Source organism: Ferdinandcohnia sp. Marseille-Q9671 (assembly GCF_976954385.1).
In genome coordinates, this window is record NZ_CDRJTA010000001.1 from 230687 (window position 1) to 345503 (window position 114817).

General features: G+C 37.7%; 126 protein-coding genes, 3 rRNA genes, 3 pseudogenes and 1 riboswitch (1 of these 133 only partly in view). Of the genes and pseudogenes, 40 read left to right on the top strand and 92 right to left on the bottom strand.

Annotated elements, in window-relative coordinates; translation table 11 throughout:
* From ACWNMY_RS01200 to ACWNMY_RS01220, 5 genes are all read right to left on the bottom strand, one after another.
* Positions 1–19, bottom strand: the 5' portion of a protein-coding gene (locus ACWNMY_RS01200) for a substrate-binding domain-containing protein (protein ID WP_449536466.1). The gene continues 977 nt to the left of window position 1, outside the view; 19 of the gene's 996 nt are visible here — the first part of the coding sequence; the start codon lies at positions 17–19; its stop codon lies off the left edge, out of view.
* A gap of 568 nt (positions 20–587) precedes the next feature.
* A complete protein-coding gene (locus ACWNMY_RS01205; RefSeq protein ID WP_449536467.1) occupies positions 588–1061 on the bottom strand; it encodes an NUDIX domain-containing protein in 474 nt (157 codons plus the stop codon).
* Between the two features lie 151 nt (positions 1062–1212).
* Positions 1213–1665 carry a GNAT family N-acetyltransferase gene (locus ACWNMY_RS01210; RefSeq protein ID WP_449536468.1) on the bottom strand — a complete coding sequence of 151 codons (453 nt, stop codon included), beginning with the start codon at positions 1663–1665 and terminating at the stop codon, positions 1213–1215.
* 126 nt (positions 1666–1791) lie between these two features.
* Positions 1792–2250 carry a hypothetical protein gene (locus tag ACWNMY_RS01215; protein ID WP_449536469.1) on the bottom strand — a complete coding sequence of 153 codons (459 nt, stop codon included), beginning with the start codon at positions 2248–2250 and terminating at the stop codon, positions 1792–1794.
* Between the two features lie 575 nt (positions 2251–2825).
* Entirely contained in the window at positions 2826–2915 is a 90-nt protein-coding gene (locus ACWNMY_RS01220) for a hypothetical protein (RefSeq protein WP_449538363.1), read from the bottom strand.
* 216 nt (positions 2916–3131) lie between these two features.
* Here ACWNMY_RS01220 and ACWNMY_RS01225 point away from each other — a divergent pair, with 216 nt between their 5' ends.
* The gene (locus tag ACWNMY_RS01225) at positions 3132–4274 is read left to right on the top strand and encodes an NADH-dependent flavin oxidoreductase (RefSeq protein ID WP_449536470.1); all 1143 of its coding nucleotides are present in this window, start codon (positions 3132–3134) and stop codon (positions 4272–4274) included.
* Positions 4275–4341: 67 nt separating this feature from the next.
* Here ACWNMY_RS01225 and ACWNMY_RS01230 read toward each other — a convergent pair whose 3' ends face one another.
* The 9 genes from ACWNMY_RS01230 to ACWNMY_RS01270 form a co-directional block, all read right to left on the bottom strand.
* Entirely contained in the window at positions 4342–4968 is a 627-nt protein-coding gene (locus ACWNMY_RS01230; protein ID WP_449536471.1) for a GyrI-like domain-containing protein, read from the bottom strand.
* 376 nt (positions 4969–5344) lie between these two features.
* Positions 5345–5460, bottom strand: a 5S ribosomal RNA gene (rrf, locus tag ACWNMY_RS01235).
* A 61-nt stretch (positions 5461–5521) separates the two neighbouring features.
* Positions 5522–8455: ribosomal RNA gene (locus ACWNMY_RS01240) — 23S ribosomal RNA — on the bottom strand.
* Between the two features lie 530 nt (positions 8456–8985).
* A 16S ribosomal RNA gene (locus ACWNMY_RS01245) occupies positions 8986–10535 on the bottom strand.
* Together the 16S, 23S and 5S rRNA genes form the textbook arrangement of a ribosomal RNA operon.
* Positions 10536–11010: 475 nt before the next feature.
* Positions 11011–11214, bottom strand: coding sequence for a heavy-metal-associated domain-containing protein (locus ACWNMY_RS01250; RefSeq protein WP_449536472.1), 204 nt, complete (start codon positions 11212–11214; stop codon positions 11011–11013).
* A 265-nt stretch (positions 11215–11479) separates the two neighbouring features.
* Positions 11480–12748 carry a hypothetical protein gene (locus ACWNMY_RS01255; RefSeq protein WP_449536473.1) on the bottom strand — a complete coding sequence of 423 codons (1269 nt, stop codon included), beginning with the start codon at positions 12746–12748 and terminating at the stop codon, positions 11480–11482.
* Positions 12749–12796: 48 nt separating this feature from the next.
* Positions 12797–13192: a DUF5412 family protein gene (locus ACWNMY_RS01260; RefSeq protein ID WP_449536474.1), complete on the bottom strand. Its 396-nt coding sequence runs from the start codon at positions 13190–13192 to the stop codon at positions 12797–12799.
* Positions 13193–13194: 2 nt separating this feature from the next.
* Positions 13195–14079 (bottom strand): S16 family serine protease, encoded by an 885-nt coding sequence (locus ACWNMY_RS01265; RefSeq protein ID WP_449536475.1) that lies wholly within the window; start codon positions 14077–14079, stop codon positions 13195–13197.
* Between the two features lie 22 nt (positions 14080–14101).
* The gene (locus ACWNMY_RS01270; protein ID WP_449536476.1) at positions 14102–14413 is read right to left on the bottom strand and encodes a hypothetical protein; all 312 of its coding nucleotides are present in this window, start codon (positions 14411–14413) and stop codon (positions 14102–14104) included.
* A 319-nt stretch (positions 14414–14732) separates the two neighbouring features.
* Here ACWNMY_RS01270 and ACWNMY_RS01275 point away from each other — a divergent pair, with 319 nt between their 5' ends.
* Positions 14733–15131: a GNAT family N-acetyltransferase gene (locus tag ACWNMY_RS01275; RefSeq protein WP_449538364.1), complete on the top strand. Its 399-nt coding sequence runs from the start codon at positions 14733–14735 to the stop codon at positions 15129–15131.
* Positions 15132–15418: 287 nt separating this feature from the next.
* Here the strand turns inward: ACWNMY_RS01275 and ACWNMY_RS01280 are convergent, their stop codons facing one another.
* From ACWNMY_RS01280 to ACWNMY_RS01290, 3 genes are all read right to left on the bottom strand, one after another.
* Entirely contained in the window at positions 15419–15673 is a 255-nt protein-coding gene (locus tag ACWNMY_RS01280) for a hypothetical protein (RefSeq protein ID WP_449536477.1), read from the bottom strand.
* A 300-nt stretch (positions 15674–15973) separates the two neighbouring features.
* A complete protein-coding gene (locus tag ACWNMY_RS01285; RefSeq protein WP_449536478.1) occupies positions 15974–16324 on the bottom strand; it encodes a hypothetical protein in 351 nt (116 codons plus the stop codon).
* 16 nt (positions 16325–16340) lie between these two features.
* Entirely contained in the window at positions 16341–16520 is a 180-nt protein-coding gene (locus ACWNMY_RS01290) for a hypothetical protein (protein WP_449536479.1), read from the bottom strand.
* Positions 16521–16717: 197 nt separating this feature from the next.
* On the opposite strand from ACWNMY_RS01290, the gene ACWNMY_RS01295 reads away from it, so the two are divergent.
* Both ACWNMY_RS01295 and ACWNMY_RS01300 read left to right on the top strand, forming a co-directional pair.
* Positions 16718–17686, top strand: a complete 969-nt coding sequence (locus ACWNMY_RS01295; RefSeq protein WP_449536480.1) for a hypothetical protein — start codon at positions 16718–16720, stop codon at positions 17684–17686.
* A gap of 271 nt (positions 17687–17957) precedes the next feature.
* A complete protein-coding gene (locus ACWNMY_RS01300; protein WP_449536481.1) occupies positions 17958–18218 on the top strand; it encodes a WGxxGxxG family protein in 261 nt (86 codons plus the stop codon).
* A gap of 265 nt (positions 18219–18483) precedes the next feature.
* On the opposite strand, the gene yiaA is transcribed toward ACWNMY_RS01300, so the two are convergent.
* The 4 genes from yiaA to ACWNMY_RS01320 form a co-directional block, all read right to left on the bottom strand.
* Complete coding sequence (gene yiaA, locus ACWNMY_RS01305) at positions 18484–18942, bottom strand: inner membrane protein YiaA (protein WP_449536482.1); 459 nt, start codon at positions 18940–18942, stop codon at positions 18484–18486.
* 132 nt (positions 18943–19074) lie between these two features.
* Positions 19075–19368 carry a hypothetical protein gene (locus ACWNMY_RS01310; protein WP_449536483.1) on the bottom strand — a complete coding sequence of 98 codons (294 nt, stop codon included), beginning with the start codon at positions 19366–19368 and terminating at the stop codon, positions 19075–19077.
* A gap of 232 nt (positions 19369–19600) precedes the next feature.
* Positions 19601–20383, bottom strand: coding sequence for an isoprenyl transferase (locus ACWNMY_RS01315; protein ID WP_449536484.1), 783 nt, complete (start codon positions 20381–20383; stop codon positions 19601–19603).
* A gap of 377 nt (positions 20384–20760) precedes the next feature.
* On the bottom strand, positions 20761–22005 hold the full coding sequence (locus ACWNMY_RS01320) for a DUF4153 domain-containing protein (protein ID WP_449536485.1): 1245 nt from the start codon (positions 22003–22005) through the stop codon (positions 20761–20763).
* A gap of 255 nt (positions 22006–22260) precedes the next feature.
* On the opposite strand from ACWNMY_RS01320, the gene ACWNMY_RS01325 reads away from it, so the two are divergent.
* Entirely contained in the window at positions 22261–22473 is a 213-nt protein-coding gene (locus tag ACWNMY_RS01325) for a YjcZ family sporulation protein (protein ID WP_449536486.1), read from the top strand.
* Positions 22474–22552: 79 nt separating this feature from the next.
* Here the strand turns inward: ACWNMY_RS01325 and ACWNMY_RS01330 are convergent, their stop codons facing one another.
* Together ACWNMY_RS01330 and ACWNMY_RS01335 are read right to left on the bottom strand one after the other, a co-directional pair.
* On the bottom strand, positions 22553–22786 hold the full coding sequence (locus tag ACWNMY_RS01330) for a DUF3953 domain-containing protein (protein WP_449536487.1): 234 nt from the start codon (positions 22784–22786) through the stop codon (positions 22553–22555).
* A 48-nt stretch (positions 22787–22834) separates the two neighbouring features.
* Positions 22835–23020: a hypothetical protein gene (locus ACWNMY_RS01335; protein ID WP_449536488.1), complete on the bottom strand. Its 186-nt coding sequence runs from the start codon at positions 23018–23020 to the stop codon at positions 22835–22837.
* A 225-nt stretch (positions 23021–23245) separates the two neighbouring features.
* On the opposite strand from ACWNMY_RS01335, the gene ACWNMY_RS01340 reads away from it, so the two are divergent.
* Positions 23246–23446: a DUF4083 family protein gene (locus ACWNMY_RS01340; RefSeq protein ID WP_449536489.1), complete on the top strand. Its 201-nt coding sequence runs from the start codon at positions 23246–23248 to the stop codon at positions 23444–23446.
* Positions 23447–23453: 7 nt separating this feature from the next.
* Here the strand turns inward: ACWNMY_RS01340 and ACWNMY_RS01345 are convergent, their stop codons facing one another.
* The gene (locus tag ACWNMY_RS01345; RefSeq protein ID WP_449536490.1) at positions 23454–23654 is read right to left on the bottom strand and encodes a hypothetical protein; all 201 of its coding nucleotides are present in this window, start codon (positions 23652–23654) and stop codon (positions 23454–23456) included.
* Between the two features lie 524 nt (positions 23655–24178).
* Between ACWNMY_RS01345 and ACWNMY_RS01350 the strand changes: the two genes are divergently transcribed.
* Positions 24179–24382, top strand: a complete 204-nt coding sequence (locus ACWNMY_RS01350; RefSeq protein ID WP_449536491.1) for a hypothetical protein — start codon at positions 24179–24181, stop codon at positions 24380–24382.
* A gap of 15 nt (positions 24383–24397) precedes the next feature.
* Here the strand turns inward: ACWNMY_RS01350 and ACWNMY_RS01355 are convergent, their stop codons facing one another.
* Positions 24398–24724, bottom strand: a complete 327-nt coding sequence (locus tag ACWNMY_RS01355; protein WP_449536492.1) for a YnfA family protein — start codon at positions 24722–24724, stop codon at positions 24398–24400.
* 258 nt (positions 24725–24982) lie between these two features.
* On the opposite strand from ACWNMY_RS01355, the gene ACWNMY_RS01360 reads away from it, so the two are divergent.
* Both ACWNMY_RS01360 and ACWNMY_RS01365 read left to right on the top strand, forming a co-directional pair.
* The gene (locus tag ACWNMY_RS01360) at positions 24983–25582 is read left to right on the top strand and encodes a DedA family protein (protein WP_449536493.1); all 600 of its coding nucleotides are present in this window, start codon (positions 24983–24985) and stop codon (positions 25580–25582) included.
* Between the two features lie 126 nt (positions 25583–25708).
* Positions 25709–26557, top strand: a complete 849-nt coding sequence (locus ACWNMY_RS01365; protein ID WP_449536494.1) for a hypothetical protein — start codon at positions 25709–25711, stop codon at positions 26555–26557.
* Between the two features lie 66 nt (positions 26558–26623).
* Here the strand turns inward: ACWNMY_RS01365 and ACWNMY_RS01370 are convergent, their stop codons facing one another.
* From ACWNMY_RS01370 to ACWNMY_RS01390, 5 genes are all read right to left on the bottom strand, one after another.
* Positions 26624–27379, bottom strand: coding sequence for an HAAS domain-containing protein (locus tag ACWNMY_RS01370; protein ID WP_449536495.1), 756 nt, complete (start codon positions 27377–27379; stop codon positions 26624–26626).
* Between the two features lie 3 nt (positions 27380–27382).
* Positions 27383–28060, bottom strand: a complete 678-nt coding sequence (locus ACWNMY_RS01375; protein ID WP_449536496.1) for a DUF1129 family protein — start codon at positions 28058–28060, stop codon at positions 27383–27385.
* A complete protein-coding gene (locus ACWNMY_RS01380) occupies positions 28057–28389 on the bottom strand; it encodes a PadR family transcriptional regulator (protein WP_449536497.1) in 333 nt (110 codons plus the stop codon). Before ACWNMY_RS01380 ends, ACWNMY_RS01375 begins: the two co-directional genes overlap by 4 nt.
* A gap of 922 nt (positions 28390–29311) precedes the next feature.
* On the bottom strand, positions 29312–30511 hold the full coding sequence (locus ACWNMY_RS01385; protein ID WP_449536498.1) for a DUF2812 domain-containing protein: 1200 nt from the start codon (positions 30509–30511) through the stop codon (positions 29312–29314).
* On the bottom strand, positions 30504–30824 hold the full coding sequence (locus ACWNMY_RS01390) for a PadR family transcriptional regulator (protein ID WP_449536499.1): 321 nt from the start codon (positions 30822–30824) through the stop codon (positions 30504–30506). The genes ACWNMY_RS01385 and ACWNMY_RS01390 overlap by 8 nt, the downstream gene beginning before the upstream one ends.
* A 262-nt stretch (positions 30825–31086) precedes the next feature.
* Between ACWNMY_RS01390 and ACWNMY_RS01395 the strand changes: the two genes are divergently transcribed.
* The 3 genes from ACWNMY_RS01395 to ACWNMY_RS01405 all read left to right on the top strand — a co-directional run bounded on the left by ACWNMY_RS01395 (position 31087) and on the right by ACWNMY_RS01405 (position 32611).
* Positions 31087–31578: a CBO0543 family protein gene (locus tag ACWNMY_RS01395; RefSeq protein WP_449536500.1), complete on the top strand. Its 492-nt coding sequence runs from the start codon at positions 31087–31089 to the stop codon at positions 31576–31578.
* Complete coding sequence (locus tag ACWNMY_RS01400; protein WP_449536501.1) at positions 31575–32042, top strand: CBO0543 family protein; 468 nt, start codon at positions 31575–31577, stop codon at positions 32040–32042. The genes ACWNMY_RS01395 and ACWNMY_RS01400 overlap by 4 nt, the downstream gene beginning before the upstream one ends.
* Positions 32043–32185: 143 nt before the next feature.
* Positions 32186–32611, top strand: coding sequence for an SRPBCC family protein (locus ACWNMY_RS01405; protein WP_449536502.1), 426 nt, complete (start codon positions 32186–32188; stop codon positions 32609–32611).
* 52 nt (positions 32612–32663) lie between these two features.
* On the opposite strand, the gene ACWNMY_RS01410 is transcribed toward ACWNMY_RS01405, so the two are convergent.
* The 6 genes from ACWNMY_RS01410 to ACWNMY_RS01435 all read right to left on the bottom strand — a co-directional run bounded on the left by ACWNMY_RS01410 (position 32664) and on the right by ACWNMY_RS01435 (position 41335).
* Positions 32664–33731, bottom strand: coding sequence for a DUF3626 domain-containing protein (locus tag ACWNMY_RS01410; protein ID WP_449538365.1), 1068 nt, complete (start codon positions 33729–33731; stop codon positions 32664–32666).
* Positions 33732–33939: 208 nt separating this feature from the next.
* Positions 33940–36180: an ATP-binding cassette domain-containing protein gene (locus tag ACWNMY_RS01415; RefSeq protein ID WP_449536503.1), complete on the bottom strand. Its 2241-nt coding sequence runs from the start codon at positions 36178–36180 to the stop codon at positions 33940–33942.
* A 308-nt stretch (positions 36181–36488) separates the two neighbouring features.
* The gene (locus tag ACWNMY_RS01420; RefSeq protein WP_449536504.1) at positions 36489–38024 is read right to left on the bottom strand and encodes a carboxypeptidase M32; all 1536 of its coding nucleotides are present in this window, start codon (positions 38022–38024) and stop codon (positions 36489–36491) included.
* A gap of 249 nt (positions 38025–38273) precedes the next feature.
* On the bottom strand, positions 38274–39242 hold the full coding sequence (locus ACWNMY_RS01425) for a sugar phosphate isomerase/epimerase family protein (RefSeq protein WP_449536505.1): 969 nt from the start codon (positions 39240–39242) through the stop codon (positions 38274–38276).
* Positions 39239–40258 carry a Gfo/Idh/MocA family protein gene (locus tag ACWNMY_RS01430; protein ID WP_449536506.1) on the bottom strand — a complete coding sequence of 340 codons (1020 nt, stop codon included), beginning with the start codon at positions 40256–40258 and terminating at the stop codon, positions 39239–39241. The genes ACWNMY_RS01425 and ACWNMY_RS01430 overlap by 4 nt, the downstream gene beginning before the upstream one ends.
* Positions 40259–40309: 51 nt before the next feature.
* Positions 40310–41335 carry a Gfo/Idh/MocA family protein gene (locus ACWNMY_RS01435; protein WP_449536507.1) on the bottom strand — a complete coding sequence of 342 codons (1026 nt, stop codon included), beginning with the start codon at positions 41333–41335 and terminating at the stop codon, positions 40310–40312.
* Between the two features lie 127 nt (positions 41336–41462).
* Between ACWNMY_RS01435 and ACWNMY_RS01440 the strand changes: the two genes are divergently transcribed.
* From ACWNMY_RS01440 to ACWNMY_RS01450, 3 genes and pseudogenes are all read left to right on the top strand, one after another.
* The gene (locus ACWNMY_RS01440) at positions 41463–42236 is read left to right on the top strand and encodes an AraC family transcriptional regulator (protein WP_449536508.1); all 774 of its coding nucleotides are present in this window, start codon (positions 41463–41465) and stop codon (positions 42234–42236) included.
* Between the two features lie 90 nt (positions 42237–42326).
* Positions 42327–42617, top strand: a pseudogene (locus tag ACWNMY_RS01445) (transposase); the annotation flags it as partial.
* A 33-nt stretch (positions 42618–42650) separates the two neighbouring features.
* A pseudogene (locus ACWNMY_RS01450) lies at positions 42651–43885 on the top strand (IS3 family transposase); the annotation flags it as partial.
* Between the two features lie 67 nt (positions 43886–43952).
* On the opposite strand, the gene ACWNMY_RS01455 reads toward ACWNMY_RS01450, so the two are convergent.
* The 3 genes from ACWNMY_RS01455 to ACWNMY_RS01465 all read right to left on the bottom strand — a co-directional run bounded on the left by ACWNMY_RS01455 (position 43953) and on the right by ACWNMY_RS01465 (position 46416).
* Complete coding sequence (locus ACWNMY_RS01455; RefSeq protein WP_449536509.1) at positions 43953–44705, bottom strand: sugar phosphate isomerase/epimerase family protein; 753 nt, start codon at positions 44703–44705, stop codon at positions 43953–43955.
* A 121-nt stretch (positions 44706–44826) separates the two neighbouring features.
* Entirely contained in the window at positions 44827–45111 is a 285-nt protein-coding gene (locus tag ACWNMY_RS01460; RefSeq protein ID WP_449536510.1) for an RNA polymerase alpha subunit C-terminal domain-containing protein, read from the bottom strand.
* Positions 45112–45144: 33 nt separating this feature from the next.
* Entirely contained in the window at positions 45145–46416 is a 1272-nt protein-coding gene (locus ACWNMY_RS01465) for a hypothetical protein (protein ID WP_449536511.1), read from the bottom strand.
* Positions 46417–46569: 153 nt separating this feature from the next.
* Here ACWNMY_RS01465 and ACWNMY_RS01470 point away from each other — a divergent pair, with 153 nt between their 5' ends.
* From ACWNMY_RS01470 to ACWNMY_RS01480, 3 genes are all read left to right on the top strand, one after another.
* Complete coding sequence (locus ACWNMY_RS01470; protein WP_449536512.1) at positions 46570–47502, top strand: aldo/keto reductase; 933 nt, start codon at positions 46570–46572, stop codon at positions 47500–47502.
* A gap of 301 nt (positions 47503–47803) precedes the next feature.
* Entirely contained in the window at positions 47804–49597 is a 1794-nt protein-coding gene (locus tag ACWNMY_RS01475; protein WP_449536513.1) for an ABC transporter ATP-binding protein, read from the top strand.
* The gene (locus ACWNMY_RS01480) at positions 49594–51726 is read left to right on the top strand and encodes an ABC transporter ATP-binding protein (RefSeq protein ID WP_449536514.1); all 2133 of its coding nucleotides are present in this window, start codon (positions 49594–49596) and stop codon (positions 51724–51726) included. The genes ACWNMY_RS01475 and ACWNMY_RS01480 overlap by 4 nt, the downstream gene beginning before the upstream one ends.
* A gap of 155 nt (positions 51727–51881) precedes the next feature.
* Here ACWNMY_RS01480 and ACWNMY_RS01485 read toward each other — a convergent pair whose 3' ends face one another.
* From ACWNMY_RS01485 to ACWNMY_RS01505, 5 genes are all read right to left on the bottom strand, one after another.
* Positions 51882–52016 (bottom strand): hypothetical protein, encoded by a 135-nt coding sequence (locus ACWNMY_RS01485; RefSeq protein ID WP_449536515.1) that lies wholly within the window; start codon positions 52014–52016, stop codon positions 51882–51884.
* Positions 52017–52206: 190 nt separating this feature from the next.
* Entirely contained in the window at positions 52207–53217 is a 1011-nt protein-coding gene (locus ACWNMY_RS01490) for a DUF3231 family protein (RefSeq protein WP_449536516.1), read from the bottom strand.
* 110 nt (positions 53218–53327) lie between these two features.
* A complete protein-coding gene (locus tag ACWNMY_RS01495) occupies positions 53328–54233 on the bottom strand; it encodes a hypothetical protein (protein ID WP_449536517.1) in 906 nt (301 codons plus the stop codon).
* A gap of 229 nt (positions 54234–54462) precedes the next feature.
* Positions 54463–54738: a hypothetical protein gene (locus ACWNMY_RS01500; protein WP_449536518.1), complete on the bottom strand. Its 276-nt coding sequence runs from the start codon at positions 54736–54738 to the stop codon at positions 54463–54465.
* Between the two features lie 387 nt (positions 54739–55125).
* A complete protein-coding gene (locus ACWNMY_RS01505) occupies positions 55126–55989 on the bottom strand; it encodes a helix-turn-helix domain-containing protein (protein WP_449536519.1) in 864 nt (287 codons plus the stop codon).
* 240 nt (positions 55990–56229) lie between these two features.
* Between ACWNMY_RS01505 and ACWNMY_RS01510 the strand changes: the two genes are divergently transcribed.
* Positions 56230–56445, top strand: coding sequence for a hypothetical protein (locus ACWNMY_RS01510; RefSeq protein WP_449536520.1), 216 nt, complete (start codon positions 56230–56232; stop codon positions 56443–56445).
* Entirely contained in the window at positions 56397–57299 is a 903-nt protein-coding gene (locus tag ACWNMY_RS01515) for a DUF6081 family protein (protein ID WP_449536521.1), read from the top strand. Before ACWNMY_RS01510 ends, ACWNMY_RS01515 begins: the two co-directional genes overlap by 49 nt.
* A gap of 146 nt (positions 57300–57445) precedes the next feature.
* Here ACWNMY_RS01515 and ACWNMY_RS01520 read toward each other — a convergent pair whose 3' ends face one another.
* Complete coding sequence (locus ACWNMY_RS01520) at positions 57446–59179, bottom strand: ABC transporter ATP-binding protein (protein WP_449536522.1); 1734 nt, start codon at positions 59177–59179, stop codon at positions 57446–57448.
* Between the two features lie 207 nt (positions 59180–59386).
* On the opposite strand from ACWNMY_RS01520, the gene ACWNMY_RS01525 reads away from it, so the two are divergent.
* Complete coding sequence (locus ACWNMY_RS01525; RefSeq protein WP_449536523.1) at positions 59387–59872, top strand: hypothetical protein; 486 nt, start codon at positions 59387–59389, stop codon at positions 59870–59872.
* A 35-nt stretch (positions 59873–59907) separates the two neighbouring features.
* On the opposite strand, the gene ACWNMY_RS01530 is transcribed toward ACWNMY_RS01525, so the two are convergent.
* Complete coding sequence (locus tag ACWNMY_RS01530) at positions 59908–60090, bottom strand: hypothetical protein (RefSeq protein ID WP_449536524.1); 183 nt, start codon at positions 60088–60090, stop codon at positions 59908–59910.
* Between the two features lie 231 nt (positions 60091–60321).
* Here ACWNMY_RS01530 and lepB point away from each other — a divergent pair, with 231 nt between their 5' ends.
* Complete coding sequence (lepB, locus tag ACWNMY_RS01535) at positions 60322–60867, top strand: signal peptidase I (RefSeq protein ID WP_449536525.1); 546 nt, start codon at positions 60322–60324, stop codon at positions 60865–60867.
* 118 nt (positions 60868–60985) lie between these two features.
* A riboswitch (SAM riboswitch) is annotated at positions 60986–61090 on the top strand.
* Between the two features lie 76 nt (positions 61091–61166).
* A complete protein-coding gene (locus ACWNMY_RS01540; RefSeq protein ID WP_449536526.1) occupies positions 61167–61364 on the top strand; it encodes a Fur-regulated basic protein FbpA in 198 nt (65 codons plus the stop codon).
* 95 nt (positions 61365–61459) lie between these two features.
* On the opposite strand, the pseudogene ACWNMY_RS01545 reads toward ACWNMY_RS01540, so the two are convergent.
* Positions 61460–62512: pseudogene (locus ACWNMY_RS01545) on the bottom strand (LLM class flavin-dependent oxidoreductase).
* Between the two features lie 204 nt (positions 62513–62716).
* Between ACWNMY_RS01545 and ACWNMY_RS01550 the strand changes: the two are divergent.
* The 5 genes from ACWNMY_RS01550 to ACWNMY_RS01570 all read left to right on the top strand — a co-directional run bounded on the left by ACWNMY_RS01550 (position 62717) and on the right by ACWNMY_RS01570 (position 65771).
* Positions 62717–63070, top strand: a complete 354-nt coding sequence (locus ACWNMY_RS01550; protein ID WP_449536527.1) for a PadR family transcriptional regulator — start codon at positions 62717–62719, stop codon at positions 63068–63070.
* A complete protein-coding gene (locus ACWNMY_RS01555) occupies positions 63054–63536 on the top strand; it encodes a hypothetical protein (RefSeq protein WP_449536528.1) in 483 nt (160 codons plus the stop codon). Before ACWNMY_RS01550 ends, ACWNMY_RS01555 begins: the two co-directional genes overlap by 17 nt.
* A complete protein-coding gene (locus ACWNMY_RS01560) occupies positions 63533–64966 on the top strand; it encodes a serine hydrolase domain-containing protein (RefSeq protein ID WP_449536529.1) in 1434 nt (477 codons plus the stop codon). The genes ACWNMY_RS01555 and ACWNMY_RS01560 overlap by 4 nt, the downstream gene beginning before the upstream one ends.
* 117 nt (positions 64967–65083) lie before the next feature.
* Entirely contained in the window at positions 65084–65428 is a 345-nt protein-coding gene (locus tag ACWNMY_RS01565) for a hypothetical protein (protein ID WP_449536530.1), read from the top strand.
* A gap of 22 nt (positions 65429–65450) precedes the next feature.
* Positions 65451–65771 carry a thermonuclease family protein gene (locus tag ACWNMY_RS01570; RefSeq protein WP_449536531.1) on the top strand — a complete coding sequence of 107 codons (321 nt, stop codon included), beginning with the start codon at positions 65451–65453 and terminating at the stop codon, positions 65769–65771.
* Positions 65772–65831: 60 nt separating this feature from the next.
* Here ACWNMY_RS01570 and ACWNMY_RS01575 read toward each other — a convergent pair whose 3' ends face one another.
* The 3 genes from ACWNMY_RS01575 to ACWNMY_RS01585 all read right to left on the bottom strand — a co-directional run bounded on the left by ACWNMY_RS01575 (position 65832) and on the right by ACWNMY_RS01585 (position 67919).
* A complete protein-coding gene (locus tag ACWNMY_RS01575) occupies positions 65832–66182 on the bottom strand; it encodes a hypothetical protein (RefSeq protein ID WP_449536532.1) in 351 nt (116 codons plus the stop codon).
* A 74-nt stretch (positions 66183–66256) separates the two neighbouring features.
* A complete protein-coding gene (locus ACWNMY_RS01580; RefSeq protein WP_449536533.1) occupies positions 66257–67165 on the bottom strand; it encodes an AEC family transporter in 909 nt (302 codons plus the stop codon).
* A gap of 154 nt (positions 67166–67319) precedes the next feature.
* Complete coding sequence (locus ACWNMY_RS01585) at positions 67320–67919, bottom strand: CBO0543 family protein (protein WP_449536534.1); 600 nt, start codon at positions 67917–67919, stop codon at positions 67320–67322.
* Positions 67920–68045: 126 nt separating this feature from the next.
* Between ACWNMY_RS01585 and ACWNMY_RS01590 the strand changes: the two genes are divergently transcribed.
* The 3 genes from ACWNMY_RS01590 to ACWNMY_RS01600 all read left to right on the top strand — a co-directional run bounded on the left by ACWNMY_RS01590 (position 68046) and on the right by ACWNMY_RS01600 (position 69562).
* The gene (locus ACWNMY_RS01590; RefSeq protein ID WP_449536535.1) at positions 68046–68288 is read left to right on the top strand and encodes a DUF896 domain-containing protein; all 243 of its coding nucleotides are present in this window, start codon (positions 68046–68048) and stop codon (positions 68286–68288) included.
* A 124-nt stretch (positions 68289–68412) separates the two neighbouring features.
* Positions 68413–68553 carry a hypothetical protein gene (locus ACWNMY_RS01595; protein ID WP_449536536.1) on the top strand — a complete coding sequence of 47 codons (141 nt, stop codon included), beginning with the start codon at positions 68413–68415 and terminating at the stop codon, positions 68551–68553.
* 217 nt (positions 68554–68770) lie between these two features.
* Positions 68771–69562, top strand: a complete 792-nt coding sequence (locus ACWNMY_RS01600) for a DUF817 domain-containing protein (protein ID WP_449536537.1) — start codon at positions 68771–68773, stop codon at positions 69560–69562.
* A gap of 54 nt (positions 69563–69616) precedes the next feature.
* Here the strand turns inward: ACWNMY_RS01600 and ACWNMY_RS01605 are convergent, their stop codons facing one another.
* From ACWNMY_RS01605 to ACWNMY_RS01615, 3 genes are read right to left on the bottom strand one after another with little or no spacing between them, the layout of a single operon-like run.
* Positions 69617–69757, bottom strand: a complete 141-nt coding sequence (locus ACWNMY_RS01605; RefSeq protein WP_449536538.1) for a hypothetical protein — start codon at positions 69755–69757, stop codon at positions 69617–69619.
* Between the two features lie 47 nt (positions 69758–69804).
* Positions 69805–70671 (bottom strand): permease, encoded by an 867-nt coding sequence (locus ACWNMY_RS01610; RefSeq protein WP_449536539.1) that lies wholly within the window; start codon positions 70669–70671, stop codon positions 69805–69807.
* Positions 70672–70727: 56 nt separating this feature from the next.
* Positions 70728–71183 (bottom strand): MarR family winged helix-turn-helix transcriptional regulator, encoded by a 456-nt coding sequence (locus tag ACWNMY_RS01615; protein ID WP_449536540.1) that lies wholly within the window; start codon positions 71181–71183, stop codon positions 70728–70730.
* Between the two features lie 125 nt (positions 71184–71308).
* Between ACWNMY_RS01615 and ACWNMY_RS01620 the strand changes: the two genes are divergently transcribed.
* On the top strand, positions 71309–71812 hold the full coding sequence (locus ACWNMY_RS01620; protein ID WP_449536541.1) for an arsinothricin resistance N-acetyltransferase ArsN1 family A: 504 nt from the start codon (positions 71309–71311) through the stop codon (positions 71810–71812).
* Positions 71813–71873: 61 nt separating this feature from the next.
* Here the strand turns inward: ACWNMY_RS01620 and ACWNMY_RS01625 are convergent, their stop codons facing one another.
* The 10 genes from ACWNMY_RS01625 to ACWNMY_RS01670 all read right to left on the bottom strand — a co-directional run bounded on the left by ACWNMY_RS01625 (position 71874) and on the right by ACWNMY_RS01670 (position 80583).
* Positions 71874–72491: a nitrite reductase gene (locus ACWNMY_RS01625; protein WP_449536542.1), complete on the bottom strand. Its 618-nt coding sequence runs from the start codon at positions 72489–72491 to the stop codon at positions 71874–71876.
* A 216-nt stretch (positions 72492–72707) separates the two neighbouring features.
* Complete coding sequence (locus ACWNMY_RS01630; protein WP_449536543.1) at positions 72708–72896, bottom strand: hypothetical protein; 189 nt, start codon at positions 72894–72896, stop codon at positions 72708–72710.
* 126 nt (positions 72897–73022) lie between these two features.
* Entirely contained in the window at positions 73023–73316 is a 294-nt protein-coding gene (locus ACWNMY_RS01635; RefSeq protein WP_449536544.1) for a hypothetical protein, read from the bottom strand.
* Between the two features lie 43 nt (positions 73317–73359).
* Positions 73360–74844, bottom strand: a complete 1485-nt coding sequence (locus tag ACWNMY_RS01640; RefSeq protein ID WP_449536545.1) for a YcdB/YcdC domain-containing protein — start codon at positions 74842–74844, stop codon at positions 73360–73362.
* 227 nt (positions 74845–75071) lie between these two features.
* Complete coding sequence (locus tag ACWNMY_RS01645) at positions 75072–76850, bottom strand: adenine deaminase C-terminal domain-containing protein (RefSeq protein WP_449536546.1); 1779 nt, start codon at positions 76848–76850, stop codon at positions 75072–75074.
* Positions 76851–77021: 171 nt separating this feature from the next.
* Positions 77022–77738 carry an alpha/beta fold hydrolase gene (locus ACWNMY_RS01650; RefSeq protein WP_449536547.1) on the bottom strand — a complete coding sequence of 239 codons (717 nt, stop codon included), beginning with the start codon at positions 77736–77738 and terminating at the stop codon, positions 77022–77024.
* A gap of 66 nt (positions 77739–77804) precedes the next feature.
* Positions 77805–78284, bottom strand: a complete 480-nt coding sequence (locus ACWNMY_RS01655; RefSeq protein ID WP_449536548.1) for an NUDIX hydrolase — start codon at positions 78282–78284, stop codon at positions 77805–77807.
* A gap of 161 nt (positions 78285–78445) precedes the next feature.
* Positions 78446–79060: a zinc dependent phospholipase C family protein gene (locus tag ACWNMY_RS01660; protein ID WP_449536549.1), complete on the bottom strand. Its 615-nt coding sequence runs from the start codon at positions 79058–79060 to the stop codon at positions 78446–78448.
* Between the two features lie 35 nt (positions 79061–79095).
* Entirely contained in the window at positions 79096–79851 is a 756-nt protein-coding gene (locus tag ACWNMY_RS01665) for a class I SAM-dependent methyltransferase (protein WP_449536550.1), read from the bottom strand.
* 15 nt (positions 79852–79866) lie between these two features.
* On the bottom strand, positions 79867–80583 hold the full coding sequence (locus tag ACWNMY_RS01670) for a nucleotidyltransferase domain-containing protein (protein ID WP_449536551.1): 717 nt from the start codon (positions 80581–80583) through the stop codon (positions 79867–79869).
* Between the two features lie 160 nt (positions 80584–80743).
* Between ACWNMY_RS01670 and ACWNMY_RS01675 the strand changes: the two genes are divergently transcribed.
* Entirely contained in the window at positions 80744–81202 is a 459-nt protein-coding gene (locus ACWNMY_RS01675) for a GNAT family N-acetyltransferase (protein ID WP_449536552.1), read from the top strand.
* The gene (locus ACWNMY_RS01680) at positions 81195–82001 is read left to right on the top strand and encodes an aminoglycoside 6-adenylyltransferase (protein ID WP_449536553.1); all 807 of its coding nucleotides are present in this window, start codon (positions 81195–81197) and stop codon (positions 81999–82001) included. Before ACWNMY_RS01675 ends, ACWNMY_RS01680 begins: the two co-directional genes overlap by 8 nt.
* Positions 82002–82182: 181 nt before the next feature.
* On the opposite strand, the gene ACWNMY_RS01685 is transcribed toward ACWNMY_RS01680, so the two are convergent.
* The 13 genes from ACWNMY_RS01685 to ACWNMY_RS01745 all read right to left on the bottom strand — a co-directional run bounded on the left by ACWNMY_RS01685 (position 82183) and on the right by ACWNMY_RS01745 (position 96295).
* Entirely contained in the window at positions 82183–82758 is a 576-nt protein-coding gene (locus ACWNMY_RS01685; RefSeq protein WP_449536554.1) for a hypothetical protein, read from the bottom strand.
* Positions 82759–82936: 178 nt separating this feature from the next.
* Positions 82937–83761 (bottom strand): hypothetical protein, encoded by an 825-nt coding sequence (locus ACWNMY_RS01690; protein WP_449536555.1) that lies wholly within the window; start codon positions 83759–83761, stop codon positions 82937–82939.
* A 202-nt stretch (positions 83762–83963) separates the two neighbouring features.
* Entirely contained in the window at positions 83964–84614 is a 651-nt protein-coding gene (locus ACWNMY_RS01695; protein ID WP_449536556.1) for a PspA/IM30 family protein, read from the bottom strand.
* A gap of 3 nt (positions 84615–84617) precedes the next feature.
* Positions 84618–85118 carry a hypothetical protein gene (locus ACWNMY_RS01700; protein ID WP_449536557.1) on the bottom strand — a complete coding sequence of 167 codons (501 nt, stop codon included), beginning with the start codon at positions 85116–85118 and terminating at the stop codon, positions 84618–84620.
* A 132-nt stretch (positions 85119–85250) separates the two neighbouring features.
* On the bottom strand, positions 85251–86639 hold the full coding sequence (locus tag ACWNMY_RS01705; RefSeq protein WP_449536558.1) for a sensor histidine kinase: 1389 nt from the start codon (positions 86637–86639) through the stop codon (positions 85251–85253).
* Positions 86629–87303: a response regulator transcription factor gene (locus tag ACWNMY_RS01710; RefSeq protein ID WP_449536559.1), complete on the bottom strand. Its 675-nt coding sequence runs from the start codon at positions 87301–87303 to the stop codon at positions 86629–86631. The genes ACWNMY_RS01705 and ACWNMY_RS01710 overlap by 11 nt, the downstream gene beginning before the upstream one ends.
* A gap of 280 nt (positions 87304–87583) precedes the next feature.
* The gene (locus tag ACWNMY_RS01715; protein WP_449536560.1) at positions 87584–88003 is read right to left on the bottom strand and encodes a hypothetical protein; all 420 of its coding nucleotides are present in this window, start codon (positions 88001–88003) and stop codon (positions 87584–87586) included.
* Positions 88004–88147: 144 nt separating this feature from the next.
* Positions 88148–90517 carry a polyprenyl synthetase family protein gene (locus ACWNMY_RS01720; protein ID WP_449536561.1) on the bottom strand — a complete coding sequence of 790 codons (2370 nt, stop codon included), beginning with the start codon at positions 90515–90517 and terminating at the stop codon, positions 88148–88150.
* Between the two features lie 283 nt (positions 90518–90800).
* Entirely contained in the window at positions 90801–91190 is a 390-nt protein-coding gene (locus ACWNMY_RS01725; protein WP_449536562.1) for a cupredoxin domain-containing protein, read from the bottom strand.
* Between the two features lie 136 nt (positions 91191–91326).
* Complete coding sequence (locus ACWNMY_RS01730) at positions 91327–92208, bottom strand: aminoglycoside 6-adenylyltransferase (protein ID WP_449536563.1); 882 nt, start codon at positions 92206–92208, stop codon at positions 91327–91329.
* A gap of 46 nt (positions 92209–92254) precedes the next feature.
* Positions 92255–92719 (bottom strand): DinB family protein, encoded by a 465-nt coding sequence (locus tag ACWNMY_RS01735; protein ID WP_449536564.1) that lies wholly within the window; start codon positions 92717–92719, stop codon positions 92255–92257.
* A gap of 197 nt (positions 92720–92916) precedes the next feature.
* On the bottom strand, positions 92917–95088 hold the full coding sequence (locus ACWNMY_RS01740; RefSeq protein ID WP_449536565.1) for a DNA topoisomerase III: 2172 nt from the start codon (positions 95086–95088) through the stop codon (positions 92917–92919).
* Positions 95089–95167: 79 nt separating this feature from the next.
* The gene (locus ACWNMY_RS01745; protein WP_449536566.1) at positions 95168–96295 is read right to left on the bottom strand and encodes a histidine kinase N-terminal domain-containing protein; all 1128 of its coding nucleotides are present in this window, start codon (positions 96293–96295) and stop codon (positions 95168–95170) included.
* A gap of 180 nt (positions 96296–96475) precedes the next feature.
* Between ACWNMY_RS01745 and ACWNMY_RS01750 the strand changes: the two genes are divergently transcribed.
* Positions 96476–96922: a hypothetical protein gene (locus tag ACWNMY_RS01750; protein WP_449536567.1), complete on the top strand. Its 447-nt coding sequence runs from the start codon at positions 96476–96478 to the stop codon at positions 96920–96922.
* A gap of 284 nt (positions 96923–97206) precedes the next feature.
* Here ACWNMY_RS01750 and ACWNMY_RS01755 read toward each other — a convergent pair whose 3' ends face one another.
* The 5 genes from ACWNMY_RS01755 to ACWNMY_RS01775 form a co-directional block, all read right to left on the bottom strand.
* On the bottom strand, positions 97207–97605 hold the full coding sequence (locus ACWNMY_RS01755) for a hypothetical protein (protein ID WP_449536568.1): 399 nt from the start codon (positions 97603–97605) through the stop codon (positions 97207–97209).
* A gap of 158 nt (positions 97606–97763) precedes the next feature.
* Positions 97764–99680 carry a vWA domain-containing protein gene (locus ACWNMY_RS01760; RefSeq protein WP_449536569.1) on the bottom strand — a complete coding sequence of 639 codons (1917 nt, stop codon included), beginning with the start codon at positions 99678–99680 and terminating at the stop codon, positions 97764–97766.
* A 10-nt stretch (positions 99681–99690) separates the two neighbouring features.
* The gene (locus ACWNMY_RS01765) at positions 99691–100581 is read right to left on the bottom strand and encodes an ATP-binding protein (protein ID WP_449536570.1); all 891 of its coding nucleotides are present in this window, start codon (positions 100579–100581) and stop codon (positions 99691–99693) included.
* 263 nt (positions 100582–100844) lie between these two features.
* Positions 100845–100952 (bottom strand): putative holin-like toxin, encoded by a 108-nt coding sequence (locus ACWNMY_RS01770; protein WP_449536571.1) that lies wholly within the window; start codon positions 100950–100952, stop codon positions 100845–100847.
* An 82-nt stretch (positions 100953–101034) separates the two neighbouring features.
* A complete protein-coding gene (locus ACWNMY_RS01775; protein WP_449536572.1) occupies positions 101035–102276 on the bottom strand; it encodes a DHH family phosphoesterase in 1242 nt (413 codons plus the stop codon).
* Between the two features lie 198 nt (positions 102277–102474).
* Here ACWNMY_RS01775 and ACWNMY_RS01780 point away from each other — a divergent pair, with 198 nt between their 5' ends.
* On the top strand, positions 102475–103839 hold the full coding sequence (locus ACWNMY_RS01780) for an MATE family efflux transporter (RefSeq protein WP_449536573.1): 1365 nt from the start codon (positions 102475–102477) through the stop codon (positions 103837–103839).
* Between the two features lie 175 nt (positions 103840–104014).
* Here ACWNMY_RS01780 and ACWNMY_RS01785 read toward each other — a convergent pair whose 3' ends face one another.
* Positions 104015–104842, bottom strand: a complete 828-nt coding sequence (locus ACWNMY_RS01785; RefSeq protein ID WP_449536574.1) for a deoxyribonuclease IV — start codon at positions 104840–104842, stop codon at positions 104015–104017.
* A 100-nt stretch (positions 104843–104942) separates the two neighbouring features.
* On the opposite strand from ACWNMY_RS01785, the gene ACWNMY_RS01790 reads away from it, so the two are divergent.
* Complete coding sequence (locus ACWNMY_RS01790) at positions 104943–105077, top strand: hypothetical protein (RefSeq protein WP_449536575.1); 135 nt, start codon at positions 104943–104945, stop codon at positions 105075–105077.
* Between the two features lie 378 nt (positions 105078–105455).
* On the opposite strand, the gene ACWNMY_RS01795 is transcribed toward ACWNMY_RS01790, so the two are convergent.
* The 3 genes from ACWNMY_RS01795 to ACWNMY_RS01805 form a co-directional block, all read right to left on the bottom strand.
* Positions 105456–105740: a hypothetical protein gene (locus tag ACWNMY_RS01795; protein ID WP_449536576.1), complete on the bottom strand. Its 285-nt coding sequence runs from the start codon at positions 105738–105740 to the stop codon at positions 105456–105458.
* Between the two features lie 49 nt (positions 105741–105789).
* Positions 105790–106455 (bottom strand): bacillithiol biosynthesis deacetylase BshB2, encoded by a 666-nt coding sequence (gene bshB2 / locus ACWNMY_RS01800; protein WP_449536577.1) that lies wholly within the window; start codon positions 106453–106455, stop codon positions 105790–105792.
* Positions 106456–107217: 762 nt separating this feature from the next.
* A complete protein-coding gene (locus ACWNMY_RS01805) occupies positions 107218–107562 on the bottom strand; it encodes a YojF family protein (protein WP_449536578.1) in 345 nt (114 codons plus the stop codon).
* A gap of 172 nt (positions 107563–107734) precedes the next feature.
* On the opposite strand from ACWNMY_RS01805, the gene ACWNMY_RS01810 reads away from it, so the two are divergent.
* A complete protein-coding gene (locus tag ACWNMY_RS01810; protein WP_449536579.1) occupies positions 107735–107968 on the top strand; it encodes a hypothetical protein in 234 nt (77 codons plus the stop codon).
* 125 nt (positions 107969–108093) lie between these two features.
* On the opposite strand, the gene ACWNMY_RS01815 is transcribed toward ACWNMY_RS01810, so the two are convergent.
* The 5 genes from ACWNMY_RS01815 to deoD all read right to left on the bottom strand — a co-directional run bounded on the left by ACWNMY_RS01815 (position 108094) and on the right by deoD (position 112786).
* Positions 108094–108360 carry a phosphocarrier protein HPr gene (locus ACWNMY_RS01815; protein WP_449536580.1) on the bottom strand — a complete coding sequence of 89 codons (267 nt, stop codon included), beginning with the start codon at positions 108358–108360 and terminating at the stop codon, positions 108094–108096.
* A gap of 74 nt (positions 108361–108434) precedes the next feature.
* Positions 108435–109244: a bifunctional DNA-formamidopyrimidine glycosylase/DNA-(apurinic or apyrimidinic site) lyase gene (mutM, locus tag ACWNMY_RS01820; RefSeq protein ID WP_449536581.1), complete on the bottom strand. Its 810-nt coding sequence runs from the start codon at positions 109242–109244 to the stop codon at positions 108435–108437.
* A gap of 259 nt (positions 109245–109503) precedes the next feature.
* Positions 109504–109743, bottom strand: a complete 240-nt coding sequence (locus ACWNMY_RS01825) for a hypothetical protein (protein ID WP_449536582.1) — start codon at positions 109741–109743, stop codon at positions 109504–109506.
* Positions 109744–109834: 91 nt separating this feature from the next.
* Entirely contained in the window at positions 109835–112021 is a 2187-nt protein-coding gene (locus tag ACWNMY_RS01830) for an amidohydrolase family protein (RefSeq protein ID WP_449536583.1), read from the bottom strand.
* Between the two features lie 60 nt (positions 112022–112081).
* Positions 112082–112786, bottom strand: coding sequence for a purine-nucleoside phosphorylase (deoD, locus tag ACWNMY_RS01835; protein ID WP_449536584.1), 705 nt, complete (start codon positions 112784–112786; stop codon positions 112082–112084).
* A gap of 415 nt (positions 112787–113201) precedes the next feature.
* Here deoD and ACWNMY_RS01840 point away from each other — a divergent pair, with 415 nt between their 5' ends.
* Positions 113202–113336, top strand: a complete 135-nt coding sequence (locus tag ACWNMY_RS01840; protein ID WP_449536585.1) for a hypothetical protein — start codon at positions 113202–113204, stop codon at positions 113334–113336.
* 14 nt (positions 113337–113350) lie between these two features.
* Positions 113351–113497: a hypothetical protein gene (locus ACWNMY_RS01845; RefSeq protein ID WP_449536586.1), complete on the top strand. Its 147-nt coding sequence runs from the start codon at positions 113351–113353 to the stop codon at positions 113495–113497.
* A gap of 154 nt (positions 113498–113651) precedes the next feature.
* On the opposite strand, the gene ACWNMY_RS01850 is transcribed toward ACWNMY_RS01845, so the two are convergent.
* Together ACWNMY_RS01850 and ACWNMY_RS01855 are read right to left on the bottom strand one after the other, a co-directional pair.
* Complete coding sequence (locus ACWNMY_RS01850) at positions 113652–114422, bottom strand: sporulation protein (protein WP_449536587.1); 771 nt, start codon at positions 114420–114422, stop codon at positions 113652–113654.
* 142 nt (positions 114423–114564) lie between these two features.
* A complete protein-coding gene (locus tag ACWNMY_RS01855; RefSeq protein WP_449538366.1) occupies positions 114565–114732 on the bottom strand; it encodes a YozD family protein in 168 nt (55 codons plus the stop codon).
* Positions 114733–114817 lie beyond the last annotated feature (85 nt).

Below are 114817 nucleotides of genomic sequence, written 5' to 3' on the forward strand. Positions count from 1 at the left end.
CAACTAGCAGCTTTTTCAACTATGAAACCCCTTTCATAAAAAGAGTGGTTACTAGATTCAATTTGAATATATGCCTATTATAGCGTAACTCTTCCAAAAATTCTCATTATTTTGAGGGATAGATGTGAGAAAGTGCAGAGGTATGGTCGGGGGCTGTATCCGTGCGTAGGTTATAGCAACATGTCCCTTGACCTAACATTTTTCTGGGACAAGGGACATGTCTTCTAAACCATTACTTCCATAACAACTATAATAGTTGCAGGTATTTACTACTCAAACCTATATAAATCAAACTAGAAACAACAATAAAACCAATAAAAAGTAATATTTTATTCTTGTTAGACCAATTTTTTATCCACCCCCATCTCTTACTCTCTTTATCTAACCAAAAGAAATCCATCAATACAGTTACAATAATCAAAAGAAAGACTAAAAAGGGTACCATTCCTTTCTCACACTCCCTCTATTTGGTTTTTGGTACTTACAGATTCTCCATATTTCAATTGCTCATACCTGCTTCGTACGTGCATATTCCCTACAAAAAAAGTACCTTCTCCTTCTTGAAAGATAGTACCCTATTAAATCACTTATGTGTTTTTTATAGAAACTTTGCCCTCTTTATTTTCTGCGTGATTCCATTCGACTTGTATTTCAAATGTGCCATCTTCAAAGAATAAAGGAAATCTTCTTCTGATTGATTCTTGCATAGGTAGGTCATATGCTTCCTCTATATTTACCCATACTGCCTTTCCTTCAGGTCCATTTTCTAGGAGTTCTCCTGTGAATTCTTTGGTTATGTAATTAAAAATCATATATCGATCCATTGTAACCGGATTTACATATTCATAAAGACCTTTAAAAATAAGGTTACTCACTACTAGTCCAGTTTCTTCTTTTACCTCTCGAATTGCACTTTCTACTATACTTTCAGGAAATTCCACCTTGCCTCCAGGTGGAATAAATCCTTTAAAATGATCATGTTGCCTATCAAGTAATAAAACCTTATCTTCCTTTTGAATCATACAAACAGTCCACATTTTATAATTTATAGAATTACTCATAGTTTCCCCCATATTAAGTACCCATTTTTGAATAATACTGCCGAGCTTTCTTACTATCTTCAACAAAAAAGTTCATGAATCCTTCATGAATCAACGCCTTTCACACAGTGAAAGAAAGAAAAGCAGGGTTTTACATGGAAGTTGTTTTATCCTATAAATCCTGAGCTAAACGAATCATATCTCTGCACTGAATACCATTTTCATAAATTTCTTCTGGGTAATGCCTAACAAAAAAATCCATATCAATGCCAATTATTCTAAAACCACACTTTTGATAGAGAGCCAGTTGCCCAATGCTTGAATTTCCAGTTCCGACTTCAATTGTTTTAAAGCCTTTTGTCTTAGCAACTTTAATCGCATCCTTTACCAAGCGTTTGCCAATACCTCTGCTATGTTGCTCTTCTACCACTGCAACATTCACCAATTCCACTGTCTTTGGTCTGGTTGAAAGTAAGACATAAACTCCAATCATTTGCAGATCAATTTCAGCTACATAGCATTCACCCCTATTCGCATATTCCTCAACACCTTCTCTAGAAGGGTCAGCCAATAACAATAAATCCATTGGAAGATTTTCAGCTTTAGTAAGTTTCCTAATTTCCATTTTATCCTCCCTTTTCTTGATTCATTTTTGATTAATGCTTATTTAACAAAAAAATAAGCAGCCAAATCAGGACTGCTATTATTCGCTATTTGTATTTGAGACTACACTATCACACTCGGAGAAATTCTATATTGTTTTCCCCTTTTTCTTGGCATCTGCATCCAATCCAGCACCCACGGCAATGCCAAGACTCATTCCAATCGGCATCCATAACGCAAAATTATCAGAAAGCGAAAATCCAAACACCATACCTAAACTCATCCCAATAGACATATATATCGCAAGGTACGTTCCCTCCTGCACCAACTTATGCTTCTTTTGCAGGTGAGATACGATGTCATTGATTACCTTTTTATGTTGTTTACTATTACTATCCTTTTCTTCTATATTTTCTTCTAATTGTCTAAATTGATTTTTCAAGACAAGCAGGTGTTCCCGGCATTCCACACATTTCTCCGAAAAAGAATCCATCTTTTGAACCAAGCGTTCACATTTATCTAATTCAAGCTTTTTTGCACGTTCTTTACTACTGGTATTCCTTAGCCTTCTTATAATCTCATTTAGTTCTTCAACATGGTTTTCCAACGTAGCACCTCCTATGAGAAGTAAGTAATGGCATATGAATTTGCTTTACATTTACGTTACTTCATATCGTATCGAGATCGTAATTGACAATTAACTTATTCGTTGCTTTTAAACCATACCGTTACCTCTTATTTTACTTATCTATATTTACGAATTAAACATGATTTAGTTTCAGTTTTCTGAGATTTACTTAGAAAATAGGTGTCTCAAACAAATTATTACATTATCAATGATAAACTACTTCTCCTAGCATCCCACATGGATGAAGTACAAAACGGAAAGACTGAGTCAGAGTTTTGTTCTTCATAACGCTGATGAAGTACAAAACACATAGACCGAGTCAAAGTTTTGTTCTTCATAACGCTGATGAAGTACAAAACACAAACACCCAGCAGAGTTTTGTTCTTCATAACGCTGATGAAGTACAAAACACAAACACCCAGCCAGAGTTTTGTTCTTCATAGTATGGATGAAGTACAAAACGCAAACGCCGAATCAGAGTTAAGTACCTCATCCAATGAAAGTAGCATAGAAGAATCCGATAATTTGAAAACCAACGAAATATCATTTCTCTTCTAAACTTGATAGAGTAACATCTTGTTTTGCTGTGGGTTATCTAATGTAAAAATTCTAGCTGTTTCATTTTTATCATCTACGTTTTGAATATAGACCTTAACGTCCTTTTATGTAACATTTGCTAAATCTGGTGAAGATGAAATTTCCCTGTGCGCGTTGTGTATTCATCTTAGAATCCGAGCAGAATACTTACTTTTTATTTCAGTTCTATGTATCATTATTTGTGCATGGCAAAATATATAGAATGCTATTAGCTGTCAATTTTACAGAATATGTTTCAAAACCATAAAGGAGGTTATTGAATAATGAATCAAGACAAACATGTTATGCTGTCCCCTTATACTCTCCCTAATGGAGTGGAATTAAAGAATAGACTCATCATGGCACCTATGACTAACTGGTCATCCAACCCAGATGGAACCGTTTCAGATGCTGAAGTGAATTACTATGCTCGCCGATCAAGTGGGGTAAGCATGGTGATTACTGCTTGTACATATGTCACACCAAATGGAAAAGGATTCCATGGTGAATTTGCCGGTGACAGAGATGAAATGATCCCGAGCTTGACTACATTAGCAAAAGCGATTAAAGAACAAGGTGCAAAAGCCATTTTACAAATTTTTCATGGCGGAAGAATGTGCCCTCCTGAACTCGTTCCAAATGGAGAAATCGTGAGTGCTAGTGATATCCCTGCAGATCGAGGCGGAGCATCAACGGAAGAGCCTGATGTAAAACCACGAGCATTAACGGAACAAGAAGTGGAGGACATTATCACTGCTTACGGAGAAACAACTCGTCGCGCCATTGAAGCAGGTTATGTTGGGGTTGAAATACATGGAGCAAACGGCTATTTAATTCAGCAATTTTTCTCCCCACATTCAAACCGTCGTGAGGATCGATTTGGTGGCAGTCTGGAAAAACGAATGACCTTCCCACTTGCTATAGTGGAAGAAGTGCAAAAAGTAGTAAAAGAACATGCATCTCCTGAATTTATCGTTGGATATCGTTTTTCACCAGAAGAGCCTGAAACACCAGGAATTACGATGGGCGATACACTCAAACTCGTGGATACGTTAGCTGATAAAGGATTAGATTATCTGCATGTATCATTAGCAGACTTCTTTTCAACAGCTAGAAGAGGTGTGGATGATAAAACGAAAACTCGTATCGAATACTTACTAGAGACAATTGCAGATCGTGTTCCTTTAATCGGAGTTGGTTCTATCTATACAGCTGAGGACGCACGCAATGCATTTAACACAGGAATACCTTTACTTGCCTTAGGAAAAGAGCTAATCATCGACCCCGATTGGGTACAAAAAGTAGCAGAAGGCAAAGACAACGAAATCAACACCCAACTAGACAAAAACAAACAAAACGAATTAGTCGTTCCAGATCCATTATGGAATATCATCACCAACACCCCTGGCTGGTTTCCAGGAATATAAAAAATGTGGGTCAAGGGGACAGGTTCCCTGACCCACATATTCAATATAACTTACCGGTATAGAAACATTACACTTCAATCACTTTAAAACGCAACACAGTCTTTAATTTTTCTGGTAGTGTTTTTCTGAAGTCTGATATATAGATTTCTCGATGTGTTTTTTCCGCTCTTTTTAGATTGTTTTGCGAACAAAACTGTTCCATTACCTCGAATGTTTTCCCTTCATCCTCATAACTCCCAATATGCATGGACTGGACGCAAAGTCCCTCTGTTATTGACGCAAATCGAACAGGTTCCAACGCAAGATTTTCCTTCTTTTGCTTTACGCTGTCTATCGCATATCGAAATAAATCCTCTGACACGAAATCAGGTTGCCTGATCATTAACTTGTACACTAAATGGTCCTTATTTAAAAAGTCTAATTTTCTGCCCTCTTCATCTAAATCCCAATGTCCTTCTAACGGGAAAACGGTATATTCAAAATAACCTTCTGGAGTTAGTCCCTTTTTTGGCATCATTCTTATCGCATATGACAAAGCATACAGAGTTTCAATATGAACTTTAAATCCTTCACCGTTCGGATTTCCACGACCTTCTATTGTGAAAAACTTCATTTCAGGAACATCAATTTTAGTAGGTTGTGCCTTGGGTAGATATAGCTCCTTTTGGTGTTTTCTCCATTCGAACTTACTCATAAAATATCACTCATTCCTTGGATTCATGTAGTATTTGACAGTGTCCTTCCTCATTATAGGCATTGGTTTCAACGGAGGACAAGCATGTAATCCATCTATACAGGAATTCCGGGTAAGTCAATTAGCTCGGGAAGTTGAGGCTGTTTAGATCAAGGTGAAAAATTTTAAGGTAGGGGATTCTGTATTTGCTTCGTGGTGGAGATTAGGATGTTATGGAATAAACCAGGGAGTAAAGTATGTGAAAAGGAAAGTAAGAGGAGAAGAAGGTTGTCTTAAGCACTCTTGCTTTCAATAAAGTAGACTATAATGAGATTGGTCTTTAATCATTTCTTTTGACACAAAAAAAGACCAGCTACAAGTAGCTGATCTCTTTCTGGCTTAGCGACGTCCTACTCTCACAGGGACAAAGTCCCAACTACCATCGGCGCTGAGAAGCTTAACTTCCGTGTTCGGTATGGGAACGGGTGTGACCTTCTCGCCATCGTCACTAAACTATATGAAGAAATATTCATTCCTTCAAAACTAGATAACTGAAACATTCATGAAGCTGTATTTGGTTAAGTCCTCGATCGATTAGTATCAGTCAGCTACACATGTCACCATGCTTACACCTCTGACCTATCAACCTCGTCATCTTCGAGGGATCTTACTAGTTTAACACTATGGGAAATCTCATCTTGAGGGGGGCTTCATGCTTAGATGCTTTCAGCACTTATCCCTTCCACACATAGCTACCCAGCGATGCCCTTGGCAGAACAACTGGTACACCAGCGGTGTGTCCATCCCGGTCCTCTCGTACTAAGGACAGCTCCTCTCAAATTTCCTACGCCCACGACGGATAGGGACCGAACTGTCTCACGACGTTCTGAACCCAGCTCGCGTACCGCTTTAATGGGCGAACAGCCCAACCCTTGGGACCGACTACAGCCCCAGGATGCGATGAGCCGACATCGAGGTGCCAAACCTCCCCGTCGATGTGGACTCTTGGGGGAGATAAGCCTGTTATCCCCGGGGTAGCTTTTATCCGTTGAGCGATGGCCCTTCCATGCGGAACCACCGGATCACTAAGCCCGACTTTCGTCCCTGCTCGACTTGTAGGTCTCGCAGTCAAGCTCCCTTGTGCCTTTACACTCTACGAATGATTTCCAACCATTCTGAGGGAACCTTTGGGCGCCTCCGTTACTTTTTAGGAGGCGACCGCCCCAGTCAAACTGCCCACCTGACACTGTCTCCAAGGCCGATAAGGCCTTCGGGTTAGAATTTCAATACAGCCAGGGTAGTATCCCACCGACGCCTCCACCGAAGCTAGCGCTCCGGCTTCCAAGGCTCCTACCTATCCTGTACAAGCTGTACCAAAATTCAATATCAGGCTGCAGTAAAGCTCCACGGGGTCTTTCCGTCCTGTCGCGGGTAACCTGCATCTTCACAGGTACTATAATTTCACCGAGTCTCTCGTTGAGACAGTGCCCAGATCGTTACACCTTTCGTGCGGGTCAGAACTTACCTGACAAGGAATTTCGCTACCTTAGGACCGTTATAGTTACGGCCGCCGTTTACTGGGGCTTCGATTCAGAGCTTCGCTTAGAGCTAACCCCTCCTCTTAACCTTCCAGCACCGGGCAGGTGTCAGCCCCTATACTTCGCCTTGCGGCTTCGCAGAGACCTGTGTTTTTGCTAAACAGTCGCCTGGGCCTATTCACTGCGGCTTTTCAGGGCTATTCACCCTAAAAAGCACCCCTTCTCCCGAAGTTACGGGGTCATTTTGCCGAGTTCCTTAACGAGAGTTCTCTCGATCACCTTAGGATTCTCTCCTCGCCTACCTGTGTCGGTTTGCGGTACGGGCACCATTTACCTCGCTAGAAGCTTTTCTTGGCAGTGTGGAATCAGGAACTTCGGTACTATATTTCCCTCGCCATCACAGCTCAACCTTCGCGGTAAGCGGATTTGCCTACTTACCAGTCTAACTGCTTGGACGCGCATATCCAACAGCGCGCTTACCCTATCCTCCTGCGTCCCTCCATCGCTCAAACGGTAAAGAGGTGGTACAGGAATATCAACCTGTTGTCCATCGCCTACGCCTTTCGGCCTCGGCTTAGGTCCCGACTAACCCTGAGCGGACGAGCCTTCCTCAGGAAACCTTAGGCATTCGGTGGAGGGGATTCTCACCCCTCTTTCGCTACTCATACCGGCATTCTCACTTCTAAGCGCTCCACCAGTCCTTCCGGTCTGACTTCGCTGCACTTAGAACGCTCTCCTACCATTGTTCGTAAGAACAATCCACAGCTTCGGTGATACGTTTAGCCCCGGTACATTTTCGGCGCAGAGTCACTCGACCAGTGAGCTATTACGCACTCTTTAAATGGTGGCTGCTTCTAAGCCAACATCCTGGTTGTCTAAGCAACTCCACATCCTTTTCCACTTAACGTATACTTTGGGACCTTAGCTGGTGGTCTGGGCTGTTTCCCTCTTGACTACGGATCTTATCACTCGCAGTCTGACTCCCGAGAATCAAGTCTTTGGCATTCGGAGTTTGACTGAATTCGGTAACCCGATGAGGGCCCCTAGTCCAATCAGTGCTCTACCTCCAAGACTCTATACTCGAGGCTAGCCCTAAAGCTATTTCGGAGAGAACCAGCTATCTCCAAGTTCGATTGGAATTTCTCCGCTACCCACACCTCATCCCCGCACTTTTCAACGTGCGTGGGTTCGGGCCTCCATTCAGTGTTACCTGAACTTCACCCTGGACATGGGTAGATCACCTGGTTTCGGGTCTACGACCACGTACTATTTCGCCCTATTCAGACTCGCTTTCGCTGCGGCTCCGTCTCTTCAACTTAACCTTGCACGGGATCGTAACTCGCCGGTTCATTCTACAAAAGGCACGCCATCACACATAAATGTGCTTTGACTACTTGTAGGCACACGGTTTCAGGTTCTATTTCACTCCCCTTCCGGGGTGCTTTTCACCTTTCCCTCACGGTACTGGTTCACTATCGGTCACTAGGGAGTATTTAGCCTTGGGAGATGGTCCTCCCAGCTTCCGACGGGATTTCTCGTGTCCCGCCGTACTCAGGATCCACTCAAGAGAGAACGAAGTTTCGACTACAGGGTTGTTACCTTCTCTGACGGACCTTTCCAGGTCGCTTCGTCTACTTCGTTCTTTTGTAACTCCGTATAGAGTGTCCTACAACCCCAAGAGGCAAGCCTCTTGGTTTGGGCTATCTTCCGTTTCGCTCGCCGCTACTCAGGAAATCGCGTTTGCTTTCTCTTCCTCCGGGTACTAAGATGTTTCAGTTCCCCGGGTCTACCTTCTCATACCCTATGAATTCAGGTATGGATACTACCCCATTACGGGCAGTGGGTTTCCCCATTCGGAAATCTTCGGATCAATGCTTACTTACAGCTCCCCGAAGCATATCGGTGTTAGTACCGTCCTTCATCGGCTCCTAGTGCCAAGGCATCCACCGTGCGCCCTTATTAACTTAACCTGTTCGGCTTCGATAAGCTGCGGATTTCTTCGTTACCTCATTCGTCAGCATCCTCACGTACCTTAAGTACGCTCCGGTGCTTTCTCAATCGGTTCCTCGAACTCCTTGCTTCTCGTGCGCCTATAGTTTAAAGAACTTACATGTTACTTCAATGAATGTTTTGTTACGTTATCTAGTTTTCAAGGAACGAGGCTACTGACTTCAATCACATCGTGATTAATCATCAGTGTTTCGGCATCATGCTGCCTTGCGCTGAGGAATCAATCATCTTCGATTCATCTTGTAGACGCAAGCGCAATGATTTTTGCAACAAGCAAAAATCTACCTTTGAGAGAAAAAGCACTCTCAAAACTGACCACAATACAAAGCGTCTTTTTATGAAGTTCGTAGAACTTCTAATGTCTAGTTACGGCTCCTAGCCTCTCGAGGTTGCTTCACTTCTTCTGTCAAAGTCTATTGACTTTTCCGACAGAAGCTCCAGCACTTGTCGAGGCTGTACAGTCGCCTTCACTTTTCGACTTTTTCCTTAGAAAGGAGGTGATCCAGCCGCACCTTCCGATACGGCTACCTTGTTACGACTTCACCCCAATCATCTGTCCCACCTTAGGCGGCTGGCTCCTTACGGTTACCCCACCGACTTCGGGTGTTACAAACTCTCGTGGTGTGACGGGCGGTGTGTACAAGGCCCGGGAACGTATTCACCGCGGCATGCTGATCCGCGATTACTAGCGATTCCGGCTTCATGCAGGCGAGTTGCAGCCTGCAATCCGAACTGAGAATGGTTTTATGGGATTTGCTTAACCTCGCGGTTTCGCTGCCCTTTGTACCATCCATTGTAGCACGTGTGTAGCCCAGGTCATAAGGGGCATGATGATTTGACGTCATCCCCACCTTCCTCCGGTTTGTCACCGGCAGTCACCTTAGAGTGCCCAACTGAATGCTGGCAACTAAGATCAAGGGTTGCGCTCGTTGCGGGACTTAACCCAACATCTCACGACACGAGCTGACGACAACCATGCACCACCTGTCACCATGTCCCCGAAGGGAAAGCCCTATCTCTAGAGTTGTCATGGGATGTCAAGACCTGGTAAGGTTCTTCGCGTTGCTTCGAATTAAACCACATGCTCCACCGCTTGTGCGGGCCCCCGTCAATTCCTTTGAGTTTCAGTCTTGCGACCGTACTCCCCAGGCGGAGTGCTTAATGCGTTTGCTGCAGCACTAAAGGGCGGAAACCCTCTAACACTTAGCACTCATCGTTTACGGCGTGGACTACCAGGGTATCTAATCCTGTTCGCTCCCCACGCTTTCGCGCCTCAGCGTCAGTTACAGACCAGAGAGCCGCCTTCGCCACTGGTGTTCCTCCACATCTCTACGCATTTCACCGCTACACGTGGAATTCCGCTCTCCTCTTCTGCACTCAAGTCCCCCAGTTTCCAATGACCCTCCACGGTTGAGCCGTGGGCTTTCACATCAGACTTAAAGGACCGCCTGCGCGCGCTTTACGCCCAATAATTCCGGATAACGCTTGCCACCTACGTATTACCGCGGCTGCTGGCACGTAGTTAGCCGTGGCTTTCTGGTTAGGTACCGTCAAGGTACCGCCCTATTCGAACGGTACTTGTTCTTCCCTAACAACAGAGCTTTACGACCCGAAGGCCTTCATCGCTCACGCGGCGTTGCTCCGTCAGACTTTCGTCCATTGCGGAAGATTCCCTACTGCTGCCTCCCGTAGGAGTCTGGGCCGTGTCTCAGTCCCAGTGTGGCCGATCACCCTCTCAGGTCGGCTACGCATCGTCGCCTTGGTGAGCCGTTACCTCACCAACTAGCTAATGCGCCGCGGGTCCATCTGTAAGTGATAGCTAAAAGCCATCTTTTAATATAAGACCATGTGGTCTTATATGTTATCCGGTATTAGCTCCGGTTTCCCGAAGTTATCCCAGTCTTACAGGCAGGTTACCCACGTGTTACTCACCCGTCCGCCGCTAATCTTTGGGAGCAAGCTCCCAAAGATCCGCTCGACTTGCATGTATTAGGCACGCCGCCAGCGTTCATCCTGAGCCAGGATCAAACTCTCCAATAAGAGTATTGATTGCTCAATAAATAAAATTTAAAACGTTGACGCTTGTATTGTGTTCAGTTTTCAAAGAACTTTTTTAAAACAACTTTATTAATATATCATTTTCACAACATCTTGTCAACATCAATATGAATCTATCAAACATTCATTATGTGTTTCAAAGTGTCTCTAAGTTATATTAACATAATGTTTGCTTAGTGTCAACTTCTTAATGTTTGTCAAAACGAAGCGACAAAAACTATAATAGCATTTCACCAAATTCTTATCAACAACCAATTTATTCCTCTGACAGATAGACGTAAATTATATTCATATAACAAAAAACTCAATATTACTCATACTATAATAAATGCAACCAATTTAAAAGATTATCTTCTATGGCACTAAGAACATCAACAAGCTTAAAATACCTTCCCAACCTGTATAAATTGTTTTACTTCCTTTATAACGTATCACTATTTATATAGAAGATTTTAATTCAAACCTGATAATTGTGTTGCTTAAGGGTTGATAGTATTCCTTCTATCGAAACTTTTTGATCGTCAAACTCAATTTTGACCTCACCATCATTTGTATCAATTAATACTCTTTCTATCCCTGACATTTGATTAATAAGCTGTTCGATTTGCTGTATTTCATTATGATTGATTACTTCCTTTATATATATTGTTGCTTCTCCCATGGATATTTCGCTCCTATACTCTTAGTTTCTTTATTATTTCCAAGTTGTGAACATCCATTCAAATAATATTTCTAAACATATTAAACGTTAAAACAGAGTATGCTACATCGATGAAGAGCAAATTCAGTATCATTTCTCGACAACTCCAATATTTCAATACGTAAAAAGCAGTGGTCAATGGGGTTTTCCCCTTTGCATTATTGCCTAAGTTGCTACTTCTTCCTTTTTGCAACTACTATTATTAATTGACTTCATATTATTATGTCTATTTTGCGCCTTTTTCTCGTATTGATTTTTTAACTTCATCTCCAATACTCCATAGTCCTTTGTCAACAGTACGCCAATCTAATTCTGTTTCTTTTACCAGTTTCCTAAAGAACGTCGTGTACTCTTCATAATGAGCCCAAGAATTCGGTTTTGTATGCTTTGTTACTATTTCTTCTTTGTTCCATTTATATGTACGCCATACTTTCACATCTACTATTGGATATTCTTCTGGTTTCCAAATGTGAATATAGAAGGAAGGTAACACAATAGAAGTTTTGGTTAGTGTCTCAACCTTGAACTTAAATTCATCATAAGAAAGTCGATTATCACGAAATTCCATGCCACTCACTAGAAGTTCCTCCGTGAGAGCTTTATTCATAGCATTCTTATTTGATGAGGTTGTACCTACAACATAATAGTTTAGTCCAAATCCATCAGTCCATAGAATTGGTTCGCCTTTGGGAGTTGGTGTTCTAGAGATTTTTCCTAGTTTCCAATAAATAAGATACTTAACCGCATTGGTAAGATCTTCGTTTACATTTGAGGCATTTTTGATTACATGAAGGCAATAATGATATAGTTCTTTAGAATACTTTATTTCATCAAACTCTCCTGCTGCTTTTACTAGTTTTTGTCTACTGAGTTTTTTGTCAAAAGAAATATCCGGGTTCATGTAGTTATGGGATAATACACGCCATTCCAACTCTTCCTTTCCGTCCACATAATAACCTGATAGTTCTGTAACCCTACCTTTTGCCCACTCTTGCTGAGATTTTGTTAGCCAAGAATCCCCTTCGTTATTCTCGTACACTATTTCATGAATAAACGCTAGATAATATTGTGTTTGATCGTTAGGTGGTGTCGTCATATATCTATCTATTTTTTTCACGTCATCTTCGAATGGCTTCTCATTTCCTGCTCCTTTATATTTAATTTCTATAACAGCCAAAACTGATTCAACCTCATCTTTAATAAAATCTTTATAACCAGGTTCTTCATTTAATTGAACAATTACAATATCCGCTATCATACCTTTGTAATAATATTCAGTATAGATTCTGATATTATTTTCCTCTAAGAACGTATCGGTAAGGTCATTTCGAATGTGAAAATAAAGAGCATTCTTTAATGTGTCCTCTTTTAAAAGATATAAGTTTTGATAATCTCTCTTTATTAGTTTCCTCCATACATGTTTAACTGTCGAATCAATTTTTTCTTGGATAGCATTCAAATTTCTACTTTCCATTGGTTCATTAATTAAGTTCATTCACACTTTCCTTTCAATAACTTTTTCAGTACAAACCTAAAGACCCACTTACTCAGAATGCTCTTTCCAGTTAAAATAGGTCTTCGGATTTTGAATATCAATCATAATACCATTCACGATAATCATGTGATCTTCATCCCATTCAATTACGTGATCTCCATCAGATGGATAGTTCCAATAAATAGTCTCATCTTGAAATTCATTATTAACGAGTGACGTAATTGAGACTCTATCCTGGAACCCTCCCGTTGCTCCACCACTGTTTATTTCATATAATTCTGCTTTATAAAATTCATTCGGTGAGACCACCGTCTGTATTAGCTCGCCTTTCCCTTTCAGTTCATCCAAGTCCACGTGAAATAATGAATACGTAATAAGAAATAAAACACCTGCAATAACTAGAAAAAATAACAAAACACCAATTAGCACTTTTTTAATTACCAAGGTTAATCCTCCGTTTTACCCTTCTCATTTAACGTTTTGATAAGTGAGATAGCTTGATCTATATGGCTAACATCGTAAATCTCGATATTCAGGTCCGAGCTATTTTTAACTTGTAACACTTCTTCCGCATTTCCGCTTGGTACAATTATATAAGGAAAGGAGTTTTTCTCCGCGATCCTGACTTTCTCTTCGACCATTCCAATAGGTAACACGTTTCCTTTTTGATCCAATGCACCAGTTACTCCAATGTCATTTTTATTTTGCAATTCACCTTTTGCTAATATGGCGGAAAGTGCTAGTCCCAGTCCTACACTGTCCCCTGAAATATCGTCCCGCTCCAATACGGTATCAATACTAGATGTGTCACCAGAGAGGTAATTCGTTACATTTTCCTTCATGATTGAAAAGTGATCATCTTTATTCATTATCCAATTCAAAAGTTCAATATTTTTACTAAAATATCGATCACGATTATCAATCTTATGTAAAGAAAGGACTTGTTCACCCTCGCGCTTAAAGCTTTCTTTAATGGATTCCCCATCGGTTAGATAGCCGATTTCAAACGTTTTTACAACCATAAGGTGTATTCCTGAATTCTCAACCGCCTCTATCGGATCGGAAGGCAAACTCACAGTATATGTTTGTGATTCATAATGCAATAGTCTTACCTCAAACATCAAAATACAGATGAATAAAAGAGTAATAATTTGTATGAGCCTACCAGGTAATTTTCGAAAAATAACGATAACGACTAAAAGGAGTAATAACTCTACTAATAGCACGCCAATCAACCAAAATGCATTGATAAAATTAAAATAATAAAGCAACCACACTATCCCATACAAAAGGATTGCTGTAGTTCCAATAGATATAACTACTTTTTTCATTAATGGTCCCCCAGTTTCTATTCTACTTTCGAACAAGGCGAAAGATGGCTGATAGTAAAAAAAACACGCTTATTACCCAGACGAAACCAGCGATTGCCATATGTACAGATGCTTCTTCTGAAGCCATACTTGTTTCATTACCATGTATACTCAACGAAGTGAGCAGGTTATTTCCTGCCACGCCGAATAAAATTAGGTAGATTAGTAGATATACGAATGATCGGACATCAAATCTACGAACGTACCAAAGAGTAATTACAAAGATGAACTGGGTTGACAACACACCCCAGAATCCCCAATGTAGTATTGGGTATACCTCAGCTTCTAAAAACATAGATATTTCCCTCCATATTATTACTAGTGACAACGGTCAGCTACGTCCAAAATATAATACTAAAGAAAAGGTATTCTACTAGAAGTAACATTGGTTTAATCTTTTTCCCTTATCATATTGCTGTATACACAGATACTAAACTGACTGCATACTAAGCTCCTGATTGCTCGTGTTTCTCTTTTACTAAGGTAACATAATTTTCCAATTGTTACATCTACTTTTTCAAGCTGTTTTAGTGTTCATTTTCATTTCATGTCTACCTAGATATGGTATAATGAATCAAATCGTATGAATTGAGGGGATTCATTTGGAGCCAACTATCCAGTTAACGTTTAAAGTAAATGAACCTATTAAGGCGGAGGAGCTAGCTGACGTTTTTAAAACATCGGGTATAAAAAGACCAGTCGATGATCTGAACAGACTTCAAAAAATGATTGATCAATCTACTATTTTAATTACCGCTTGGGATCGCGAAAAACTCGTAGGTGTAGCTAGAGCCCTTACCGACTATTGCTATTGTTGTTATTTATCGGATTTGGCAGTGAATAGACAGTATCAAAGCAAAGGTATAGGCAAAAAGCTCGTAAACATACTGCAAGAACATATTGGAGAAGAAGTTGCTTTATTACTTCTCTCATCACCCACAGCCATGGACTACTACCCTAAAATAGGATTTGAAAAAATCGACAATGGTTTCAAGATTGCAAGACTACGATAAATGGGTTATATGTGGGTTGGGTCAGGGGGACAGGCCCCCTGTCCCAAGGTTCGAATACATAAAAAAGAGCGTCAATCCTTTGTGGATCAACACTCCATTGAAGCTACTGTTAACACCTTACTAGAACACTTAAAAAGTGGCTCATGCTCACCATTGTTTATTTACTTTTTTTCAATCATTCCTTGCCAGAGCTTCAACAGCTTGCATAACAGTTTCGAAATCTATTGTTTTTCATTTCTTCATACTACATTTAAATAATTACAACCTACTACTCGGTTTGTGTTTCCTTACTCTCCCCCCTCATCCCCTCCACCGTTACCGTCTCCGTTATTTAAATCTTCGATATTGCCATCGTTATGATAACCTTCGAAAAAATCATTAATGGTTTCGATTAAGCCTTTTTTCTGATTTTCAGTATCAAAATGATGGGTATTTATAAAACTCTCAATTGTGAATACTTGAATTGCTTGTTTTTTATGTCTCAATACAAAATACATACATAAAATGATAATTATGAGAAAAAGCAGCACTATAAATATCAAATTGACAACCCCTCACTAGTCCTTTCTCAATAGATATGAAATCAATTTGTTTCTCATTACAAATTTTTACAATTACGATACTTACAAATCTCTATGGGATATTTTTTAATGAGTGTAAGTTCAGTAGGCAAAATCCCGTCTACCTATTTAAAAACACATTAACGGGATTGTTCTTACTAACCTGTATTAAACGGTTCATAAAGAATTTACAAATCAGTTACTAACTTGGTTTGGCAAATTTTAAGACCTAAGAAATAAACCCAAAAAATGTTTTTATACATTCTTTGGGTTTATTGTAGGCTACATATTCTCCGTCGTCTTCTTCGCTCTAATTTTTAGAATCCACTTGGTAATGAGGTGAGTAAATAGCACCATTAACGTGTTTAGACCTATAATGACAATTGAGAACAACACATATGCAACTAATAACCACCCTATAGCTTCCGCTTGTTGACCCCCTTGGTTTGCCACATAGAACACATAACTCACGACAACCACTAACTGGACTCCTGATGCCAGAATACAATTGATTGCAAAAAATTTATCTAATCTCTGACTCTTTCTAGTTGCTCGTATTTGTAATGGTATCCCCACTACTGCAGGACTTAAAGCTACCATATAGAATAAGAACCCCTCTATCAATTCCCCCATATTTTCACCTCTACCATTATACTTCTTCTAACCCGCTCTTTTTCTCTTCCTTCACCTTTAGAATCTGTGTATCTTGACCACATTCGTTTCGAATATTTTTTCTCGCTTCTGCTGGTGTCCTTGCGTTGACTGACTTTATTTGTGATTTACCGTCTACTTCTATTTCAACGAGAAAGCATTTCGCTCCACATCTCATGAGTTGACCTCCATTTTATATCCAACAAACTCAGATCTAACATAATACTTTCCTTCCACTATATAATTATCTATCCTCAAGATAAACAGATTTTTCATTCTTTCTTCATTTTAGCTAAAAAGTCCTGTAGCTCATTAGTCCCATTTTCATACTTCAGGTAGTTTCCTATACTTATAGGAAAAGGAAGGGAGTGTACAATGAAGGAATTTAGCTGGCCAAAATTGTTCGCCTTTGCTGCATTTGTTTTTATCATATTTACGAATTACGACAACTTACAGGAACATAAGGCCTTCCTTAACGAAGCAGAACAACATCAGGTCGAGAAAAAGGTCTGGCGTAAATTTGTAGTCAACGATCTGTTAGATGGTCCAAGGTTTTCCGTCCAAATTGGTGCTTTACCCGAAAGTACAATTCCCACAAAACATAATGATTCAATGGTTTCAATAAGTCAGGATTTATATGAACAACTAGATGCAGGTGACACCATACTAGGATTTGAAGTGGACGGAAAATTCTATACAGATACGCTTTTACAAGAGGAAATACGTTGGTTTTATATCATGTTCGTTATTTTTAGTCTATATCCAATCGGCTATGTATTGTATTGGCTTTATAAAATCAGAACAATACGGAAATTATTCACCAAATTTTCAAAACGGCTGTATCTTGAAAAGGTTGCAGGCTTTGTGATTCCTTTGGTAGTCTTCGGAGGCTTAATTGTCGGACTCCTTCTCTTTCTTGGGAACGATACAAAATTAGCACTTGAGAATGGGTATGAAAAATATTTTGGAAACAATCATGCCCAAACAACAGCACTTGTTATGGAGCGTGGGTTTGAACGAAGAACATCAACGTATGACAGAAACGAGTACTTTATCTCCTTGATGTTTAAACCCGAAAACAAGGAGACCATGTACGTTGTAAAAGGAGTCACTTGGCATACGTATAACAAATATACGAAAGAAATGCCGATCATCTATAATCTTGATAATCCCTATCAAGTATTTGCTCAAGATATGGATTTTCAGGACTACATCTCGATCCTCATGACAAATACAGTCATACTAACGCTCGTATCCATTTTGCTACTTCTATTAGCAGGTTGGATTCCGTTCCTTTTACGAAAGCAGAAGAAACAGAAATCACACAAGGACCATCGGTATTAAATCCAAAAAATCGATAAAACAAGGCTTTCAGTGCCATCCCGCTAAGCCTTGTTTTCGTTTACTTACTATGCCATTCTCATAGGTCTATTCTTGGTAGTGTTAACTGCTAGTTAGTCTAAACCAATATTATTGATTAATGGCCCGTACTCCGAATTGAGTTCATCACTACCCCCTTCCCTAATCCTTTTTCAGCTAGTAAAACCTCCTTCTGCATAATTATTCATGTCAGTACGAACACTAATCTTATCACTAGGAAAGGAGGAAAAAATCTATGCTAAAAAAACTTCTATACTCATCGTTCGCTCTAGTACTTACTGTGATGGTTTTAGGAATGTCAACTGGATTTGCGCAAACTTCTAGTTCTGACTTCCTCACTCAGTCAACTGACGAAGTTACATATTTAGCTAATAATGGTAATGACGTTAATGACGATGATGACGATACTGATTGGGGTTGGATTGGTTTACTTGGATTGGCTGGTCTTTTAGGATTACGTAAAAAAGATAACAACAATCAAGGTAATAACAAATAGTCAGTATTGGACACACCTATTTGCTCTTATCAATGTAATGAATTCCTAGTCTATAGGGTCCCATTGGGATCCTTTTGTTATGCTCTTAATTTTATTTTCAAAAAAGTTTCCCAAAACTCCTTTGGGTCTCGAAAAAAGTTATCCATCATCTCTAATAATGCTTCAAAATGCGGGATCGCTTTCTACAACAAACTTCCCCCTTAAACAAAATAAAAAAACACTGAGATCCAATGTAAAAAGTCTCAGTGTTCGTAGTTGTATTTTCTTATGCTCTTTCCCTTGCTTTTTGCGTATCACGAATGTTCTTTTGAACTGTAATAGCCGCAAAGATACTTAGAACAAATGACATTCCATAAAACCCTTTTTCGCTCAAAATTATACTTCCAGCGTTGTATAACCCGATGGCCATCAATGAAATGGATACGATAAGAGCTACCCAACTAATGCCATAATAAATCCCTGTAACTGGGATTCCTTCTTCCTTATCCCTTACTGCTTTTTGCAATGATACCGATGAATAAAGGCCAAATATTAAAATAGCAAAGTAGTACCCCTTTTCATTTAATTCCATTCCTGCGTTAAACAATCCGATGAGATAAGCCGATACTCCAACTAAAAGCGCTCCCCAAGACGCCCCTTTAAAGGCTGCAGTCGGTTCTCCCTCTTTTCGTTCCATTTTCGGTTTTTCTTGTTTTTCTTTATCTACTAAAATCTCATTCTCCATCGATGTATCCCCTCCATCTTCTCATCAACAAAAGTGGAACACATTAGTAGTGCTGCCACATTACTTCATTATACAAAATTTTTCCACTAACATGATACATATATTTTAATGGTTCAATGGAATTCTGTATAGCTAGGATTCAACGTATTTTTTCAACAAACGATAGCCAGCAATGATGGCAAAGGTAATAAAGATTAGAAGAATGATAAGTCGAATTAGAAAGTCATCAACAGCATAGAGAACGAAACCCATCGTGATCAATACAATACCTGCCATTGCCCAAAGCTTCGTTGAACGAATCGCTTCATCTGAAAACTCAGGTTCTTCTTTATACATCCATCTTTGGCCAAACAACATACTTTCTTCAGGATAAAAATAAGTCCATACGAACACTGCATACAAAGGAATCATAAAAAAGAAATTCATAATGAGGTCTCCCACCGCAATCACCCCCGCACAACCTATAAAAAATAGTCTTTGATACCTATACGTTCAGATTGCAAAAAGGTTTCAGACTGTTCTGTTTTTTGGCACTGAACTGATTAGGAATAACCACTCATAAAAAAAGGCTTCCTTTAGTTAGGAACCTAACTTTTGGAAACCCTCGTTTTATGATTGAACTTGGTTTAAGCTAACGCTATTACCAATCAATGCGTATTCAGATGCTCTCTTTCTCATCTGTTAATCCACCATACCTTCTCTTTCTGTGCTGGTACTCTTCAATTGCATACAGAAATTCCTTCTCTGAGAAATCGGGCCACAAAACATCTGTAAACCAGAACTCGGTGTAAGCTAATTGCCAAAGTAAGTAATTACTCAAACGTCGTTCTCCACCGGTACGGATAAGTAGATCCGGTTCAGGCAGACCAGCCGTGTACAGGTATTCAGAAAACTTCTGTTCATCTACTTCATCTAGAGATAATTTCCCATCGTTTACATCTGCGAATATTTCTTTCATGGCATTCAAAATTTCGTGTCTACTTCCATAATTGAGCGCAAACGTAAGCTGAAGACCGTCATTATTCCGGGTACGGTCAATGGCATATTGTACAGCTTCACGTGTATGGGCCGGAAGATTGTTCATATCACCGATTGCCTCAACACGCACATTATTCGCGATAAGCTCTGGCAGATAAATTTGTAGAAACTCCTTTGGAAGTCTCAATATTACGTCAACCTCTGTCTTTGGACGTTTCCAATTTTCCGTGGAAAACGTATAAAGTGTCAAAACTTTCACCCTGCATTTCACTGCTGTCTTTACAACTTTTACAACAGTCGATACTCCTTCCTTATGGCCGGCAACTCTCGGCATGCCCCGCTTCCTTGCCCAGCGCCCATTTCCATCCATAATGATGGCAACATGTTCTGGTACATTCCCTTCAGGGTAGTACATAAATTCTTTCGTTTGTCTTTTATTGAAAAAAGGAATTTTCATTGACATTGTCTTTCCTCCAAAATTTTGTTGATAATCTCTCCATCTTTCAGTCAAAAAAATACGAAAGCAAGTACGAAATGTAAAATAGCTTCGGCTTACCTTCTACATGACAAGCACAATTATAAAAACCGATAATGGTTTTATTAATCGTATCATTATATTTATTGTTTTACAATATATTTTTATCATTTTTGTTGTTATATCTATTCTTTCTCAATTGTGGTTACTACCTTCCAAGAACCAAGTATGTAAGAACAAATCCAGTTTTAACAAAACGAAAGACTAGGACTATTACACATTCCTAGTCTCTTTCTAGCTTTGCCTTTACACTCATTTTTTGAGTTTCTTTACACTTTTCGCTTAATGCCAGTCATAGATTTCTATTAAAAAAGGAATGGAAAAGTAAATGTAACAATAGCTGCCCAAAGTCCGTAGACAGGCAAATACATTGTAACGGAATCTTGTATCTTTGACGACGCAGTTTTGCCTCGTAAAAAACGTATATAAGATAACATAATCCAAACTAGATGTCCCCAGATAAGTATGTTTACACCTAAAGCGGCAAGTCTATTAGGCGTAATCCCATAAGAAGAGAGTCTGAACACAATGGCCGACAATGCCACACTGTCAATGATAAGGGCAAGAACAATTAAGGAAAAATTTATATAATCAAAAAGATTCTTTTTCTCGTCTGTTCCGCTTTCGATAATAGAAAAGATCGTTACCGCCAATACACAAAACAGTATGCCATTGAAGGCAATAAGGAAATCGCGGTCCATAAACGGATTATTTCCGACCAATAGAACCGTTGTAAGGTAGACCACCAATGTAATCAGGACAAGAGGACTAAAGATTTTTGCTATATAAGGTGTAATATTCTTTGAAATCTTAAGATTGTTTGATACCAAGTATGCACCCACAACAGCAAGTGAAGCAGCACCAAATAAGACGATATTTCGAAAATAGAATTCCTCAATATCTAAGGCGACAAAGCTAAATAATTGGAGTGTTAACAATGCTAGTAGCATTCCGCTAATTGCCATAATGCCGTAGAGAATAAAAAATTCTACATTAAATTTAAGATACGCTAATCTTGTGTTTCCTTTTGAATAATCATTTCCTGTAAACGCGAGTCCTACCAATACCCATAAAAATACGGGAAGGTGTAAATATACAAGGATGGTACTGTCATTATAATCTAATGGCAGCAGATTTAGATAAAACCCGGCAATTAAGAATAACGTGATAAGGATGTAAAGAATTTGTTTATTTGGTTTATTTTTAAAAGCAAAATAGGCAGCCATAAACGGAAGTATTCCAAAAGCAAGGTTAATTGGTGCTATTACTTCCTGTTCAACAAAATGAAATATGATCCTAGTACATATCCCAGCCAGAATGGCTAAAATGCCCATGGAAAGGAAACCTTTCTGAAGTAAGGAAGATTTTTCTTTATTTTCTATCTCCTTATAATGCAACCGTTCATACCAAACGGTAAGCACTTCCGAATCCGGGTTTTGTTCCCATGCATTTAAGAATGACCTTTTAAAAGCTTTTGGATCATTTCTAAACAACCTCTCCAGCTCATGAGGGTTATCCATATGTTCAATAATTAGATTGTTCATGTCCACGGTAATACCTCCTCTACAATTTCTATATTGATTTTAATCTACTTTTTATTGTTTTGCAATAAATAATTGTTAATACTTATAATTAAATTATTGTTAAGTTGTTTCTTAACAAGAAGAAATGCTTACCCTTGAAACTAGCAAATTTGGGCACTCAAGGATTTGAGACAAATACCCATTTTCCTCGTGGACCGTAGCAATTTACCAATAGGTGAGTACAATGTAGAGAATCTACCTATAAAGAAAAGGAGAATGAACATGGAGTTGAATATAACAAATATGAATAAAGCATCTGTAATGGGAGCTAGTATGGCGCCACAACCGGCGTATATGGCCCCTAGCTATGGATATAGCGCTCCAAGCTATGGATATGCTTGCCAAGAACCTTGTAACAATGATTCCTTTGTATTAATTGTTGTGTTGTTTATCTTATTAATCATTGTAGGGGCATGCTTCTTTCCTAAATGTTAACTAAGGGATAAACCTTCTAAAACACCACACAAAAACAAGAACATATCCCTTTAGATATGTTCTTGTTTTTATATGTTCGTTAGTTTATGAAAAATCCTTGAATGGAAACATAGGATGTAAATAGAAAAACAGCCACACATAACCATCCTAGTGCCCTTCGATCCCTTCGAAATTCTTCTACTCCCATTACTAACATAAGCAAACCTAGAGAGAACATCATGTATGATTGATACACAAAATCCTCTGTAAACAGCCCATATCCAACGAATAGAATAACGATTATGGCTAAACCAATTCTTGCTAGTTGTAACAATGAAATGCCCCCTGTTTCATATTCATATCAACTAGTGAAATAGATTGATTAAGTTGTTTTAATAAACCTAAAATAGGTTTTAAATTCATTTTCAGAGAGGGATAAGCTATGTGTTAAATCCTTCGTACGTAACACAAACTCTTTTACCCCAATAAATTCCGATTGAGCAACTAAGAAAAACTGTGTTCCTCTTTTATAACCGTTAAAGTTCTTTTTAAGTACATATAACTCCATTGAATACCCTTCCTAATTCACCAACATTAAAGATGATTCCATTATATATGAAAAGGGCAAAAATAGGGTATAGAAATTGAAGCTGGGTCTAGCTACCAATCACAACAACCCCTTACTTGCTTAAACTCAGCAAACTAAATCTACTATTTACTTATTTAATTTCGATTACCTCCACACTTATTTACATATAAATGTATTAATTTACCAAAAAGGAGGTTTACCTATATGAGTGAATTTAGTGGAGTAGGATTTTTACTTCTTGCAAATATACTGGTTATTGGCTTTGTTGCCTCTATCTTTTGGGCCGTTCGTATATACTTTGTAAAATCATCTAGAGAGCCAAAAAGTCATAAAGAGTTAGAAGAAAGAATCGATCAACTTGAACAAAAACTAGATAAGATTATTGAACTACTTGAAAAAAAGTAGTTATAAACTATTTCCTCTTTTTCACCAAATCTATCAAATAACAGATAAGTGCAAGTAAACTAGCTTGAAGTATGATAATGATCGTACTAAATGTATAAACGGCTGATTCAACGTACGATTCACCACTACCGAATACGCCTAAAATTGCAAAAAACAAAACGATACATATCAATAGAGTTAAGAAAAAAATACTCACATATTTTGACATCTCATAGCCCCTTACTGTCCAATATACAAGACATTGTTTTTTAGGTTTACACCATAATGTCATTTCGATTTTCTAGCAATGTACATTACATGCTATTTCAAACTAAGAAAATCTTCATGTTCACACACATGTTCTGCTAAGTCTAACCAAGCATTCAAAACTCCAGGGGGGTGTGTTCACGAAGATATAAAAACCCTCCACAAATAATTAGATGAAGTTTTTAAGCTTAAATTGTTTAAAAAACGGGAGTACATTTTAGGAAAAATAAAAGTTTTCTCAGAATCCTTGTACGGCAAAGTCTTTATCTTCAACTATCATATTTAGTTGTGATTTCCGCCCATATCCAAGTTTTCCATAAGAGTCCCACCTCGTTAGTTCGTTTACGAATCTTTTCACAATTATAACACTGATTGGAATTTTTTAGGATGTATACTTTTTTTGATATTACACTCCGAATACTTGTCTTTTCTGTTCATATATATGGAAGAGGACAACCAGTCCTTGAAAATTGAGGAGGGATTATGTTGGATAAGAATGAAAGAATTTCAGAAACAAAGTCTGATAACAGGAACTACAACGACATTAAAGTAAATAACAACTTCCAATTTACAATTAATTTTGGGGATTCGTTAAATTTGTTGGCCCTACTAGCAGGTGTTTTTCTTATCAAAACGGTTTCGAAAAAACAGAAGACGAATAAAAGAAAAAAGACGCTGACCCTTCCCTAGATCAACGCCTACATATTACTGGCGAGGTGCAAATAACATAACCGAAACACCTAGTATACAGATTCCAGCACCCAGCCAATCGTAGAAATCAGGTGTTTTTTTATCAATTCCCCAGCCCCATAGGACAGAAAGAACAATAAAAACACCACCGTAAGCAGCATACACCCTTCCGAATGATGGGAAAGTCTGAAAGGTAGCAATTACGCCGTACAATGCTAACGCAATTCCACCACCAATGCCCCAATAATACGGCTTCCCTTCTCTTAGCCAAAGCCAAATTAAGTAGCCTCCACCGATTTCGGCGATTCCAGCGAGTATAAAAAAGAAAATTGCATGAAACATATAAATCACGTCCTATATACGAAATTACTATACGTTCTATTATAGCAACCCTACGTAATATTCCAATTATACAGAAACTCTGAATTAAATCTGTGCCTGTATTTTTGATACCAACCACCTAATTAAGCCAGTCCCCTATATTCGTCAAACGACCTTTCCTATTTCTGCTTCATTTTCACGTATAATGTCTTGACATTAACAAACGCTACTATTATCAGGTTTGGTAGACTCGAACATCGTCAGAAATGAGGAAAGATAATGGAAATTGTTGAACGACTGTTTGCCCAATATGGATATTTCGTATTGTTGATCGGTTTGCCTATCGAATTACTTGCCTCTCCAATACCACCCGGCAACTCAACTCTTGCCTACACTGGATACTTGTCGCACAAACATGTTCTCAATCTCATGCCAGCTCTAACTGCTGCGTACTCTGGATCAGTGGTAGGAATCTCGATATCGTATTGGATTGGAAATAAATTTGGTATGACACTAATTGAAAAATACGGTAAATGGCTATTTTTAAAACCTAGCTATATCAAGAAAACGAAAAAAACGTATGAAAAGTACGGAAATAAGATGCTTATATTTGGCTTCTTTTTGCCAGGTGTCAGACAGTTTAACAGCTATTTTGCAGGCATCATTCAAGTACCCTATCGAACCTTTGCACTTTATGCGTATACAGGTTCAGCACTATGGGTATCTGTCTTTATCGGAGTTGGTTATATATTTGGTAATCAATGGCAACTTATCTTCACTTGGATTGAACAATTTATGAAGATCATAGTACTCATTTTGTGTGGTACCATTGCCGTTTTTCTTTTTATAAAATGGCGTAAAAGATTATTGGTACGGTAATTTATTTTGGGGGAAAACCAATCACGTGGGTATCGTACTCTATGCCAAGTTGAAACTCCTTTACTTATATAAAGCTTACCCTTTGTTGATAGTACCACTATTAAGCGATCTTCATGTGAAAGGAGCGTGAGATTTATTTCAAACTTCTTACCCTTCCTTATTCTGATTTTACTTACCATAATCCTTTTTACTGTATCTTGGCGGAAAGCAAGAAGCAAAAAGTTAATTCCGTTCTATTTGTGCATTGCCGGACTTATCTTCTTATTCGAGTATGTCATTTTCGTATTATTTAAAAGTTATGAGTATTATCCCGGGATTTTCAATGACAGCTACTTTGATAATATTCTCGGTTCTAATATATCAAATGGATTTATTGTCCCTGCAGCCACTATTTTTATTGCAGTATTTAATTTAGGTTTTTGGTGGATTCTTCTGATTATCCTTGGATTTGCTGGAATAGAGGAGTTGTTCCTACAGCTTACTATATACCGCCACTTTTGGTGGCAAACACCCTATACGAGTGTTGGACTGCTGATAAATTTTTATCTTGGAAAATGGATCTGGCGTTGGATTTGTTACCATATTGACCAATACAAACTGCGAATATTTTTACTTTATTTCGTCAATGTAGCGCTACAGGGTACCATTATGTTTTATTTGGTCGTCTTAACTCATCTGTTTTTTTATCATGTCAATTGGTTTGACAATCTTTCAAGAGGTCATATTGCATTTATTACACTGTATTTTTTTATCGACTCCATATTTTTTAGTCTACTAGTTGTTTTTAAGTCTAACTGGTTATGGAAAGGCCTACTTATTATTAGTTTGACCTGTATCAATCTTATCCTTCATTCATTTGGAATACTTGTTGTTTCTAGTCATTGGGTACTAGCGTTAGTGACATTAGTACAAATAGGAGAGTTATTTTTGCTCATGTATATGCAGAAACTTTTGCTTTCTGATACATTCGTCTAAAAAGAGCCCAGTCCTCGGTTTTGGTTCAACTAAGGGCTGGGCTTCCCATTTTAATATGTCAAAACGTCACACCACTGAATTCTTCCTTTTTTCAATCATAAATAAATTCAAAAAGATGACTACAAATATCATTTCAAAAGAGACTATCGTTATGACAAGTATTGTTTCAACACTCCAATTCGTAAACCGTGCAAAAACATCAGGAATAAACAGCATGATTGGTAACCATATCGGGAGCCACGTTTTATTCCTAATGGCTGTTGTGAAAAAAATACAACAACAAATGAGGATAACGATAACATCTGCTGTATGGTCACCTATATAAAACGGTTTTACTAAAAATTTACTTGCTAGCAATATGAGAATAGCGGAGAGCGTTACAAGTGTATTTGCAAGAATACCGCTAATAATAAACTTTTTATTTGAGTATTGCTTTCGACCAGCTTGCTGTAAAAAGTATACGTAAATGGCAAGCCCAAGCACAGCGAGAATAGGTAGCCCAATGACTTGGATGATGTTTAATTCGAAGTCTCCTCTAATGGCTGGCCCCATTAGAAAGTAAGCTATGACTCCAAGAAAATAGAATGGAAGTTGCTTTAGCAATTGTTTATAATCCGTCTTCATCTCCTGTTTCAGTGAAGCCATATAGTGTTCTGGTGAGCGATCAACGATATCATCGATGCTCTTCCCATTTTTCTCGGCTTCCATAAGATGATCCGTTAACTCGTCTAGTAATTCCGTAATTTCGCGTTCGTTTTTTCCAGACATCATTAAATACATTCGTAAGTTATCTATAAACGTCTCACTTTTCTTTGACAGCATGCCTTATCTCCTTACTTTAGTTTTTTTATACACATACATCGGTAACAAAATGACACCACCTAGAATGGCCGATGCCCACCAAGAAAACTCAAATGAAGGGCCAATTTCTGGTGTGAACTTGGCTACTACCAGGACAATAGCCATTCCAATTGCAGCCACGATTCCTGCTTTGATTGATTCTCTTTTATCGTTCCTTCTTTCATTAAACAATGATTTTTCTATAGTCTTAAGAATATAGACAAGAATGATATAGACAAAGACTGCTATGACAGCTGCTACACATAATACAGAAATAGTGTGAACCTCTGTATTCACTTCTGTAAATTGGGATAAGAGAAGAAATAAAGCACCCCTTATGAGCAATACCCAGCCAATGATATTTCCAATGATGCCACCAACAAATGGGATAAGTTTCCGTTTATCCTCCTTAGGAAGTTGTTCAATAATCTCATCGGCAAAGCCCTTTGGATCATCGCCAAATATGTCCTTTGCATTCTTCCCTTCCATTTGTCCATCCAGTAGGTGATCAAGTAATTCCATCAAGACTTCTTCCGATTGCTGCTCCGAAAGACTAAATTTAAGTCGGATATAAATGAGCAAATCCCCATAATATGCTTCATTTTCCGGTGTTAGCAATTCTCGTTTTCGATTGTTTTCTTCAATTAATTTTTCCGCGCTCATCCTTCTCTCCTCCCTACCAGTAATTCACTCACCGGTTTTGAAATTTGCTGCCATTCCTCCGTAATTGTCTCTAATGCGTCTTTTCCTGCCTCCGTTAAAAAATAATATTTGCGATTTGGACCTGATTCCGATGGCCGCATTTCACCACGTATGAGTCCACTCTTTTGCAGACGTAATAAAATCGGGTAAATTGTGCCCTCACTTACATCCGCTAAGCCAATCTGCATCAGCTTTTGTGAAAGCTCATAGCCATAGACAGGTTCCTTTTCAATCACAGCCAATACACAACCGTCTAAAATCCCTTTTAACAATTGGCTTCTTATTGACATTTTCCTTTTCCTTTCTCCACTATCATGTTAAACAAGATAGCGAACCAAAAATAAAATACTACCTGAGTAGTCGGTAAAACAAGGTAGTTTATATAAAAAATTTACTTCTTAGGTAATTGGTAAAGCAAGATAGTGAACGAAAAATAATATACCGTTTAGGTAGTTGGTAAAACAAGATAGTGAACGAAAATAATATACCGCTTAGGTAGTTGGTAAAACAAGATAGTACTTAAGTGAAAAGCTACTTTGTATTACATAGTAGCTGATTTTAGTGTATGATCTTTTCATTAATTTGTCAATAGACTTATTTAAGAATGAGTTAGAGTGAAAGCAGGAATGTATGATTCCGAGTTCTACGCTTTCTGTCATATTTATCCACTTGCGCATGGTTTTCTAGAATATTAGCCTTAAAAGCATTCGCAAATGTGAAATACGAATGCTTTTGATAGATTGGGAGACATTTTTTCATGCGCAACATCCATTATATGGTGAAAACTTCTTCGCAGTTTGCATTTTTTATCATACTTATCCACTTGCGCATGGTTTTCCAGAAAAATAGCCTTAAAAGCATTCGCAAATGTGAAATACGAATGCTTTTGATAGATTGGGAGACGTTTTTTCATGCGCAACATCCAAAATTAGGTAAATATAACCACGTAACTAGTACTTTTTGTCATATTTATCCACTTGCGCATGGTTTCCCAGAATAATAGCCATAAAAGCATTCGCAAAAGCAATATACGAATGCTTTTGATAGATTGGAAGACATTTTTTCATGCGCAACACCTATTATATGGTAAAAACCACTTCCTTGTTAGCATTAAATACCATACTTATCCAGTTTCGCGTACTATTTTAGAAAAGCAACTAAACAATGCGAATGCTTTCGTTAGTTTAGAAGAGGCTTTTTCAAAACCAACCCTTATTCCGAAATCATCTTAACCTTCTTTTCTATTTCTTCAATGACTACATCCATGTCAGCAAAACCATTATATTGAACATATATGACAGCTTTCCCTTTTGAAGCGTACACTTTTTTCATTTCCTCTTCCTCATATACAAGCAAATGATCAAAAGTGGGATGTTTTACTTCATTAAAGCTTTCAGGTTGATTTTCATATGTATAGCGTTTTATTAAATCAGAAATTAGATTGTCCGCCATACTAGGAATACTCAACTTAAACACCCTTGTATGAATTTGTGGTGAATATTCACCACTACCGTCTTCCCACGTTTCACCTGGCACTATTCCCTGCTCATCTGTATCATATTGGACCGGTGCAAACGGACTCCACATAGTCGAATACCGATTACCCCAATCAACATTGTCGCTCATATATTCGGGTTCCCCTCGAACCAAGGCGGGATTTTGTTCAACATCTGCTAATCTAACAATCGGTAAATTAGTAGGTTCCAATGGCAAGGTTTGAGTGTCCATTTTTACAAGATGTATAAATGGTAGAATCGCGCTCAATCCCGCGAACAATGTAAAAAGGAATGAGATCGTCGTATGTATGCGATGATGCTTTTTCCATGGAGCATGGTGATCAATGGGCTTTCCTTCAATCAAGGTTTTTCGTAGAGCCCGAATCGATATTGCGGCTTGCAAAGACATGTAAGCAAGGTAACCAATAATAACGGTTAACAACGTTTGTTGAAGGGCTGCGCCTTCCACTAACATGTAGGTTGGTGTCCCATCAAGGAACCATAAGGATGCCAGCATTCCTAACATAATCAGTACTCCGACTCCAACAATACCAGCATTAAGGGCTAACTTCTTGTCTAGTTCCTTTAACGTATATGATTGCTCCGCTGCGTCCGAATGCAATTCTGGTGCTTCCCGCTCTACAGGTGAAGAATAGACTTGAAAATATTGATAGCCAGTTACAAAATCCCATCCACTTTCTTTATACATCTCTTTCTTTTCTGTTGACAGTTTTCTTTTCATGGATACATCTATTCTGTACTTCATTTTTTTCGGTTCACCCATACTGAACTTAGCAAAATGAATCCCCATCTTTTTTAAATGGTATCCTTGTGCAGCCATATCCTGAAACCAGTTCTCATGTTCCCCAATACGCCAATAATCACTAGGCCGTAGTTTATAAATTGTTTTACTCATGCTCTTCACCTTCCTCTAAAAGATTGCCGTCTTGGATTAAGGCTTTTAATCGGCAGTACTCTGCACGAAGAGCTTGTTCCCCTTCTTGTGTAATTTCGTAGGTCTTTCTTCTGCCATCATCTTCAGCTAATGAAATCAGACCATCTTTTTGCATTCGTGAAAGTACACCGTAGAGAGTTCCGGGTCCCATCTTCACCCTACCATTTGAGACTTCTGTAATTGCTTGCATAAGCTGATATCCATGATTTGGATGCATAAGCGCTAGTAATACATAGTACATCGCTTCGGTCATCGGTCCCCCATTATATGCCACGATTTCATCCCTTTCTTTACTATTATGTCTCTCGATATTACGTATCGCGATATATCGTATAACATAATATTAATTGATGAGCGTTCTATTGTAAATATATAATTTCGACATTTTGAAAAAATGGTATCTGCCCTACATGACGAATGCTGTACTAGCATCAATTCAATTCAACTATTTTTTATTCTTTGTATTGAATGGAAATTGCTAGTAATGCAAATAGTTAACATAGAAGGATTTTTTAAGTAAGGGGGAATATTGAACCATGATGATGGAGCATTTGATTCTGATTGCAATGTGGCTGTTCGGCTTTGTTGCCTTGATTCTATTTATTCCACGCAAAGATCGACGTAAGGCAGCATTGGCATTTTTAATGTTTCAAGGAATCATCTGGCTTTGCGATATGCCTTCACTTACATATGGTTTTTTACGTGCACCAGTAAGGTTTTTTCCAAAAGCGACAGATCTCCCCCTAACCATTGATTATTTCTTTTACCCAGCGTTATTTTCCATATTTTACATCCATAGGAAAGTAAACAGTAATCCATTGGCAAGAATTAGTTATTTTTTAGTTTGGATTTCTATCATTACATTGTTTGATATTGTAATCGAAAGGTATACAGATTTATTAGAATATGGCCTCATAACGTGGTATGGAATGTGGGTATATATTTGGTTCCTCTTTTATGTAAGTCAAGTCTGCTGTGATTGGTTCTATAAGGACAAAGCTTTGTTTCAAACGGAGCAATCCCTATGAAACTGGAATGGTGGATTTTATTATTGGTATATGTTTTGGCGACATGGATTGTTTTTCTGATACCGAAGAAGAAATTTCGACTTGCGGTTGTGGCTTTTTTGTTTAAACAGTTAATAACGTTTCTTATTGGTTTGGTAGTCGTAGAGTTGGAACTACTCGAGTATCCAACTAGACTTTTTTCTTCTATTAATCGAACAAGCTTCACGTTTGAATATTATGCTTTTCCAGTAGTCTGTGCGGCCTTTAATGTATGGTACCCTAATGGTCGAAGTATTTTTATTCAGCTAGGTTACTATGCAGGATTTTCTACTGTATTGACGATCATTGAAATCATCATCGAAAAATACATCGATCTCATCAAATATATACACTGGGAATGGTACATTACTTGGATCACAATAGCTCTCTCATTTTATCTGACACGGAAATTTTGTAATTGGTTCTTCGCAAAGGATAGCGCTTGATTGGGTCAGAGATTCCTCTTCTCAAATCACTACGATGTTTACTAAAATTTGAATAGATAAACTTTTCAAAATTATCTATAATATAGTAAGGCAATATGACAACATGACGCGAAAAATCATCATTATGTAAGGAGGTAGTTAAAATGGAAACATTCAAGGAAATTACAGTAGAAACAATTGTTCAAGCACCGGTGGAAAAGGTATGGGAATATTGGACAAAACCAGCTCATATCACAAAGTGGAACTTTGCTTCAGATGATTGGCACTCCCCTTTTGCTGAAAATGATTTACGAGAAGGCGGGAAATTCGTTTCAAGAATGGAAGCCAAAGATGGCAGTTTTGGCTTCGATTTTGGTGGAGTCTATGATGAAGTAAGAGTAAATGAGGTAATTGCTTATTCAATGGAAGATGGAAGAAAAGTGAAAATCACTTTTAAAAATCAAGGCGACCAAACACAAGTAATTGAAACGTTCGATGCGGAATCATCGAATTCAATCGAGTTACAACAACAAGGTTGGCAGGCGATACTAGATAATTTCAAAAAGTATGCTGAGCAAACATCTATCTAAACAAACACCCCAAAGTTTACATGCAACTCTACCATTTGGGGTGCAATACTTTTTACCCATATCTAACTAGAACGTGCCACAATAGTTTTAATTCCTGAAGGACTTCTTTTACAGTTCCTCGCTCAACCCAATTTTGAGGATTTACGTATACGTCCATGACAGCAGAACCAATCATGTTTGCATCTATTTTATTTGCAGAAATTCGTTTTGCTAAAGTTGGCATTGATGGACCTCTAAAATTTGAAGGCACTTCATCCACCTTTAGGACAAAGCCCCTGTGCCAAAACAATTCAATCGAATACGTACGACATATTTCTTCTAACGTCTCCCCTATCTTAGTTCCTTTAAAAGAAGGATCTGCCACTAGTATTTCTACATCCTCTTGAAGGGAAATCTCTCCATGAATCTGAGCTTCAATATAATGATTAAGATTGCGTGAAGGCTCATTGGTTACTAGGTCAGATGCTGGCTTTTCAAGATTATTCAATAAATGATTTATTAATCTTGTTGGATTTACGTTCGGTTCCCCGATTGCATATTCTCGTTGAAATGACTCTTCTAAAAGTGCAGCCAGTATCATGTCAAACTCTTCATACGTACCTTTTTCCATCGGGGTAAGATGTGAATCCAAATAAGTAAATGTGGAACGAGTAGAAACCTTGGGTTTTAGTAGGAAATAACACGAACCAAAGCGCGGAGCAGGTCCATCTGGATGTAACATTACATGTAACGCTCCATATTTGGGACGTTCGCTAGTAGCTGTACCATCCATTTGATAGGCTCCTCCGAACATGTCGTTCTCCCAAAGATCACGTTCACCACCCGGATGAGCAGATAGACTTGCATTTGAAATTCGTGTTTCAAACTGACTTTTATATTTTCCATGTTCCAACAGTGATTCGGCTACGCTTTTCATCGTTGAAAGTGGTCTATCTGGATGAAAATGTATCCCGATTCTTGCCTTATCTTTTAAAGTGCGAACGGCCTTTTCAAAGGTGTGTGTAGAAATATTGGACATATGAAGTATATGACGAATTGTTGCGTTAGCATTCGTTTTATGCTTTCTAGCGTAGTTTGTCATATATTCAATTGCCATCTGTTGAGAGTTTGATAATTCCACTTTATATTTCACATCCTTTTAACCTAATCAAAATAATGCCAGATAACTTTTTTATAGTATATTGTTAGACTTGTAGAATCATGTAAACAAAAAAGCAGTGTGATTTCAATACAAAATCCACTGCCTTCATAGTTATTTTAATACATCTTTTACAAGTAAGACACGAGGACGGTTCAAACCTCTTTACAAACCGTCCCGTCTATACTCTCTACAAATACTTTGCCGTTACAGAACGATCATTTTCTTGAATCCCTAATGGCGGTCCTTCATATAAAATTTCTCCCCCACCAGTACCACCGTCCGGACCTAAATCAATGATCCAATCACTATTCCGAATCACATCTAAGTGATGTTCGATCACTACGACCGTATTTCCCTTATCGACTAACGTATTGATGATTTGAAGAATATTCGAGACATCTGACATATGCAATCCAGTCGTAGGTTCATCCAGAATATAGATGTTACCCTTTGTTTTTAACTCCTTGGCAAGTTTTAACCGTTGGCATTCCCCACCTGAAAGTGTGTTCAGCGGCTGGCCAAGTGATAAATACCCTAGTCCCACTGTCTTCATGCTTTTCAGTTCGTTTTGAATTTTCTTCACTTCGAAAAACTCTACCGCTTCTGCAACAGACATATCCATGATTTCTACGATATTTTTACCTTTGTATAAATATTGAAGGACTTCTTGCTTATAACGAGTTCCGTTACAATCACTGCATTCGACTTCCATTCCATCCATAAAGGATAAATTGAGTTGCACAGAACCCGTCCCACCACAAGTTTCGCATCCGCCCTTAGAGTTATAGCTAAATAATCCGCTATCCACATTGTTTTCATCAGAAAATGCTTTCCGGATGGCATTCATGATTCCTGTAAAGGTTGCTGGATTTGAACGTATATTGGCGTGTACCGGACTTTGGTCAATCCGAACGGCCTCTGGAAATTCTTTTGCAAATACTTCGTTTACAAGCGTACTTTTCCCAGAACCCGCTACTCCCGTAACCGCAGAAAACACACCAATTGGCACACGAATGCTGACATTTTTCAAATTATGGAGGCTGCTCTTTTTACTTTCGAGGAACTCGTTTACCTGTCTTGGTTTGGCATTAATTTCTGTTTTACTTTTTAAGTATTGAGCCGTTAGTGTCTCAGAGGATAATAACCCCTCGTAGCTACCACTGTACATAATGTTCCCTCCACCAGTTCCGGCATGAGGGCCAACATCAATGATATGGTCAGCTATATGTATGACATCAGGATCATGCTCCACAACTAGTACCGTATTTCCTTTATCGCGCAACTTTACAAGCAATTCGTTTAAACGGTACACATCGCGCGGATGAAGTCCAGTGCTTGGTTCATCAAAGATATACATTAACCCTGTTAAGTTGCTAGACAGATATTTCACCATTTTAACCCGTTGAGACTCACCACCAGATAAGGTTGGCGTTTCCCTTGACAGAGTTAGATAACTCAACCCAATGTCACATAGACTTTGGACGCGCTCAGCAATTCCGTCCACAATAGGTTTTGCTTGTGGTTCATTGAACTGAGGCAGAACCTTAATCAACTCGTCCAACTGCATGGCTGTTAGGTCATAAATGGTATAGCCGTTAATCTTTGAAGACATAACCTTCTCATTGTAACGAGTGCCATGGCAACTCATACATGTGCCAGTTGTGGTAAATTCTTTGAGCTTCTTCTCACTTGCCTTTGATGTATCTTTATCACGGTTGATATTTTGTCGCATAAATTTTACAGCCAACCCTTCGTAGGTTGCGTTCATTTCATTATCCAAATATGTAACTTTCACTTTTTGTGGTTCGGCGTATACTAACTTATCAAATTCTTGTTTTGTATAGTCTTTTATCTTTTTATCTCTGTCAAAGAACCCAGATTCCGCATATGCTTTCCATTGCCATGTACCTGCTCCAAAGCCTGGAAGCAAAATAGCTCCTTCGTTAAGGGACTTGTCCATGTCTATTGCTGCATCAAGGTTTAGCGTAATCATTTTTCCAATTCCTTCACATGTCGGACACATGCCACTTGGGTCATTAAACGAATACGCATTGCTATATCCAATCTGCGGTTGTGCAAAACGTGAAAAAAGAAGTCGGAGTAGAGGTTGAATGTCTGTTGCGGTCCCAAGCGTCGATCTTGCGTTTCCACCAAGTCGTTTTTGATCAACGATAATAGCAGTAGATAGATTATTAATTTCATCTGCCTCAGGTCGGCCATACTTCGGTAAAAACTGACGGGCAAAACTACTAAACGTCTCGTTCAACTGACGTCCTGCTTCCTGCGCAATCGTATCAAACACAATGGATGACTTTCCCGAACCAGATACCCCCGTGAAAATGGTAATCTTCCCTTTAGGAATCTGTAGATTAATATTTTTCAAATTGTTTTCTCTTCCATTAATTACTTCAATAAATTCCTGCCTCATTCACTTACCCTCTCCTTCACCATAAATCTGCTAACCCAACTAGGGAAAACCTACTATATCAGACAAAATATAGAATCGCAAGTGGGTCAAGGGGACAGGTTCCCTGACCCACACTGAAGAGTTACATTCCTATTGTGGGACGGAGGGACAGGTCCCTTGACCCACATCATCAATAGTAATGTAGTTTGAAAGTAGATAACCTCTAGTAAATCGGCAAAAAGGCAGAGGTTTTCCACCTCTGCCTTTTTTGCCTGTTACATCGTTTGAATCCTACTCCAAGAATACCCTCTTGGACTCCGCTATATACCTTAAAGCTGATATACCTTTGCATATTTTTCTTCTAGGTAGTTCACTAGATATGTAGCATTTAAGCTTTCACCAGTGACTTTCTTAATTAATTCATCAGGAGTATAAATGACCCCGTATTGATGAATTTTCTCTTTTAACCATGTTTGAATAACAGTAAACTCTCCTCTTTCAATATGGCCATAAAAGTCAGGGAGTTCCTTCTTAATTGTATTCAAAATTTGTGCAGCGTATAAGTTTCCAAGCGAGTAAGAAGGAAAGTATCCTAAACCGCCAAATGACCAGTGAACATCTTGAAGTACACCTAATGTGTCAGTTGGAGGAACAACCCCTACATACTCTTTCATCTTTTCATTCCATACTTTTGGAAGATCTTTTACCGAAATATCCCCACTGATGAGTCCTTTTTCGATTTCATAACGGAGCATGATGTGTAGATTATAAGTTAACTCATCCGCTTCCACACGAATATAAGAAGGCTCCACAATATTGACTGCCCGATAAAAATCTTTTACATCAAGACTTGCTAATTGGTCCGGAAAATGTTTTTGCAAGTCGTTGTAAAAGAAATTCCAAAATTCTTCACTACGACCCACCATATTCTCTAAAAATCTTGATTGTGATTCATGAATTCCAAAGGATGCCCCACTGCAAATAGAGGTTCCTTCTAATTCAGGGTTAATATTTTGTTCATAAATTCCATGACCTGCTTCATGGATTGTACCAAAAATTGCAGAACGAACGTTATCCTCAAGATAGCGAGTTGTGATTCGAACATCACCCGTGTTAATCGTTTGAGCAAATGGATGCACCGTCTCGTCAAGACGTCCTGCATTCATATCAAATCCAATTCGAGGAAGTAGGAATTGGTTAAATTCTTTCTGACGATCCGTATCGTACTGCTTTTCAAAAACCTCACCATTTGGTTTAGATGACGAATTATTGATTCTTTTTAATAAATCAACACTGCTTTTTCTCAATTCGTCAAAAAGTGGATCCAGCACTTCGACCGTTAAACCAGGCTCAAATTCATTTAATAAGGCATTATATGGATGTCCTTCATACCCGTAATACTCAGCAAATTGCTTTTTAATTTCCACAATTCGTTCAAGATATGGCAGAAACACGTTAAAATTATTTGTTTCTCTCGCTTCTTCCCAGGCATCGTTTGCATTCGAGGTTAACACGATATATTCATTGTATAGTTCAGATGGTATGCTTTTTGATTGTTGATAGAAACTATTTCTTTCACGTACAATTGCTTTGGTCACATCATCTAATTGGGTATACACATCTTCCGCACGTAGTACATCCAGTAGCTCACCCATTTCTTTAGAGATAGATAATTTAAAAATTTCGGTAGATAATGTTCCAATCGAATTTGCAAATAAAGAACGCCCTTTTTTTGGGGCCATTACCTTTTGATCCCATTCTGCAAGAGCTAACACACTATTTAGATGTGTGATTTTTTGATCTAATTCTTTAAATTGATTTACCTTTTCTTGAAGTGTAGTGTTTAAACCTTGAGTTATAGACATGCTCTTCCCCCTTATTGTAAATAGACTATGTATCTACCATAACCTATTATAATTAAATTTAGAAAATTAACAATAATAGAATAGAAAGTAATGTAAATTTTTAGAAAGGGAGACATATTTTATATGCGATTACATAAAAAAAGAGAGTTTGCATGAAAACAAACTCCCTTTAGTTGCCTAAACAGCTAATTCTCTACATGTAGCAACCACCTATAGCACTCACTTTTGAGTTGTTAAAGGCAAGCGCTGTTACACCCACCACATTTGAGAAACTGGTTGGTGAATTAAGACAGATTGCAGGTTCGTTACAGCTCGGTTAAATCCTTCATCAATGGACATGATTGGATCTTCATGCTCAATACTTACCACATAGTCATACCCATATGTACGCAGTGCACTCATCATATCAGACCATTCTTTCAGACTATGACCACAGCCTACGGAACGGAATGTCCAAGCACGTGTTTGAACGTCCCCATATGGTTGCATATCTGTTAAGCCATACATATTGACATTGTCTTGGTCAATATACGTGTCTTTTGCATGGAAATGGTGAATTGCGTTTTCTTTTGCTAAGATTTTAATCGCTGCAACTGGGTCAATTCCTTGCCACCATAGGTGACTTGGATCCAGATTCGCACCAATAGCGTCACATGTTTCTTCGCGAAGCTTAAGCAGGGTATATGGAGTGTGAACTAAAAATCCTCCATGAAGCTCAAGTCCGATTTTCACATTGTGATCCTGTGCAAATGTCCCAACCTCTTTCCAGTATGGAATCAACTTTTCTTCCCATTGCCATTTTAGGACATCGCTGTATTCATTTGGCCAAGCAACGACTGGCCAGTTTGGATATTTTGCTCCCTCATGATCCCCAGCTGTTCCGGAAAAACAGTTTACTACCGGAACATTCATGAGCGATGCTAATTTTATGGTTTTCATCAGTGTCTCATGACATTGTTTTGCGAATTCTGCATCAGGTGAGATCGGGTTACCGTGGCAACTGAACGCACTAATCGTTAGACCACGCTCTTCAACTTTTCTTAAATAATCAACGCGAGCCTGTTCGTCCTCAAGTAAGCCATCTAAATCACAATGCTTGTTACCTGGGTACCCACCCGTCCCAATCTCAACTGCAGAAAGCCCCGCTGCTTTTACTGTATCCAACATGTCTTCAAATGATTTTTCCGCAAATAATACGGTAAACACACCTAGTTTCATTGTGTACTTCCCCCGTTTTCATAGATTTGGTCAATAATTCTAGAAACTTGAAGCGCTTCTTCCGGCTTTACGACGAGATCTGATATTCCCATGCAGGCTTCAATGAAGTTCCTTGCCTGTGGCACATCGGGTACATCATCACCGGGAAGCCATGTTGCTTCACTTGTTACTAGCATTCCATTTTTAGTGGTATAGAACTCTAATGGAAACACATTTAAGCCACCCTCTATACCGGAAATACTCACATGTAAATCGTCTTCTTTAATATTTGCAGCCCATGATGTTTCATAAAGCATTGATACTCCATTTTCAAATTTGATATAGGCTGTAACATGGTCATCCACTTCAAAGGTACTGTAATCGAATGGCCCCCACGTATTCACTTGGTTTGGGAGTTTACTAAGCTTGTTATAGACCGATCCAGACACCTCCGTTTCCTTTGGATTTCCAATAAGCCATAATGCCAAATCAAGAAAATGGCAGCCCCAGTCGATTAGACTGCCTCCTCCTTGAAGATCTTTATTGGTAAAAACACCCCAGCTTGGTACTTTCCGCTGTCTTAGCGCCTTTACCCTAACCACTAATGGAGTTCCCACCTCATCCATTGCCTTTTTTGCTGCTTGAGCTTCTTTCTGAAAGCGGTAATGATAGGCAATATCGAGAACTTTATTTGCTTCTATCGCAGCCGAAATCATCGACTCGCATTCTTTCGCGTTTAGCGCCATTGGTTTCTCTGAAAGAACATGTAATCCCGCCTTAAAAGCAGCAATAGCTATTTCCGCATGGAATTTATTCGGTGTACAAATACATACTGCATCAACATGTGAGAATATGTCATGATAATCATTAGAAACATGTGGTATACCATAACGATGTGCAATCTCTTGGGCACGATCTAGATTCACATCACAAATCGCAGTTATTTCACAGATATCATGTAATTTTTGAAAAGAAGGTATATGACGGTCCTGTGCAATTCCTCCAGCCCCGATGATACCAATTCGAAGTTTTTCCATCTTTACTACCTCCAATTGTTTATCCCCTACTGTATACTATGTTTTTCACGTTTAACTTATTTGAACAATTTGTTTGGTTTCACTTGATCTTAAGGCAGCTAAGACAACCTTTAACGACTTCATTCCTTCACTTCCTGGTATTGGAGGCTCTTGATTTTGGATGATGGAGTCAACAAATTTTCCAATCACATGTGAGTTATTTTGACCACCTTCGTCGTTTGACTGGATTTTTCCGAGCTCGTATTTGACTACTTCTCCCGTTTTATACTGAATAATCATTGAGTGAGTAGGGTCGTCCTCTAAACGCAGAACCGCATTTTCACCATATATAATGGTGGAATTGTCTTCCTTGCTATAGCCCCAACTAGCAGCTAAGGTACCGATAATGCCACTTTCTGTTTTTAGAACACATACTGCGTTATCATCAACATTTGAGAATTCTTTCGTATTTTGTTCAACAAACGCACCGACTTCTACAATTTCTTCACCTAAAATAAAACGTAGTACATCTGTTTTATGGACGCCAAGATCCCCCATTGCGCCGACAAAGGCTTTTTCTTTTTCAAAAAACCAGCTGTCTTTTCCATCAATGCTCCAGCGTTCAGGACCACCATGGCCAAAAGCGGTACGGAAACTAAAAATCTTTCCAAGATCCCCGCTCTTTATAAGTTGACGGGCTCTCTGATGGGATTGGACAAACCGTTGATTATGGGCAATCATTAACTTTTTACCAGAAGCTTCCGCAGCAGCAATCATGTTTTCCGCTTCCTCGGCAGACGTTGCCATTGGTTTTTCACAAAGCACATGTGCTCCTGCATGTAATGCAGCAATTGAGACATCAGCATGTAGATAATTCGGTGTACAAACGCTTACAATATCAACATTCGCATGCTGTAACAATTCTTCATAACTTGTATACGCATCCGCACCATATTTTTCTGCTGTTTCTTTTGCACGTTGTTCATTGATATCGCAAACCGCTACTATCTCAACATGAGTATTCGCATTGTATTCTGGTAAATGACGATGCTGAGCAATGCTCCCACATCCAATAACTGCTACTCTTAGCTTTTCCACTACTATCCACTCCTTCTTTTTACATTACCTATTTGATTACATAGTAACTTACTTATCAATCAATAAATATAGATGATATAATTAAAACATCTACTATTTTGCTAGATTTTTAGAAAAGAGGAACAGCATGAGAACAAAAATATACTTTTGTGGCTACTCCTTTCATACGAAAGGATATCAATCTCAACATAAATCAGGGTTCCCAGCGTATTTGTTTCGATTACAAACAGAAGGAATCTGTGAAGTGGTGGTAAAAGGGAACAATAGAGAGCTCAAAAAAGGAGATCTCCTGCTCATCAAACCTGGCGATCATTACGAGCTTTTTGTGAAAGACGGCCAAAGAAGTGGAGACTATCATTTGGCGTGCGAGGGAGCTTGGCTTGACAAATGGTGGAGTAAGTCTTCGAAACAAAGTATTTCACAAATTGATCTCGATGGTAAAATTCTTTCGTTATGGAACCAACTCATCATTGAAAAACGAAGACCAGACTCAAGCCAAAATGAGGAGCTTGCCGACTATTTACTAAGGGCTCTCTGTTTGTCGATGGAACGAGCGATTCATGAAATCATCCCCTCATACCAGTATCCATATAATGTAACAAAAATGATGCGTTACATTGAGGAACATGCTACATCTCCAATTAAAGTTGAGGACGTCGCGAAACATGTTGGCCTTAGTGTATCCAGGTCTGTACATCTTTTTAAAAACAGCGTTGGAAAAACAATGATCGAGTACACGCAGGAAATTCGCCTAGCCACTGCGATTGATCAAATGAAGTATACGACAATGAAACTTGAACAAATTGCGGAGGACTGTGGGTTTGGAAGCTACCCTTATTTTCATAAGGTATTTAAAAAGAAATATGGTGTCGCTCCAGGTGTTTATAGACGTCTAGAATAATAGAAAAGGGCTGCCCTACAAAGTGATATGCTCCCCCTTAGGTAGACAGATTAAAAAATATAATCTGTTTTACCTTAGGGGGAGTTTTTTATGTCCAATAAAATCTATTCTAGTCAGTTTAAGTATGAAGTAGTAACAGCTTATAAGAACGAAGATTATACAGTTAAAGAACTCACCGAGAGATATCAAATACCTAAAGTTACTTTATATAAATGGGTAGAGATATTTGATAAAGATGGGGAAAAAGGATTTGAATACTCTAGCACCTGGAAGTCCTATTCTAAAGAGGTGAAATTAGCCGCTGTTCTAGATTACACATCGGGGGAATATTCACAATATGAGATTGTTCGAAAGTATGAAATTTCAAGTAGAAGTGTCCTTCAGAGGTGGATTTCCAAGTATAATAGTCATAGAGAATTAAAGGATACGTCGAAGGGAAGGACGAGCTCTATGACTAAAGGGAGACAAACTACTTGGGTTGAACGAATTGAAATAGTAATGGATTGTATAGGGAACGGGAAGGATTTTAAGAAAACAGCTGAGGCTTATGAAGTATCCTATCAACAGGTATATCAATGGGTTAGGAAGTATGAAAATGGTGGAGATGAAGCGCTTAAGGATAATCGTGGTAGAAAAAAAGAAGAAACTGAGTTAACTCCAGAGGATAAGATCAAGTTACAGATGAGAAAGTTAGAAAGAGAAAATGAACGTTTGCGTGCGGAGAATTTGTTCTTAAAAAAGTTAGAGGAGATCGAAAGGAGGCGAAAATAAGCCAAATCCGATTTGAGGACAAGTACATCGCTATTAAGGAACTTCATGAGAAAGAAAATCTAAGCATCTTGTTACTTTGTGATATCGCTGGTATTACACGGGCAGCTTACTATAAGTGGCTAAAGCGTACTCCTTCTGAACGGGAACTACAGAATGAAGAAATTATTAAAGAGATGAAAGACCTTCATGAAGAGGTAGAAGGCATCTATGGATATCGGAGAATGACGATGACCATTAATAGAAAACTTGGGCAAAACTTCAACCACAAACGTTTTTATAGACTAATGAAAGTCGCTGGTATACAGTCTGTCATCCGGCAAAAGAAGAAACGTTATAAGCACTCTATCCCTCAACATGTTGCAGAAAATGTATTAAACCGCGAGTTCACGGCTGAAAAACCAAATGAAAAATGGGTAACTGATGTCACGGAATTTAAATATGGAACATCAAAGAAGGCCTATTTAAGCGCTATTCGTGATCTATATGATGGATCGATTGTGAGTTATGTATTAGGACATTCAAATAACAATAAACTTGTTTTTAAGACCCTCGATCAAGCTACACAATTGTTGGATGGAGACCATCCACTTATTCATAGCGATCGTGGTTTCCAATACACTTCTAACGGATTCAAAAGCAGAATAGACAAGGCAGAGATGACACAAAGCATGTCCAGAGTTGGAAGATGCATTGATAATGGACCTATGGAATCATTTTGGGGAACGCTTAAATGCGAGAAGTATTATTTGCGTAAGTATGGGACTTTTGAAGAATTATCTAAAGCGATAGACGAGTATATATTTTTCTATAATCATAATAGATATCAAAAACGACTAAACGGCCTCAGCCCTATGGAATATAGAGCTAAAGCCGCTTAGGTCATTTTTTATTATTTCCACTGTCTACTTGACAGGGGGCAGTTCAAAGAAGTGGCAGCCTCCGTACTTACTTCCTCATTTTTAAAAAATCTAGACTCATTTTAATACTTTCTAAAGGATCGCGTCTACACTCATCCTGCTCAACGATCCACCATTTCACACCATTTTCTTTACCAATTTGTAAAATACCTTCGAGATTTACTCCACCCGTACCGAGTTCAGCAAAAAACTTTTCTTCATCGAGTGTCATATCCTTCAGATGAATTAACGGTGTACGGTTGCGATATCGTTGCATCCACTCCACCGGATCCTCACCTGCTTTTGTTAGCCAATACACATCAAGTTCTGCTTTTACAAACTCTGGATTTGTATTTGTAAAAATAGATTCTAGTGCTGTTTTACCGTCCGATAATGGCTCTAGTTCAAAATCATGATTATGGTAACAAAGGGAAATTCCCTCACGAAGACAAACTTCACCAGCCTCCTGTAAAAATGAAATAAGAGCTTTGTAACTCTCTTCATTCCGTTGGTCAGGGAGTATGTATGGACAAACCAGGTATTGACTACCCAACACCTTCTGTTCTTCTATGACTCTCTCTAAATTGGTTTCTAGTTCAGCCAGTGAAACATGGCTACCCGCCACTTTAAGATTGAGTTTATCAAGGGCTTCCTTCACTTCTTGTGCTGTAAATCCACCCAAACCTGCGAGTTCCACTCCGTCATAGCCAAGTTCTGCTACCTTTCGTAGGGTGCCAAAAAAGTCTTTTTCACACTCGTTTCGTAAGGTGTACATTTGTATGCCTACTGGAATGTCTGTCATCCTAATCCCCCATTTCCATATATTTCTTATTTGATTCCATTATAGGTGTAAGGCTATCAAATAAAAATAGAGGATTTAATGAAAACATCTACTATTTTGCTATTTTCGATTCCAAGGCATATTAGTTTTTAAAGGATAACCCATTTTCCTCTAGGGCAGCCCTAAGTTTCGGTAGTGAAGCTGGTCCCATACCATGGAATTTGAGAATCTCTTTTTCCGTATAGGTGCTTAGTTGTTCTATTGTTGTGATCCCATTGTGTTCCAATGCCCGTCTCGCTGGTGCCGAGAGTACTGAAAGAAATCCGTTTACTGGGCGGCGTTCCTTCTCACAAGTTGGACAGGTTGGACAGTCACTACTTTTATAATAGTGGTGTCCTTTTTCACAAATTTTTAGATTCTTTGTCATAGAAACACATCTCCCCATCCTTTATAGATACCCTTACAAATCATCTAAATTAACGACTTCCCCATTTGCCGCATTTACACCATATTGACAATCAATTTTTCCACATAATACATATTGTTTCTTACCAAAGTCATACACATAATAAGGTTTTAACTCAAACAAGTCTTTGAGTTTTTCGTAAGCTTCCTCTTTCGTAAATGCTACTTGGTCGGGTTCTTTAAATCGATCAAACATTTCTAACATTAGTTTATTATCCATATAATTTACAGCTTTAAGGGTCTCCCCATCAATCATGATCATCAATTTTCGTTGAAAGACACGATTGTCCTGCTGGTTCGCCCTAAGTATCGCATGAATATATCCCTTTTCACGATGGAGTGTTTTAAGCATCCAGTTTCCGCTGTCAGATGGATATTCTTGGCGTACTAATTCCTCGACTGCTGCAATACATTTCTCTTCTTCTTCCTTAGAAATTGGAAACGAAACAGGAGAAGGCTCAATTGAATATGCCTGTTCTGCTGTTACCTCTTCTACCCAACTAATTTCTTTTCTCTCAAACGACTTCTTAATGGGCTCGTCCCAAATAATTGTTTTATTGATTTTTAAATATCCATTATGATCGACTATTACTTCAAATGGAATCGTTGATGTTCCATCATTCGATACATACAATTCTTCTACCTCATACACAGGATACAGTTTTTCCTTTTCAAAGGAAGGAAACTCCAGTAATTTTACTTGTTCCTTTGCCAGATTTTCAATTTGCTCGAAGATTAACGTGTAGGTTTCAATCCTTACTATTTCTTCAGTTGGAAAGTGGCCATACACTGAGAACGAGGTGAGCTGCCCTTCTTGATTCCACTTCACCTCAATCAATCCGGATGGAGATACCGCTACTCCCTCTATACATTCTTTAAATCTTAGTTCGCCTTCACTTTCTGTATGGACTTGAAACTGTTTTCCATAGATGAGTCCTGTTTCTTGTTCCACCCATTTGATGATGGTATCGGTGTCAGGATCTTCAAACGTAATTCCATCCCTTGCAAAGGTTTCTCCCATTACAAAAATAGCGCTATCATACTTGCCAGTATGCACATTAACCTCAATCACCGCCGTACCATCAGGGTTCGAATCCTCATCCACTACTTCAGTGGTATTTTTAGGGAACCACTCCATTGACAGTGTATAGTTCGTTTCATTAAAGATATTGACGTTTCTAGAAAGACTGTGACGTCCTAGATAATAATCATGTAATCCAAATTTCGTTTTTGTATGATTAATTAAGTCTTGTATACGAGGATCCATTTGCTTCCCACCTATTCGATAATGTTACTACCCTTTCTACGAAATAGGATATATTTGGTTTCACTTATTTTTCTAAATAAGACAAAGTACGAGGTATAACAAATGAAAAATGGTAAAATAATGAAATGATAAAAAGTTTGGAGGTAATGAAACATGACAAAACACGTTCAACTTGGTAAAACAGAACTATACATAAACCCAATCGGTCTTGGTACAAACGCGGTTGGCGGGCATAATCTATACCCGAATCTGGACGAAGATGCAGGCAAGGAATTAGTACGAGTCGCCATCGAAAATGGAATTACATTTATCGATACAGCCTATGTATATGGTCATGGACGTTCAGAGGAGTTAGTTGGTGAGGTCATTAACGAAACGAGAAAACGGAGTGAGATTATACTTGCGACAAAAGGCGCTCACCGATTACTTGGTGATAAAACTGTTTTCGATAATTCCCCTGAATTTTTACGTCAAACGGTTGAAGAAAGCCTAAAACGACTTCAAACGGATTATATTGATTTATTTTATATCCATTTCCCTGATGAGAAAACACCAAAGGATGAAGCCGTCGGTGCTTTGAGTCGATTAAAAGAAGAAGGAAAAATCCGAGCGATTGGGGTATCAAACTTCTCGATGGAGCAACTAAGGGAAGCAAACAAAGACGGCTATGTGGACGTCTTTCAAGGTGGCTATAACCTCATTGACCGTTCTGCAGAAAAAGAATTGCTGCCGTATGTAGCCGAACACCGGATTTCATTTGTACCTTACTTTCCGCTTGCAGCTGGATTGTTAGCCGGTAAATACAATAAAGAAACGACATTTAATGACTTGCGAACTAATATGCCTCATTTACAGGGAGACGCATTCCAACGTAATCTAGAAAAAGTAGAACAGCTACGTGAAATTGCCAATGGAAAACAAGTTGAAGTGGCACACCTTGTGCTAGCCTGGTATTTAACTCGGGACGAGATTGATGCTGTTATTCCTGGGGCAAAGCGCGCTGAACAAGTGTTAGACAACTTGAAAACAATAGACGTTGAATTAGCAGCAGATGAAATTCAAGCGATTGATGAAATTTTTAAATAAGAAACCAAAAGCAATTTGTGGTAAAATAGAGGTCCTTGGCAGGGGCATTATATAAGGGAGTTTGACATTCTGTGTCAGACTCTCTTTTTTTGTCTTTTGGGAGAGGGTACCCGTCCCTCTGACCCACTTTTTCTTTCTGGGTCAGGGAACCTGTCCCCCTGACCCACATGACCCAAGCTCCCCCAATCCCCTGCTTTGTCCACAGCAAGATAATCCATGTAAGTTGATAGGTAAATCCATGTTAGGTTTAGGGATTATGCGGTACTCTTGTTTTACGACATTTTTTAGAAGGTGAGATTATTTGGACATAAAACCTATTTTTCGTGATCATTTGTTTCAAAACAAATGGGGCTATGTGGTTGGTACTGTTTTAGTAACGATTTCACTTGTGCTACAGCTTGTGGTACCGATGTTACTCGAGGTGTTTACAGATGGGCTACAAAGCTTTTCAACTAATACGGCAGAGTTGATCAAAATAGCCATCTGGATGGTTGTTGTGGGGCTAGGTGTCTTTTTCTTCAGATCAACAGGGAGAATCTATATTTTTCGATTATCCCGTTTGTTGGAACGAAACATTCGTGGCCGCTTGTTTGCTCATTGGGAAACGCTGCAAACCGATTATTATCAAAATCAACGAATTGGCAATTTAATGGCGCATGCTGTCAACGATGTGAATCTTTTACGACAGGTTGGCATGCAAGGTGTGTTTCAAACCCTAGAAGCCGCCGTGCTTATCACAGTAACAGTAGTGATGATGGCAACGACAATCGACTTATCCTTAACATTATTAGTCCTTCTCCCCCTTCCTGGCTTAACGTATTTAGCGTACCGATTTCGCGCAAAAATAAAAATGGATTCCAACCACGTACAGGAAGCGATTGGTACATTAACCAGTCGGGTTCAAGAATTTTGTGCGGGTATACGGATTATTAAGACCTACGTCCAAGAAGGAGCTGAACTAAAAAAATTTGAACAGGATAACGGGGCAAATGTAGACGCAAACAAACAATTAATTCGCTCAAACTCCCTATTTAACTCATTAAGTCAAGGCATAGTCGGAATAAGCTATCTGACATCTATCGTGTTTGGTTCCATATTAGTAATGCAGGATACCATAACACTTGGAGAATTTGTTGCGTTTAATACGTATTTATCTCTCCTTGTTGGTCCGATTGAGAATTTGGGCAAGGTTATTAATCTATTACAACAAGGAACAGCAGCAGATGTACGATTACGTGAGGTTTTGTCTACAAAACCAACGATTAAGGATGAAGAAGGTGTTATAAACATCCCTTCCATTCAAGGTGACATTACCATTAAAGACTTATCCTTTTCGTACCAAAACAAGCCAGAACCATCACTCTCAAACATTGATTTACATATTCCAAAAGGATCTACACTAGCCATCGTCGGTAAAATAGGCAGTGGAAAATCTACACTTGTGAATCTACTTCTACGAATCTACAATCCACCAAGACAATCCATCTTTATTGATCATTATGATATTCGGGATCTTCCATTAAAAACAGTACGAAGAGCAATCGGATATGTACCACAAGACAATTTTCTATTTTCAACATCAATCAGCGAAAATATAGGGTTTGACCCAAAAGGCTATAATGACAAAGAAATTCACCAGGCGGCAAAACAGGCACATGTGTTTCAGGATATTATCGAATTACCGAAAGGATTTGGAACTGAATTGGGTGAACGTGGATTGTCTTTATCAGGTGGCCAACGACAACGAGTTAGCATTGCTCGCGCCATGATCAAACGGGCACCTATTATGATTTTTGATGATAGCTTATCCGCTGTTGATTCTAAAACAGAAAAAAACATTCTACACACGATAAAAACAAAAATGGAAGGAAGCACCACCATCATTATTAGCCATCGGATTTCTACGATTCAACATGCAGACCAAATCATCGTAATGGATGGTGGAATGATCGTCGAACGAGGAACACATAAATCACTTCTTAGCAAAAATGGCATCTATAAAAAGATGCATGTACAACAACAAACTGGACTTGACTTACAACAACCCCTTTCCTCTAACGGGAAAAAGATTGCAATTAAAAGGAGGGATAGATGATCGCTACAAATGATGAAAAACAACTAAAACAATTTAGTGATAAACAATTACTACGGAGCATATTAGCTTTTGCTAAACCTTATCGGAAGCTTTTTATTTTCTCACTCATGTTAACGGCACTGATCGTTATTGCTGGGCTGGCTCAGCCTTATTTAATAAAGGTTGCAATCGATGACCATATAAACGGAATCTATGCACCAATGGTATATGTCGACCAATCCGAATCAAGCCAGGCTAGTAATCTACTACAACAAGAAAATATCAAAGCGAAGGAAATTGCCACTCTTGAGGATCATACGTATTTTCGTGTCAATGGTGATGGTAGTGAGTTACCGGGAGGTGTTCAACCAGCACGGATTGTGGAAATCGAAGGTGTGCATTATCTCGTTCATGGATGGAATGCAGGATTCACAAATTCGAACAGCTACCACGTTGAAAATAATCAAATAACGATTGATGGGACTACGTTCCCTGCCCTTGCGTTACAAGGAGATGCCGAGCAATTATTTCGCGGGAATGATTACACAGGCATGATTTGGCTTGGTGTCATCTATTTTATATTAATCGTCGGCTCGTCAGTACTTACTTATTTTCAAAATAACTCCTTACAATATACAGGTCAATCCATCATCTATGATATTCGTGAAACGATCATGAAGCATTTTTCAAAGCTACAAATCTCCTATTATGATAAAAATCCGATTGGTCGACTCGTCACAAGAATGACCCATGACGTGGAAGCTCTTAATCAATTATACTCTCAAGTAATTGTTAATTTGATACGTGAAGTGCTAATGCTGATTGGAATCATAGTGATCATGTTGCAAATGAGTGTGAAGCTGACTCTGATTAGTTTTACGGTAATCCCCTTTATTGCGCTCATTACGTTTTATTTTAAAAAGGTTATACGAAATGCCCAACGATATGTCCGTTTTATTTTAAGTAAGTTAAATTCGTATTTAGCAGAAAACCTTACAGGCATGCAAGTGATTCAAATCTTTGTTCGGGAAAAAAAGCAACAGGAGCAATTTAATGAATTAAACCAAGAGCATTATCGCGCAGGTATGCGTCAGACGGTACTTAATTCGATTTTCAATCCATCGATTGGGTTATTTGGAAATATATCAATGGCTTTACTTATCTGGTATGGAGGTAGAAATGTATTGGATGGAGCCCTAACGTTCGGGGTTGTCTATGCGTTTACTCACTATGTAAGACAATTTTTCGAACCATTACGAGGACTTGCTGATCGATTTAATCAAATCCAAGCAGCACTTGCTTCAGCTGAACGAATTTTTGATACATTAGAAACGAAGCCAACGATTGTCAATAAAACAGAACCTAGTAAACTCCCACATAAGGTTAAAGGGAAAATTGAGTTTAGTAATGTGTGGTTTGCGTACCAAAATGAGGAATGGGTGTTAAAGGATGTTAGCTTTTCGATTGAACCTGGGGAAACGATCGGAATTGTTGGTGCTACTGGCGCAGGTAAAAGCTCGATTATCCAGTTAATCAATCGATTCTATGATATCCAAAAAGGTAGCATAAAACTTGACGGAGTCCCAATTAAGGATGTTGCAATTAGAGATCTACGAAAACATGTTGGGATTATTCAACAAGACAGTTTTGTGTTTTCTGGAACTGTCTTTGATAACATTCGCCTAAACAACTCCAGTATTAGTGATGAAGAGATTATGAGAGCAGCAAAATCAGTTGGTATGGCTCCTTTTTTCGAAACGTTACCTAAGAAATATGAGACACTGCTAGGTGAACAAGGAACCGTTTTATCAACCGGACAAAGACAATTACTGTCCTTTTTACGAGCAATGATTGCCAATCCCAATGTATTAATTTTAGACGAAGCAACAGCTAATATTGATACCGAAACCGAAATTGTCGTTCAAGATACATTAAAAAAGATCTCGAAGGACAGAACGACGATCATCATTGCACACCGTCTCTCGACCATTCAACACGCAGACAAGATACTCGTCCTAGATAAAGGGAAAATCGTTGAGTCTGGTAATCACGTTACCCTTATACAACAAAAGGGTGCCTATTATCGTTTGTGCATGAGCCAAAACAAACAACAAAAGCCCAAAAAACAACGAGTGAATATGTATTACTAATCCAGAGCGCTTGGTAACCAAGCGTTCTTTAATTATGTTTCCAACAATTTAAGTACTACAAGAAAAAACCAGTACCACTGGGATCCTGCGTCTTCTTTCGTACTCATTATCAGAAGAAAAATGTTCACGTACTGGTGTCCCTTCGCGTAAACCAACTACTGAAAACCAGATGAAGTTAGTGCTTTAAAATAAGTCACTATTGTCCGGTGATATTTTACGACTATTTTTTCAATCCAAGGTTCTTTTCTTTCTCCTTCGAGAAAATAATCATCCACTATCCAACTCCCCAATTAATGCCCTCATAAAAACTTGCTTTTCTACTGTGGATTCATTTTGTACTTTATACAAGTATAAAAATAGCAGACCCACTCGCTAACAATGGGTCTGCCAGGTACTACTCTAAGGGCTGCGAATTTTCCCTCGTATCAAAACCTTTTTTTCCGTTATAGTATCAATCCCATTTCATCTAAAAGTACACATTTAAGGTTTAGTCATTTGGTTTCTTTCTTCCATTTGTGGTGGTTCTTCCAACCATCCATATTTAATCATTATCTTTGCACCTTTATGAGCATATTCAAAAATATCTTTCATAAAAATAGACATTTTTGCTGGTAAGTCATTTCGCAAACTAAATGCCGTACCAAGAGAACCACTCCCCATCGAAAAACTACAAAATAGACTTATGCAATACATCATTAACTTATCAGAAAATGGCGCTACCGTTGATCGAGTTGCATTGCCGCCTGATGTCTGAGGATTTTGTAGATCTGATTGAAGTAAAGTTTCACTAAGTTCCTTTACAATACTTTTGGCAAGCTCAGCCCCTTCATTAAAATATTGTTTAACATCTTTTTCATTTGCACATTGAGCAAAACCTAAAATCATCTGCAGTCCTAAGATATTCGATTCAATCGCATGATGAATTTGAGCAACTTCTACCGTATTTAACGTTCGCTTTTCAGTAAAAGGATTCATAGAGTTACCGCTCAAATAACTGGTACCTTTCGCAAACTCAACTGCTTTTGGCATGGAAACATGCGGTGACTTTACAAGTAACCCTTTTTCAAGCAAATATTGTGTGCAGAGATTGTAATATTTTTGAGTGGTTGCAGTTAAATCTTTCATTAACAAAACAATATCTTCGCGAAAAGTCATCGTAATATTTAATGAGTGAAGGCCCATACTAATTTCATTTAATAATCGAACAAACATGATATCAAAACCATTATCGTATAACTTAGGCGCGTCCATATTAACATCTTGAGCCGTATAACCAACTGGTATCACAGCCTCTTCTTTCTGAAATATCTCAGTGATAACATTTACATAATTTGTGACCTCTTGATAAAAAGTAGTCATAATCTCTTTGGCTTTTTCGTCATCCGCTTTTTCTATAAAATATTCAAGCACACGTAAAACCATTGTTTTTTCCTGAAATGTCAGCCATAATGTGCCTAATTCAGACGAAGTAATCGCAGATTTTTCCGGCAAGTAAATCCCCTCCTAAAATTTTCTTATTTTAGGATGAGCTTTTTTGGAGGTACTAATTCAATTTTTTATTTAACTCTTTAATTAATATAATGCTAATCTACAAACAATCATTATTTCTTTACGACATTTACATCAAATAGATACTCAGATACTGCTGTCCCTTCAAAGCTTTCGTAGATGATATTTCCTTGTTCATCTCTCTCTTCCTCTGTTTTATGCATTGCAAATATTGAAATATAATAGGCTTCAACAGGCAACTGCTCATTGTCTACTACTTGAATCTCCCCATTAGATATAACAAAATGCTCTCTATCTTCTATACCGTAGTGGACACGTTCCCCCGTACTGTGGATAACATAGGAAGAAAAACTACCCTTAGATTGAGTAATATCTTTCATATCAAGGACATTTAGATTTTCAAAGAAACGGTCCCCCTCTACTAAACGATTGTATTGGAGCCATTCATCTACTTCATGCCCCCTAATTTCATACCTATTTTTGGCGAAATCATATTGTATTTGATAGAGATGATACTTACTGTCACTGTATCTGAGAATTTGCCAACTAACGTCTGTAATTTGACCATTTTCAAGATACTCTATTTTAAAATCTTGAAGCTTTACAGCGTTGTTCTCAACCTCTAATTTTTGCTTAATCTTTTCAAATTCAGCATCAAAATTCAATGTATAGATTGAACCAATATTGCGTTCGATGAGTAGTGCTCTACTTTCCCACTCATGAATAGCGAATGGGATAATCCAATGAACAACTATAAATGTAAGGACACCAAATATTGCTGCTAATCGTTTTACTCGAACGTTTAACTTCGGTCGGAAAAATAGCAAATAAACGATAAACCCAAGTGGTACTGCAATCTGATTGAAAGTAAAGGCGAAGGAACCAACGATAAAATAGCCAATTATTTTTAATGTAAAACTAGATTCTGTATCGACCTTTTTCTTCATCAAAAATAAACAGCTACCTATTAATAGCACAGTGTATAAAATAGACGTCATGGTAACCTCCCTCCCCTACGTAATACTATTTCTCTTTAGGTAAGTCATTTCCTACTTTAAAAGCCCTGTAGTCCAAAAAGCATCCATTTTTCTACTAGATTCAGTTGCCTATCACAAATACCTAATTTAGGGAGTTAATTTTCAATGCGATTTGCAGGTTATTGTATATAAAAACAGATCAGAAATTATCGAACTATTTCTTTTGAATATATTTTTCAGCTAGAGGACTTTAGTTTATTAATTTTTTTCTTTCAGAGTTGGTGAACAATAACAACACTACCGTAACGACTAATCCTGATAATTGCACAAAGAGATTGTTAAGGTCTTCAATATCAAAATGAAGTAATGCCCAAATCACATTAAATAAACTGGAAATACTAAATCCAATCATAAGGATGGTGATTTTTATCTTTTTAAACCATTTTTCACCCCATAAAAACTTGATATATATATACGAAAGTATGCCGACCATAAATATTGGCAGTATCCAGCTTGAAAAATTCATAACAATTTTATCATCTAAAGGACTATCAAATAAAAAACTTCCAAACGATAAAAAATGGAAAATAAAGAGATAGAAAGACAATAAAACAATAGCTATTATATCTCCAATGTATACTAAAAAATTTTTTTATTTTCAATTCAATTTAAACACCACCTGTTAAAGCAACTGCAACGTCAGATTAACGAAAGAATGATTCCTTTCAGAAGAATAAATACAGATCTATAATTTTTTTCACCTACGAATTAGCCTCGGATATTCACTTTTAATGTCCAATAGAATCTATTACCTGTCTACTATTAATTTGAGTTTCGTAAAGGCACTTACAACAAATCTCTAATATACTCCAATCATTTTGGATATATGTAATAGCTCCGATACTACTTTCTATCATCTTTTAACTGTGTTTCCGAGCGTCTTATGATTATCACTAAATTGGGTCGGTGATACACCTACGATTCTTTTAAAAATTCTACTAAAATATAATTCATCTTCATACCCGACACTCTGGCTGATTTCTTTAATTCTAAAATCTGAGATCGCTAATAGCTCTTTTGCCCGGTCTATGCGTACATGTGTTAGATAGTCAATAGGGCTATACCCAACGTATTTTTTAAACAAACGTGCATAATGACTCGTGCTCAAACCAGCCATTTGTGCTAAGTCTGATAATGTCATGTGGTTGTGATAATTGTTAACCATATACTCAATCGTCGTCTCAATCGCCATTGTAGAATCCCCAGCAATTTTTTGAGAACGAAAATCCTGTAGAATCATCAGCAATAATTCTTGAAAGTGCAATTTACGCTGAATTGCAACTGTAGGGCCTCTTCGTTTAGAAAGGTGATGGATTTGGTCCAATAAATGAATCATGTTCCCAGTATTTGTAATCGAGAATACTCCCCTTAATGGGAATGTGGTATTTTCAGGTGTTTCAAAATACCATTTTTCCTTATCTTCAAACGCCACGGCATATGTAAAGCGAACGAAATAGAATTCAAGTGGATTGGATTGTGACGTCTTTTTTTCGCAAATCATACCGGGAGTAAAAATCACGAGTTTCCCTGGTTTCAACTTATGTTTCGTTCCGTCCACCGTAACTTCCCCACTCCCCTTGGTGATAAACCAAAGGGAAAAATGCGGTTGCTCACGGAAGGGTTTATACCAATCAGGTTTACATCGTTTATAACCTGACAATAACAGAGAAAAAGTCAGTTGATTCAACTGTTTCGCTATTTTTCCTGGTTTGATCAAGGTAACACCGTCCTTGTTAAATTAACCTCTAAACTACTTACCTATTTACCATTTTATGTTATGTATTTATTAATATAATCATAGATGAATGACGACGTCCATTAGATAAGAGAATTTGTCGTTTTATTTAGTAACAGTATTTTAATTATTATAAATATAATTTAAAGAAATCGTCGTTTTTAAAGAACTGAATTGTTCGTTATTTTAGTTTAGGTCAATAAACAAAAAGGAGGTTTACACATGAAGAGCAAGGTATTCAAAAAGGTTATGATCGGATCTTTAACCCTTTTATTATCATTCAGTGCCATTTCATTTGTTAGTGCTTCTTCAACTGCAAGTGTAGTCTCAAACCCGGGTACTACGTTGATTAAGTGGGATGATTTCTCACAAGGTTTTTCCGAAGACAAGTGGTTTTATTTTTTGCAGGTACTTATACAGGCAATGACGGAACTGTAACAACCTCCAACAAGGGATTAAAAGTCGTTTCTAGTGGGACGCATCCTACGACTGGCGAACCGGCATTTACAAGAACATTAGCTCAAGAACACGCAAATGGTGGTCTACCGGGTGCAATCGACCATGTAAAATGGTTAGCCTACATGAATCATTACTCATCAAAGGGATTTCCTGGCTTTGACGCGATTTCAGGCAAGGAACTCTCATTCGAGACATGGATTTCTGGTAGAACATACGGCACAAACACTCATCCTTTTGGTGAAGCCGTTCAGGATTCAAATGACATTCGTTTGGCAAGCTTTGCGTTTAATACGATGGATATGGAATCATTTATGGTGTTTGATTTTTTCATTACCAATGATCAAATTTACGCCTTTTATGAGCGTCTTCCTTTAGGAAGGGCTACACTTGGGAATTATGCTGCTTTTTCTTACAAAATCCCAGTAAAGAAACGGAATCCAGAGGATGTCCACCGCCTAAAAATCTCCTATGATAAGGACAAAGGAACTGTCAGTTGGTATATTGATAACAGCAAAGTCTTCCAAGTTGATAAAATTGGCCACCACATTGATCGAAAATATATGATATTAGATCATGGTGGCGAAGAAGAACTTGTAAAACCAGACCAATTGGTAGCTGGATTAGGTCTGTTTACTCTAATGGATGCATATGAGAATGGGAAAGGTTTAATAAAGCTGTCTACTGAAGAAAATTTCTATTTTGATCCTTTACAGGGAGTACCTACTCCTTTAGAATTTGTCGATAACGAAAGTCAGGAGAGTAATCGAATATTCGGGCAAGGCGCAAAGCTTGAGGTTAAGCAAATCAATGTGTTGTATACTAATTCGAAATAGGTACTAGTAAAAAGCACATGTAGATTTCTTTTTATGATAATCTAGAAAAAGCGAGTAAAGATGACATACATCACTTTTACTCGCTTTTATTGATTGGTTTATTTTGAAAAAAGTAACTAGTTTACTTTTAAAAGTAAGTTTTGAGCTTACGTCAACTGCTGCTCAGCAAAGGTACGATACAGTTCATGTGTCTCAATTAATTGTTGGTGAGTCCCCTTGCCTGTTACTCTACCTTTTTCGATGAAGATGATCTGGTCGGCGTCTACGATTGTAGACAATCGATGGGCGATAACGAAGGTTGTACGGCCTTCCATTAAGCGTGATAGTGCATCTTGGACAATGCCCTCTGATTGGCTATCTAAGCTTGCGGTTGCTTCATCCATCATGAGAATCTTTGGATCTCGTAAGAATGCTCGAGCAATGGCAATACGTTGCCTTTGTCCGCCAGATAATTTCACACCACGCTCCCCTACTTCAGTATCTAATCCATGGGTAAAGGAACGAATAAATTCATCTGCATACGCCATTTTTGCTACTTCCCATAAACGTTCATCTGGTATTTTGTCCCCGTTTTTTAATCCATAGCATAGATTTTCACGAATCGTGCCTGCCATCATGGCACTTTCTTGAGACACATAGCCGATTTGATTCCGCCAAGATTCTAACGATAACTGTTGAATGGGTGTATCGCCGATTCGGATTTCACCAGAAGTTGGTTCATAATAGCGCTCCAATAACCCGAATAACGTCGACTTCCCACCACCACTTGGTCCCGCAAATGCAATCATTTGACCAGGCTCAGCTTCAAACGAGACTTCGTGTATGACAGGTTCCTCGTCATCATAACCAAACGATACATGATTAACATGGATCGGTAAATTTGAAATATCCTTATCTTGTCCCTCTTGACCTTCTTCTAATGGAAGCTCTATGATATCGATAATCCGTTCAGTTGCACCTTTTGCTTTTTGCAGCTGCGTGAAAAACATCGCAAAGGACGTGATTGGAAAAATTATTTGAAACAAATAGAGTAAGAAGGCAACTAGAGAACCTGTGGACATCGTCCCATTGGCTACTCGTATTCCTCCATATCCAATAATAACTACAATAACAATCATGACAATTGTGTACATGATAGGACCGATTAGCGCGAAGATCTTCGCCTCTTTTAATCCATATGTAAGTAATTTCCGTACACCCTTGATTCCTTTATCCTCTTCGAACACTTCTGCTGTTGAGGATTTCATTAAACGAATTTCACTAATGGTTTGTTGGATACTCCCGGAAAATGTAGCTGTTTCATCTTGCAACCCTCGAGATATTTTCGCCATTTTACTTCCAAGTGGCATCATGATAACCATGGTAAGTGGGACTGAAATAAGCATGAGGAGCGTCATTTTCCAATCCATAATCAGTAAAATAACAATCGCACCGATAATGGAGATAACCCCGGTAATAAACTGTGGAAAATGCTGTGAGATTAAATCCTTCACAATTCCTGTATCATTCACCACTCGGCTGACAGACTCTCCACTTTGCTGCTTATCAAAGTAGCTGACTGGCAAACGAATGAGTTTTTCCCACATTTTCTCACGCAAGCGTGCGACAATACGTTGCCCAACAGCTGCCAACATGTATGTCGACACCCCATCAATCACACCTTGTAAAATAAATACAACTCCAATTATCACAATAAGCGTAACATTAATCGACAGACCAGAAAATCCATCCACCAGCTCCCGCGTTAGCAATGGAATCGAGAGTCCCACTAGTGTCGTAATAATGCTACCTAACAACCCAATCGTTAACGCTACCTTTGGGATATTCGTTGATAAAATAAGCCTAATAAATGGCTTCAACCCATCATTCTGTTTCTTCATCCTCTTTTCTCCTTTGGGACAGGTTCCTTGTCCCACTTTACTTGTCTCTTTATATACGGTTTAAACCATAAAAGGTTCCGAACCTACAAATGATTAATGTATCAAAGGAACTTTACAATGTCCATTTAGTCATTTTAGCCTAACTTTTAGTGGAAAACACATTATCGAATTCATCCCATCATACACTGTCGATAATGGGGTGATTGCTTGAAAAGATGGGTAAAGATTTTAATCTTAGCATATCTTTCCTTTTTATTTTTCGGAAGTTTCTTTGCAATAGGGTTACTTTGGATTGGGGCACTCGAAGACACGTTCCCTTTCATTTCAGATATTGAGATCTTTTTATATTACTTTTTAGCTGGTTCCATCGGTGGTTCATTGCGACATTTGTATATGTTTTGTTCACATTATCGGAAAGATGAGTTATCAAACTATCGAGATTGGGTGATGTATATCTTCTATCCAATCTTCGCAACTGGAACTGCAGTCATTGCTGTCACCTTAGTCCAAAGCGGTATTTTACTCATTGAATTCACAAATAATGTAGATGGTCCATATGGACAAATCAGTCTTGCCTTTTTTGTAGGCTTTGGCTTTAACAGGTTCTTAAATAAACTGAATGAGGTGTCAAAAGAAGTGTTTGAGGCGAAGGAAGAAGAACAAACGCAAAAAAGTACTGAAATAAAACAATAAAAGGCAAGAGCAAATGATTTTGCTGCTTGCCTTTTTTACATATTACCTTCACTTCTACCCTTGACCTTTTGCAAAAAATCTTTCACTCTTCTTTTACAATAATACAAATCTCGTAACCCCTTAATCTCTTCAATCTCCTGCTTTATTTCCTGATATTCTAGTGTTTCCTCTGTGGTTAATTTGATTTTGGGTTTTGGAAATGGAATAAGTTTTCCCATTATTATCTCCTTACAGTTATTGAATAAAGTTTAAATCCTATATCTATTATTTTATATGTATCGTTTTAACCAATGTTGATTAATTAGTGGTATGAAAAATCATCTCCAATCGATTGATTGTCCCACTTCCCTTCATTTTTTTTGATTACGCACTGAATATATATAATACTCTATGGTAAAACATGTTATTATTGTACTAATGAAATGATTAGTTCGGGAGGTTGAGTCGAATTGGTAAAGGAACAAAATGAGATTTGGGAATGGATCAAGGCATTATTTATTGCAATAATTTTGGCAATTATTATCCGCACCTTCCTCTTTACACCAGCAGTCGTACAAGGTGCAAGCATGAATCCTACATTGCATGACCAGGACAGAATGCTTGTAACGAAAATTGGCGAACCAGAACGATTTGACATTGTCGTCTTTCAAGCTACGGAGACTAAGAGATATATTAAACGTGTAATTGGATTACCTGGAGATCGAATTGAATATAGAGACGACACGTTGTTTGTTAATGGAAAGCCGTACGAAGAACCTTATTTAGATCGCTATAAGCAAGAAGTAATAGATGGCCCACTTACGAATTCTTTTACCCTCTTAGAAACACCAGTCGAAAGTGAGGTTGTACCTGAAGGACATTTGTTTGTCCTGGGAGATAACCGAAGAAACAGCATGGACAGCCGTCACATCGGAGCGGTTCCAATGGATAAATTGATAGGAACAACAAATATTGTATTCTGGCCATTGAAGGATATTAAAATCATTAGTAAGTAAATTTGGAGCGTTTATCCTTAAAGGATGAACGCTTTTTTGTTGCAGATTTGTAACAATAAAATTAAATGAACAATTCATAGTAGACACATAGGATTAATAAAGTTAAACTATATATATAAACTTATCCAGAGAGGTAGAGGGACTGGCCCATTGAAACCTCAGCAACAGATTCATTCGAATACTGTGCTAAATCCAGCAAGCTTATAAGCTTGAAAGATAAGTGAGGTTATCACCTATGTTATAAAACCTCTTCTTATCTTCTTGTAAATGATCGTTATTTTGAGAGGAGAAGGTTACTAATGTCTTTATTGAAAGAAACTGTTGAGAAAAGAAAAGACGATATTATACAGAAATTAATCGAATTTAACCAGTATAAAAAAGATGGAAAACAACTTTTTGAGCTATCGCTATCGGAATTAGAGTTCGAATACTTTAAAGTTCAAGCAAATGCTCATCCACATACAGGCTACGGATCTATAAGATGGAAAAATTTTTAATTAACTTTAACTAAATGCTTCATTTTTCAGTGTTCATCCATTATGGGTGAACGCTTTTTTGCATAAAAAAAGCCCTTATCCAATAGATAAGAGCCCTATTCCAAAGCCTTCCTAAGCCTTGGCGCAACCTCAGTTGCGAGTAGTTCAATGCTTTTTGCAACTTTTACATAAGGTAACCCACCAATGTCTACTTGTGCAAGGAAACGTGTATGACCAAATAACTCATGCTGATGAAGAATTTTTTCCACGATTTGCTCTGGGCTTCCTACAAATAACGCAGTGCTTGGACTAGCCATTCTCTCAAAATCATTCCGTGACATCCTCGTGCCCATTCCACGTTGGCGGTTTACATACTCCCAGTAGTTCGAATAATACGGATAAAATTCGTCCTTTGCCTTCTCTGTTGTTTCCGCAATATACGTATGTCCCGTAACCCCTACTTTTAATGCATCAGGTGAGTGTCCTGCCTCTATTCAAGCCTGACGATACATATCAACGAGTGGTTTAAAGCGTCTTGGATCTCCCCCTAAAATGGCTAACGCCATGCCAACACCAAATCGACCTGCACGTTCAGCACTTTCCGGTGTGCCCCCTACTCCAATCCAGATTGGAATTTCCCCATGAACGGGACGTGGAGAAATTTCAGCATTACGTAGCGGCGGGCGGAAATTCCCTGACCACGTTACCACCTCATTTTTATTTAGCTTTATCAATAAATCCATATGCTCAGTGAACAACTCATCGTAATCATTTGTGTGATACCCAAATAACGGAAATGATTCAATAAAAGCACCACGACCAGCTAGGATTTCGTCTCGTCCATTTGATAGTAAATCAACTGTTGCAAAATCCTCAAATAACCGAACCGGATCAAGCGTACTTAACACACTAGTCGTACTTGTTAGTTTGATCTGATTTGTCGCTTGCGCAGCCGCTGCTAGCACGACTGCTGGAGAAGAAACTGCATAATCAAGTCGATGATGTTCCCCTACTCCAAACACATCAAGCCCCGCTTCATCTGCAAGCTTTGCTGCTTGTATCACCTCATCTAGCCTTTGTTTGGCAGTCACTGTCTCTCCAGTTAGTGGATCTGGTCCTATATCTGCAAGCGTGTAGATCCCAATTTCGAACTTCTTTTCTTGATTCACAAGGGTTCCCTCTCTCTTCGTGTTTCTATAGGTAAAATAGATTCGTGTATTCAACTTACTTTATGTAAGTAAGTTTATAATTGTAAGTTGAATAAGTCAAGTATCATCTACACCTTCATAACCTCCGATATTAATTTTTACTCTTTACCTTCTTTTTACAAATATATACTTGATTCAAGTATATATTTGTATTACATTTATAGTATGGAAAGAACAAGTTTAATTAAAGGTCATTTAGAAATGTGTGTGTTAGCGATTTTATCTAAGAAGAAAAGTTATGGGTATGAAATTATGAAAGAATTGGAAAAACATAATTTAAAATTGAAAGGAGTAGGCAGTATTTATCCAATCCTCACAAAGCTCAATGATCAGGAATGGGTACATATATCAAGAGAGTTAATGGAAAATGGAAAAGTGCGAGTGTACTATGAAATAAATGAAAACGGACAGCTCGCACTAATGAGTAAGATAGAAGAATGGTTACATGTTCAAAAAGACATTAAATCCTTACTAATTGACAACGTTGAGGAGGTAAATGGAAATGGCAACGTTACGTAAAAACGAAATAGAGTATGTAGATAAAGTCATTAAGGAACTAAAAAAACATAAGATAAATAGGAATAATCTTGAAAGTATTAAAGAACAGCTCACTGACCATATCTTGACCTCTCAACAAAATGGTGAGGATAGTATTGAACAGCTGGGTGACTCTGATTCCATCGTGAATGACTATTTAGAGCTATACAGTATTGATACTCAACAAAGCAAAAGCCCAAAATCAACATATCTTCCAGTCGCTTTTGGGGTTATTGCTTTCCTTTTTGTATACCTACTTAGTCAAGTACTGTTATCTTTATTTTTAACAGAGTCCTTCAGTGATAACAGAAATTTTGATTATAATATTCTGTATCACATTGACGTGAATCCTTGGTGGAATACCTTATTGGTCATGATTAGTTTTTTCACAGCTCTTATTCTATCAATATTGGTTTCCTTTCTGTTACGGAGTAGGTTCACAAGATGAAAAGATTTTCATACTTCCTCGTTCTTACGCTTTTGTTCTTGTTGCCGCTTTCCTATAGTTACGCCGAGAATCCTTCTTCAAGTTTACATTCATATATTAAGGATTATTTGGAAGAACACCGTATCCCTGGTGCATCAATTTCCATTATCGAAAATGACAAAGTAACGTACGCCGAATCATTTGGGATTACTGGTGAAAATGAAAGAGAAGTTACAGCAGATACTCCTTTTTTATTAGGTTCTATTAGTAAATCACTGACAGCTCTAGCTACACTGAAACTTGTAGAGGAAGACGTAATTGATTTAGATGATACCGTAGTCCAACACCTTCCCTCCTTTACGTTACAAGATCAAAAAGCTGCTTCACAAATAACGATTAAACAACTACTTACACAAACGAGTGGAATTACTACTTTTGATGGTTTGTCTATATCTGATTTAGGTTCCGACGCTGCCGATGCAATCCAAACGAGTCTTCAGGCACTCTCAGATATTGAATTGACGGAAAATCCGGGAGTTGTGCATCAATACAGCAACGCAAATTACACAATACTTGCGGCTTTAATTGAAGCAGTTTCAGGTCAATCGTACGCTGATTTTATAGACGAACAAATCTTTACACCTTTAGAAATGAGGAATGCGGCAGCTAATTTGGAAAAAGCCTATGAAAGAGGGTATCAATCAGGCTTCCAATCCTGGTTCGGTTTTCCTGTTAAGAGTTCTGCGGCATATGACAATGGTGGAGCCCCATACGGTTACATTACTGCAAGCGCAAATGATATGGTGAACTATTTAAAGGCCTTGATTCAAAAAGACGAAGAAAAACTTGTTCAAGAGGAACTCTTAGACCTTTCCTTTTCACCTCAAGTACAAACCGGTGAAACACGGTATTATGGCTTTGGTTGGAGAATTACAGAACCCGGTTCAGAGAATGAAATGATTTGGCATTCCGGATCCACCCCCGACTCTAGGACAGACATTTTCTTCTATCCTAAAAAAGAATGGGGAGCCGTTATCCTAACAAATAAGGAACATATCTTAGAAGAAGCAGCACTCTTGCATTTTCGAAATGGCCTAATTTCAATCATGAATGGTGAGGAACCCACAGTCGTGGAAGGACATATGCCTACCATCCAAATCTTTCTTTCTATTTTGCTTTTGATACTCATCGGAACCCTTGTACGACTGCTACTAAAAATAAAAGCTAGTATAGAAATAAGATATCGCAAAACAACTACAATAGTTGGTGTTTTATTAATAGTACTTTCCATACTGACGATTCCAATGTTACAGCATTTTAGTTATTCACCCTGGCATTCCATCCAATTATTTGCACCAGACATAGCCTTTCTAACAATTGGTTTAACTGCATTATTGTTTGGAAATGGTGCTCTAATGCTACTCTTTGGTTTACGGAACAAAACTAGATGAAACAATAGTTCGTGGTGTATTTTTTTCTTTCATATAACACGACAAAAATCTAGAAAAATAGTCTTGCACATGTTACCATGCATAGAGAATAATCCACATAAGAAGAGGAAAATCACCATGAAGAAATTATTTAAATGCTTACTCCTATTGGGATGTATCTCAACACTAGTAGCATGCTCAGAATCCGTCGATGTCAACGGGATCAAGGAACTTGCAGATTCAGGTGAAAAAACTAGTGAACTATTGGGTTCACAGGAATTAGAGCAATTTAGTGATGCAGTTGGAGATGCTGCTGATATAGTTGGAGAAGTTGAAAAACTGACTGAGCAATTAAAAGAGTTACCTACAGAGGTCAATGAAGAAAAAGTCGTTTCAGCCACAATTACATCTTGCTATGATGGTGATACCTGTAAAGCCATCGTGAACGAAAAAAAAAGAGTCTATTCGATTTTTATTAATTGATTCGAGTGAGATTAAGGGCTCCATGCCTTATGCAGAAGAAGCCCGAGACCGCCTAAATGAATTGGTGGAAGGAAAGGAAATCACACTTGAATTAGGAAAAGGCGATAGTCGAGATAAATATGATCGATTACTTTCCTACGTTTTCCTGCCTACTGGCGAAAGCGTACAAGAAATACTGCTTGAAGAAGGATTAGCCACCGTACGCTATATTTACGACGATCAAAAATATCTTGATGACTACACTGCTGCAATGGAGCAGGCGGAAAATTCCAAAATTGGTATCTGGTCAATTCCTGGATATGCAGGCTATGACCAGCCATTTAATGTAGAAGCAGCTAAGTAAAACCAACTACCAATAGAAAAGCAATGCTATTCACAGAAGATTGAATCGCATTGCTTTTCTTTATTTGGAAAAATATGTGCAAAGGTCTTTTATTGTATGAAGTCTAGCACTAACAATAAACAAATCAGCATAGTGATTATTTACGTACTCTTCAATTACGTCCCTTCCCTCTCGAATACTGTCAACTAGTATTGTTGTGTATCGTTCATCCCACGAAAATTGATTGATCCGTAACAGTTCGTCTGCATTAAGCTGAAACTTATATTCTTCAACCAGGAGTTTTACTTGATACAATTTATCTGGATTTTCTATATAACTCTTATTTCGATTCTCATAGGTTTCCTGAACGAACTTTATAAAACCGTCAACATTCTCAGCTAACATCCTGGCTATTCGCATCTCTACTTTCATTTTACCAACTCCTTATCGGAGACAAATTGTTTGTCCCAATAAAATAAGCTTCATGCCTAATACAATCTATAATTCTACAAAAAGTTAGCAGCCAGATACAAAATCACAATACTTACCAAGATTGTAATATTTGATGTAGTCGCTATTAATCGAACGTTTTCCGTACTGTACTTAAACTCGATTGCAAATGTAACAGCTGATGCAGCAACTGGTAATAACAGTCCAATCACAATCGTATAACGAAACATGTCATCATATGGAAGTAGGAAGAACAATGTAAACCCTACAACCAAGCCCACCCCATAGCGGAATGCTAAAAATTTTAAAATGGGACGAATCAGTTGTTTTTCGAATTTAAAATTCAAATAGAGTCCTAATAGTAGTAAACAAAGCGGTATATTCGCACCTGAAATCGTGCTTGCCAATTCAATAAACATAGTCGGTAGCTTGATTCCACTATAATTTAAGACACTTGCTATAATATATGCTAGTAATGGGATTGACTTTACAAGCTTTTTTACAATCTCTATAGGCTTCAGACGTAATCCTTCTTTTGAAAAATAACTCCCAAGTATATAGGAGACTCCAAAAACAATAAATGATGTTCCCACATCAAACATACTAAAGTAAGTTAGTCCATCTATTCCCCAAATGGCAAAAACCAGTGGAAATGCAAATAAACCAACATTGAAGCCTGAATTCATCATCAAAAAAGAGCCTTTAAGTTCTCTTTCTTCATTTTTAAAAATGAGTAAGCCCAGTAATGCTGTAACCACACCGTAAATTAGGACTATAATTGGCAACAAAATTAACGTCGTATCGATTTCGACAGAGTCAAACGTGACAAGTACAAGTGCAGGTAATGTTATTTTAAATATGAGTTTCGAAATAACCTGCCCATCTTTTTCTTCTAAAATATGTACTCTTTTTAATAGATATCCAAGTGAAATGATGAGAATAATATAAAGAAATTCTTGGTTCATGTAACTGATAAGCTCCTCTGTGAATATTCTAGCAAGTGTAATATTATCAATATCTCTACATAATCATACATTATTTTTTGAGTTTTTTGTGTACCTGTTCCAAGAATCTTTTTTCCGCAAAAAAATAACTACCCTAACTAGGTAGTCTCAGATTTTATGACTTGTTAAATTTATGGGATAAACTCCATTTGTTTGTTCTATGCAGATATAGAAAAATGTCAGTAATCCATTTTGCAATAAGAGCAATTGCTAGATAATACCAAAATAACATCAAAAAGTTCTCCTCACCACCAAAGCGAAAGAGTCCAATCCCTAACATAAGAGGCTTAATAAAAAAGGCAAATGCTAGGCAAAGTAATACCATCCAGATATAGTAGTTCTTCCCTTTGTTAAGAACGAACTGATAGAGAAGTATAAAAGCGACAGGAACAAACGATGCATCAAGGCTAACACTTGACGGAAGACCTGGAAGTAGTTTATACGGATATATCCATAACCCCCGTACTACACCCATTGCATCACTGATTGCAAAAAAGACATGTATACTATATCCATAAAAGCCAAGTTGGAAGATTTTTTTTCGGTCTATGAACAAAACTAATAGAAGTAGTGGAATCAAAAACATTGCCAAGACGACCCAAAATTGCCAAGTGTGGAAGTTAGAGTACTCTTGCCAATAACTAAACCATCTTTCACTTTGTTCTACCTCTGCTTTTCTAATCGTTTCGATTTTGTCCAGTTGACTTTTATTCACGATGTTTCCTCCGATTTTTGAAAGTGATAATATAGTATTTATCTGTTACTGACAATGTATGCCTAAGGTAGTAGTGAAAAATGAATTATTTATATGTAATTACGCCATAACAAAGGAGAAAGCAACATGCTTCCAAAACAACAAATTGAACGCATAAATGAATTAGCAAGAAAAGCAAAAAATGAAGGCTTGTCCCTTTCCGAACAAAACGAACAAATTGCATTACGTAAAGCATATATCGAAGCTTTTCGTGGTGGTATGCGTAATACCATCGAGGGGTTAAAAGTAGTGGATGATGACTTTAATGATGTCACCCCAGCAAAATTAAAAAATATCCAAAAAGATAAAGGCATTCATGGGCGATCATGATTGAATATGTTTTATCACCCCTCCACCTTTTTAGGCAGGTGTTCCGAACGACCTGGCATATTAATGTGTTGGTTTGGAAAAATAGGATAGAGAAGATTTTCAAAACAATGTGGAGGTACGTCAAATGTTACGAGATTCGAAAGTGAATGCGAAGGGTCACATGGAAAGAAATAAGAAAGATTCTACAAAGCACTTAAAAAAAGCTCCAGATCCACATGGCAGAGATGGGTACCAGTTAGATTCTGATACAGAAAAAGATACTTGATATGTACTAAACATAATCAGTCGCACTCTGTTGTAAAACCAGTTATAAAAAAATAAGTTTTCTAAAAACGGCATTCCCTTTTATTGAGGAATGCTTTTTCTTTTGGACAATATAAAATTAACAATAACAACATAACCAAACTCAATATATATTTATTGTAAAACAATAACACAAGTGTTATAGTAAATTCAGAAAAAATGTTTGGAGGTTCAAAACCATGAGTGCTATAAAACAACTTGTTCATTTTGGATGGGAGCAAGCCTTATCCTGTTTATTTCCTGTTGTTATTTTTGCTTCGTTGGCGCTAACTCAAGTCATACCACTTCCCTTCCTACCTCGGTATGACTGGCTGCTCATCATCTGCCTTTTCATGCAATGGTGGATGGTACAATCCGGACTTGAGACACGAGATGAACTAAAGGTTATCACCTTGTTCCACCTTATTGGGCTTGCGCTTGAACTTTTCAAAACACAGATGGGCTCCTGGTCGTATCCAGAAGAGGGATATATGAAACTTTTTGGCGTACCATTGTACAGTGGATTTATGTATGCAAGTGTAGCAAGTTATCTTTGCCAGGCCTGGAGAAGACTAAAGGTTCATCTAATTAAGTGGCCCCCTTTCTTGGTAGTTGTACCTCTAGCAGCAGCGATTTATTTAAACTTTTTCACCCATCACTATTGGATTGATATTCGATGGTGGTTATCCGGACTTGTCATCATAGTCTTTTGGCAATCATGGGTGTCCTATGAAGTGAATGGAACTCGTTACCGGATGCCCCTTGCCCTGTCTTTTGTACTCATTGGATTTTTCATTTGGGTAGCAGAAAACATTGCAACATTCTTTGGAGCTTGGGAATATCCGAACCAAACCAATGCATGGAGTCTCGTTCATCTTGGAAAGGTGAGCTCATGGCTTTTATTGGTGATTGTTAGCTTTCTAATTGTAGCAACACTTAAGCAGGTAAAAGGAAAAAATTCCACAAACATAGGTACAGGTCAATCATTATAAAAATAAAGAGTCGAATTCTACACATAGGAGGAATTCGACTTTTGTATTTTTATATTAATTACAGCATGATTTTTGGTTTTTACAGCACTCAGTTGTTTCCACCGTCAGTTCCTTGTTCTCTTTCACTTCCTCAATTGTAATCTCACAACAATCCTTCTTCGAACCATTCTTTTTGAATAAAAACCCTTTAAACATACTTATCTCCTCCTGCATTTATATACAAACCTTAGTTAGGTAATACCCTATACTAAATAAAACAATGTGCCTGACAGTGTAGACATGGTGAATACTGATAGTAAAAAGGCGACTACTAATCTCTTCTGAAAGATAGAATTTAATAGAGCCACTTCTGGTAAACTCGCCCCTGTTGAACTGATCATAATAGCCATAACCGGACCTAGTGCCATTCCTTTTGCAACCATGATTTGAGCGATTGGAATCATGGTCGATAAGCGAATATAAAGCGGAATTCCAATAATCGCTGCCACAGGAATTAACCACCACTCATTTCCTCCCAAATAGGTAGAAATAAACTCAGCTGGAATTGCACCGTGAATCAATGAACCAATTAAAGCTCCAATAATGAGATACGGATAAACGGTTTTCATCAGAGATAATGTCTCTTCCCAAGCCTTTTTAAAATCAAACCTTTTCTCGTTTTTAGGTAGGCCCTTGACAATGACATTTTTAACAGCACGTTCAAAGCCTAGTGCCTCAAGAGTAAAGCCAATAATGATAGAAAAGACTGTTGTTAAAATGGTATACAGAACCGCGACTTTCCAACCTAAAAGTGCCCCCATTAGCGTGAGAATTGTTGGATCTAGAACAGGTGATGCAAAAAGGAATACCATGACAAAACCAAATCTCATTTTTTTCTGAAGCATTCCTACTACTATTGGTATCGTTGAGCAGGAACAAAATGGAGTGATAAACGCTATTAAAATAGCTACTGATGCCCCCACTACTTTATTGGAATGGAATAAATACTTCTCAAGCTTTTCATATGGTATCAAGCCTTGAAGAATACTTATGACAAATGAAATGATAAAAAACAAGACAGTTAATTCGATGGCAATTGATAAAAAATCAAAAGATACGTCTTTCCACATTTTTAACACTCCTTAATTATTTGCATTTTGCAAGTATTATCCGAAATATAATCCTCCTATCTAGGAGGACAAGAAAAACCTTGAGATTTTTTCATGGCATCATCTAATAATTGAACAGACCTAATCACCGAGTCTCTTTCGTATTCACTTAAATGAGACAGGATATGTGTTAAATAATCGTTCATCGTACGATCAATATTCGATTCCATTGACTTCCCTTTTTGTGTAAGGGACAGGATATTAACTCGGTTATCATCTGGATGAGGTGTCTTCTTTACAAGGTCTTTGTCTACCAGTGTTTTGATTTGCCGGCTAAACGTTGTAATATCTATACCTAACGCTCCAGCCACCTCCTGCATGGATGGTTGCTTCTGCCTTGTTATTTCATATAGGATATGACTTTGTAACAAACTAATATCTTCCCCACAACAGCTATCACAGCATTGCTCATGGAGAAATCCGAACCGACGAACAAACATTTGAAACAAGCTTCTTAGGTTTTCGGTTTCCATTATTTTCACCTCTTGATATATTTATACAACATATAGTTGCAGTTTGCAAGTTATTTTATTTTCAGATTGCAACTATTTTTAGAACGTGTAAAATAACAGTAGAAAATACAATAGGAGTGGGACCTTTGGGGATAGAAATTAAAGCGAGACTTGCCACCGAAAAAGATTTGGAAGCTATTTTATCCATATATAATGAAGGCATAGAGGACAGGATTGCAACATTGGAAACGGATCAAAAAGATTTTCATTACATGAAGCAGTGGTTTGAGCAGCATAGACAACGATATTCAGTCATCGTCGCGATGGTGAATGAAAAAGTTGTTGGCTGGAGCTCATTAAATCCCTATTCTGCTCGACGTGCATATGACGGTGTTGCCGATTTATCCATTTATATACTTAGAGAATACCGTGGACGTGGTGTTGGGAGTAGATTACTAAAAGAAATCGAATCGGTTGCTGTACAAAATAATTTTCATAAAATCGTTCTTTTTACCTTCCCTTTTAACGAATTAGGGCAATCATTATACAAAAAATCTGGATACAGAGAGGTGGGTGTATTCAAAAACCAAGGCAAGCTGAATGATAAATTTGTAGATGTCATGATCATGGAGAAATTGTTACATAAGTAGAGACACAAAAAAGTCCAAAGTATTGACCTATAAAAAGTGGTCAATACTTTGGACTTTACGTTTACTTTACTAATGTCTCTACGCCCACACGCTTAATAAATCTTGAAAAATTTTCTCGCTTTTTACCTTGTTGGGAATAAACAGAGATGATATTCTCAATTGTTTCGTACAATGTTTCCGGAGATAGACTTTCCATCAGTAATGTACCAACTTCAGCGTCTTTTCCTTTCGCTTTACCACCAACATATAGATTGTAAGAATCTCTTATTTTCATAACACCGATGTCACTTACCATAGGTTCACCGCAGCCAACCGGACAACCTGTATATGCTACCTTTAGTGTAAAAGGAACTGCTTTCCCTGCTATTCGGCGATTTATCTCTTTCGCAACAGGCATCCCTTCTTCTTCTTCCCCTTTGCAAAAATTACAAGTTCGCAAACTTTTAACAAAGTTACCAACTGGGTAACAGGCTAATCCTACTCGTTGAAACTCCTCAATAATTTCTTCTTTTTTTGTTTCTGGAATTTCGATATAGAGTTGTTGGAACGTAGTTAGTTCCAGTTCGTCATCATCATTCATATATTTTGAGATTGTTATCAGTTGTTTTGACGTAAGCTTTGCCCCAAACCCTATTCCTCCATTTACGGCAAGCTTTATTTTTTTCACTTCGTCTACCATGTCCATCCCTCACTTGCTTACTGGTTATATCACTTAGTGTACTATACCCCCCTACTGTATGTAAAATGATTTTTAAAGGTTTATGTAAATAGGAGCAGAATTGACTGCTAAATATGTAAAAATAGCAGTGGTATAAGTGTTTAACGGGTTTGTTGTAGGAAAAAAACAGTATTGAGTGAATCCACTCTTTTAAAAACAGACAAATAAATAACCCAATTACGAGATTGGGTCATTCGCTTTTCCTTTTTTCTCAATATATTTCCAACCATAGTATACAAGCCAAGCTGCCAATATTGCAAAAATAGAGAACCCCTTCTTGTCTGATGGGAGATAAATGAACAATATAATTGCAACTATAAGGAATGGAGGCATGATTACTAAATATTTTTTTCTGTCGATGTTCATTTGTCTACTCCTTATGCTTTATTTTTAATAATATTTTACGATATAAATCATGAAAGGTTTCGTGATTGGAATGAAAACACATTAAATGTACAAAGCAGTGGAAAAAAAACGTCCACTGCTCACGTTCTATTCCTCAATAATTTTTTTCAAAACAACAGATTGAGTAGGACCTAAATTAGGTTGATTAACTGCTACGTTAAGTTCATATTTTACTCCATCAATAAGTAGAATTGAAATCTTATTACTAGTCACGGTATTGGTTATAGAAATTGTTTCTACCTGTTTTCCCTCTTTTTCAAGGTGTAACACCACGGCACGATGAAATTTCTGTGGTTCTTTGTACCACTTATACCAATCATCTAATTCAAATCGAATGATATTTCCTCTCTCAAATAAAGATTTTACAAATTCCCCAAACATAGGCACATCTCACTTTCTATTCATAAACTTTGTCTTTGTATGTTCAGTCAAAAAACGTCGCATCTCCCACATCAACAAAAATTGCTTCACCGCTGACCGCATCAATCGCTCGCACATGGCCAACTGATGCTGGAAAGGATGGAACATAGGCAAGTGAATAAATCGACTTTTCGTCTTCGTCGTACTCCCTCGTAAACATAAGATCCAACTTCAAATTCTTTTGATAGATTTTCTTTGCTTCAGCCTTAGAAATAACTGGTTTTGTTGGTAGCTGTCCATATAAATCATAGGAAGGAACATCAAGTATAAGATGAGTTACTTTCCCTGTTGATTTTCCTACACGTAGCATTGACACATGTTGGTCCACTCTTAGGCCATTATGATAGAGGTGAAAATAAAAGGTATAGGACGGCTCTTCCTCAATATATTCCTCGTCCCAATCCACATCTTCATCAAAGTCATCTTCCGTAAATTCCTCATCGTTTTCTACATTTTCGCCCACAATCTCATCTTCATCAAAGTCCGCTTCTTCTTCATTGTCATCGAGAATCTCTAGTCGGAATCGTTCATGAGTGTCAGGGAATAGCTGAAATATCATGTCCAATGCTATTTCTTTAGCACTTTCAAGACTGATTTCCTCCCCTTCCGCTTCAAACTCCTCCCCACTTAAAAGGTGCAGAAGTATCCCTGTTTTATCATCGAAACAGAGCTTCACCACATGATTATCGGCCTCTTCCATTTCAAAAGAATAGGAATCAACACCGTCTCGCTTGGACCATACCTCAATTCGTTTTCCTTCCTCGAGCTTTGTTTCTAGAAGTCTATATTCAGTTGATAATCCAACTAATTCATAGATTTCTTTACCAGGAGACTGTTGCTGTATGAATGTAGGCTCCAATTCAAATTCTTCACGAAAGCTTGCTGGTTCAGACCCATCCGCAGGAATGTCCATTATGTATTCCACAACACTATAAGCAAGGTGATAGTGATGATCACCGTTTTTATATACATCCTTATCAAACTGTTGGATACTTAGCTCAAAATCAAGTCCCTTTACATAAGTCTCTAACGCTTCCTCTTCTGTGATCACACGATCAGGATACCGGATTTCAAATTCTTCGTCTGCATAATAAAAACCGGTAATTTGACCAGCTGTTGAAATAGTAATGGTAAATCCTGAACTATGTAAAAACAAACCGTATTTTTTTTCTCTTTTTTCAAATACGACCATATATGGATTGTCCAAATCTAGAATAGCTGATAGCTCGTATTCTGTCTGACCTGGGTAAAAAGTGTTCGTGAACCTTTTGGCTAAAGCAGCCATTTCTTCTTTTGTTACATTTCCTTCTGCAGGTTTTTCTAAGAAAGAGAAGCTTGAAAGGTCTCCCTTGTCGTTTACATAATAATTCCCGATTTCTTCATCAGTCGCTGCATCAAGTATATCGAATAAATTCTCGTCATACGATGAGATCTTTTCATATGCCTTCACCGGTAAAAACGCTTGTAATCTATCTATGTATTTACTCATGGTTTTCCCCCATTCACTACTATATTCGTATTTTACCATTTTGTAAGAATTTCCAACAGTCACTAAAAAAACCGAACAACTGGATAATGACCAGTTATTCGGTGTATACAAGTTTCTGAGCCTTTAAATAATACCTAGACTTCTCATTTCAATAAAATACAAAGAAGTAGAAGCATCTCCTTAGAAGATTTTTAGTACGATTGTGAAATTACTTTTCTATCAAACTCCTATTTCACAACCCCTGTACCAAACGCCTCTGCCTTCAATAATATCTCATCCCGCTTCACTTCATACAACCCGTATGGCACCAACCTTAATCCGGGTAAGAAGTCGCACGTTAAAAACAATAGGGTATACAAAATATCATGGAATGGAAATCCTCTGTCCTGTAAGATTTGAAGTAACTCATCATGATACTCAACTGCCTTATCAAATGAAGGATTGGTAGTCATCATTCCGGTCAATAGTAAAGGAATTTCTAGAATAATCTCGTCTCCATCAACGATTACAATACCGCCTCCGATTTCATGAACCCTTGTAGCTGCTTTTGCCATTGAGTCATGATGCCTACCGACAACCAGTAATTCCGTCGTTGTATTATATGTTGATGCCATGCCATCCAGTGTAACAGCAAACCTTTCAAGGATTGCTCTACTCACCCAATTGCCTTTCCGATCAAGTAAGGCTGCATAAAGAAGACCTTCATGATTCGAAAGGTCAGCAGAACCGTTCACGGAAGGTATCAATGTGTCCTTCCTCTGAGTAATAACATTACTTCTAAAATAAGACACTGGGATTGGCTCGTTTTCATTAGAATGTGGATATTGATAAAGCTCCGGATTTTCAAGTATTGATTTAGGGAAATCAAACGCCTCACGAACTACGTACTTACTCCACTCAATATCAGGCATCGATGCCAACAACTGACCATTTTGAGCTACAACCTCTCCACCGGCAACAACCAGATCTGGACGAAAATCCACAAGATTCGGAAGTAAGAGTATATCCGCCTTTCTTCCAGGAGCAATGCCACCGATATAATCCTCCAATCGAAGATATGTCGCAGCATTAATTGTCACCATTTGAATCGCATCCATTACGGGAACTCCGAGTTCAACCGCTTGACGAACAAGACCCTCTACAAACCCTTCTCTTTCGATAAACCCAGGATGTGGTCCATCCGTTGTCATGATAATTCTGCTTGTGTTCACATTGCCTTCTGTAATCATTTTTATGACTTCTTCAAGGTCCGGACGTAACGAGCTATTACGTAACGTTGTCCACATTCCGAGTCGAAGTCGGTCTAGAGCTTCTTTTGCCGTAATCGCCTCGTGACATGCTGTAACACCTGATGCCACAATTGCATTTAATTTTTCATAGGAACAACCAGACGTATGCCCATCAGATACCTTCCCTATTTTTTTCACAAAGTCCATCGTATCTAGTAAAAATGGATCGCCGTTATAAAGAAGTGGCCAACGCGTAACCTCCGCTGAACCCACAACATCATCTAATTTGAGAAGTCCTTGTATATCCTCATGGTTGTACCACTCTCTTTCCCCCGGATAATCTGCTTGTGACACAAGTCTTACTAGCCATAGAAAGTTACCTGGTAACGACTTTAGGTCATGAATCATGTTTCTAAATCCGCTTGCTCCCATATGTAAATAGAAAAACAGATTATCATTGACTGTTGTCGTGGTTCCAAGAGGAACTACTTTACTTGTTATACTGATAGGGTTGTATACAACCCATGGATGAGAGTGTGCTTCAATAAATCCAGGGGATACATATTTGCCTTCTGCATCAATTACTTTTGTCTGAACACCAATTGCTGCTTCACTTTCTCCAACATAAGCGATACTGTCCTTGTAGACAGCAACATTAAGCTTTAAAAACTCACCGGAATAAACGTTAATCACCGTACCGCCCTTAATAAACAGATCAGCAGGAATATTTCCCTTTGCAACTTCAATTAATTCACTTCTCTTCGCCTTAAGCTCCATACTCTTCACTTCCCATCTCAACTAATTTATGTTATGTTTTATTATCTTTCGTCCTTATAACATAATAGTAATAAGATAGATTGTTTTCTGTCAATCATATTGCTCGAATTTATAAAAAATTATGTAAATTGCTTAAAAATTTGATTTTACTATTTCTTTTGTAGGCAATACTCATAAGTTCTCGATAAATTCCCTAAGGATTTCCCTTAGTTTCTCTTTATTACATAACCAAATATAATGCTCAGTATCTTCTATTTCGATATATGTAGAATTTTTAATCAGATTTGAGATCTGCTTAATGGGCCAAGATGGGCGAATGTCATTGGCAGCGTAGACAAACAAGGAGGGTATTTCTAGTTGTGAGATTTCTTTTAATAATGTGGGTCTTTTGATAAAGCTTCGCCAAGAATTGATAAGTGAACGATGAACCTTCTTATTTACTTCAAAAGCAAAATCAGGCAACTCCTCTCCAATTTCAAGCTTTTTTTGTTTATAGGCTTCCTTCCAATCTCTGTCATTTTGAATACCAGTACCCGATATTGATCCATACCCCAAAGTAGACTGAGAATATAAAAGTGAATAAGCCAACCCTACATCAGCACCCCAAGAGTGTCCAATGACAATCCATTTTGTGATGTCATAATGGGTTCGAATTCTCTCAATATCTTCGAGGCAAGATTGTAGTTCATACCCCTCTCCATTCGATGTGGAACGTCCACAACCTTTAGGATCAAACATGATTACTTCGCATGCATCATCTATGAGGGCTGCTACTGGTTCTAAATAATTGTATGTTCCTGGCCCTCCGCTCAGTAAGATGACAGGTACACCATTTCCTCTTTTTTCAGTCCAGAGTTTTGCATTATGAATAGAAATGTATTGCCCCATTGTAAAACCACCTTTAAAAAATAAATTAATCCTGCAAAAATAGGTTATGCTCAAAAAATAATCTATTTACTTATCTACTAATGAACCCTTCAAATCCCACAACCTAGGACCCATCTCTTCAATTATGGCATTCGCCCTTTTTTCAAGATTGGTAGGAAGGTTTTCTTTACTGAAAAATTGTAATTGTAAACTTTCTCCATCCGTCATTTCTAGTTCTCCACAAACTTCGTTTGCATGAAATAAATGAATTACACTATATGTTTCATCGCCGTTAGGGTATTGAAAATAGTAACGCGGACCAGAGAATACTTCGATTAATTCAAAACGATTGGCGAGTAGCCCAGTTTCCTCTTTTAGTTCACGAGCAGCGACTTCTTCTAATGTTTCCCCGAGTTCCATTGAACCCCCGGGTAATCCCCAATCTAACGTGTCTGAGCGATGTTGAAACAGGATTTCCTTTTTATTGTTTATCACAAGTATTGTTGCTCCAACTGTAATAATAGGCTTGTTGCCAATAAATTTTCTCAGTTCAGATATATAGCTCACTTTGCTCTTAACTCCTTACCAGTTAATAATATAAATAACCTTTTCGAGTCTCCTTCAGTAGTTTTACATATTTGTACTCCCCTACTGCGATTACTTCTAATCTATCTTTCTTTAACATGAAAAAGTTTAGTAACTGCCAGAAACTCACCCTCTTGCGAAACTTAATTGCCAATATATTTCTTACTATTTTGGTAACCTACGTCCACTGACGTCTCTATATAACCGATAATCATATCAAATGTAAATACATTCAATTTTTTAACTATATCTTCTTTGCTGTACTCCATATCCCCTAAGACAGCTGGAATGAAATGTCTTACATTTTCAACTGTAACCTCATCTATACCAATGATTGACATGTCACTATGTTTAAGCTCTTCTTTTAACCTGTCTGTAAGTCCATAGTACTCAAGGAGTTTTCCATTAAGTAACGCAAAGTCATTGTGATACATGTGTAATATGGTTGGGTCTGCCTCCATTCTGTTTTTAAGCCAAGGCAAATAAAATCCTTTTAACCAGATATCGTCCGCGATTAAGTGAGAATAATAGCCTAGTATATAATGGTTTTGGTTTAATGAACGATACTTATGTATGAATTTTGTATAATCTATCTTTCTTGTATAATCTGCTACATCTCCACGATAAAAATGTGATAAGTCCTTTGGTGAGACAGCATCTGGAGCAATCCCTCCCAGTAAAAACGACGATCTATCTAGCTGAGAAAGACGATCTGCAATTTTATTGGCAATGATTAGATGCATAATTCGTGAACCCAAAATACGTCACCCCTTATATAGTAAATATGTTCTTCTCATCCTTTCGAAGCCTTGATAATTATTGTTGAAGGAAATCTTCTTGCTTTGTATAAGGAATAATATCGATCAGATATCTCATCTTCGTATGAATCAAAACTTTTTGAGACATCACTTTCTATCACTCTATCAATTGTGAACCCGACTTGTATCAACTCATTTATATATGTACTCAGTTTTCGTGTTGGAATCACCATAGGTGCGTCTTCCCCTTTAAAATTTGGGTACCTAATGGTTCCCTCCTTCTGGTAAGACCCATCCAGATACATTCTACCGCCTTCGCTTTTCAAATGTGAATATAACGGGTGATCCCAACTAAAGATAAACGTCCCACCTGGTTTAACATACGAGTATATTAATTGTAATGTTGCTGATAAATTAGTACTCCAACCAATTGCATAAATCGAATAGACGATATCAAAGTATCCCTTAGGTATACCTATTTCATCCTCCATTGGTGCACAAAATAAGTGATGCTCGAGCCCATGAAGCGTTTCTCTCGCTGTGGCGATTTGCGTGTCTGATAAATCTATGCCCCACAACTCACCTGCACACTTCTCCTTCATATACCGTAATGAATGTCCACTCCCACAACCTATATCCAAAACCTTCTTATTCAATACATCACCAAATAGTTTTAGTTCATCTTCCGTTTGGGTAAACGGACCATAACTTGGAAGAGCATCCTTTCCATTAAAATGATGGGCTACAATGTCCCAACTTTTCTTATTTTGTGTAAGAATTTCAAGAGTCATGTTCTACCTCCATTCCTATTTGCCAATCGAAAAACCTTCAAATAATCGTCCACCATATGGTGCCAAAACGTCGTCAACAAGTTGCACTATCGACTCTTTCTTACCAGTTTTAAAATAAGCGTCAAACGCCTTCACAAATGTATCCGCAAACGTCTCATCATACTCCCTTAAGGAACGATATACCCATTTTGAGGTACCGATCCATTTTCCGTTTGTTCGCAAAACAAATTCACATGTCAATTCAGCAAGGCTACTCGCTATAAATAGTCCTTCTCTTCTATTTTCACAACCTATAAAATCATATAGTGCATCTGTTAAGAAATATCTTTTTACTTTAATGGTGTCTGTTGTCCAAGCTTCTGGCCCTTGAAGTAAAATATCACGAGCTTCTTGCTTTATTGAATCCAGTATTCCATTGTCTTTGAGCACTAAGCCTTCAGCTACCATTCTTGGCATAGATGGCCTTGCCCTCTTTGCATCACTTTCAAAGTACACTTTATATGAAGTGGTAGTATGAACAAACACTTCAATTGCCCATCCGAACTCAACAACAGATTCTCGATATGAAGAAGAAAACATATTATCAAAGACAATAATATCTAAATCCGACGTTTCGGTACTCTCGTTCCGTACTACACTTCCCGCTAATAAGGCAGCTTGGCAGTTCGGAAAACGCATAAAAACGAATTGTTTTGCTGCTTCAATATGGTGCAACTTACTTACCTCTTCCATGCTTACCCTCTTTTCCTGTAATTTTCATATCATCTAAAAATCTACATTCTATACAGAACACAAATTTCCTTTTTATTTACAAAATATTACAGCATTTTTAGCAGGGAATATTCAATATAAAAAGAATTATACATTTAGCACGATATGATTGGAGGATACCATGCTACAAGTTAAAAAAATTGAACCAGAAATGACCTATGATATTAGACATAGAGTGTTACGACCTCACCAATCATTGGAAGACTGTATGTATGATACTGATCACGAACCAGGTGGTTTTCATATTGGAGCTTTTTATAAAGGCACTCTCGTTAGCATTGCATCATTTTGTACTGAAATGAATCCTGATTTTCCAACTAAGAAACAATATCGCCTTAGGGCAATGGCAACACTTGATGCATATCGAAAACTAGGTGCTGGACGGGCAGTCGTTCGTTTTGCAGAAACAATCATAAAGGAATTAGGTATTGAAATCTTATGGTGCAAGGGGCGTACAACTGTTCAGGAGTATTATGAAAAATTAGGATTTGAACCACATGGTGACGTATTTGATTACCCACCGATTGGTCCGCATATTGTAATGGTCAAACAGGTAGATAAGGAGGTACAGGATGTATAGTACTGCAGAGAGACAGACATATTTACGTAAAACGATTGAAAAAATAGAGTCTATAAACCTAGTTGAGGGCATTATCCAGATTGGTTCAGGCGTAGATGGATATAATGATGAGTATTCTGATATTGATTTAATGGTAGCCACTACTAAAATTGAGGATGCGTCGGCAACCAAAGAGCGTATTCATCACTCCATGAGTGAATACAAACCAATTTATATAAAAGAAAAACAATTTAGCAAGGACATATATCTTCTTATCGTGTTATTGGAAAACAAATTAGAATTTAATATTTCTATTGTTCCAAGGGAATTTTTATCTGTAAAGTCACCACTGTGGAAAGTAATTGTCGACAAAACTGGGGTAGTCTCTGAAAAAATGAACCGTGAAAATGATAATTTTTTATCAAAAACAGTAAAGTATGACATCGATATCGACATTCCTTTCGAATTCACATATTCTGCCATGAGCTTTGCCAAAGAGCTGAAGCGAAACAATCTAATCTATGCACTACGTCTACTTGAGACAATGAGAACGTATACCTTGATTACACAAGCCATGAACGAGAATAAGAAGCTTCATCAATTTAAAGCTTACGACACATTGGACCCTAGTTTTGTTAAGGAATTTCTACTAACCTATCCTACTGAAATATCAGCTAAGAATTTGTTGACTTCAGCTAGCAAATTGAAAGAGCTATTTGTCAATACACTGAAACAATACTCTACTTTTACTTTGGATAAAGCTTTACTTCGACTTCTAGAAAATAGTCTTGCTCAAGAAAACGAAGGATCTCTGAATTGAGATCCTTTTTCGACTGTTGACAAACGCTCGCATACTGCGTTGCTTGCCTCTCTCGTCCGCTCATGAAGTCAACTTCTATTCGCGTCTTCGATCGGCTGTGCGCCTTGCCTGACTAACGCTTTCAAGACAATCTGGAGAAAGTAATTAATATTTAGATATACTGTGAATAATCAACCGCAGTTCAATCTACTACTTTCGTGTGCTTCGACCTTTTCTTTTTTACATATAGAAAAAGAAGCACTATAATACTAAACGCTATACCGATACTATTATAAATTATAGAAGTGGCAGTAGCTTCTAAGATTTCAGGTGCATGCTCATTCAAATATTTCTTATAAAAGCTTCTCTTTCCAAACTCTTCGTCAACTAAAGCACCGTTTTGAATCTTGACCATTCCATTTTGTGCGACAACTGGAATTGGAAAACTCTCTAACTCTTCCTTTTCCAGGAATAATAAGAATTGACCGTCATCTTCTTGAAATTCCTTTGCACCTGGTACGTCATTCATATCTATTCCAGCAATTATTTCTGATGGGACATCCCCTTTAATCATTTTATCCACATGAAACTCATACCCTCGAAAAATATGTTCAGTTTGCACAGGATCACTTGTAAAATTATATTTTCCTATCACCACTATTTCAGCACGGTTCACAACCTCTTCTGGCTCTAATTGGAAATATGTTGATGCTGATGTCTGTATACTTGTACAGAAAATGACTATGATAACCAGTAATAGACTACGTACTTTCGCCATACTTCCTTCCTCTCATATTTGAACTTGGAATATATTATATTCGACAAGTAGTTCAACCTCCCTTCTCATTTTTTAAATTTCTTAATAACTATGTTTACTACTAAAATAAAATCTTGCTTCCCTGCTATACTGAACACAAAAAAATAGGGGCTTTTTTAGCACCCTATCTTATCTATGACTATTCTGTTTGTTCAGCTGAGGTTTTAAATTTACCAAATGGCAAATGCTCAACTCCTAGTTCTTCTAGTGAAGAGGACGCATTATCAATTAAATCCTGCGCTTTCTCTTTTGTCTCGTCATCTAGGTTTGCGAAGATATCCCTATGGTTTCCTTTTTGCGGTAACTCGATTCCTAATTCAGCTAGCTGTTCCACTGCTTCTTCATGTGTAATTGTACCTGCTTTTTTCTCCTCCATAATTGCTCCTGCCTTTTCCTTTGTCTCCTCATCTAGGTTTGTAAAGATGTCATCTTTTTTCCCTCTTATTGGCATCTCTATTCCTAACTCTGCTAGCTGTGTCTCTGCTTCCTCACTTGTGATTGTACCTGCTTTTTTCTCCTCCATAATCGCTTCTGCCTTTTCTTTTGTCTCTTCATCTAGGTTAGCGAAGAAGTCACCTTTTTTCCCTCTCATTGGCATCTCTATTCCTAACTCTTCTAATTGTGCCTCTGCTTCTTCATTTGTGAGTGTACCTGCCTTTTTCTGTTGCATGATCGCTTCTGCCTTTTCTTTTGTTGCTTCATCGAGGTTTGCAAACATATCGCCTCGTTTACCCTTTTCAGGTAATTGTACACCTAAATCTGATAAATTTGATTTCAAATCGTCCATGATTTCCTGTGCCTTTGCCTGAGTCTCCTCACTTAATGAGTTCCATGTATTTCGAGCTTTTTCTGTAACTGAATTTGTACTTGTTTCTGCAGCAAATGCGTTTGTTCCAACTGCTAGAGCAGCTCCTAAAGTTATGACACCTGATAATGCGATACTTGTGATTGTTTTTTTATTCATATAATACTCCTCCTAGTTTTTTGTCGATTGCAACTCACTACTTTTTCCATTCTTAACAATACCGTGTAAGGGTGAAAATTTGGTGAAAGTGATAAACTTCATTAGAAATAGTTGTCTATATTCCTTTACAGTAAAAAGACTATAGAAGATCTAAGCAAAATCATCTATAGTCCGTTTATTTAAAGATAGGAATTTTACCTAACTATTCGTTTTGTTTCAGCTTTTGTAATTCCTCTTCTACTTCAGCTGCAACTAAAGGGTTAAGTGCAGGCTTGATGGGAGATGCAGATATTGTCCTATGCGCCTTTGCAGAAGCCTCCAGTTCCCAAACCTTTTCTTCCATTCTTGCAAATCCACTAATTGCTTGATCTGCATTGAATGATGAAGTTGATTGATTTAGATTTTTTAATGCTACTGCAACATTTGTTCTTGAAATTAATTCATTCTTTTTAAGCTTCAATTCTTCATATTTCTGCTGAAGTGATTGTAACTGCTCTACTAATTCAGATGTCTTTCCACTTATTAATTCGAGATGTTCTTTATAAGAGATGAGCTTCTTTTCCGTTACTACTTTTTCTTGAAGAGCTAGTTTTGCAATTTCCTCTTCACCTTTAGATAACGCCAACTTTGCTTGTCTTACGCGTTTTTCAATCGTTTGCTCGGCCTCAGAAATAAGCAACTCGTATTTCTTTTCCACTACATATTGCTGACTTAGCGCTATCTTCCCTTGTTCAATTTGTTCTTCCACTTCACGCAAATATTGTTTTACCAGGCTTACAGGGTTCTCCATTTTATCGACCACATCGTGTAAATCTGCCTCAACAACTCGTTTGACTCGTTTAAATATACCCATTTTCTATTCCTCCATTTTTGTCTTCTTTTCCCAATGGTCTAAGAAATCTGTATTTGATTGAACAGCTTGTCCATTACCGTCATAAGAAAAGTCTACTTGCCCATTGTTATGTTTTGACTTACATGCCATATATGCAACGATAAGTGTCAATGGAATAAGGATGACCTTTGGTAACAATAGAATCATACCTGTTACCAAAATAGATATGCCTGCCCATTTTTTTAGTCCATTGTTTTTTGCTGATTTCCATAGAACGAATCCAATTAAGATTAATGCAATCGGAAGGACAATTGCTACTGCCCATCCAGTAATAGCAAAAGGGTTTCCGAGAATGTTTCCAACCTGAACATCATGATGAAAACCTCTTGGTCCACCATGATGCCTAAAGGCTCCCATTCCATGATGCGAAAACATCAATGCATGTACAATAAATTGGCCGATCTTAAAAATGAGAAAGAAAGCCAATACACCACCTATTAAAGTAAACACGGTTCTTTTCTTCATTTTCTTTCACCTCCTCGCTTGTCTACATAAAGAATAATAAATGTCAAAAAAGAAAATTTGGTGAAAATACATTAGTCTTTGATAAAAATTAAAAAAACGCAAGGACAAACATAAATTTGTCTTTGCGTCTCATTAGTCTTTTATTTTAAAGGGGATATCTACTTCAAACTTTGTACCAATACCTAATTCACTTTTCACCTGTATCCTTCCTTTGTGCGCATCTACAATCCATTTCGCAATTGACAATCCTAACCCATAACCTCCTTCTTTCCTTGTTCTCGCTTTATTTGCTCGGTAGAAACGATCAAAAATACGTAATATGTCTTCTTCACTCATCCCTACACCTGTATCACTAACCGCTATTCGTAAGCTTCCCTCTTGTTTATACTGAATGATTGAAAAATGAACTAATATCTCTCCACCACTATTTGTATATTTTATTGCATTATCTATGAGTATATATAACAATTGAATGAGTTTATCTCTATCAGCAAAAATCCATAACGGCTCATCCGTGTCATACGTAAGTTTGATTTGTTTTTCAGATGCTAAACCGTTAAATGATTGTACTACATATCTACTTTCTGGAAGGAAATCAAACCACTGCTTTGATAATTCTGCTTTTTCTTGTTCTGAGTCCAAACGTGCAAGTGTTAACAAATCATTGATCAACTTCGTCATGCGTTTGACTTCTAGCTTAAGTCCCTTCATTATTTTCTGGGTAAAAGCATCCTGTTCCTTCTCTTCCAATTCTAACGCTTCAATCGAAGAAAAAATAACACTAAGAGGGGTACGAAGCTCATGGGATGCATTTGCAACAAATTCCCTCTGCTGATTGTATGCAGTTTCAATTGGAATTAGTGCTTTTCTTGACATAATGTAGCTAAGCCATATAGCAACACCAATAAATATGATTGCTAAAGCAAAGAGGACAATGACGACCCATTTAAAAATTGTATTAATGTATGAAATATCTAGTCCAATGTACATCATACCAACAATATCGCCATTTGCCTTAATGGGTCTTCCCAACATTAGTACTCTCATATTAAAATCTCTAAATTGCCTGTACTCATCAGAATTGGTTGGCACATTAATGGATGCTTGCTTTATTTCATTCTTTCTACTCTCCCAATCCGAGATTCGTTCTAAAAATAAAGCGCGTAACGGACTAATTGTTTCATTAGCAATGACTAATTCTCCCTCTTTGTTTGTAACATAGTAAAACAATTGATTTTCCGTTAAGAATACAGTTTGGTTCTCTTGTCTAAACTTTTGACCTCGTTGTCTTTGTAATGTTTGTTGAAGTTCAGACATTTCATGATCTGCAAGTTCATTTATTTTTCGTTCTTCATCACCTATTATCACCTGAAATAAAATGAAAAGGACAATTGCTGCAAATACAATTAGAAAAATCGTCAGGATGATACTGTAAAATACAGTTAGGCGTAATTGGGTCCGTTTAAAAACATCCTTTGTGTCCCATGAAAACCATTTGTCAACCATCGTCTTATATTTCAATCTTGTAACCCACCCCACGAATCGTTTCAATGAGACTATTTTTTGAATTACTATCAATTTTCTTTCGTAATAGTTTTACTGTTGCATCAATCGTTTTCATAGATACATCTGCTTCAATACCCCAAATCCGATCCAAGATAATTTCTCTTGTTAGTACTTGGCCCTTATTTTTTACTAACATATCTAGTAACTGAAATTCCCTTGGGGTTAGAAAGACTTCCTCATTATTTCGAAAAACAGTACGGCTTGATCTGTTAAGAACCAAATTTTTAATGAGAACCAGTTCCTCTTGAATTGGTGAAAGGTTCCTACGCGATAAAGCCTTTAACCTTGCATATAATTCTTCTATTTCAAAAGGTTTTACAAGATAATCGTCAGCACCCGATTCTAATCCTTCTACCCGATCAGCCACCGCATCCTTTGCGGTTAACATCAGTATAGCTCCACTATACCCCTTTGATCGTAACCGTCGACAAATCGTGACTCCGTCTCCATTTGGCATCATCCAGTCTAAAATAAGTACATCGTAATAAGAACTTAGAGAGAAATCAAATGCGTCTTCTCCTTCTTGTACCCAATCAACTTTTTCTACTCCCTTTTTCTTTAATAGATGTACAATTAATTCGCCTAAATATTCATCATCTTCTGCTAATAATACCTTCATTTCTCAACACCTCTTAATTAGTACAATATATTAGTTTGTACAAACCATACTATACTATGATGAAAATTAAATGAAAACGGAAGAGTTATTGTGAAAAAGATAAAAGGATTTTGTAAACCCATCTTTCCCCTTTACATTTGAGAAGCAACCTGGGTTTCCTTATTATTTAACAAAAAAAGAAACACAAACCCTGACCTAGGTTTGTGTTTCAAAATTTTAGTTTGATTAGGAAATTCACATTCCACAAACAAAATAGTTATGAGTTTCTTTTCCCGTACTTTTAAATACAAGTAAACGATTGAATTTGACGCAAGCTCGTGCCAAAGTATACCCATCTAAATCCAGTCCATCTATAGCCTGAAACAGATCTTCGTCCAACGAATGTTGGATAGAACCAAAACTGTCGATTGCCTCGCATCCAAACATAGGTATATCGAAACAAACAACTTCTTATACTACCAGGATCTACCGCGAAAGCTTGTGATTGTTGGAATGATTGAGTTGGAACATACGACGGTGGTGGTGCAGATGGTGGTCCAGCTCCTGGTCCTTGATTTGGTGGTCCCATTTGCCCTCCCCCTTGAGGTGGGAAAAAAGGGAATGAACCCAGTTGTCGGTTATTTTCAAGATCATAATAGCTATCAGTGTGGTATGGCGTTTGTGAATATGGCGTTAGACCATTCGGGTCGTAATAATACATCTAGTAAACACTCCTTATTCCGTAGGCTACTAGCATCGTATTCATTCGTCATAGGCCAATCAACTTGTACTTAGAAAATGTGCTTTTACCTATACTTTTTTCAAAAAAAAACCCTCCCTCAAGCAGCTTGAGAGAAGGATTACATTAATGATCCCTATGAACAAAATAATTCATTATCTGCTTTAAAAAAGTTGTTTTCAACTGAATCTCTTGTAAGGCTTCCATTCCTAGACAATAATGTTCCCACATCTCTTTCTTTGCACCATCAATACCTAAAAGAGACACAAACGTAGAATGATTATTTACAGCATCTTGGCCAACTGCTTTTCCTAATAAATTTTGATTTCCCTCAACATCTAGTAAATCATCTTTAATTTGAAAGGCAATTCCTGCGTGATACGCAAATTTCTTCAATGCTTCTATCTCTATTACACTAGCGTTTGCAAGAATAGCAGGCATAACAAGAGAAGCCTCAAACCCTTTTCCAGTTTTATAAAAACACATAAGATTCAACTGTTCCAGTGAAAGTTTTTTCCCCTTCGAATCTAAGTCCATCGCTTGGCCCTTACACATGTCCTCTGTCATTTGGGCCGAATATTGAATCAACGTTAGGATCGTCTTCGGATCAAATTGAGTAAGAGATGCTTGTTCAAACGTCGCCCTTTGAGTTAGAAAGAGACCTGTTAACTCAGCTACCGCTGGATTATAAGATTGATGTAGTGTTGGTCGCCCCCGTCGAAATGATGCATTATCTTGGGATGGAAGATCATCAAAGATTAATGAAGCAGTATGCATATACTCCAATGATTTTAATAGTGGGGCTATTGCCATTTCATCTAATCCATATTCTTTTAGACCCATCATCCACGTTACAATTGGCCTCAATCTTTTCCCATTACCACTAAGAGTGTAATTGGCTGCATCTGTTATCGGCTCTTTCATCAAATGGTCGTCCTTCGAAATAGGTAAAAGTGAGTTTATTTGGTTTCTTGCCTCTTTTATTATCTTAGAAAAATCGTCCTGTTCAATCCGTTCATTTTTCAGATTCATAATCATATGGTCACGCAGGAGCTTGTCAAAAAAATCAACATCGTCTGCCTTTCGAACCATTTTTTGAATCAAACGATTAAATGCTGGGTTACCCGCTGCAAATATTTCCATAACTTCTTCATATGTCTTCTTTCCGACTCGTTTTCTATAGCGTTTCAATCCGTTTATTGCTCTGTCTAAAATTATTTCACAAGCTTTCGAATCGCTATTGTACACATGATGAATTAAGTATGAAATTACAGTCCAATATAACTCAAAGGGGTTCACCAAGTCCGGACGTTTCTTGTGATAGGTATAGTAATAGGTATAGGGAGTTACCGCACCTTCCTCCAAATCGGAAAACATATCTGCAAAATCGTCAGCAAGCTGGTTGTAAATCCCGTAACAAAAGGTTCGATTATCAATCGTTTCATCATCCGGAGCACCGAGTAAAGAACGAACGATTAACCGTGAGGATGAAGATTTAAGGATAATCGGGACGTAAAGCTCTTCATTTGTGAACATTGGATTCGATAGGTCTTTATCCCGATCAACTTCTTGGGAATGGAAAAAGACATAAGATTGTTCAAAAAAAGATTCTAATGTCTCTGGTTGTTGCTGAGCTTTAATATATTGAAAGGCATCTGTAAGTTCGGTATGAATAAATTCTAGCAACTCCCTATTTTTCTCCGGCCATTCCCCTAATTCTGGCACGGATTGTGATAATAGTGTTCGTCTTATCATATCGGAATACTGGCTTTTTTCCTTTTCCGACAAGACATTAGCATCCAATAAATCATCAATAAACGGGTACGTAAGACCATATGCATAGCCAAGTCGAATAGCCTTATCAAGTTTGTTGGAACGTTCAGCATGTGAAAGGTTCTCGTCCATTTCTTCTATCTCGTTGATGATAACCCCAGCTATAATTTTGATTAATTTCCGCTGTGCATGTGTAGCATCCATTCCGTCTGGGATATTGAAAGATACAGTTCTCAATTTATGTAACAACCAAATGATACTAGATTCAATACCTTCCTTCTGAGCCCACCTGTATAACCCAGCCATACTAAACATATCAATCTCGTCTTTTCTATCTTTGGAAGAAGCTTGAATTAAGTGATCTTTCAAGTTGGTAACAACTTTGGTAATCCTAGCTTGTGTATCGGGTGAAAGTAGGTCTTTGCCCATATCTCTCATAAAAATATATGAAATACTTCGATCCAAGTAGCGATCTAGTTTTCCAGTGTAATGTAGCCATCGGATATAGTTGTAGTATCCTTGAGTGTCTGATTTCCTCCCACTCGACCTAAAGGGAAAAATTGAAAGTTGTATATGTTCCTGCTTCCAGGAGTGAAAATCTTCTGTTAACATTGAAACGTAGCTTTTATCCTTAACCTTTTGAAAAAGCTCTTGAAAATATTGTCCCGCTTTATGCTCTGAGAGTTGATAACTTCCAGTATTCGTCTTTATTTCATCACTCATCTGTCGATACCTCAACTTTAGTTCATTCAATCTAGTATATGTTACCTAGGACCATACATTTCGTACTTCTTCAAACCTATCATATATTTTTTATCACTACCACCTAATAAGGGGAAAACGAAGGCGAATATTTCATCTCGAGGACTGGAAAACGATTCTACTTGTTTTTATAACTACAATATCCCTCTGTGATGTGGGAAATTTGAAACTAACTCATTCTGAATTGCCGCGAGTTGTCTTACGTATTCCCACAAAAAAAACAAGGCCATCTTGGCCCTGTTCGTTATTTAACGATTACCTTTCCTACCATTCCTTCCTTCAAATGGTATCGGCATATCAATTCATATGTTCCTGGCATTTTCGGATCCACGGTAATCGTCATTTCTTTTCCCGGTTGAACTTCAGCATCAATTCCGAGCTTTTCCACTGTGAAGGTGTGTTCTTTCTTTCCCTTATTTTTCAATATCAAAGAGGTTTTTCTTCCATTGGGAATTGTAATGGCATTTGGATTAAAATAATCATCGTTTAACTCTACTTCAATCGCTTGCACGTTCTCTGTAGGCTGTGTTTTACCACTAAATTCGGCAAATACGGCATTTGATCCTAGAGTTGTCACTCCCACAATCATAATAAGTACAATGATTAATCCAGTTAAGCAATTTTTCACAAACACTCGCACCCCTCCTTTCCTAATCTTATTTTCTTCCAATTTTCTATATATTATCACTCTAAATATCTTGCGAAGTGTGCTATATCCGAATAAGACAAGAAAAATGATCGAATCTACGTACGATTCGACTTATTCTTATTTATAGTATTCCATTTGCATCAGGAGGTAACATCCGGACATGTGTTAGGTAACGAGTCATGTTCTTGTCATCAGCGAAAGGATAAGTAAAAGATAATTGTTCTGCCACTTCCACTGCTAGCGTTCTAAATAATTCACATGTTATGAATAATGAATCCCAAAAATGATCAAACTCATGGTCAGTATATGTCTTTTCATACATCTCCCAAACGTTTTTGGGAAGATACTGTTTAAAATACTTTCCCATTTTCCCTACTGACACTTGAAAATCATACTTCGTTCCAATCCACCACGAGACCATTTCATCTAGTCTCGGTCTAATTACCTGTTCAAACATTTGTTTAGCATATGATAATTCATCACGCCAAATTCCTTTTGCGACGTTCTGTAAACACCACCAAAAGTCATTGCAGCAATTAAAATACATTGCCTCGATTGGCTTTTTAACACGATAATCTATATCTGTAGGAGCTGGAATCTGTGGTAAAATATGATCCTTATCTAACAACGGAACAGTTAATTTATCACTACCATAACTTTCTAGCATCGCATCTATGGTTTCAATATGTAAGTCAATCCGATTTCCATCAGTAAATAGCATTAAATACCCATAGGAACGATCAAAATCCATCCGTAGTCCACAGGAGTGGTCATTTTTATCTGGTTCCTGCATCATAAGCAAATCACCAAAACGGTTTGTCCAACTCTCGTCTTCTATAAAAGATTTTGTTTCTGTCACCACATAAACAATATCATAATCTTGAAATATATCTTTCGAAACAGTAGGATTCGTTCTCGAACCATTCATATAGGCCGCCCGAATACGTTTATCTTTCTCTGCAATGTTTCGTATAAGGTCCATCATTTCTTGTTCAGTTCTCATTACAATCCCCTCCAATATCTATATGTGTTAAGTAGAAAGATTGATATTAGAAGGCTATCTCCCTTCCTATAAAATTTGAAGATACAGGGCTACGTCCCAGTTCCCTAGCCCAAACGGAAAGTTGACCAATATGGTGAATCTCGTGAATAATGATATGATGCAAGATTTCATCGGCAGTATATGTTTCTTCATCCCACGGGACACTCACAGTTCTTCCATCGAATTCATCCAACCCCGTTTTTAAAAATTCTTCTACTTCATCCCTAAAAGTATCTGAAAGAATCTTTATTTTCTCTAGAGTATTATAAGTAGCAAACTGAACTACTACATCTTCTTTACCTTGAATACCACGAATCCAACTATATTCCACATCAATAATATGAAATAAGGTTTCTAAAATACTACCTACTCCACCTTTGCGTTGTTTTACAAGCTCTTCAATTGAAATTTCCTCACACCATTCAAACCATTCATCTCGTACTTGCCAGTTATACTCAAAAAAAGGGTTCACTTAAAACACTCCTTACTTTTTATTATTAAAACAGCCTCTATAAACATTTATAATTTAGTTCATTTATCAATTTCTAGTTACTTATCAAATTAACCTTTATTTTATTCTATTATTAATATTAATACCTTCTGAAGTAATCCAAACAAGGTAGATATTACTAAAAAACCTGAGCCAGCTACTTGGCCCAGGTTTCTCCATTATTTATCAAACTTTAGTTTTGCCAACGCGTCTGCCAATGCAGTGTTAATTGGCTCTTCTTTTTCTTGTTTCTTTAGGTATTTTGAAACCTCATGTTTAGAGACTTTTCCTGCTTGACTCTTTTTACGTCGTTCATTAAATGCAGCTAATTTCTCTCTGTGTCCACATTTACAGACAAATACTTGTCCTTCGCCTTCACCACGAAGCTCTAATTTCTTATGACAATTTGGGCATCTTGCATTTGTTACCTTCGCAATATTCTTACGGTGACCACACTCGCGGTCTTGGCAAACAAGCATTCTTCCCTTCTTCCCATTGACTTCAAGCATCAGTTTTCCACAGTCAGGACATTTTGTTCCTGTGATATTATCATGCTTGAATTTTGAATCACTCGTCTTGATTTCAGTGACAACTTCCTTTGTATATTGCTTAATATCAGAAATGAACGCGGACTTTTTCAAGCGTCCCTTTGCAATCTGCTCAAGCTTTTGCTCCCATTCAGCGGATAATACAGGAGATTTGATGTCGTCCGGTACTAAATCTAAAAGTTGCTTCCCTTTATTGGTAATGTGAATATCCTGCCCTCTTTTTTCTATTAAAAATGTATTAAAGAGTTTCTCAATAATATCCGCTCTTGTCGCAACCGTACCTAGTCCACCCGTTTTTCCGATCGTATCGATTAAATCCTTACTTTCTCCAGCCATGTATCTTGCCGGATTTTCCATTGCGGACAGTAATGTCCCTTCATTGAAAGGTTTTGGTGGCTGTGTTTCTTTTTCAACTTCTTTCATAGATTGTACGTTGATAGACAATCCTTGTTGTATCGAAGCAGGTATTTGCCCTTCATCATCATTTTCGTCAATAGACGATATAACCTCTTTCCACCCTAAAGAAGTCACTGTGATGCCTTTTGCCACAAAGAGTTCCTTACCAATCCGCGCTTGAACGTTTTTTTGTTCATACGTATACGGCGGTAAGAACACTGCTAAGAAACGTTTAACGATTAAATCATAAAGTTTCTCTTCTTTTGCTGAAAGTGCTTGTAGATTTGGTCGTTCTTCCGTTGGGATGATGGCATGGTGATCCGTTACCTTGCTATTATCAACAAAGGATTTGTTTGTTTGAATGCCAGATTTGAGAATCTTAGCTCCAAGCTTTGCATAAGGCTGTACCATACATGCCTCAACACGATCCTTAAGGGTATCAATGATATCTGTTGATAGAAATCTAGAATCCGTTCTAGGATATGTAACAAGTTTATGTTGTTCATACAATTTTTGGAGAACATTCAATGTCTCTTTTGCAGAGAAACCGAATCTTTTATTTGCATCACGCTGAAGCTCTGTTAAATCGTATAGCTGCGGTGCATAGCTTTTCTTTTGTGACGTTTGAACGTCGGTAATTTTTGCACTTTGCCCTTGAAGTGAGCGTACTATTTTTGAAGAAACTTCTTTTTGAAAAATACGTTGTTCCTTTGTTTTTTCATTTTGCCATTTAACTTTTAGACCGTCTATTGTTGCATGGATTTCAAAATAAGGAACTGGTTTAAAGTGTTTGATTTCCTCTTCCCGTTGAGCAATCATCGCTAAAGTCGGCGTTTGCACACGTCCACAGGAAAGTTGTGCATTAAACTTTGTTGTCAGTGCCCTTGTCGCATTGATACCAACGAGCCAGTCAGCTTCTGCCCGAGCAACCGCAGAAGAATAGAGGTTTTCATATTCTTTGCCATTTTTCAGGTTGGCAAATCCCTGCTTTATTGCTTTATCCGTTACTGACGAAATCCATAAGCGTTTAATTGGTTTTCGAGTGTTTGACTTTTCAATGATCCATCGCGCTACAAGCTCGCCTTCACGACCCGCATCAGTTGCGACAATTATCTCTTTGACGTCCTTACGTTGTAGCTGTGCTTTCACTGCACTATATTGTTTTCCAGTTTGTTTGATGACAACGAGACTTAATGGATTTGGAATGATCGGTAAATCCTCAAGTTTCCATGATTTATAGTGGTCTCCATATTTTTCAGGATCAGCTAATGTAACAAGATGACCTAACGCCCATGTAACAATATATTTATCTCCTTCAAAAAAGCCATTTCCCTTTTTATTACAATTAAGTACACGGGCAATGTCTCTTCCAACAGAAGGTTTTTCTGCAAGAACTAGTGATTTCATATACAATTCCTCCAATTCACCTTTCTATTATACACTACCCGCTATTTTCTTCATAAAGAAAACTCGGCTTTCGCCGAGTTCAATCAACCATTATCTTCTTCAAGCTTGTAGGTAATATGATATTAAATTCCGTTAATGCAGGAGTGGATGAACAAGAGATTGTTCCACCATGCTTTTCGATAATCTTTTTGCAGACAAATAATCCAATTCCTGTTCCAAATTCCTTCGTCGTATAAAACGGTTCAAAAATGGTATCTAGTGATTCTTTTGGAATTTCCGGTCCATTATTCGAGATAGAAACAATGATTCGATCCCCTACATTGTGACTCTTTATCACTATTTTGCGATCTGTTTCCCTTTGTTTTAGAGCGTCTATCGAGTTCATCAGAATATTTAACAAGACTTGTCTAATTTCATCCTCATTTACCATTATTTTTTGATTCGGTAGAATGTCAATTTGAACCTCAACTTCTCCGTCTAAAATACTTGCATAAATGAACTCTGTTATTTCTGTAAACATGTCTAATAACGAAATTTCGTTTTCACGTTTCTCGACTAACTCTTTTTTCGAAACGTGTAAAAACTGGGATATTTTATAGTTTAGTTGATTTAGCTCATGACTGATGATATCTAAATACTTTATATTAGGATTTTCATTTCCGATTAATTTTACAAAACCAATGACTGCAGTGAGCGGATTTCGGAACTCATGTACGAAAGTAGAAGCCATTTGTCCCAATATAGTAAGTCTCTCCTGATGACTTTGGTCAATATATTCAATTTTATCCTGAAGCTGTTCTTCTTTGATTTCAGTATACCTTGAGACAGCATAGTATGAGAACAAATCAAATATCCGATGTACCTCTTCGAAAACGTGTTCTATTTGGTTAAAGTCAAGGTTTGATTTATATATGTATTTTAGAATAACAGATCTGCCCAAATTTACATTGTAGGAAAATTCCCCAATATTGATATTTGCCTCGACCCGTTCTTCCGCAAGTTTATAAGCAAACCTTCTCAATTCCTCATCTTCAATCGGATTGATTAGTCCATTTTTTACAAGTTCAAACATTTTTAAACCGTTTAATAAAACCTTATCCTTATGAACATCATTTTCGGAAATAATAACTTTTTCCTTCCATTCATTTAAAAAGAATGACAAATTACTTTCCAGATAATAGACGAGCTCTCCCACGACAGAATTCATTGTGTAAGTTCCTTTCACTTCAATAATCGCTAATATCTCTGACAATAAGACAATACTATGATTATAATTCTACATCTTTTGTATAATCCCTTTTTGAATTTTAAAAAAATTTGAGATTATAGACAAGTCTTAGTGGGTCAAGCATACATTATAGGGAGAGAATCTACAGGAGGGTTGATTATGAAATTTGTAGTGATTAAGAGGAGCTGGATTGTAACAGCTTTTATTGCCGCTGTTTTGGTAATTGGGGGATGGGTATGGCTGAAGCCAGAAATTATTCCTACAATCGCACCTCAAGCAGCCAAAGATGATGTAGTGATACATATTACAACAGGTGAATTAAAATCTAAAACTGAAGATGGCAAAGAAATCGAATCTTATTTTTGGAATCCTGGTACGGTCAATGTTCCAGGTGGTCAAGATGTAACCTTCAAAATCTTTGGCGTGAATGGGAATGAGCACTCATTCTACATCGAAGGAACAGATATTAAAGGCACCGTTAAAAAAGGCGAAGAAATTACGGTAACAGCTAATTTTGAAGAAGAAGGCATGTATCGCATTATTTGCTTAAATCATTCTGATAAAGATAATAATGGTCCAATGATCGGGTACATCGTTGTAGACTAAGAACAAAAACGCAAGCGCCTCGAAAGTGAACGTCCACTAAAGACTGCCACGTCCTGTGGCAAACGCGGACGCCAGCACTTCCTGTGCAAGTCCGACAAGCATAAGACGATTTAGAGTAGAAGGCGCTCTTTGCATCAATTCTAAATTGACTTATGACCTCGAGGGGCTTGGCGTTGAAGCTGGATGTAGATAGACTCGTTTACAACTTATCCTCAATATTGATTTTTTAGCTTTCCAAAACAACAAAAAGAAACAGGAGAGAGCTCTCCTGTTTCTTTTTGTCCTTATATTTTTCTAACGGTAATGGCATTCGTTGATTTCTTCACGATACAGTCCTCAATCTCAGCTTGTCCAAGCAGACCAAGTGTTAACGCAGCTTCTATCTTTTGTTGATCAGGACGTTTGATTATTTGAATACAATCAACAAGGTTTAATTCTTCCAATTTTTTTACTGTCTTCTCATCATGGAAACTTTCTGAGCACCGAACCTGTCGTTGAATTTTGTAATCTCCTACAATCGATTCCCCTTTTTCGTTTTTCCCAATGGTTTCGTCAAAATAGACATTGATTACCCTCTTCATTTCCTTTAATTCTTTTTCGATTTCTTTTGCCTGCTCACTCAATGTGAAGTACTTTAAAATAAGCTCCTCTGGAAGCTGCGTAAACTGTTTAGAATTCTGCACGTTCATCACCCCATTTTGTTTTATATTTCATCCTATGTTTGGGGTGGTGATAACATGCTTTCACGAAAAAATTCAACTGTATGATTTAAGTGGATTAAAGTCCCTTTTTCGATTGATCGTAAAGGCCCAAGTAATAGCTTTTTTTAACATATCAAAGCTTAAATACTTTTATATAAAAGCTTCTTCAACAATGGGAACAAAACATCAGGAAGTTGTTCGATGTTCGGAACGAGAATGCTGTATTTTCCGTAAATATTTTGAATCGTCTTTTGCTGACCTTCCTCAATTTCACCATTTGATAAGAAGACATTGATCACTTCAATTCCATATTTTCTGGCTTTCAGTACAGCTTCATGCGTATCGATGATTCCATTCTGTTCATAATCAAATGCTGCTGGTTCTCCGTCAGAGAACACAAGAAGAAATTTTTGTTTCTCTGTTCGTTGTAATAGCTTTTTTGTTTGTAATCTGATTGAAAAGCCGTCACGATTGTCTTCCTCTGGCTGCAGTTGCATAATCTCTGCACCATAGCTTCGCTTTAAAGATGAATCAAAATCGATCACCGTCTGCATATAGTTTGGTTGTTTGGTACTATCCGCGTCATTTGTGTCCTCCCAGAACCCTGTTATATCATGAGGAACTTGAACAGACTTTAATGCCTCATGAAACAACGCAATCCCAAGCTTTGTTTGGTCCATTTTATCGTACATGGATGCGGAACAATCAACCAATAGGGAGAAGACTGCATCAATTTGATTTGAAGGCTGTTCTTTCTTGTAAAACAATCTCGGGTTATCATCTGTAAACATCCGAATAAGCTTTTTATTCAAACGCCCAAACTGGAGGTCTCCTCTTGGCAAGTTTTTCTTATGTTCCAATGTCTTCAAAATCATTTGTTTTAACTTTTTCTGATAAGGGGCAATGATTGCTTTGTTTTTATCATATTGTAGGATCTCATCATTTGTTGGCGGTTTCGCACTTTTAATTACCGGATATGCGAAACGATTTTCTTTTCCAAACTCAGATTCAGCAGAACCTTCTTTCTCCGAATGGACCATTTCCATGGCTTCGATTTTGGAATAATCATTGTTCGTACTTTTGCGAGAGGAGCCTTGAACCATTCCTAAAGCCTGGTCGCCCGCTTCTCCTTCTCTTGCACCTTCACCAAGCAGATTGGTTCTGGAGCCTTGTTCAAGATCAAATTGGAGAAAACTCTTTGTCGGAGTGCTTGTTTCTTGATGCCAGGTCGGAAGTTTTTCCTCATGGATATCTTCATCGCCCTTTTGAACATCGTCAAGTACATCATTGTTTTTCAATTTGTCCTTACGCTTCAGATCATCAATCGTGAGTCCATCTTCTACTATTCCATAATCAAGCTCAGGTAGATGGAAATACATATTTAACATGTCTTCATCTAAGACTTCCTCTAAAACATCTATGATTTCCTGACATATTGTTGTGATTTCCTTCGTTGTTTTTGCCTCAAATACATTGGCAACTTGAGATCGAATGAACGGAACCACAAGATCAATTCTTTCTTGGATAGGTGGAATGTCCTCAAGCGGTGATTCTGCAGTTAAGAGCAGGTAGATGGCTGTAAAAAGCGCATCAGTCGGAACACTTTTCACAATGTTCACTTGAAGCTGATCCTCGTAGTATTTTCGATAAATTCTTCGCCTTACATAGAAGGACTTTCTCGTTCCAGGACGTTCCTTAATACAAAGCTCTTCTAACCGATTATCCTCAAAAAGCATAAACAATTGCTTTGCAAAACTCGGGATCTCACTCTTTCTACAATAAGATAAATAGGTATCGATTTCTTTAAAATCCGTATATTTCATACTTCCAATTGAACGGAGGAAGACATCACTTAATAAACCATTACGTTTGTGGGCATCTGGTCGATTATCCCAAAAATGACTGATGATGATTTTTTGCTGAATTGGGTCAAGATAGGATTTGTAGCCTAACTCAACTTCAAGCTCCGGATTCTTTGAGATTGTTTTCGCAAGGTCAGACAATTCCATAAACAAAAAGGAATCTACCTTCTTATCATTAAATTGAATAAATCTCATCTTGAAAACCTCACTCAAACAAAGTTTCTGCTATATTTTTAACCGCTGCTTTTTCTCTTTCATCCTCGAGCTTTTCAATAATTCCACGATCAATTGCACGTAACGGAGGCATATACATCGCTAAATCACATGTGTCAATTAATGCACGAATTGATGCAGCTTCTTCTGACAGCATTCCTCCACGAACCTGGGTGATCAAATCAGAAGACAAGGAAACAAATTTGTCGAGTAATTGTTCATCCTCTAGTGCTGTTTGTGATGTCAGAACTTCTTTTAATGTTTCACCTTGGATATATGGAACATCTATGACAACAAATCGATTTTTCAATGCTTCATTTAATGGCACTGTTCCAACATAGCCCTCATTGATGGCCGCAATCACACCAAACCCGTTCTCCGCTCGAACCACTTCAGCTGTAAATGGATTAGTAATCATTTTACGGTAGTCAAGAACACCGTTAAGGATTGGAAGTGTTTCAGGTTTTGCCATGTTAATTTCGTCTATATATAACAAATATCCCTTCTTCATTGCATTAATAACAGGGCCAGCTACAAATTCAATTGTCATCTTCCCTTGCTGCTCGTGAATGGTCTTAAATCCAAGCAGGCTCTCCGCATCGAGGTCAACCGAACAGTTGATACTGTACATTGGTTGTTGGAATAAAAAGGAGATTGTTTCTGCTAGCTTTGTTTTCCCAGAGCCTGTCGGGCCTTTCAACAGCACATTCTTTCCGATACTTAAGGCAATAATCGCATCCCGGATGATATTTATATCAGAAGGTGTGTATCCACCCTGTCCTACTAGGAGTTCATCACCAGCTGCCTTAGCCGCGTTTTTTCTATTTGAAATTTCATTTTGTATTTTTATCGGTAATTTCAATTCTTCAAATTGAATTGTCATGATGTATCAAATCCTCTCATACATATCTTATACCACACGTATTTTACAGAAGTTTATAGGTTGGGGCAATGAATTGACCTTGAAGTTCAAGTTATTGTGACATTTCCACTCAAAATGTGGTATGATAATACTAAATACTCGTAAAATACAAATAGACCGCAGATGTTACGAGCATCTACGGCCTAGCAATAGATTGGTTCCACTAAGGGGATCAGCCTAAGACAAAATAGACCTCACCCGATTTTTAGCGGAAAAAGGGAGGTCTATTTTTTATTGTTGTCAAAAGATAAAATCGCAACAACAAGAGACGCGAACGAAAGCATAATTGTAAGGCTTTCAAATATCGTCATATAGGCATCACCCCCTTTCATTGGGGCTTAGCCGACCACCCTATATGGACAACCTATTGCATACTTATTATAGCACATACCGATATGCGAATGTACGTTCTATTTAAAATTGGTTCTTTATACTCACTAAAGCTCCATCAAGATTAGCCTTAATGGCATCTTCTTTCTTCTTCAGATGTTCTCTAATATACGAAATCAATTCATTATCAAACGCCAAACCACTTGCAAACTGTCGTTTCACAAAACGCTCTGCTTCCTCAAACGTAGAAAACGTATCATCAAGTGTTTTCTTCTCATGGTGGATTGTCCACTGTCCGTCTCCTTTAAGGAATACAAACGATTTCTCCCCTTTTCGATTAACAAAAAGAGTTCCATTTTCGTTACCTTTTAGGTTCAGTTCATTTTCTGGTGCATCATGGCGTATTGCATAGATAGGGAATGTATTTTTCACAAAAAGTTCAAACGCGGTATCACCCATTGAACAACCAGATGCCTTCGGATGGCCGCCACCACCAAAACGTTTTGCAAATTCAGAAACATCTACCTCATCATAAATTGTACGTAACCCAATTTTCTTTGTTCCAACATTTAGTAATGCAATAAGATCTAGATGTGGATTCAGTTTGGCTAATGCGTTACCAAGTTCAGATAAATATTGCTCTGCGTGAACAATTCCCACACAGTAATCCTCAATGAACGTCTGTACAATTTGTCTGTTCTTCGAATTAATATATCGTTCGATTTTTTTATCTTCTGTATCTAGAAGAAATTCTTCCGGTTCTGTCAGTGTAAACGAATTGCGATTGTTTTGGAGTCGTTCAAGCATTTTTGCTTCAAATTCTTCAATGCCGATGATGAAAAATAAATCATTCAATCTTTTTGCTTCGATTCGGTTTTCCGACTCCCATTCCCACGTATCATAAAGACGAACTAGCTCAATAAATTCTTCTAAGCCTTTGCTTTTCTCAATCAGATTTTTTTCAAGAAGGAATTCATAATAAAGAGAGGTCGCGCATGTTTTCTTTCCAGAGTCATATTCTGCTTGTACAAAGCCCCAGTCATAATTATTAAAATGCATCGCTGTTTTATGATGGTCTACCATCTGTATGTATTGGCCAGCTTTATAACGTTTTTCTAATGCTTTTTCATTTTTGTCATTGACTGCGAGGTCTGTTATGTACACTTTCGCTTCATTGTTTTCAGGATTTTCAATGTATTTTTCTACACGCTCGTTTAAATTACGATAAGAGCAATAGGAGACATCAACTGTATCACCAAAGGCCAATTTTGCTACTAGTCCACATCCTACTCCGTCTAAGTCACTATCTGAGAATAATTTTATCAAATTGGATTCCCCCTTCACTCCTAGTTTCGATTATATTTCTTATTTTCATACCCTTTTACTACTTTACACTAAAAAACCAAAAAGGACGAATGAAAAAAATCACACATTTTAGTAGACTGAAAATATTTTCCCATTTCAAGAGAGAGAATTATGATATAATCCTCTAATTGAAATAGAAAGACAGAAAGGTATATTTTTATGAATCAAACATTTACTCTTAAACAAAAAAACAATCTATTCTTGCAAATACTTTTTCCCATTCTAGTGACACAGATTGGTCTGAATCTCATTAACTTTGTGGACACCATGATGTCAGGTCGTGCTGGAGCCAATGATCTCGCTGGAGTCGCCATAGGTTCAAGTCTTTGGGTCCCGGTGTACTCTGGGTTAGGAGGTATTTTAGTAGCAATCACACCTATCATTGCACAGTATGTAGGTGCGAAACAACGTGAAAAGGTACCTTTTGCTGTTATGCAAGGTGTCTATATCTCCATTGTTATCTCTTTAGTTGTTGTACTTATTGGGGGACTCGTTCTTGATTTCATTCTAGGTTCTATGAAGCTTGAAACGGAAGTAAGAGAAATCGCGAAGGACTATTTAATCGGACTTTCATTCGGGATTGTCCCTCTGTTTATGTATTCTGTACTACGTTCATTTATTGATGCTTTAGGCCATACACGTGTGACGATGATTATAACCCTTATCTCCCTACCGATTAATGTTCTATCTAATTATCTATTAATCTTTGGGAAGGCTGGCTTTCCTGAACTAGGAGGTGCTGGTGCAGGCTACGCAACCGCCATTACCTACTGGCTTATTATGTTAATCGCGATTTGGATTATTCTACAGAAGACTCCTTTTGTTGAGTTTGGGGTATTTCGCAAACTTTATTCCGTTTCACTTGCTAGCTGGGGTGAGATTTTAAAACTTGGATTGCCGATTGGGTTTGCTATCTTTTTTGAAACGAGTATTTTTTCTGCCGTTACCTTGCTCATGAGTGAATTCAATACAATTACCATTGCAGCTCACCAAGTCGCGATTAATTTTTCATCATTGCTTTATATGATTCCATTGAGTATTTCAATGGCACTAACCATTGTAGTCGGCTTTGAGGTCGGGGCAAAACGTTTTAAGGATGCCAAACAATATAGTGTATTAGGAGTTTGTATTGCTGTCTTAATGGCCCTGGTTTGCGCAGCAATTATTTTCTTGTTTCAAGAACCTATCGCGCGAATGTATTCAACGAATCCAACAGTCGTGAATCTTACTACACAATTCTTAATCTATGCGATTTTCTTCCAGCTATCAGATGCCATCGCAGCCCCCATCCAAGGTGCACTTCGGGGCTATAAAGACGTGAACACAACCTTTGTCATGACGCTCATCTCCTATTGGGTGATTGGTTTACCAGTCGGGTATGTGCTTGCAAATTATACGTCATTAGGTGCCTTTGGTTACTGGATTGGATTAATCGTTGGCCTCGCAGCAGGTGCTGTTACATTGTCAGGTCGTTTGATAATTGTGCAGAAAAAAGCTGCTCAGATGAAGGTAGAAACAGAATGAGTAGAACCAGCCTGTTATCAGGCTGGTTCTTTTTCATACTTCGTTTTAAGGGGTAGATTGGCTTTACTGTCACTAATGAACGAAATACTGTCACTATTTTAGTAATACTGTCACTATCGAGAAAATACTGTCACTATTACAGAAATACTGTCACTAACCAGAATTACACTCTTTTTTAAACCATCTCATTGAGATATCGCAACTCATCTTCATGTGAAAATTCACTAGTATGCGGCGTCTCCAAAACAAACGGGATATCGCCAAAAACAGAGCTCGATAGTAATTCCTTGATTTGCTCTACTTTAATTTCCCCATACGGAATATTCGCATGGCGATCCTTCATTGATCTGGTAGGATACATTGAATTGTTTAAATGAACAGCCTTTACATGTTCAAAATAGCCTAACTCAATCCCCTTCCCCTCAACTTCTGCCCAATTATCACCGTCCCATACACCACTAGCAAATACATGGCATGTATCTAAGCAAAAGGCTATCTTATCAGGATAATCGGTAAGCTGCCTAATCTGTACGAGTTCCTCCAGTGTGGTTCCTGTTGGTCCACTTTTTCCTGCATTGTTCTCTAACAAAAAGAGTGACTCACCCTCCCAACGCGAGAGTATTTCATTCATATTTTCAATCATTCTCTTATAGCCTGCTAAAGGATCTGGTTTACCTTTTAAGACGCCAAAATGAACAACCACCCCGACAGATCCACACTCATTTGCAATCTCAAGGTCATTTAACACAGAGTCGATTACAAGCTCAATTTGATTCTCCTCTGCCACCAAATTCGTTGGGTATGGGGTATGGGCAATTGTGACGATGTCATGCTCTTTACAGTACTGCGCACATTCCCTGGCATCATGGCGATTAAAATCCTTAACGGATAAGCTTCTAGGATTTTTAGGAAAGTATTGAAATGCTTTTGCACCTATTTTGTTCGCGTGTTGGGCTGCGCCTATATATCCATTTCGAATGCTAATATGACTACCAAATCTCATCATTTGTTCTCCTATTCACTAAATATCATTAGGTTTTTCAAGCAGAGAAAGAACTATTCAAATAATGAAAAATGGACATACTATTTTTGAGGTGACAGAATTGGAAAACTTTACATCAAAGGATGAAACAGTCCTCAATAAATCAATCGAAGAGCTTGAAGAAGAAATGGGCCTATATATTGTATCTCCTGAAAAAATCAGCGAGAGTAGTTCGACCTTAGAAAATGATGTATGAGTACACAAAAAAGAGCGGTGTCCCCGCTCTTTTTTAATTTGTGCTTATATTTTATTAATGAAAATACGACAATAGGCTAGCTGCTCTCCATAAAATGAAAAAAGAACATAAGCTAATAAACGTTGCACTTACTATTTTTGGTATCTTTTTATGTGTTCCTTTAAAAATTGATGTTGCTAAGGAAAAAGTAAATATCAAAAATAGAATGACTGAGATTTCCATATACATGTTCATCTCCATAAAAATACCCCTTTCATTCCTTGACACTATGTTGAGATATTTTGACGAGCTCATCTGTGTATATTTTTTGATTATAAAGGAATCTCAGTAGTTGTACAACGGAAATTCTACCTATTTGTAAAATTTTTCATATTTTATTTACACTTTCTTCACATTTTCCATTTCATCTAGATAAATGTGCTGCAGACTTAGCTTTTCTTCCATCGTTAGTGATGAATCGAAAATTCGTCGGCTCGCCATAAAAAACTTTTCATATGGCGTTTTTCGTAACCTTGGATGTGTTAGTTCATCTTTTAAATCTCTTTTAATCGTTGCACGAAGGATGTCTTCACTGTTTTCATCCTTACGCCATAGTTGTCGATTCATCCATAGCGATTGATAGGCCTTTAAAAGCTGATCAAAATCAACTGGATTGTTCTCCATTTTGATTGAGCTCCTTTTAAGTAGAACCCATTTCACTGGGCACTACAACTTAATCATCAAATTTATAGGTCCAATATACTTCGGTACGCAGCCAATCCATTATTTCGTTTTCTTTATCATCAATCTTTTTCAGCAAATTTCCCATTAAGCCTTCTGTCTGGGAACGATGTGCTCGTAATGTTGCTAATTTCATGTCCATGACTTCATCTACATTAAATTCTACATCATGCTCCCCAAGCTTTTCGACGCGATTATGTGTGATTGCTTTACAGAACACCTTTGGTCTATTTTCTTTGGGGAATCTCGCAACTGCACGAATCGTTGCTTCACCTGTTGCATCATGATCAGGGTGAACACCATGTCCTGGATAAAATGTGATTACAAGCGAAGGATTCACTTCTTTAATAATTTCTTCAATCTTGTCAGCTACTCTCTCCGGATCAAGAAATTCCAATGTTTTATCACGGTAACCTAGCATTCGAAGATCCGAAATTCCACATGCTTTACACGCTTCCATAAGTTCTCTTTTACGTATCTCTGGTAGAGTTTCTCTAGTTGCAAAAAAAGGATTTCCAAGGTTTCTTCCCATTTCTCCAAGCGTCAAACATGCATATGTAACGGGAACCCCTTTTGTTGTATGTAAACTAATTAAACCAGATACACCAAATGCTTCATCATCTGGATGTGGAAATACTACTAAAATTTGTCGTTCCATATCATTACTCCTTTATAGGATGTTCAAAAAAGTCCGGTGAAAATGACACGTCGAATTTTTTCGTTGGCTTGTTTTTCCGTTGCTCACGTATTGACTACATACGTTCCGCTACTCAAAACTGCGCCGCCTCAAACTTCTTGGTCCTTTTCATCCTCCTTTTTGAACCTTTATTTTAAGAATCGGATGTTCAAAAAAGTCCGGTGAAAATGACACGTCTTCAGAAGATCTTCGACTAAATACCGACACGTCCTGTGTCGAACGTCGAAGTCACCACTTCCTGTGGAAGCTCGTTGGCTTGTTTTTCCGTTGCTCACGTATTGACTACATACGTTCCGCTACTCAAAACTGCGCCGCCTCAAACTTCTTGGTCCTTTTCATCCTCCTTTTTGAACCTTTATTTTAAGAATCGGATGTTCAAAAAAGTCCGGTGAAAATGACACGTCTTCAGAAGATCTTCGACTAAATACCGACACGTCCTGTGTCGAACGTCGAAGTCACCACTTCCTGTGGAAGCTCGTTGGCTTGTTTTTCCGTTCCTAGGAAAAGAATATCACTTTTCCGTCTTGCGAAGCGAATTCTTTGAAGCATAACCTTATGCTCACGTATTGACTGCATACGTTCCGCTACGAAGGAACTGTGCCCCTCGAACTTTCGACGCACAGGATGTGCTAGTGTCGACAAGACATAAGGACGTGGCGTCCTTGTCGACGCGGTCCTTTTCATCCTCCTTTTTGAAATCTTTTTTTAAGAATATACCTTTTTTTAGAATGGGGTTGAACTAATTTGAAGGGCAACAGCTAGTTTTCCTTCTTCATCATGGCCCGCTAATAAAAGACGGTCCTTTTCGTCGAGTTCCCAATCTGTTAACCCTTCGGCATATATCCAGCCGATATCCATCTTTAGACCAACTCGATATGGATCAGTTCCAACGATTTTCCCCTCTGAATAAGTTACAAGAGCGTTACGAATAAACGCACCTGCAGATGTCTTACGTGTACCAGAATGAACAGCATAAGCTCCATTGGTAGTTTCAAGATGAATATAGACGCTTTGATTTGCAAAACGATTGATGATGTCCTGTACTTCTTCTTTCTTAATCGGTTTCAAATGTGAATCCTCCAAACTAAAATAAATGATCGTATATAAATATTAACGATTTTAACAAGAAAATACCAATAATGCGAACTAGAAATTTTAATAACAAGTAAATATTTGCACTTCTGGTATGATTTTCTATGTATTGGACATATTACGTATATGAAGAAGGTGGTGAGCAAGTATGACAAAAGAAAACCTTGAACTTGTGACAAATATGGAATTTGGTATTACACAGAAATTTGTACCGAACTTATGTGATGCAAAGACATTAAAGGTTGTTGAAATAAATAATTCATCTGTTCGAATTGAGTTAGAATCAAAGCAAAAAGGTGTATTCCCAATCTCTCATTTTCAGTATTTAATCCGCCATGGAGCACTCGTATTAGCAACTGAAGAAGGCGAAGAGACTGCGTAAAGTAATCGTGCCTTATTCATGACCGGTAACTTTATCTTTGTTCCAACCAGAATTAGTCAAGCAAGTTTTTTCTGTCGTAACATAAAAACAACCATCAAGCTGATGGTTGTTTACTTACTTTTCTATTATTCACCAAGACCTTCTTCTTTTAATACAGAAGCAAGTCCATTTAACGCGTCCTCTGCATCATTTCCCTCTGCTTGGATTACAATTTCTGATCCTTTAGGTACGCCTAAAGACATTACACCCATAATTGATTTAAGGTTTACTGATTTACCATTGAAAGAAAGTGTAATTTCTGATTGGTATTGGCTTGCTTTATGTACAAGTTTCGTTGCCGGTCTTGCATGTAGCCCCGCATCACTTGTAATAGTAAATGTTTTTTCTGCCATAATAATCCCTCTTTCTAATATTCGTTCTCCTTTAGAATAGCCATTAAACCCTATGATAATCAAGTGTTTTTTTTTTAGATTTGGCAATTTGCACAAAAAAATGTCTTCCTAGAAGAAATTAGTTTCTTCACAATTTTCGAACCACATCGTATACAAGTTTGACCTTCACGATCATAGACTTTACATTTCTCATTATAACCCCCAGTTAATTGGTCGTCCTTAAATAGAGGTTGTTCAATATAGCCACCAAACCGGATAGCTTCCTGTAAAACCGATTGAATGGAATGATACAATTTCTCAGTTTGTGTCTCATCAAGGGTATCAAAGGTTCGGGTGGGCAGTAGTCCTGCTTCAAAACATATTTCATCCGAGTAACAATTTCCAATTCCCGCGATAAAGTGTTGATCCACCAGTGTTGTTTTTAACCTCCCTCTTTTGTTTTCTATTAACTTTTCAAACTGTTGAGGTGTAAAATCTGGTTGTAACGGTTCGGGACCTAGGTCAGAAAACTCATCATCTATTTCTTTTGGGGTGAGGAGGTGCAAGTAACCTAATCGCAAACCAATAAAAGTAAGATGGTGAGAGGCAAAGGAAAGAATAACTTGTTTCGTCCTTGAAATCGTGTCGTTCTCTGTCTCAATATACATGAGACCGCCCAGCATGAGGTGAAGTAATAATCTCTTCCCTGTCTCTAACTCAAAAATGAGATGCTTTCCTCGCCTTTTTACGCTAATGATTTTGGTTCCAACTAATTCTCTTGTAAAGTCAGAAACAGGCGTATTGATTGATTTTTCACGATTAACCTCGACCGATTGAATGGTATGACCAGCTACTTTCAACTGCAAAAGGTTTTTATATGTTTCCATTTCTGGTAACTCAGGCATAATGACACCACCAAATTCTTTTCACTTAGCTTAAACAATTCACTACCATCTCATGTATAAGAAAAGCGAACGGCCCGCTGCCTTAGGCGACAAGCCACTAGATAAGTGCTGACAGAAGTCGCTTTTTGCCTTCAGAAGCAATTGTCTTGTGACCTCGGGCTGATGGCGAATTAAAGCTAGACATTGAAAACTGAGCAGGAAATCTTTATATGATCTTATCATTTAAAAATGCCACAGGAGGATTACCTCCGTGGCATGATTAATGTAGTTTCTCGATTTCATTTTGCAATTGTTTCGTACGTTTCGCATTTCCTTCTGCAAAATTAGTGAGTCTTTGTTTTAGCTCTTCGTCATGATGAACCCGTTCAGATGTATTTAAATAACGTCGCATCAATTCAGATTCTGCTTTATAGGCTGTTTCGAGAATGGCCTTTAACGAATTTTCAGTGAGCGTATCCTCACGATCCAGATCTCGATCATAATCCTTCTCATGGTTCATGAAAATCACCTCTTTAAAAGTATCCACTACTTGTCCGAGATTATGTTGTTTAACAATAGGGCGATCATACATGTTTTGGAAGGTAGAATGATTATTCAAATACCCCAATAATCGGTTGCCCGTTTTTTACGTGAGGTAGAACACCGCTATCGTCCTTCGCTATCTCACCTGACACTAGTACATATTCGATGCCAGTAGATAATGACGCCGGTTTTTCGGCTGTTGATGTATCAATAATTTTATCATAATCAAAGATTGTAATATCTGCGGTTGCACCCTCCTGAAGCCTTCCTCGGGTCGCCATGGCAGGAGCAACATCCTCTAGTTGCCTTGCCGAATGGATCGTTATTTTCTTCATACCTTCCATGAGTGGTAATACATCAAGGTCCCGAATATAACGACCGATGAATCGTGAAAATGTACCTGCGCCCCTTGGGTGATTATACTCGCTATTCATCGTGGCATCGCTACCAATCATACTATGGTCAACCTGGAGCGCTTTGATAAGCTCGTCTTCATTCATGGCATAAACAATAACCTGTCCGCCTTTTTTACGGTATTTCGAAAAGGTTTCCTCTGTTAAACGTTCCGATGTGCCTGCTACTTGGATATCCGAGTATGATATCCCAAAGCGTGATTGCCAATCCCCACTTAAACGCTCAAACGAAATGTCTGTCGCCCAAGAGTCGTATGGATATATATCATACGTTACATGGTATCCTTCAGCTCTAGCTTCTTCAATCAGTGCAAGGGCTTCATCCATAGCACCTGTACCTCCTGTACTGTGAAGGTGCATAAAATGTACCGGTGCATTAAGCTCTCTTGCATACCCAAGTACTTCTTTAACCGAATCAATGCTCGTATGTTCACCTGTAATTGCTGAGTGTCTACCATGGAAGTGAGTAACGAGCCCATATTTCTTTGCAACCTTCATAATGGCCTTAATCTCTTCAGGGGTTGTTCCTGGATAATACTCAGGACTAAAGGCTACTGAGAGTGCACCTTTTCTAATTTCTTCCTCAGCGCGTTTTACCATATAGTCAATTTGTTCTTGTGTAGGTGTTCCATGATTTCCAAGTCCAGCCTCATACCGAAGACGGACTGCAAAAAGCGCCCCACCGTAATTTACGGAAGTAGGAAATTTCTCGTATTGAGCAAAGAACCCATTAAAATCCACCGTACATCCATGCATTGAAAGGTTTGTTGTAACACCATCCCCAATTTTGAATTTTGCAGACATTGGATCTGGATTAAAGGAAAGCATATCAATAAATCCCGGACTAACTATTTTTTGGTACGCGTCAAGGACTGTATCTCCTTGAATATCTGTTTTGGTTATTGCAGCTACTTTGTCATCCTTAATCCCAACATGATAGCCAATTTTAATAGTTTCTTTATCAGGGTCTAAGACAATCCCATTTTTTATGACAATATCATAGTTTTCATTCTGAGTAGTGGAATCAGTATTACGGTTGTATTCATATTCTTTAATTTCCAGCGTGTCTTTTTTCGATCGGAAACCGACAAGCTGTTCCCCATCAAATAGAAATTTGTCTCCACTTATTTTTTTCAGTGGAGTGGTAACATTTGTGGATAATTCATGAACAAAGGCTGTGACTTTTTTCTTGTCCTTTATCGTATAAACAATATGCTCAAGCTCCGGATTCACATCGACCCAGTCCACATATGAATCTTTCGATGGTAAATCCACAACAAGTAAGTCCATATGTGAGGTGAAATCTATATTATTTAAAATAATCTCAGCCTTTTGTTCTTCTGGATTAGTTTTTGCATACAGCATTCCTTCGGTGTAACCATTTTTGAATTTTATATTGCTCAGTTTAGCCGAGCCTTCCAATGGAATCTCCGATACAGGTTCTTTTGTTGCTATATTAATCACATCAACGAAATTACTGCCATCCTTTTTTTGACCATATAAATACAAAAGATGGGCATCGGGATTCACTTCAACACCTTCATATATTTTATCCGTGCTTTTTGGTGGCTGAAAATCAGCCCATGGTTGTACATTGTCAATAATAGACTGTTCATGGTCCCCAATGTATAGCTTTTTTTCGCCTTTTTCTTCAAGAAATGCTAGTACTTGATTTCCATAAAAGGTGATACCCTCTATTTTGTAGCCGTTTACAATTAACTGACTTTTCAATTCTTCATCAGTATCCGTATAGGATTCAGATGGAGAAATGATTTTCAAACCAAAGAAGACGAAAAACGCAATTGCGACAATTAATACATATTTAACAAATCGTTTTTTCATATACTCATCACCCTAATAAAAAGGGGAAAAATCTCGTAACACGAAATCTCCCCCCCTTTCTTACTCTTTCAATGCCGCTTCTAGTGCAACTTCAATCATATCGTTAAAGGTCGTTTGTCGTTCTTCTGCTGTTGTCTCTTCACCCGTTAAAATATGGTCACTTACTGTTAATACGGATAATGCATTACGTCCAAATTTAGCCGCTAATGTATAGAGTGCAGTGGTTTCCATTTCGATTGCAAGAATACCGTAGTTTGCCCATTTTTCAAGCTCAGCATTTTCATTGTAGAAAACATCACTTGTAAAGACATTCCCAACTTTTAGTGCCATTCCTTTTTCACTTCCAACATCATATGCTCTCTTTAGTAAGTCAAATGATGCAGTCGGCGCATAATCCACACCACCAAAGGTTAGGCGGTTCATTTGTGAGTTGGTTGATGACGTCATGGCCAAGATTACATCACGAACCTTTACGTCCTTTTGAATCGCACCACATGTGCCAACTCGTATTAAATTTTGAACACCATACTCGTTCATTAATTCATGTATGTAGATTGAAATGGATGGTACACCCATTCCCGTTCCTTGTACAGATACTCGTTTGCCTTTATATGTACCGGTAAAACCTAACATACCTCTTACTTCGTTATAGCATGTAACATCTTCTAAAAACGTCTCTGCAATATATTTTGCGCGTAACGGGTCACCCGGAAGCAACACTGTTTCTGCGATTTCACCTTGTTTTGCACCAATATGTGTACTCATCTAATGTCCTCCTAAAAAAAATCTTACACTTTTCCTAGCATACCACAATTATATTCTACATCCAAATACGTCTTGGCGTATTTTCGCCAAATTTTTCGGCCCACATGAGGTGGTCAATAAAACGTTGCACATGGTGGCGTTCTAAGTCTTTGATTTTGTTGTTTTCTAAAAGTTTTTTATAAAAACATCTAGGTACCACCGGAGTCAGACTTCTGACTGAATAAAGTAAAAACATTCATTAACACAAAAATATGGGGAAAGATAATGGTGTATTACTTTAATTAGTTGTTAAGGGTTACCCCTATTCTGATTAAAGTAAGCCTCGGAATGACAGAGGAATGTTCAAAAGAGTTCTCAAAAATGGAATCACAAAATAACCAAAACATATTTGATTTGGTGGTAAGGGGGAAATCACTTGTCCAAGCAAGGAATGAGTAAAAAACTAAAACAAGCGGTTCAATATGCGAATGAAACTGATACAACAAAGGGTATTGGAAACCCGCCGAATACATCTAAAGGTGAAAAACAAGGCTTTATGCAGCCTAAGTAAATGGAGGGATTATTGTGGGTAAGAAAAACCGTAATCGCATAAATGCACCAAAGAAGAACAACCATATACCACCTGAAGCGATTGAGGCCGAACAGATCGCACATGGAAAAGAATTCTCTGCTGCTGGTGGCCGTAAAAATGGACCAGGACATAATGAGTAATAGAGCTGCTAACTGATAATATTGATTGAATCATTTGTCAGACAAGCCGCAAAGTCGAGCACAGACGCGAATAGAAGTTGCCTTCATGAGGCAACACGCAGCATGCGAGCGTTTTTCAACAGTCTGAAGGGCGTCCGATTGGACGCCCTACTTTTTAACTATGACGGCTGATTAACGAATTAATTTGCGATTTGAGATTTGGAAGGTCACTTGTATTCACAGTGAATCTCACATATGATTCATCCATCTCCAATGCTTCTGCAAGGAAGCTACCTAAACCACGTGCACGTCGGTCAACCTGCATCAATACTTCTAATTGATCTGGTGATTGAGGGAAGAACATGACCTCAACTTCGTCTAATTTACCTCGATATGCCCCGCTAGTTGGTACAAACTCAAATTCTTGAATAAACGGTAAACGTTTTCTCAAGCGATAAGGAGCTGCCTCACAATCCACCTTGCGTAAGCTAAAACCTAAGTCATATACCGCATTCAACACACCTGCCATTAAAGGTGATGGTGAAACGGAAAGATAATCTTTGTCAGTTGGGTCAATGGCATTTTTAATATCCAATCCTGTTTGAATCCAAACTTTTGTTTTTCCAAGTGTTGCTGGTGTATCAAGAGGAAGTACAAATGAAAAAGGAATTTCTCGTTTCTCATTGCTGCCTATTGTAAAACGTTCAACGATTTTTATTTTTTCAATGGTAGCTTGCTGATTAAACTTTCTGTCATTTGATTCTTTAAGATACGTTGTCATTAAGGAAAGATAAATCTCATCAATTTGCTGCTCTGTGCTACCACCTACAATCTCAACTACACCACTTACCTTTTCACCTACACGTAACTGATCTGTTGTGAGTTTCGTGTCTACCCTTGCACTACCGACACCAATACTTGATAAAATTTTATTAAATAAGGACATTATGAGTTCCTCCTCTTTTCTTTGGATATAAAACTATACGATTCTGATTGAAAAAGGTTTCTAACTTCTTCAAAAAAATCTTTCATACAACAAAAAAACGACGGATACACCGTCGAGTTGTAGGAGTGGATATGTATTATATTTATTCATTTTCCTCGTCAATGACGCATTTAAAGAGCAAATATTCAAATGTGATGTCGGCTAGCTCCTCTAGCTCTTCCTCACTTGGGGCAAATCCCCGCCCAACAAGTTCGTTATAGAAAAACTCCGCAATTTCCTCAGTGTCAATGACAACCTCGATCTCCTTCAGCATGATCGCCCCCTTTACTAAGATGTATGTTTAAATCTCTACACCTATGTCATTTAGTTATGTAATTATTTTTTAGTCATGAAAT

Bases quoted from the DNA above. Each gene is read 5' to 3' on its own strand.
- ACWNMY_RS01415 (WP_449536503.1), bottom strand. From the start codon at position 36,180: ATGAGGCAGGAATTTATTGAAGTAATTAATGGAAGAGAAAACAATTTG.
- ACWNMY_RS01500 (WP_449536518.1), bottom strand. From the start codon at position 54,738: ATGAATTTTTCAAGCTGGATACTGCCAATATTTATGGTCGGCATACTT.
- ACWNMY_RS01495 (WP_449536517.1), bottom strand. From the start codon at position 54,233: ATGACGTCTATTTTATACACTGTGCTATTAATAGGTAGCTGTTTATTT.
- ACWNMY_RS01610 (WP_449536539.1), bottom strand. From the start codon at position 70,671: ATGTGGAAAGACGTATCTTTTGATTTTTTATCAATTGCCATCGAATTA.
- ACWNMY_RS01560 (WP_449536529.1), top strand. From the start codon at position 63,533: ATGAAAAGATTTTCATACTTCCTCGTTCTTACGCTTTTGTTCTTGTTG.
- ACWNMY_RS01270 (WP_449536476.1), bottom strand. From the start codon at position 14,413: ATGTTTTTAGAAGCTGAGGTATACCCAATACTACATTGGGGATTCTGG.
- ACWNMY_RS01265 (WP_449536475.1), bottom strand. From the start codon at position 14,079: ATGAAAAAAGTAGTTATATCTATTGGAACTACAGCAATCCTTTTGTAT.
- ACWNMY_RS01300 (WP_449536481.1), top strand. From the start codon at position 17,958: ATGCTAAAAAAACTTCTATACTCATCGTTCGCTCTAGTACTTACTGTG.
- ACWNMY_RS01335 (WP_449536488.1), bottom strand. From the start codon at position 23,020: ATGGAGTTATATGTACTTAAAAAGAACTTTAACGGTTATAAAAGAGGA.
- deoD (WP_449536584.1), bottom strand. From the start codon at position 112,786: ATGAGTACACATATTGGTGCAAAACAAGGTGAAATCGCAGAAACAGTG.
- ACWNMY_RS01255 (WP_449536473.1), bottom strand. From the start codon at position 12,748: ATGAACTTAATTAATGAACCAATGGAAAGTAGAAATTTGAATGCTATC.
- ACWNMY_RS01360 (WP_449536493.1), top strand. From the start codon at position 24,983: ATGGAAATTGTTGAACGACTGTTTGCCCAATATGGATATTTCGTATTG.
- ACWNMY_RS01325 (WP_449536486.1), top strand. From the start codon at position 22,261: ATGGAGTTGAATATAACAAATATGAATAAAGCATCTGTAATGGGAGCT.
- ACWNMY_RS01285 (WP_449536478.1), bottom strand. From the start codon at position 16,324: ATGGGGGAATTGATAGAGGGGTTCTTATTCTATATGGTAGCTTTAAGT.
- ACWNMY_RS01780 (WP_449536573.1), top strand. From the start codon at position 102,475: ATGAATCAAACATTTACTCTTAAACAAAAAAACAATCTATTCTTGCAA.
- ACWNMY_RS01815 (WP_449536580.1), bottom strand. From the start codon at position 108,360: ATGGCAGAAAAAACATTTACTATTACAAGTGATGCGGGGCTACATGCA.
- ACWNMY_RS01375 (WP_449536496.1), bottom strand. From the start codon at position 28,060: ATGAGCGCGGAAAAATTAATTGAAGAAAACAATCGAAAACGAGAATTG.
- ACWNMY_RS01290 (WP_449536479.1), bottom strand. From the start codon at position 16,520: ATGAGATGTGGAGCGAAATGCTTTCTCGTTGAAATAGAAGTAGACGGT.
- ACWNMY_RS01480 (WP_449536514.1), top strand. From the start codon at position 49,594: ATGATCGCTACAAATGATGAAAAACAACTAAAACAATTTAGTGATAAA.
- ACWNMY_RS01720 (WP_449536561.1), bottom strand. From the start codon at position 90,517: ATGAGTGATGAAATAAAGACGAATACTGGAAGTTATCAACTCTCAGAG.
- yiaA (WP_449536482.1), bottom strand. From the start codon at position 18,942: ATGGAGAATGAGATTTTAGTAGATAAAGAAAAACAAGAAAAACCGAAA.
- ACWNMY_RS01470 (WP_449536512.1), top strand. From the start codon at position 46,570: ATGACAAAACACGTTCAACTTGGTAAAACAGAACTATACATAAACCCA.
- ACWNMY_RS01460 (WP_449536510.1), bottom strand. From the start codon at position 45,111: ATGACAAAGAATCTAAAAATTTGTGAAAAAGGACACCACTATTATAAA.
- ACWNMY_RS01400 (WP_449536501.1), top strand. From the start codon at position 31,575: ATGAAACTGGAATGGTGGATTTTATTATTGGTATATGTTTTGGCGACA.
- ACWNMY_RS01295 (WP_449536480.1), top strand. From the start codon at position 16,718: ATGAAGGAATTTAGCTGGCCAAAATTGTTCGCCTTTGCTGCATTTGTT.
- ACWNMY_RS01665 (WP_449536550.1), bottom strand. From the start codon at position 79,851: ATGACTCTTGAAATTCTTACACAAAATAAGAAAAGTTGGGACATTGTA.
- ACWNMY_RS01680 (WP_449536553.1), top strand. From the start codon at position 81,195: ATGTATAGTACTGCAGAGAGACAGACATATTTACGTAAAACGATTGAA.
- ACWNMY_RS01830 (WP_449536583.1), bottom strand. From the start codon at position 112,021: ATGAAAAAACGATTTGTTAAATATGTATTAATTGTCGCAATTGCGTTT.
- ACWNMY_RS01635 (WP_449536544.1), bottom strand. From the start codon at position 73,316: ATGTTTGGGGAATTTGTAAAATCTTTATTTGAGAGAGGAAATATCATT.
- ACWNMY_RS01340 (WP_449536489.1), top strand. From the start codon at position 23,246: ATGAGTGAATTTAGTGGAGTAGGATTTTTACTTCTTGCAAATATACTG.
- ACWNMY_RS01690 (WP_449536555.1), bottom strand. From the start codon at position 83,761: ATGAATAAAAAAACAATCACAAGTATCGCATTATCAGGTGTCATAACT.
- ACWNMY_RS01205 (WP_449536467.1), bottom strand. From the start codon at position 1,061: ATGAGTAATTCTATAAATTATAAAATGTGGACTGTTTGTATGATTCAA.
- ACWNMY_RS01370 (WP_449536495.1), bottom strand. From the start codon at position 27,379: ATGCTGTCAAAGAAAAGTGAGACGTTTATAGATAACTTACGAATGTAT.
- ACWNMY_RS01405 (WP_449536502.1), top strand. From the start codon at position 32,186: ATGGAAACATTCAAGGAAATTACAGTAGAAACAATTGTTCAAGCACCG.
- ACWNMY_RS01750 (WP_449536567.1), top strand. From the start codon at position 96,476: ATGAAATTTGTAGTGATTAAGAGGAGCTGGATTGTAACAGCTTTTATT.
- ACWNMY_RS01210 (WP_449536468.1), bottom strand. From the start codon at position 1,665: ATGGAAATTAGGAAACTTACTAAAGCTGAAAATCTTCCAATGGATTTA.
- ACWNMY_RS01765 (WP_449536570.1), bottom strand. From the start codon at position 100,581: ATGACAATTCAATTTGAAGAATTGAAATTACCGATAAAAATACAAAAT.
- mutM (WP_449536581.1), bottom strand. From the start codon at position 109,244: ATGCCTGAGTTACCAGAAATGGAAACATATAAAAACCTTTTGCAGTTG.
- ACWNMY_RS01625 (WP_449536542.1), bottom strand. From the start codon at position 72,491: ATGGTAGACGAAGTGAAAAAAATAAAGCTTGCCGTAAATGGAGGAATA.
- ACWNMY_RS01550 (WP_449536527.1), top strand. From the start codon at position 62,717: ATGGAAAGAACAAGTTTAATTAAAGGTCATTTAGAAATGTGTGTGTTA.
- ACWNMY_RS01760 (WP_449536569.1), bottom strand. From the start codon at position 99,680: ATGAGATTTATTCAATTTAATGATAAGAAGGTAGATTCCTTTTTGTTT.
- ACWNMY_RS01615 (WP_449536540.1), bottom strand. From the start codon at position 71,183: ATGGAAACCGAAAACCTAAGAAGCTTGTTTCAAATGTTTGTTCGTCGG.
- ACWNMY_RS01530 (WP_449536524.1), bottom strand. From the start codon at position 60,090: ATGGGAAAACTTATTCCATTTCCAAAACCCAAAATCAAATTAACCACA.
- ACWNMY_RS01380 (WP_449536497.1), bottom strand. From the start codon at position 28,389: ATGTCAATAAGAAGCCAATTGTTAAAAGGGATTTTAGACGGTTGTGTA.
- ACWNMY_RS01575 (WP_449536532.1), bottom strand. From the start codon at position 66,182: ATGAAAGTAGAGATGCGAATAGCCAGGATGTTAGCTGAGAATGTTGAC.
- ACWNMY_RS01605 (WP_449536538.1), bottom strand. From the start codon at position 69,757: ATGTTTAAAGGGTTTTTATTCAAAAAGAATGGTTCGAAGAAGGATTGT.
- ACWNMY_RS01565 (WP_449536530.1), top strand. From the start codon at position 65,084: ATGAAGAAATTATTTAAATGCTTACTCCTATTGGGATGTATCTCAACA.
- ACWNMY_RS01430 (WP_449536506.1), bottom strand. From the start codon at position 40,258: ATGGAAAAACTTCGAATTGGTATCATCGGGGCTGGAGGAATTGCACAG.
- ACWNMY_RS01595 (WP_449536536.1), top strand. From the start codon at position 68,413: ATGTTACGAGATTCGAAAGTGAATGCGAAGGGTCACATGGAAAGAAAT.
- ACWNMY_RS01510 (WP_449536520.1), top strand. From the start codon at position 56,230: ATGAAGAGCAAGGTATTCAAAAAGGTTATGATCGGATCTTTAACCCTT.
- ACWNMY_RS01345 (WP_449536490.1), bottom strand. From the start codon at position 23,654: ATGTCAAAATATGTGAGTATTTTTTTCTTAACTCTATTGATATGTATC.
- ACWNMY_RS01715 (WP_449536560.1), bottom strand. From the start codon at position 88,003: ATGTATTATTACGACCCGAATGGTCTAACGCCATATTCACAAACGCCA.
- ACWNMY_RS01670 (WP_449536551.1), bottom strand. From the start codon at position 80,583: ATGGAAGAGGTAAGTAAGTTGCACCATATTGAAGCAGCAAAACAATTC.
- ACWNMY_RS01455 (WP_449536509.1), bottom strand. From the start codon at position 44,705: ATGACAGACATTCCAGTAGGCATACAAATGTACACCTTACGAAACGAG.
- ACWNMY_RS01385 (WP_449536498.1), bottom strand. From the start codon at position 30,511: ATGAGTAAAACAATTTATAAACTACGGCCTAGTGATTATTGGCGTATT.
- ACWNMY_RS01795 (WP_449536576.1), bottom strand. From the start codon at position 105,740: ATGGAGAACAATCCAGTTGATTTTGATCAGCTTTTAAAGGCCTATCAA.
- ACWNMY_RS01570 (WP_449536531.1), top strand. From the start codon at position 65,451: ATGCCTTATGCAGAAGAAGCCCGAGACCGCCTAAATGAATTGGTGGAA.
- ACWNMY_RS01710 (WP_449536559.1), bottom strand. From the start codon at position 87,303: ATGAAGGTATTATTAGCAGAAGATGATGAATATTTAGGCGAATTAATT.
- ACWNMY_RS01310 (WP_449536483.1), bottom strand. From the start codon at position 19,368: ATGAATTTCTTTTTTATGATTCCTTTGTATGCAGTGTTCGTATGGACT.
- ACWNMY_RS01645 (WP_449536546.1), bottom strand. From the start codon at position 76,850: ATGGAGCTTAAGGCGAAGAGAAGTGAATTAATTGAAGTTGCAAAGGGA.
- ACWNMY_RS01420 (WP_449536504.1), bottom strand. From the start codon at position 38,024: ATGTCTATAACTCAAGGTTTAAACACTACACTTCAAGAAAAGGTAAAT.
- ACWNMY_RS01225 (WP_449536470.1), top strand. From the start codon at position 3,132: ATGAATCAAGACAAACATGTTATGCTGTCCCCTTATACTCTCCCTAAT.
- ACWNMY_RS01730 (WP_449536563.1), bottom strand. From the start codon at position 92,208: ATGAGAACTGAACAAGAAATGATGGACCTTATACGAAACATTGCAGAG.
- ACWNMY_RS01770 (WP_449536571.1), bottom strand. From the start codon at position 100,952: ATGAAAGGGGGTGATGCCTATATGACGATATTTGAAAGCCTTACAATT.
- ACWNMY_RS01650 (WP_449536547.1), bottom strand. From the start codon at position 77,738: ATGGGGCAATACATTTCTATTCATAATGCAAAACTCTGGACTGAAAAA.
- ACWNMY_RS01355 (WP_449536492.1), bottom strand. From the start codon at position 24,724: ATGTTTCATGCAATTTTCTTTTTTATACTCGCTGGAATCGCCGAAATC.
- ACWNMY_RS01740 (WP_449536565.1), bottom strand. From the start codon at position 95,088: ATGAAATCACTAGTTCTTGCAGAAAAACCTTCTGTTGGAAGAGACATT.
- ACWNMY_RS01540 (WP_449536526.1), top strand. From the start codon at position 61,167: ATGTCTTTATTGAAAGAAACTGTTGAGAAAAGAAAAGACGATATTATA.
- ACWNMY_RS01785 (WP_449536574.1), bottom strand. From the start codon at position 104,842: ATGAGATTTGGTAGTCATATTAGCATTCGAAATGGATATATAGGCGCA.
- ACWNMY_RS01700 (WP_449536557.1), bottom strand. From the start codon at position 85,118: ATGAAGAAAAGAACCGTGTTTACTTTAATAGGTGGTGTATTGGCTTTC.
- ACWNMY_RS01250 (WP_449536472.1), bottom strand. From the start codon at position 11,214: ATGGGAGAAGCAACAATATATATAAAGGAAGTAATCAATCATAATGAA.
- ACWNMY_RS01695 (WP_449536556.1), bottom strand. From the start codon at position 84,614: ATGGGTATATTTAAACGAGTCAAACGAGTTGTTGAGGCAGATTTACAC.
- ACWNMY_RS01685 (WP_449536554.1), bottom strand. From the start codon at position 82,758: ATGGCGAAAGTACGTAGTCTATTACTGGTTATCATAGTCATTTTCTGT.
- ACWNMY_RS01675 (WP_449536552.1), top strand. From the start codon at position 80,744: ATGCTACAAGTTAAAAAAATTGAACCAGAAATGACCTATGATATTAGA.
- ACWNMY_RS01315 (WP_449536484.1), bottom strand. From the start codon at position 20,383: ATGTCAATGAAAATTCCTTTTTTCAATAAAAGACAAACGAAAGAATTT.
- ACWNMY_RS01230 (WP_449536471.1), bottom strand. From the start codon at position 4,968: ATGAGTAAGTTCGAATGGAGAAAACACCAAAAGGAGCTATATCTACCC.
- ACWNMY_RS01580 (WP_449536533.1), bottom strand. From the start codon at position 67,165: ATGAACCAAGAATTTCTTTATATTATTCTCATCATTTCACTTGGATAT.
- ACWNMY_RS01600 (WP_449536537.1), top strand. From the start codon at position 68,771: ATGAGTGCTATAAAACAACTTGTTCATTTTGGATGGGAGCAAGCCTTA.
- ACWNMY_RS01745 (WP_449536566.1), bottom strand. From the start codon at position 96,295: ATGAATTCTGTCGTGGGAGAGCTCGTCTATTATCTGGAAAGTAATTTG.
- ACWNMY_RS01640 (WP_449536545.1), bottom strand. From the start codon at position 74,844: ATGAGTAAATACATAGATAGATTACAAGCGTTTTTACCGGTGAAGGCA.
- ACWNMY_RS01825 (WP_449536582.1), bottom strand. From the start codon at position 109,743: ATGAACCATGAGAAGGATTATGATCGAGATCTGGATCGTGAGGATACG.
- ACWNMY_RS01590 (WP_449536535.1), top strand. From the start codon at position 68,046: ATGCTTCCAAAACAACAAATTGAACGCATAAATGAATTAGCAAGAAAA.
- ACWNMY_RS01810 (WP_449536579.1), top strand. From the start codon at position 107,735: ATGACAAAAGAAAACCTTGAACTTGTGACAAATATGGAATTTGGTATT.
- ACWNMY_RS01465 (WP_449536511.1), bottom strand. From the start codon at position 46,416: ATGGATCCTCGTATACAAGACTTAATTAATCATACAAAAACGAAATTT.
- ACWNMY_RS01555 (WP_449536528.1), top strand. From the start codon at position 63,054: ATGGCAACGTTACGTAAAAACGAAATAGAGTATGTAGATAAAGTCATT.
- ACWNMY_RS01520 (WP_449536522.1), bottom strand. From the start codon at position 59,179: ATGAAGAAACAGAATGATGGGTTGAAGCCATTTATTAGGCTTATTTTA.
- bshB2 (WP_449536577.1), bottom strand. From the start codon at position 106,455: ATGGAACGACAAATTTTAGTAGTATTTCCACATCCAGATGATGAAGCA.
- ACWNMY_RS01395 (WP_449536500.1), top strand. From the start codon at position 31,087: ATGATGATGGAGCATTTGATTCTGATTGCAATGTGGCTGTTCGGCTTT.
- ACWNMY_RS01630 (WP_449536543.1), bottom strand. From the start codon at position 72,896: ATGAACATCGACAGAAAAAAATATTTAGTAATCATGCCTCCATTCCTT.
- ACWNMY_RS01850 (WP_449536587.1), bottom strand. From the start codon at position 114,422: ATGTCCTTATTTAATAAAATTTTATCAAGTATTGGTGTCGGTAGTGCA.
- ACWNMY_RS01425 (WP_449536505.1), bottom strand. From the start codon at position 39,242: ATGAAACTAGGTGTGTTTACCGTATTATTTGCGGAAAAATCATTTGAA.
- ACWNMY_RS01440 (WP_449536508.1), top strand. From the start codon at position 41,463: ATGAGAACAAAAATATACTTTTGTGGCTACTCCTTTCATACGAAAGGA.